This window comes from Streptomyces sp. NPDC043176, from assembly GCF_056436715.1.
Genome location: NZ_JBWKCA010000012.1, coordinates 1 through 114277, shown reverse-complemented (window position 1 = coordinate 114277; position 114277 = coordinate 1). Strand labels below are relative to the sequence as shown.

Annotated in this window: 103 protein-coding genes (1 of these 103 cut by a window edge); 65 read left to right on the top strand and 38 right to left on the bottom strand. The window is 73.2% G+C overall.

Going from position 1 to position 114277, the window contains the following annotated elements; translation table 11 throughout:
• The 8 genes from AC067A_RS21065 to AC067A_RS21030 all read left to right on the top strand — a co-directional run.
• On the top strand, positions 1-38 hold the 3' portion of the coding sequence (locus AC067A_RS21065) for a hypothetical protein (protein ID WP_479244011.1). Its footprint begins 166 nt before the window's first position; the window shows 38 of its 204 coding nt (coding positions 167-204); the start codon falls outside the window, past its left edge; the stop codon is at positions 36-38.
• A 4-nt stretch (positions 39-42) separates the two neighbouring features.
• Complete coding sequence (locus AC067A_RS21060; protein WP_479244010.1) at positions 43-948, top strand: beta/alpha barrel domain-containing protein; 906 nt, start codon at positions 43-45, stop codon at positions 946-948.
• Between the two features lie 256 nt (positions 949-1204).
• Positions 1205-1795 (top strand): cupin domain-containing protein, encoded by a 591-nt coding sequence (locus AC067A_RS21055; RefSeq protein WP_479244009.1) that lies wholly within the window; start codon positions 1205-1207, stop codon positions 1793-1795.
• The gene (locus tag AC067A_RS21050; protein WP_479244008.1) at positions 1792-3417 is read left to right on the top strand and encodes a methionine--tRNA ligase; all 1626 of its coding nucleotides are present in this window, start codon (positions 1792-1794) and stop codon (positions 3415-3417) included. Before AC067A_RS21055 ends, AC067A_RS21050 begins: the two co-directional genes overlap by 4 nt.
• Complete coding sequence (locus AC067A_RS21045) at positions 3410-5920, top strand: FAD-dependent oxidoreductase (protein ID WP_479244007.1); 2511 nt, start codon at positions 3410-3412, stop codon at positions 5918-5920. The genes AC067A_RS21050 and AC067A_RS21045 overlap by 8 nt, the downstream gene beginning before the upstream one ends.
• A 226-nt stretch (positions 5921-6146) precedes the next feature.
• Positions 6147-7397 carry an APC family permease gene (locus AC067A_RS21040; protein WP_479244006.1) on the top strand — a complete coding sequence of 417 codons (1251 nt, stop codon included), beginning with the start codon at positions 6147-6149 and terminating at the stop codon, positions 7395-7397.
• A 32-nt stretch (positions 7398-7429) separates the two neighbouring features.
• Positions 7430-8779 (top strand): lysine N(6)-hydroxylase/L-ornithine N(5)-oxygenase family protein, encoded by a 1350-nt coding sequence (locus AC067A_RS21035; RefSeq protein ID WP_479244005.1) that lies wholly within the window; start codon positions 7430-7432, stop codon positions 8777-8779.
• A 47-nt stretch (positions 8780-8826) separates the two neighbouring features.
• Complete coding sequence (locus AC067A_RS21030) at positions 8827-9522, top strand: pyridoxamine 5'-phosphate oxidase family protein (protein ID WP_479244004.1); 696 nt, start codon at positions 8827-8829, stop codon at positions 9520-9522.
• A 46-nt stretch (positions 9523-9568) separates the two neighbouring features.
• Here AC067A_RS21030 and AC067A_RS21025 read toward each other — a convergent pair whose 3' ends face one another.
• Together AC067A_RS21025 and AC067A_RS21020 are read right to left on the bottom strand one after the other, a co-directional pair.
• On the bottom strand, positions 9569-10672 hold the full coding sequence (locus tag AC067A_RS21025) for a sigma factor-like helix-turn-helix DNA-binding protein (protein ID WP_479244003.1): 1104 nt from the start codon (positions 10670-10672) through the stop codon (positions 9569-9571).
• Positions 10673-10780: 108 nt separating this feature from the next.
• Entirely contained in the window at positions 10781-11161 is a 381-nt protein-coding gene (locus tag AC067A_RS21020) for a DUF6479 family protein (protein ID WP_479244002.1), read from the bottom strand.
• Positions 11162-11361: 200 nt separating this feature from the next.
• Here AC067A_RS21020 and AC067A_RS21015 point away from each other — a divergent pair, with 200 nt between their 5' ends.
• The gene (locus tag AC067A_RS21015) at positions 11362-11871 is read left to right on the top strand and encodes a SigE family RNA polymerase sigma factor (RefSeq protein WP_479244001.1); all 510 of its coding nucleotides are present in this window, start codon (positions 11362-11364) and stop codon (positions 11869-11871) included.
• Between the two features lie 86 nt (positions 11872-11957).
• The gene (locus AC067A_RS21010; protein ID WP_479244000.1) at positions 11958-13298 is read left to right on the top strand and encodes a hypothetical protein; all 1341 of its coding nucleotides are present in this window, start codon (positions 11958-11960) and stop codon (positions 13296-13298) included.
• A 162-nt stretch (positions 13299-13460) separates the two neighbouring features.
• Here AC067A_RS21010 and AC067A_RS21005 read toward each other — a convergent pair whose 3' ends face one another.
• Together AC067A_RS21005 and AC067A_RS21000 are read right to left on the bottom strand one after the other, a co-directional pair.
• Positions 13461-15152 carry a bifunctional 3'-5' exonuclease/DNA polymerase gene (locus AC067A_RS21005; protein ID WP_479243999.1) on the bottom strand — a complete coding sequence of 564 codons (1692 nt, stop codon included), beginning with the start codon at positions 15150-15152 and terminating at the stop codon, positions 13461-13463.
• Positions 15153-15278: 126 nt separating this feature from the next.
• On the bottom strand, positions 15279-16523 hold the full coding sequence (locus tag AC067A_RS21000) for a LuxR C-terminal-related transcriptional regulator (RefSeq protein WP_479243998.1): 1245 nt from the start codon (positions 16521-16523) through the stop codon (positions 15279-15281).
• A 198-nt stretch (positions 16524-16721) separates the two neighbouring features.
• On the opposite strand from AC067A_RS21000, the gene AC067A_RS20995 reads away from it, so the two are divergent.
• Positions 16722-17651: an NADP-dependent oxidoreductase gene (locus AC067A_RS20995; protein WP_479243997.1), complete on the top strand. Its 930-nt coding sequence runs from the start codon at positions 16722-16724 to the stop codon at positions 17649-17651.
• Between the two features lie 77 nt (positions 17652-17728).
• The gene (locus AC067A_RS20990) at positions 17729-18286 is read left to right on the top strand and encodes a GNAT family N-acetyltransferase (protein WP_479243996.1); all 558 of its coding nucleotides are present in this window, start codon (positions 17729-17731) and stop codon (positions 18284-18286) included.
• A gap of 645 nt (positions 18287-18931) precedes the next feature.
• Here the strand turns inward: AC067A_RS20990 and AC067A_RS20985 are convergent.
• Positions 18932-21091, bottom strand: coding sequence for an FtsX-like permease family protein (locus AC067A_RS20985; protein WP_479243995.1), 2160 nt, complete (start codon positions 21089-21091; stop codon positions 18932-18934).
• Complete coding sequence (locus tag AC067A_RS20980) at positions 21085-21885, bottom strand: ABC transporter ATP-binding protein (RefSeq protein ID WP_479243994.1); 801 nt, start codon at positions 21883-21885, stop codon at positions 21085-21087. The genes AC067A_RS20985 and AC067A_RS20980 overlap by 7 nt, the downstream gene beginning before the upstream one ends.
• 184 nt (positions 21886-22069) lie before the next feature.
• On the opposite strand from AC067A_RS20980, the gene AC067A_RS20975 reads away from it, so the two are divergent.
• The 5 genes from AC067A_RS20975 (at position 22070) to AC067A_RS20955 (ending at position 26652) form a co-directional block, all read left to right on the top strand.
• Positions 22070-23200 (top strand): DUF2786 domain-containing protein, encoded by a 1131-nt coding sequence (locus AC067A_RS20975; protein WP_479243993.1) that lies wholly within the window; start codon positions 22070-22072, stop codon positions 23198-23200.
• A gap of 131 nt (positions 23201-23331) precedes the next feature.
• Positions 23332-25551, top strand: coding sequence for an FUSC family protein (locus tag AC067A_RS20970; RefSeq protein ID WP_479243992.1), 2220 nt, complete (start codon positions 23332-23334; stop codon positions 25549-25551).
• Between the two features lie 138 nt (positions 25552-25689).
• Positions 25690-25854, top strand: coding sequence for a 50S ribosomal protein L33 (gene rpmG / locus AC067A_RS20965; protein WP_479243991.1), 165 nt, complete (start codon positions 25690-25692; stop codon positions 25852-25854).
• 8 nt (positions 25855-25862) lie between these two features.
• Entirely contained in the window at positions 25863-26132 is a 270-nt protein-coding gene (locus tag AC067A_RS20960) for a type B 50S ribosomal protein L31 (protein ID WP_479243990.1), read from the top strand.
• Positions 26133-26439: 307 nt separating this feature from the next.
• Positions 26440-26652: a DUF397 domain-containing protein gene (locus tag AC067A_RS20955; protein WP_173861569.1), complete on the top strand. Its 213-nt coding sequence runs from the start codon at positions 26440-26442 to the stop codon at positions 26650-26652.
• Between the two features lie 266 nt (positions 26653-26918).
• On the opposite strand, the gene AC067A_RS20950 is transcribed toward AC067A_RS20955, so the two are convergent.
• A complete protein-coding gene (locus AC067A_RS20950; RefSeq protein WP_479243989.1) occupies positions 26919-27416 on the bottom strand; it encodes an ATP-binding protein in 498 nt (165 codons plus the stop codon).
• Positions 27417-27737: 321 nt separating this feature from the next.
• On the opposite strand from AC067A_RS20950, the gene AC067A_RS20945 reads away from it, so the two are divergent.
• The 7 genes from AC067A_RS20945 (at position 27738) to AC067A_RS20915 (ending at position 34789) form a co-directional block, all read left to right on the top strand.
• Positions 27738-28610: a helix-turn-helix domain-containing protein gene (locus AC067A_RS20945; RefSeq protein WP_479243988.1), complete on the top strand. Its 873-nt coding sequence runs from the start codon at positions 27738-27740 to the stop codon at positions 28608-28610.
• A gap of 63 nt (positions 28611-28673) precedes the next feature.
• Positions 28674-30131 carry an aldehyde dehydrogenase family protein gene (locus AC067A_RS20940; RefSeq protein ID WP_479243987.1) on the top strand — a complete coding sequence of 486 codons (1458 nt, stop codon included), beginning with the start codon at positions 28674-28676 and terminating at the stop codon, positions 30129-30131.
• A gap of 160 nt (positions 30132-30291) precedes the next feature.
• Complete coding sequence (locus AC067A_RS20935) at positions 30292-30840, top strand: DinB family protein (protein WP_479243986.1); 549 nt, start codon at positions 30292-30294, stop codon at positions 30838-30840.
• A gap of 45 nt (positions 30841-30885) precedes the next feature.
• Positions 30886-31500 (top strand): PadR family transcriptional regulator, encoded by a 615-nt coding sequence (locus tag AC067A_RS20930; protein ID WP_479243985.1) that lies wholly within the window; start codon positions 30886-30888, stop codon positions 31498-31500.
• A 240-nt stretch (positions 31501-31740) separates the two neighbouring features.
• Entirely contained in the window at positions 31741-32721 is a 981-nt protein-coding gene (locus tag AC067A_RS20925) for an ATP-binding cassette domain-containing protein (protein WP_479243984.1), read from the top strand.
• A complete protein-coding gene (locus AC067A_RS20920; RefSeq protein ID WP_479243983.1) occupies positions 32718-33482 on the top strand; it encodes an ABC transporter permease in 765 nt (254 codons plus the stop codon). Before AC067A_RS20925 ends, AC067A_RS20920 begins: the two co-directional genes overlap by 4 nt.
• 92 nt (positions 33483-33574) lie before the next feature.
• Positions 33575-34789 (top strand): WD40/YVTN/BNR-like repeat-containing protein, encoded by a 1215-nt coding sequence (locus AC067A_RS20915; protein ID WP_479243982.1) that lies wholly within the window; start codon positions 33575-33577, stop codon positions 34787-34789.
• A gap of 19 nt (positions 34790-34808) precedes the next feature.
• Here the strand turns inward: AC067A_RS20915 and gad are convergent, their stop codons facing one another.
• Positions 34809-36221: a glutamate decarboxylase gene (gene gad, locus AC067A_RS20910; protein WP_479243981.1), complete on the bottom strand. Its 1413-nt coding sequence runs from the start codon at positions 36219-36221 to the stop codon at positions 34809-34811.
• Positions 36222-36276: 55 nt separating this feature from the next.
• Positions 36277-37566, bottom strand: a complete 1290-nt coding sequence (locus AC067A_RS20905; protein ID WP_479243980.1) for an ion channel protein — start codon at positions 37564-37566, stop codon at positions 36277-36279.
• Positions 37567-37692: 126 nt separating this feature from the next.
• Between AC067A_RS20905 and AC067A_RS20900 the strand changes: the two genes are divergently transcribed.
• Positions 37693-38454 carry a MerR family transcriptional regulator gene (locus AC067A_RS20900; protein WP_479243979.1) on the top strand — a complete coding sequence of 254 codons (762 nt, stop codon included), beginning with the start codon at positions 37693-37695 and terminating at the stop codon, positions 38452-38454.
• A gap of 223 nt (positions 38455-38677) precedes the next feature.
• On the opposite strand, the gene AC067A_RS20895 is transcribed toward AC067A_RS20900, so the two are convergent.
• Positions 38678-39046: a YbjQ family protein gene (locus AC067A_RS20895; protein WP_479244142.1), complete on the bottom strand. Its 369-nt coding sequence runs from the start codon at positions 39044-39046 to the stop codon at positions 38678-38680.
• Between the two features lie 151 nt (positions 39047-39197).
• On the opposite strand from AC067A_RS20895, the gene AC067A_RS20890 reads away from it, so the two are divergent.
• Positions 39198-39902 (top strand): DedA family protein, encoded by a 705-nt coding sequence (locus AC067A_RS20890; RefSeq protein ID WP_479243978.1) that lies wholly within the window; start codon positions 39198-39200, stop codon positions 39900-39902.
• A 177-nt stretch (positions 39903-40079) separates the two neighbouring features.
• Here the strand turns inward: AC067A_RS20890 and AC067A_RS20885 are convergent, their stop codons facing one another.
• Together AC067A_RS20885 and AC067A_RS20880 are read right to left on the bottom strand one after the other, a co-directional pair.
• On the bottom strand, positions 40080-41741 hold the full coding sequence (locus tag AC067A_RS20885; protein ID WP_479243977.1) for a threonine/serine exporter family protein: 1662 nt from the start codon (positions 41739-41741) through the stop codon (positions 40080-40082).
• Positions 41742-41858: 117 nt separating this feature from the next.
• Positions 41859-42350 carry an inorganic diphosphatase gene (locus AC067A_RS20880; RefSeq protein WP_015034462.1) on the bottom strand — a complete coding sequence of 164 codons (492 nt, stop codon included), beginning with the start codon at positions 42348-42350 and terminating at the stop codon, positions 41859-41861.
• 103 nt (positions 42351-42453) lie between these two features.
• Between AC067A_RS20880 and dacB the strand changes: the two genes are divergently transcribed.
• The 6 genes from dacB to folE all read left to right on the top strand — a co-directional run bounded on the left by dacB (position 42454) and on the right by folE (position 49785).
• Positions 42454-43851, top strand: a complete 1398-nt coding sequence (dacB, locus tag AC067A_RS20875; RefSeq protein ID WP_479243976.1) for a D-alanyl-D-alanine carboxypeptidase/D-alanyl-D-alanine endopeptidase — start codon at positions 42454-42456, stop codon at positions 43849-43851.
• 71 nt (positions 43852-43922) lie between these two features.
• Positions 43923-45062: a zinc-dependent metalloprotease gene (locus AC067A_RS20870; RefSeq protein ID WP_479243975.1), complete on the top strand. Its 1140-nt coding sequence runs from the start codon at positions 43923-43925 to the stop codon at positions 45060-45062.
• 207 nt (positions 45063-45269) lie between these two features.
• Positions 45270-46286: a tRNA lysidine(34) synthetase TilS gene (tilS, locus tag AC067A_RS20865; protein WP_479243974.1), complete on the top strand. Its 1017-nt coding sequence runs from the start codon at positions 45270-45272 to the stop codon at positions 46284-46286.
• 41 nt (positions 46287-46327) lie between these two features.
• A complete protein-coding gene (gene hpt / locus AC067A_RS20860) occupies positions 46328-46867 on the top strand; it encodes a hypoxanthine phosphoribosyltransferase (RefSeq protein WP_030219931.1) in 540 nt (179 codons plus the stop codon).
• Positions 46868-47050: 183 nt separating this feature from the next.
• The gene (gene ftsH / locus AC067A_RS20855) at positions 47051-49078 is read left to right on the top strand and encodes an ATP-dependent zinc metalloprotease FtsH (RefSeq protein ID WP_479243973.1); all 2028 of its coding nucleotides are present in this window, start codon (positions 47051-47053) and stop codon (positions 49076-49078) included.
• A 101-nt stretch (positions 49079-49179) separates the two neighbouring features.
• Positions 49180-49785 (top strand): GTP cyclohydrolase I FolE, encoded by a 606-nt coding sequence (gene folE, locus AC067A_RS20850; RefSeq protein WP_479243972.1) that lies wholly within the window; start codon positions 49180-49182, stop codon positions 49783-49785.
• Positions 49786-50369: 584 nt separating this feature from the next.
• On the opposite strand, the gene AC067A_RS20845 is transcribed toward folE, so the two are convergent.
• The 6 genes from AC067A_RS20845 to AC067A_RS20820 form a co-directional block, all read right to left on the bottom strand.
• Positions 50370-50849 carry a DUF3180 domain-containing protein gene (locus tag AC067A_RS20845; RefSeq protein ID WP_479243971.1) on the bottom strand — a complete coding sequence of 160 codons (480 nt, stop codon included), beginning with the start codon at positions 50847-50849 and terminating at the stop codon, positions 50370-50372.
• A gap of 48 nt (positions 50850-50897) precedes the next feature.
• The gene (gene folK, locus AC067A_RS20840; RefSeq protein ID WP_479243970.1) at positions 50898-51497 is read right to left on the bottom strand and encodes a 2-amino-4-hydroxy-6-hydroxymethyldihydropteridine diphosphokinase; all 600 of its coding nucleotides are present in this window, start codon (positions 51495-51497) and stop codon (positions 50898-50900) included.
• Positions 51494-51853, bottom strand: a complete 360-nt coding sequence (gene folB / locus AC067A_RS20835; protein ID WP_017240053.1) for a dihydroneopterin aldolase — start codon at positions 51851-51853, stop codon at positions 51494-51496. The genes folK and folB overlap by 4 nt, the downstream gene beginning before the upstream one ends.
• Positions 51854-51974: 121 nt before the next feature.
• Complete coding sequence (locus AC067A_RS20830; RefSeq protein ID WP_479244141.1) at positions 51975-52403, bottom strand: nuclear transport factor 2 family protein; 429 nt, start codon at positions 52401-52403, stop codon at positions 51975-51977.
• Positions 52404-52506: 103 nt separating this feature from the next.
• Complete coding sequence (folP, locus tag AC067A_RS20825) at positions 52507-53367, bottom strand: dihydropteroate synthase (RefSeq protein WP_479243969.1); 861 nt, start codon at positions 53365-53367, stop codon at positions 52507-52509.
• Positions 53368-53462: 95 nt separating this feature from the next.
• Positions 53463-55307, bottom strand: a complete 1845-nt coding sequence (locus AC067A_RS20820; RefSeq protein WP_479243968.1) for a phosphatidylglycerol lysyltransferase domain-containing protein — start codon at positions 55305-55307, stop codon at positions 53463-53465.
• A gap of 186 nt (positions 55308-55493) precedes the next feature.
• Between AC067A_RS20820 and AC067A_RS20815 the strand changes: the two genes are divergently transcribed.
• A complete protein-coding gene (locus AC067A_RS20815) occupies positions 55494-56606 on the top strand; it encodes an alpha/beta hydrolase (RefSeq protein ID WP_479243967.1) in 1113 nt (370 codons plus the stop codon).
• A gap of 3 nt (positions 56607-56609) precedes the next feature.
• Here the strand turns inward: AC067A_RS20815 and AC067A_RS20810 are convergent, their stop codons facing one another.
• Positions 56610-57596: an ABC transporter ATP-binding protein gene (locus tag AC067A_RS20810; RefSeq protein ID WP_479243966.1), complete on the bottom strand. Its 987-nt coding sequence runs from the start codon at positions 57594-57596 to the stop codon at positions 56610-56612.
• Positions 57597-57739: 143 nt separating this feature from the next.
• Between AC067A_RS20810 and AC067A_RS20805 the strand changes: the two genes are divergently transcribed.
• From AC067A_RS20805 to AC067A_RS20790, 4 genes are all read left to right on the top strand, one after another.
• A complete protein-coding gene (locus AC067A_RS20805) occupies positions 57740-58426 on the top strand; it encodes an ABC transporter permease (protein WP_479243965.1) in 687 nt (228 codons plus the stop codon).
• Between the two features lies 1 nt (position 58427).
• Positions 58428-59108, top strand: coding sequence for an ABC transporter permease (locus AC067A_RS20800; protein ID WP_479243964.1), 681 nt, complete (start codon positions 58428-58430; stop codon positions 59106-59108).
• A 30-nt stretch (positions 59109-59138) separates the two neighbouring features.
• Positions 59139-60134, top strand: coding sequence for an ABC transporter substrate-binding protein (locus tag AC067A_RS20795; protein ID WP_479243963.1), 996 nt, complete (start codon positions 59139-59141; stop codon positions 60132-60134).
• Between the two features lie 130 nt (positions 60135-60264).
• Complete coding sequence (locus AC067A_RS20790) at positions 60265-61272, top strand: hypothetical protein (RefSeq protein ID WP_479243962.1); 1008 nt, start codon at positions 60265-60267, stop codon at positions 61270-61272.
• A 527-nt stretch (positions 61273-61799) separates the two neighbouring features.
• On the opposite strand, the gene AC067A_RS20785 is transcribed toward AC067A_RS20790, so the two are convergent.
• Entirely contained in the window at positions 61800-62942 is a 1143-nt protein-coding gene (locus AC067A_RS20785; RefSeq protein ID WP_479243961.1) for an NADH-quinone oxidoreductase subunit D, read from the bottom strand.
• Between the two features lie 43 nt (positions 62943-62985).
• A complete protein-coding gene (locus AC067A_RS20780) occupies positions 62986-64056 on the bottom strand; it encodes an SAM-dependent methyltransferase (RefSeq protein WP_479244139.1) in 1071 nt (356 codons plus the stop codon).
• Positions 64057-64144: 88 nt separating this feature from the next.
• Between AC067A_RS20780 and AC067A_RS20775 the strand changes: the two genes are divergently transcribed.
• The gene (locus AC067A_RS20775) at positions 64145-65347 is read left to right on the top strand and encodes a sensor histidine kinase (RefSeq protein WP_479243960.1); all 1203 of its coding nucleotides are present in this window, start codon (positions 64145-64147) and stop codon (positions 65345-65347) included.
• 22 nt (positions 65348-65369) lie between these two features.
• Entirely contained in the window at positions 65370-66044 is a 675-nt protein-coding gene (locus tag AC067A_RS20770; RefSeq protein WP_479243959.1) for a response regulator transcription factor, read from the top strand.
• A gap of 58 nt (positions 66045-66102) precedes the next feature.
• Here the strand turns inward: AC067A_RS20770 and AC067A_RS20765 are convergent, their stop codons facing one another.
• Positions 66103-67185 carry a DUF5937 family protein gene (locus tag AC067A_RS20765; RefSeq protein ID WP_479244138.1) on the bottom strand — a complete coding sequence of 361 codons (1083 nt, stop codon included), beginning with the start codon at positions 67183-67185 and terminating at the stop codon, positions 66103-66105.
• 271 nt (positions 67186-67456) lie between these two features.
• On the opposite strand from AC067A_RS20765, the gene AC067A_RS20760 reads away from it, so the two are divergent.
• Positions 67457-67684, top strand: a complete 228-nt coding sequence (locus AC067A_RS20760; RefSeq protein WP_479243958.1) for a hypothetical protein — start codon at positions 67457-67459, stop codon at positions 67682-67684.
• A gap of 69 nt (positions 67685-67753) precedes the next feature.
• Here AC067A_RS20760 and AC067A_RS20755 read toward each other — a convergent pair whose 3' ends face one another.
• Positions 67754-68923 carry a threonine aldolase family protein gene (locus tag AC067A_RS20755; RefSeq protein ID WP_479243957.1) on the bottom strand — a complete coding sequence of 390 codons (1170 nt, stop codon included), beginning with the start codon at positions 68921-68923 and terminating at the stop codon, positions 67754-67756.
• Positions 68924-69049: 126 nt separating this feature from the next.
• On the opposite strand from AC067A_RS20755, the gene AC067A_RS20750 reads away from it, so the two are divergent.
• The 10 genes from AC067A_RS20750 (at position 69050) to AC067A_RS20705 (ending at position 77116) form a co-directional block, all read left to right on the top strand.
• Positions 69050-70015 (top strand): Rossmann-like and DUF2520 domain-containing protein, encoded by a 966-nt coding sequence (locus tag AC067A_RS20750; protein WP_479243956.1) that lies wholly within the window; start codon positions 69050-69052, stop codon positions 70013-70015.
• Complete coding sequence (panC, locus tag AC067A_RS20745) at positions 70012-71109, top strand: pantoate--beta-alanine ligase (protein WP_479243955.1); 1098 nt, start codon at positions 70012-70014, stop codon at positions 71107-71109. The genes AC067A_RS20750 and panC overlap by 4 nt, the downstream gene beginning before the upstream one ends.
• Positions 71106-72800, top strand: a complete 1695-nt coding sequence (locus AC067A_RS20740; protein WP_479243954.1) for an L-aspartate oxidase — start codon at positions 71106-71108, stop codon at positions 72798-72800. The genes panC and AC067A_RS20740 overlap by 4 nt, the downstream gene beginning before the upstream one ends.
• Positions 72801-73820 (top strand): carboxylating nicotinate-nucleotide diphosphorylase, encoded by a 1020-nt coding sequence (gene nadC / locus AC067A_RS20735; protein ID WP_479243953.1) that lies wholly within the window; start codon positions 72801-72803, stop codon positions 73818-73820.
• On the top strand, positions 73820-74626 hold the full coding sequence (locus AC067A_RS20730) for a type III pantothenate kinase (protein ID WP_479243952.1): 807 nt from the start codon (positions 73820-73822) through the stop codon (positions 74624-74626). Before nadC ends, AC067A_RS20730 begins: the two co-directional genes overlap by 1 nt.
• Before the next feature lie 162 nt (positions 74627-74788).
• Positions 74789-75361: a hypothetical protein gene (locus AC067A_RS20725; protein WP_479244137.1), complete on the top strand. Its 573-nt coding sequence runs from the start codon at positions 74789-74791 to the stop codon at positions 75359-75361.
• 14 nt (positions 75362-75375) lie between these two features.
• Positions 75376-75555 (top strand): hypothetical protein, encoded by a 180-nt coding sequence (locus AC067A_RS20720; RefSeq protein ID WP_469755976.1) that lies wholly within the window; start codon positions 75376-75378, stop codon positions 75553-75555.
• A 128-nt stretch (positions 75556-75683) separates the two neighbouring features.
• Positions 75684-76103, top strand: a complete 420-nt coding sequence (locus tag AC067A_RS20715) for a BlaI/MecI/CopY family transcriptional regulator (RefSeq protein ID WP_479243951.1) — start codon at positions 75684-75686, stop codon at positions 76101-76103.
• Between the two features lie 9 nt (positions 76104-76112).
• Entirely contained in the window at positions 76113-76658 is a 546-nt protein-coding gene (locus AC067A_RS20710; protein WP_479243950.1) for an amino-acid N-acetyltransferase, read from the top strand.
• Positions 76659-76783: 125 nt separating this feature from the next.
• Positions 76784-77116 carry a histone-like nucleoid-structuring protein Lsr2 gene (locus AC067A_RS20705; protein ID WP_479243949.1) on the top strand — a complete coding sequence of 111 codons (333 nt, stop codon included), beginning with the start codon at positions 76784-76786 and terminating at the stop codon, positions 77114-77116.
• Here AC067A_RS20705 and AC067A_RS20700 read toward each other — a convergent pair.
• Positions 77095-77682: an SCO3374 family protein gene (locus AC067A_RS20700; protein WP_479243948.1), complete on the bottom strand. Its 588-nt coding sequence runs from the start codon at positions 77680-77682 to the stop codon at positions 77095-77097. The genes AC067A_RS20705 and AC067A_RS20700 overlap by 22 nt on opposite strands.
• A gap of 473 nt (positions 77683-78155) precedes the next feature.
• On the opposite strand from AC067A_RS20700, the gene AC067A_RS20695 reads away from it, so the two are divergent.
• Positions 78156-80678 (top strand): ATP-dependent Clp protease ATP-binding subunit, encoded by a 2523-nt coding sequence (locus AC067A_RS20695; protein ID WP_479243947.1) that lies wholly within the window; start codon positions 78156-78158, stop codon positions 80676-80678.
• A gap of 70 nt (positions 80679-80748) precedes the next feature.
• Here the strand turns inward: AC067A_RS20695 and AC067A_RS20690 are convergent, their stop codons facing one another.
• The gene (locus tag AC067A_RS20690) at positions 80749-83682 is read right to left on the bottom strand and encodes an NACHT domain-containing protein (RefSeq protein ID WP_479243946.1); all 2934 of its coding nucleotides are present in this window, start codon (positions 83680-83682) and stop codon (positions 80749-80751) included.
• Positions 83683-84157: 475 nt separating this feature from the next.
• On the opposite strand from AC067A_RS20690, the gene AC067A_RS20685 reads away from it, so the two are divergent.
• On the top strand, positions 84158-84892 hold the full coding sequence (locus tag AC067A_RS20685; RefSeq protein WP_479243945.1) for a M23 family metallopeptidase: 735 nt from the start codon (positions 84158-84160) through the stop codon (positions 84890-84892).
• 11 nt (positions 84893-84903) lie between these two features.
• Here AC067A_RS20685 and AC067A_RS20680 read toward each other — a convergent pair whose 3' ends face one another.
• On the bottom strand, positions 84904-85467 hold the full coding sequence (locus AC067A_RS20680; protein WP_479243944.1) for a TetR/AcrR family transcriptional regulator: 564 nt from the start codon (positions 85465-85467) through the stop codon (positions 84904-84906).
• A 98-nt stretch (positions 85468-85565) separates the two neighbouring features.
• On the opposite strand from AC067A_RS20680, the gene AC067A_RS20675 reads away from it, so the two are divergent.
• The gene (locus tag AC067A_RS20675) at positions 85566-87143 is read left to right on the top strand and encodes an MDR family MFS transporter (protein ID WP_479243943.1); all 1578 of its coding nucleotides are present in this window, start codon (positions 85566-85568) and stop codon (positions 87141-87143) included.
• Positions 87144-87334: 191 nt separating this feature from the next.
• On the opposite strand, the gene cseC is transcribed toward AC067A_RS20675, so the two are convergent.
• The 6 genes from cseC to AC067A_RS20645 all read right to left on the bottom strand — a co-directional run bounded on the left by cseC (position 87335) and on the right by AC067A_RS20645 (position 92753).
• Positions 87335-88810, bottom strand: a complete 1476-nt coding sequence (gene cseC, locus AC067A_RS20670; RefSeq protein ID WP_479244136.1) for a two-component system sensor histidine kinase CseC — start codon at positions 88808-88810, stop codon at positions 87335-87337.
• Complete coding sequence (cseB, locus tag AC067A_RS20665; RefSeq protein WP_479243942.1) at positions 88699-89394, bottom strand: two-component system response regulator CseB; 696 nt, start codon at positions 89392-89394, stop codon at positions 88699-88701. The genes cseC and cseB overlap by 112 nt, the downstream gene beginning before the upstream one ends.
• 163 nt (positions 89395-89557) lie before the next feature.
• Positions 89558-90307 (bottom strand): hypothetical protein, encoded by a 750-nt coding sequence (locus AC067A_RS20660; protein ID WP_479243941.1) that lies wholly within the window; start codon positions 90305-90307, stop codon positions 89558-89560.
• Positions 90295-90867 (bottom strand): SigE family RNA polymerase sigma factor, encoded by a 573-nt coding sequence (locus tag AC067A_RS20655; RefSeq protein WP_479243940.1) that lies wholly within the window; start codon positions 90865-90867, stop codon positions 90295-90297. The genes AC067A_RS20660 and AC067A_RS20655 overlap by 13 nt, the downstream gene beginning before the upstream one ends.
• Positions 90868-91100: 233 nt before the next feature.
• The gene (locus AC067A_RS20650; RefSeq protein ID WP_479243939.1) at positions 91101-92036 is read right to left on the bottom strand and encodes an HhH-GPD family protein; all 936 of its coding nucleotides are present in this window, start codon (positions 92034-92036) and stop codon (positions 91101-91103) included.
• Between the two features lie 33 nt (positions 92037-92069).
• The gene (locus tag AC067A_RS20645; protein ID WP_479243938.1) at positions 92070-92753 is read right to left on the bottom strand and encodes a phosphatase PAP2 family protein; all 684 of its coding nucleotides are present in this window, start codon (positions 92751-92753) and stop codon (positions 92070-92072) included.
• A 225-nt stretch (positions 92754-92978) separates the two neighbouring features.
• On the opposite strand from AC067A_RS20645, the gene AC067A_RS20640 reads away from it, so the two are divergent.
• Entirely contained in the window at positions 92979-93836 is an 858-nt protein-coding gene (locus AC067A_RS20640) for a hypothetical protein (RefSeq protein WP_479243937.1), read from the top strand.
• A gap of 253 nt (positions 93837-94089) precedes the next feature.
• On the opposite strand, the gene disA is transcribed toward AC067A_RS20640, so the two are convergent.
• Both disA and radA read right to left on the bottom strand, forming a co-directional pair.
• Entirely contained in the window at positions 94090-95214 is a 1125-nt protein-coding gene (gene disA, locus AC067A_RS20635) for a DNA integrity scanning diadenylate cyclase DisA (RefSeq protein ID WP_366308939.1), read from the bottom strand.
• 122 nt (positions 95215-95336) lie between these two features.
• Entirely contained in the window at positions 95337-96740 is a 1404-nt protein-coding gene (gene radA, locus AC067A_RS20630) for a DNA repair protein RadA (protein WP_479243936.1), read from the bottom strand.
• A gap of 173 nt (positions 96741-96913) precedes the next feature.
• Here radA and AC067A_RS20625 point away from each other — a divergent pair, with 173 nt between their 5' ends.
• Entirely contained in the window at positions 96914-98683 is a 1770-nt protein-coding gene (locus AC067A_RS20625) for a BACON domain-containing protein (RefSeq protein ID WP_479243935.1), read from the top strand.
• A gap of 189 nt (positions 98684-98872) precedes the next feature.
• Here AC067A_RS20625 and AC067A_RS20620 read toward each other — a convergent pair whose 3' ends face one another.
• Positions 98873-99757 carry a DUF3109 family protein gene (locus AC067A_RS20620; RefSeq protein ID WP_479243934.1) on the bottom strand — a complete coding sequence of 295 codons (885 nt, stop codon included), beginning with the start codon at positions 99755-99757 and terminating at the stop codon, positions 98873-98875.
• Between the two features lie 41 nt (positions 99758-99798).
• Here AC067A_RS20620 and AC067A_RS20615 point away from each other — a divergent pair, with 41 nt between their 5' ends.
• From AC067A_RS20615 to ilvD, 4 genes are all read left to right on the top strand, one after another.
• Positions 99799-100731: a Ppx/GppA family phosphatase gene (locus tag AC067A_RS20615; RefSeq protein WP_479243933.1), complete on the top strand. Its 933-nt coding sequence runs from the start codon at positions 99799-99801 to the stop codon at positions 100729-100731.
• Between the two features lie 282 nt (positions 100732-101013).
• Positions 101014-101844: a sugar phosphate isomerase/epimerase family protein gene (locus AC067A_RS20610; RefSeq protein ID WP_479243932.1), complete on the top strand. Its 831-nt coding sequence runs from the start codon at positions 101014-101016 to the stop codon at positions 101842-101844.
• Positions 101841-102452, top strand: a complete 612-nt coding sequence (locus AC067A_RS20605) for a TetR/AcrR family transcriptional regulator (RefSeq protein ID WP_479243931.1) — start codon at positions 101841-101843, stop codon at positions 102450-102452. Before AC067A_RS20610 ends, AC067A_RS20605 begins: the two co-directional genes overlap by 4 nt.
• 93 nt (positions 102453-102545) lie before the next feature.
• A complete protein-coding gene (ilvD, locus tag AC067A_RS20600; protein WP_479243930.1) occupies positions 102546-104399 on the top strand; it encodes a dihydroxy-acid dehydratase in 1854 nt (617 codons plus the stop codon).
• Between the two features lie 207 nt (positions 104400-104606).
• Here the strand turns inward: ilvD and AC067A_RS20595 are convergent, their stop codons facing one another.
• Entirely contained in the window at positions 104607-106781 is a 2175-nt protein-coding gene (locus tag AC067A_RS20595; RefSeq protein WP_479243929.1) for a protein kinase domain-containing protein, read from the bottom strand.
• 158 nt (positions 106782-106939) lie between these two features.
• Here AC067A_RS20595 and AC067A_RS20590 point away from each other — a divergent pair, with 158 nt between their 5' ends.
• The 5 genes from AC067A_RS20590 (at position 106940) to proC (ending at position 111058) form a co-directional block, all read left to right on the top strand.
• Positions 106940-107191, top strand: coding sequence for an SH3 domain-containing protein (locus AC067A_RS20590; RefSeq protein WP_479243928.1), 252 nt, complete (start codon positions 106940-106942; stop codon positions 107189-107191).
• Positions 107192-107225: 34 nt separating this feature from the next.
• On the top strand, positions 107226-107735 hold the full coding sequence (locus AC067A_RS20585) for a hypothetical protein (protein ID WP_479243927.1): 510 nt from the start codon (positions 107226-107228) through the stop codon (positions 107733-107735).
• 765 nt (positions 107736-108500) lie between these two features.
• Positions 108501-109430, top strand: a complete 930-nt coding sequence (locus tag AC067A_RS20580) for an ABC transporter ATP-binding protein (protein WP_479243926.1) — start codon at positions 108501-108503, stop codon at positions 109428-109430.
• The gene (locus tag AC067A_RS20575; RefSeq protein ID WP_479243925.1) at positions 109427-110164 is read left to right on the top strand and encodes an ABC transporter permease; all 738 of its coding nucleotides are present in this window, start codon (positions 109427-109429) and stop codon (positions 110162-110164) included. The genes AC067A_RS20580 and AC067A_RS20575 overlap by 4 nt, the downstream gene beginning before the upstream one ends.
• Positions 110165-110248: 84 nt before the next feature.
• Complete coding sequence (proC, locus tag AC067A_RS20570; RefSeq protein WP_479243924.1) at positions 110249-111058, top strand: pyrroline-5-carboxylate reductase; 810 nt, start codon at positions 110249-110251, stop codon at positions 111056-111058.
• Position 111059: 1 nt separating this feature from the next.
• Here proC and AC067A_RS20565 read toward each other — a convergent pair whose 3' ends face one another.
• Entirely contained in the window at positions 111060-111650 is a 591-nt protein-coding gene (locus AC067A_RS20565; RefSeq protein ID WP_479243923.1) for a cysteine hydrolase family protein, read from the bottom strand.
• A 45-nt stretch (positions 111651-111695) separates the two neighbouring features.
• Here AC067A_RS20565 and AC067A_RS20560 point away from each other — a divergent pair, with 45 nt between their 5' ends.
• Positions 111696-112739, top strand: a complete 1044-nt coding sequence (locus AC067A_RS20560) for a GlxA family transcriptional regulator (protein WP_479243922.1) — start codon at positions 111696-111698, stop codon at positions 112737-112739.
• Here AC067A_RS20560 and trpS read toward each other — a convergent pair.
• Positions 112706-113704 carry a tryptophan--tRNA ligase gene (trpS, locus tag AC067A_RS20555; protein ID WP_479243921.1) on the bottom strand — a complete coding sequence of 333 codons (999 nt, stop codon included), beginning with the start codon at positions 113702-113704 and terminating at the stop codon, positions 112706-112708. The genes AC067A_RS20560 and trpS overlap by 34 nt on opposite strands.
• Positions 113705-114277: the final 573 nt, after the last annotated feature.

Genomic DNA, 114277 nt, shown 5'->3' with positions numbered 1-114277 from the left:
TCGCCGGCGCCGGCACCCACGACACCGGCTGGGGATGACCCCGTGACCCTGCTCGACTGCACCCTGCGCACCGGCGGGCAGCTCACCGGCGGCTCCGTACCGCCCGCGCTGGCCGCCGACTACCTCGCGGTCTGCGCGCGGATCGGCGTCGACGTCGTCGAGCTGGGCACCGTCCACGACCCCGCCGGCCCCGGAGCCCCCTTCGGCGAGCTGCTGCCGGTCCCCCTTCCCGACGACCACGACGAGCGGTACGGGCCGCGCTTCTCCGTCCTGCTCGACACGGCCCTGCTGCCCGTCACGGACAGCGCGGCCACGGCGGCCGCCGGCCGGATCGCCGAGGCGCTCGCCGCCGGCTCCGTCCCCGTCGGCCTGGTGCGGCTCGCCGTCCGGTACGACCGGGTGGCCCGCGCCGCCGCTCCGCTGCACCGCCTGAGGGAGGCCGGGCTCGGCGTCTGTCTCTTCCTCACCGACATCGACCTCGCCTCCTACCGCGAACTCGACCGCTGTCTCGGCGAGGCCGCGGCGCTCGGCCCCCTCGACGCCGTGTTCCTCGTCGACTCGCTCGGCTCGTTCCGCCCGGAGCGGGTCATCGAACTCGTCCAGTCGACCCGGGCCGCCGTCACCGCCCCCGTCGGCATCCACGCCCACGACAACCAGGGCTTCGCCCTGCACAACACCGTCGTCGCCGGCAGCGCCGGAGCCACCTGGCAGGACACCGCCGTCCACGGGATCGGTCCGGGCGCCGGAATGACCCGAACCGAGCAGCTGCTCGCCCTGCTCGGCGCCGCGCCCGCCGACCTCACGCCCCTGCTCGCGCTCATCGCCGCCCATGTCGCCCCGCTGAAGCGGCGGTACGGGTGGGGGGCCGGGCCCCGCCAGGTCATGGCCGGCCTGGCCCGCATCCCGGTCTCGGCGGTGCGGGGACTGGACCAGCACGCCGGCCCCTGAGCCGACGGGCCTCCGGCCCCTGAGCCGACGGGCCCCGGCCCCTGAGCCGACGGGCCCCGGCCCCTGAGCCGACGGGCCCCGGCCCCTGAGCCGACGGGCCCCGGCCCCTGAGCCGACAGGCCCCCGGCCCCGGCGGGCTCCGTCCTCTCGTCCCGTCCTTCGTCCCTCCCGGCAGCGTCGCCGTGCCCCGCGTCGCCGTGCCGCGATGCCCCCTGCCCGTCGTCGTCGCCGCCGTCGCCCGTCCGAGGAGACCCGTATGCCCTTCACCGCGCCGATCCCGCCGCCGGGGGAACAGCCCCTCGCCCCGACCCCGTACCGCGACCTCCCCCGAGACCCCGGAGCCGCCGCCGTGGCCAACCGCTTCCGCATCGACCGCAGTTCCGCCACGGAGGAGTTCGGGCTCGCCTGTCAGCGCCTGATCCCGTGGCCGGGCGGGGAGGCCGAGACGCCGGTCGGCGCGATGGCCTGCTTCCTCCGGCCCGGCGGGGACTCCGACCCGGACTGCCACAACCAGGACGAGGTCATGATCATCCTGACCGGCGTCGGCGCCGTGACCCTCGACGGCGCGCTCGAACCGCCCTTCCGCGCCGGCGACATCGTCGTCCTGCCGCGCAACCAGGAGCACGTCGTCCACAACACCGGCGACACCGAGCTGAGCTGGGTCTCCCTCTACTGGCCCCTGCGCGAGCCCGCCCTGCCGACCGACAGCACCGACGACCCGGACAGCACCTCCAGCACGGACAGCACCGACGACACGGACAGCACGCACAGCAACGCCAGGACCGACACCACCGACACCACGGGCAGCACCGACGACACCGACGAGAACAAGGAGGTTGCCGCATGAGCGACAACGTGACGGACGAGACGACCCGGACGGCGCAGTGGATCACCGCCACCCCGCCCACACCCAACGGCGACCTGCACATCGGCCACCTCGCCGGCCCCTACCTCGCCGGTGACGTCCTGCGCCGCTTCCTCGCCGCCGAGGGCGACGGCCCCGTGCGTTACACGACCGGCCTCGACGACCACCAGAGCTACGTCCCCGTCCGCGGCATCAACGACGGCGGCCGCAAGGGCGAGGAGGTCGCCGACGGGTACGGCGCCTCCATCGAGTCCGTGTGGAGCCGGGCCGGCGCCGAGTTCGACGCGATCGTCCGCCCCCGCCGTGACCTCGGATACCGGACGGCCGTCCAGGAGTTCTTCCAGCGCCTGTACGACGCCGGGCACATCGTCGCCCGCACGAAGCCGCTGCCGTACTGCACCGGCTGCGAGCGCTGGCTGTACGAGGCCTACCTCAAGGGCGACTGCCCGCACTGCGGCTCCGGTTCCAACGGCAACGCCTGCGAACCCTGCGGCCGCCCCAACGACTGCGCCGACCTGGCGAACCCGGTCTGCACCGGCTGCGGTGCCACCCCCGAACTCCGCGACTGCGAACGGCTCTACTTCCCGCTCGCCCCCTGGGAGCAGCAGCTCGCCGACTTCTGGGACCAGGTCGACATGCCGCCGCACCTGCGGTCCCTGTGCGAGTGGATGCGGACCGAGGGCCTCCCCGAGATCGCCGTCAGCCACCCCTCCGAGTGGGGCGTGCCGGTACCGGTCGCCGGCTTCACCGAGCAGCGGATCTACGTCTGGTTCGAGATGGCACCCGGCTACCTCCTGGAGTGGACCGGAGCCGGCGGCACCGGTCCCGCGCCCGCCCCGGTGCAGTTCTTCGGCTTCGACAACGGCTACTTCCACGCCCTGCTGTTCCCGGCCGCGTTCCGGGCGTACGACCCCGGGATCGCGCTGCCGCGGGCGTTCGTGGTCAACGAGTTCTACCGGCTGGAGGGGCTGAAGTTCTCCACCAGCCGGCGCCACGCCATCTGGGCGCACGAGGAACTCGCCCGCACGAGCGCGGACGTCCTCCGCTACCACGTCCTGGCCGACCGGCCCAACGGCCGCCAGACCAGCTTCAGTTCCGCGGCGCTCGAGATCAGCCGCGCACGGCTCGCCGACCGCTGGGACGGCTGGCTCGGCCGCCTCCTCACCGCCGTCGCCGAGGAGTCGGACGGCGTCGCCCCCGCCGAGGCGCCGCGGGGCCCGGAGTGGGAGCGGCTCCGCTCCCGGCTCGCCGGGACCGTCGGCCAGCTGAGGGAGGCGTACGGCGTCGAGGGGTACGACGCGCGGCGCGCGATCGCGCTGCTCGACGAGATCGTCGGCCTCGCCGAGGACTTCGGGTACGTGACCGGCTTCGAGCGGGAGCGTCCGGACGGCGGCCCCGCGCACCGCGCCGCCCTCGCCGCCCAACTCGCGGTCGCCGCCGCCCTGTCGGCCTGGGCCGCGCCTGCCCTGCCGTACGGCTCCGCCCGGCTCGCCGACCTCCTGGCACTGGCGCCCGAGCCCCGGCGGGTGGACGTCGGCGCCCTGGCCCCCCTCGCCCCGGGGACGCCGGTGGGGGCCTGGCCCGGGGCGGTCTTCAGTGCCTGAGTTCCTGTGGGACGCCGAGGCCGGGATCGACGGGGGTGCCGGGACCGACGACGGTGCCGGGACCCACGGTGGTGCCGGCACCGCGGACACGGCCTCGGGCCCGATCGAGACCGAGGCCGTGTCCGGGGACGCGGCCGCGGTCGTCACCCCCGGCGGCGTCGTGTCCGCGCTCGGCACCTGGGCCGGAGCGGTCACCGGCCTGCGGTCCGCCGAGGCCGAGGCCGCGGCGGACGCGCTGCCGCACGCGGCGGTCGTCGGCCCGTTCTCCGGCGAACGGGCCGCCTGGGGAGAACACCTGGAACGGGCGGCCGCCCACTACGGGTCGGCCGTCACCTGGGAGCTGTACGACGACCGGGGCGAGACCGAGACCGCCCGGCAGATCGCCGAGGCCGTGGTCGCCGAAGGCCGGCACACGCTGGTCATCGGGCACTTCAACAGCTCCGGCGCGCGGGCCGCGCTGCCCGTCTACCGGGCCGCCGGGCTCCCCGTCCTGCTACCGCTCGCCACCACCCCCGACCTGCTCGCGGACAGCGCCGGCACCATCCTGCGCTGGTGCCCGGACGACCGCGCCCAGGCCGCCGACCTGCTGGCGGCCGTACGGGCCGCCGGGCACACCCGGATCGCCGTCGTCCACGACGGCACCGGGTACGGGGAGCGCCTCGCCGGCCTCGTACGCGAACCCCGCGTCGCGCCCCCCGCGCGCCCCGCCCTGCCGTCGGGCGCCGTCGTCTCGGACGGCAGCGGTCCGGCGACGGGCGCGGTGGCGGTACCGGCGGGACTGACGGGGATGCCCGACGGGGCGGGCGCGGCGGCGGGGACCGGTGTCGCCGAGCTCACCAGCCCCACCAACCTTGTAGGACCCACGGACCTCATAGGGCCCACAGACCTCATAGAACCCACGGACCTCATAGAACCCACAGACCTCGTAGGACCCAACAGCCTTACCGAGAGCGCGGGCGAGCGCGAGCCCGAGGGCACGGGTCGGCCCGAGACGGGGGTCGTCGCGCGGATCACCGCGCTCGTCGTGTGCGGCACCCATGTGGGGGCCGCGCGGATCGGGCGGGAGTGGCGGGCCGCCGGGTTCGCCGGGGCGTTCTACTTCACCGACGACTGCGCCGTGGACGAGTTCGCCGCGCTGCTCGCCGAACCCGCCGGGCTGCCGGCGACCCACGTGGCCCGGATGCGCGGAGGCCCCGAGACGCACGTGGACGCGGCGTTCGCCGCCGCCACCGAAGCGCTCACCGAGGACCCGGGGCGGACCGGACGCACCCTGCTCGCCGCCGTACGGGCCCACGCCGACCGGGGATTCACGGCGCGCGGGGAACCGGAGGCCGGGAGCGTCGGATGGGACCTCGTGCCCGTGCCGGCCGCACCCCGCACCCCCGCCCCCGGGCACGCCCGCGGCCGGGCCTACGACGTGATCATCGTGGGCGCCGGAGTCGTCGGCGCCGCCACCGCGTCCGTACTCGCCCGGCACGGCGCACGGGTCGCGCTCGTCGCCCCCATGGACGGCGGCCGGGACCACGCCACCGCCATGTCCGGCGGGCTCGTGCGGTCCTACGAGCCGGACCCGTACCTGCGCGGGCTCGCGCTGCGCAGCCACCAGCTCGCCTGGGGGCCGGCCGCGCTGGCACCGGGGCCGTACGGCTTCACGACCACCGGGTCGCTCGTCCTCTGCGGCGACGCCGACCTGGAGCAGGCCCGCAAGGGCGTAGCGGAGCTCAACGGGGCGGGCGTGCCCGCCGAACTCCTCGCGCCCGACGAGATCGGGGCACGCTTCCCCGGGCTCTCCGTCGACGGCATCACCGCCGCCGTCTGGGAACCCGAGGCCGGTTACGCCGACCCGCCCCGCACCGCCCGCGCCTACCGCGACCGCGCCCTCGCCCACGGCGCCAGGCTGCTGCCCGCGCTCGTCCGCGAACTCGTCGCCCCGCCCGGGGCCGACCGGGTCCGCGTCCTCCTCGAACCCGGCGGGCCCGTCGAGGCGCGCGCCGTCGTCCTCGCCGCCGGCGGCGGCACCGGCGACATCGCCGGGCACCGGCTCAGCGGCGCGGACGCCGGACGCACCAAGAGCATCCGCTACGGCTTCTTCCACCACCCCGCCACGGCCGGCCTGCCGACCGTCGTCGACCTGGTGACCGGCGTCTGGGGCCGGCCGCAGCTCAGCGGAGAAGCGGCCGGCGGGTACATGGCCGGGCGACCCGTCGACGAATGGGACGTACCCCCCGGGGGAGACGACACGCTCACCGACGAGCATGTGGCGTACATCCGCCAAGGGGCCGCCGTCCGCTGGCCCTGGCTCGCCGACCCCGCCGCCCGCTTCCTCGCCGGGCGCCAGGGCGTCGACCTCTACACCCCCCACTCCCGCCCCCACCTCGGCCGCTCCCACCCGGGCAGCCGCGTCGTCCTCGCGACGGGGTGGTCGGGGGCGGGTTTCAAGACCGCGCCGGCGGCGGCCGAGCTTGCCGCCGCCGAAGCCCTGGAGGTCCTCACGGGCCTCTGACCCCGCGCCCCCGGTCGTGGGCCTGCGGCCCCCGGCGCCCCGCCGGTTGTGGGCGCCGCCGCCGGGCCTGCGGCGCCTCGCCCGCTGGTTGTGGGCGACTGTTCCGCTGGGGCGGAACGATTGCCCACCACGGGGTGGGCGGGGTGGGTCGCGCTGGCAGGACGAAGGCCCACAACGGGGTGGGCCGGGTGGTGAGTTGGTGGAAGTCGGATGGGGAGGTGGCGGTGTGACGGATGTGGTGGCTCGGCCGGAGACGGTCGAGGGAGGACGTGGGGGGCTCGGCGTCCGGGCCCTGGTGGTGTTCTACGTGAGCAGCCTGGTGGGGACCGGCATCCTGCTGGTGCCGGGCCTGACGGAGCGGCAGGCGGGCCCCGCCGCGCTTCTCGCGTGGCTGGCGCTCGCGGTGAGCTCGTACCCGTTCGCGAGGTTCTTCGCCGAGATGTCGGCGTGGCGGCCGGACGCGTCGGGGCTCGCCGCGATGGTGGAGGCGGGGTTCGGCCGGCGGCCGGGGCGGGCGGCGGGACTGCTGCTCGTGACGACGTACGTGATCGGGAACCCGGTGATGGGCATCGTCTCGGCCCGGTGTCTGCTGGGTCTGCTCGGGGAGCCGGACGGGCCGGTGTATCCGCTGGCCATCGGGTTCATGGTGGTGTCGGCCGCGTTCACGCTGCTGGGTCTCACGGCCGGGGCGCGGGTGCAGGCGGCGGCGCTGGTCGTGCTGGTGACCGGGCTCGGCGGGGCCGTGGTGCTGGCGGGGCCGCGCTTCGACGCGGGGGAGTACACGCCGTTCGTCACGCACGGCTGGGGCGGTGTCGGCATCGCCGTGGTGACGGCGTTCTTCTCCTTCCTGGGCTGGGAGAACGTCTCGACGCTCGCCGAGCAGGTCGACGACCCGGCTCGCAGCTACCGGCGGGCCATCCGCTGGGCGGTCCCGATCGTGGGGCTGCTGTACGCGGCGGTGACGGCCGCCTATCTGGCCGTCCCCGGCGACGAACCGGTGGTCATCACGGCCCTGTTGGGTGCTTCGCTCGGCGAGGAGGGCGCGTTCGCCGGCGACCTGCTCGCCCTGGGGCTCGCGGTCGTCGCCACGAACGCGTGGGTCCTGGGCGCGACGCGGGTCGTCAGGGCCGCCGCCCGCGAGCGGATCCTGCCGGGGTTCCTGGCCGAGCGCCCGGTGCCGGCCACGGTGGCGCTGGCCTGCGCCTACGCGGCCGTGCTCGGCGGGCTGACCCTCGCCGGGACCGGCGAGGAGCTGGTGCTCGTCGTCACCAGCAGCGCCTTCCTGCTCCTGTACGTGGCGGCCGCGGCGGCCGCCCTGAGGGCGCGTGGCACCGGGCGCGCGCTGCGTGTGACGGCCGTCGTGACCCTGCTGATCGCGGCCGTGTTCCTGTCCTTCGCCGGTACGGGGCTGCTGTTCGCCCTGGCTCTCGCCGCCGTCTGCGTCGCGCTGACGGCCGGCCGTACCCGTACGTCCTGAATCCGCTTCCCCGACCCGAAAGGTCCTCCTCCATGAACACGAACGAGACCACCCCCGTCTACGACGTCGTCGGCGTCGGCTTCGGGCCCGCCAACCTCGCCCTCGCGATCGCCATCGAGGAGCACAACGAGCAGGCCGCGCCCGGCGAGGAGCTGACGGCGGTCTTCCTGGAGAAGCAGCCGGGCTTCGGCTGGCACCGGGGCATGCTCATCCCGGACGCCACCATGCAGGTGTCGTTCCTCAAGGACCTCGCGACGATGCGCAACCCGGTGAGCCGGTTCGGCTTCGTGCCGTACCTGCACGACCGGGGCAGGCTGGTCGACTTCATCAACCACAAGGCGCTGTTCCCGACCCGTGAGGAGTTCCACGACTATCTCCAGTGGGCCGCCAACGGCGTGGACCACATGGTCCGTTACGGCCTGGAGGTGACCGCCGTCCGTCCCGCCGACCGGCCGGGCCGGGACGGCCCCGTCGTCGAGGTCGACGTCGCCGCGCTGGGCGGCGCGGGCAGCGGCGCCGACGCGGAGGCCGTCACCTACCGGGCGCGGAACCTGGTCATCGGCACCGGTCTCGTGCCCCGGCTCCCGGAGGGCGTCGAGTCCTCCGAACGCCTCTGGCACAGCGGCGAGTTCCTGCACCGCCTCGCCGCGCTGCCGACCGGGAACCCGCGCCGGTTCGTCGTCGCCGGGGCCGGGCAGAGCGCCGCCGAGATCGCGGACCACCTGCACCGGACGTACGAGGGAGCCGAGGTCGTCGCCGTGCACACCCGGTACGGGTACAGCCCGGCCGACGACAGCCCGTACGCGAACCGGATCTTCGACCCGGAGGCCGTCGACCTCTACCACGGCGCCGATCCCTCGGTCCGCCGCACGCTGATGGACTACCACCGCAACACCAACTACGGCGTGGTCGACATGGACCTCATCGAGGAGCTGTACCGCCGCTCGTACCAGGAGAAGGTGCGCGGCGAGCAGCGGCTGCGGATCCTCGGCGTCACCCGGCTCACCGAGGTCGAGGAGGGCCCCGACGGCGTCCGCGTCGAGGTGCGGAACCTGGCGACGGGCGAGACGGAGACGATGACGGCCGACGCCGTCGTGTACGCCACCGGCTACAGCGAGCCCGACCCCACCCGGCTGCTCGGCGAGCTGGACTCCGCCTGCCTGCGCGACGAGGACGGCCGGCTGCGGGTCCGCCGCGACTACCGGGTGGAGACCGTGCCGGAGGTGGAGGCCGGGATCTATCTGATGGGCGGCACCGAGCACTCGCACGGCATCACGGCCAACCTGCTGTCGATGGCCGCCGTACGGGCCGGCGAGATCTGCGAGTCCCTTGCGGGGCACCGCCGTTCCGACAGGCGGGCGCCGGTGGCGGTGAGGGGCTGAGACCCCGTACAACACCTGCACACCGGTATTCGGAGCGAGAGGGAACCATGAGCACCACCACCGCCACTCCCGACGACCAGCTGGCCGTCACCGAGCGGACCCGGCTGCGCCGCATGCGGGAGAAGGGCAGCCACCGCCGCGCCGACCTGGACGCCGTGCTCGCCGCGGGCTTCCTCTGCCATCTCGGCGTCACCGTCGACGGGACGACGATGGTGGTGCCCACCGCGTACGGCGTCGACGGCGACCGGCTCTACCTGCACGGGTCCGTCGCCAGCCGGAGCCTGGTCCAGGCGCCGGACGCCACCGTCTGCGTCACCGTCACCCACGTCGACGGACTCGTCCTGGCCCGGTCCGTCTTCGAGCACGGCGTCAACTACCGCTGCGCGATGGTCTACGGCGTCCCCCGGCTCGTCACCGACCCGGAGGAGAAGCTGCGCGGGCTGCGGGCCCTCACCGAGCAGAGCTCCCCGGGGCAGTGGGAGTACGTGCGGCAGCCCAGCCGCAAGGAACTGGCCGCGACCTCCGTCCTCGCGCTCGACCTCACCGAGGCCTCGGTGAAGACCCGCAGCGGCCCGCCGGACGACGGCGACTCCGAGGACGCCGCGCTGGGCCTGTGGGCGGGGGTCCTCCCGGTGGTGACCACGTTCGGCGAGCCCGTCACCGACCCCGTCCTCCCGGCGGACTTCGCCCCGCCGGCCCACATCGCCTCCCGCGCCGGCAGCCCTGCCGACGCCGTCCGCTGACCCGTCCGCCCGCCGCCCTCAGGCAGGCGCCCTCAGGCAGACGCCTTCAGGCCGACGCGCGCTCGTCCGGCAGTTGGAGGTCCAGACGGCTGAGGTGCTCCACGTCGGCCAGCAGGTCGACCGAGGTGATCAGACCGTGGAGCACGGTGAAGCCGAGGACGGTGACGGCGGGGACGTCGTCTCCCGCGGAGGCGCCGGTGCCGCGTGCGTCCGCCGTGAGTGCCCCGGGGTCGCCGACCACCAGGCCCGCGGCCCCGTCCACCAGGGCCGGGCGGGCCGATCGGGCCTGTCGGGCGACGACGCGGGCGACCGCCGGTGCTCCGTGCGCGGGCGTCGCTCCGGTGCGTACGGCGCCGGCGTCGGCCCGCAGCACCACGTCCGGGTCGAGGAGGGCCAGGAGGGCGTCGTGGTCGTGGGTCCGGGCGGCCGCCAGGAGGGAGGCGACGACCTCGCGGCCGCGCCCGGGATCGGGCTGCGGCATCTCCTCGGCGCCGTGCACGCGGTGGCCGGCGCGGCCGGCCAGCTGCCGGGCGGCGGCGGGGGAGCGGTCGAGGATCGCGGCGATCTCCTCGTACGGCACGGTGAACAGGTCGTGCAGGACGTACGCCAACCGCTCGGAGGGCGTCAGGCCGTCCAGGACGAGCGGCAGGTCGGGGCCGGGGGAGTCGGCGTCGGCGGCGAGCAGGGCCCGCCGGCCGGGGTCGCTGACCTGCTCGGGCCGGTGCGGCCGGTTCGGCGCGCCGACGGCCCAGGGGTCCCACGGGTCCCAGGGTTTCCGGTGGTGCGCCTCGCGGGCGCGGAGCCGCTCCAGGCAGACGCGGGCGACGGTGGTGGTCGGCTGGTCCGGATGCGGTGCCGCGCCCGCGTCCCTCACGGCCTCCCGCACGGCGCGCAGCACCGCGTCCCGTACCGCCTCGTCGGCCTCGTCGAACGTGCCGAGCAGGCGGTACGCGACGGCGCGCAGACGCGCCCGCTGCTCCTCGAAGCGGATGCTGACGGGCCGGTCGTCCCGGTCGTCTCGGTCATCCCGGTCGTCTCGGCCGTTCGTGTCGTCCCGGCCGTTCCTGTCGTCTGGGGGGCCTGTACGGCCTGTGTCGTCTGCGTGCTTCGTGTGGTTCTTGTGGTTCTTCTGGTTCTTGTGGTCATGCACGGGGTGTGACCTCCGGGACGCGGGCTGCGGCCGCCGCCGGGGTGCCCCGGGTGTGTCCTGCCGGCACACCCGGGGGCCCCGGCGACGGCCGGGAACGGTCGCCCGGCGTCAGTCGCCGTGGCCGGTGCCTCCGCTGCCGAAGCCGCCGCTGGAGATCCCGCCCCACTTGCGCTTCTCCTCGCTGGGCGGGTCGGGCGAGGTCTCCGTACCGTCCTTGAGCTGGTAGGGCATGAGTCGGTGTTCGCCGTCGGTCTGCGGCATCTCGGCCGGCCGGCGGTACTCGGACATCTCGCCGGGCAGCGCGCCGGTGTCGGGCCGGTGCGGCTGCTCGTCCGGTGCCGGAGGCGCGGCTTCGCGGTCCCGGATCCGCATGCCGAGCCAGAACGCGCCGATGAGGACGGCGACGATGACGAGGCCACCGAGAACCTGTGCAAGCCCTGACTGCCAAACTCCAGCGGCCAGGACCTCTGCTGCGCTGAGAGTGTTCATACCAAAAGGATTACCCGATTCCGCTTCGTCGGATACGTCGAGCGGACATCCCCTTGGGACGGAACCCCGGGATTCCCCGTAGGACGGCTCCTGGGACCGCCCCGTGAATCTCCGGGACCGCCTGAAACATTTCCGCGGCCCCATCGCGTCAATGAGGTGTACGGCGACCACACCACGTGACCGTGAGGGAAGGGAGGGGCATGAGAAAGTCCCGCGCGGACGAGTTCCTGGAGTTCGCCTCCGCACGCACGGGGCACCTTTTCCGGTCCGCATGCCTGCTGACCAGCGGCGATACCCACCTGGCCGAGGACCTCACCCAGGAGACGCTCGGCCGGATGTACGCGCAGTGGGGGCGCATGGCCCGCATCGGCAACCCCGCCGCGTACGCCCAGACCGTGCTGGTGCGCACGTTCCTCAGCCACCAGCGGCGCCGGTCCGCCACCGAGCGCCCGCTCGGCGAGCTGCCCGACCGCGCACCCGACGACGGCGGGGACCCCCTGCTCCGGATCGCGCTGCTCGACGCGCTGGCCGGACTCGCACCCAAGGACCGGGCGGTCGTGGTGCTGCGCTACTGGGAGGACCGCAGCATCGAGGAGACCGCCGACGCCCTGCACGCCAGCTCCGCCGCGGTACGCACCCGCTCCGTGCGGGCGCTGGCGAAGCTGCGGGAACGGCTCGGCGGCAGCATCGCCGAGTTCGCCACCCGCTGACCACAGACCACAGACCACAGACCACAGACCACAGACCACAGACCACTGGACTTCATCACCCACGAACCGGAAACGGTGATTTCGGCATGCCTCAGAACGACGATCCCCAGCACGAAGGCTTCGAGGAGGAGCTCGGCGCGGTCCTGCGCCGCACCGGCGACGGATTCTCCGTCGACGACCGGCGCGAGCTCGTCGCGGGCGGGCTCTCCCGTGGCCGGCGCCGCCTCGTGCGCCGCCGTCTCGCCGTGACCGGCGGCGTCCTCGCCCTCGCCGCCCTCGGCGTCGGCGGCGTCTACGGCGGATCCCTGCTCGGCCCCGCCGGCCGGGCGACGACCACCTCCGTGGCCGCGGCCCCGCAGCCCCGGCCGTCGGCCGGACCCTCGGACTCAGGGAAGACGCCGGCGGCCCAGGCGGAGATCCCGGTGAAGGACATCGCCGCCGTCCTCAAGGCCCACACCCCGGCCGGCCAGTGGCAGTTCGGCGACCTGGACGGCGCGGGCCAGGCGGTCGCCGGCGTCTACGACGACGGCCAGGGCAAGGCGGCCGTCAGCATCGACCTCTACCGGGCCGGCGGGACCCCCGAATCCGGCGTGGACCAGGTCACCTGCCCCGACCAGGTCGCCGTCCCCTACGACGCCTGCGACACCGAGCGGCTGCCGGGCGGCGGCCGGCTCATGATCCTCCAGGGGTACGAGTACCCCGACAAGCGCGAGGAGACCAAGAACTGGCGGGCGGTCCTGCTCACCGAGGACGGGATCCTCATCGACGCGAGCGAGTACAACGCCGCCGCCGAGAAGGGCGCCGAGATCAGCCGCGAGAACCCGCCCTTCAGCCCCGCCCAGCTGAAGGCCCTCGTCACGGCCGACGCCTGGGGGCCGCTCACGGACCGGCTGCCCGAGAACCCCGGCAAGCCCGGCAAGCCCGGCAAGCCCGGCAAGCCCGGCAAGCCCGGTGAGCCCGGTGAGCCCGGCTCCGGCACGGACCTGCCCGCCGTGCCGAGCGCCGCCGCCGTCCAGGCCACCCTGCGTTCCCTGCTGCCGCGGGGAGTCACCGTGGCGTCCCACGGCGGCGGCGACGGCCACGGCTACGTCGTCGTCGACGACGGCAAGGGCAAGAGCCTCGTCGGGGTCGACGTCCAGCCCGACGGCGGGAAGGCCGTCGCCGAGCTGTTCAAGGGCGACGACGTCGTCACCCTGCCCGACGGCACCAAGGTCAGGTCCACCCAGCAGCCCGGCGAGAAGGGCGGCGCCGGCGTCGTCTGGTGGAGCGTCGACACCCTGACCCCGGAGGGCTTCCGGGTCGGGGTCTCCGCCTTCAACGCGGGCGCGCAGCACGAGGCCGCCACGCGCGCCGAGCCCGCGCTGACGATGGCCCAGCTGAAGACGCTGGCGCTGAGCCCGAGGTGGCGGACGCTTCCGCTGAAGTAGGCCGCGGCACCGGCCGGTGGTGCGGGGACGGCGGCCCCGCACCACCGGCCTTCCCCCGCCCCGCTCCCCCTCCCCGAGGCGGGCTGCATCGCGTCCGCCTACGGCCTTCTCCCGCTGGGGGCTTCGGGGTTCGCGTACCGCCTTCCCCCTCCCCGAGGCGGGCTACTTCGCGTCCGCGTACCGCTCGACCGTGGCCGTCGTGAACGGGAAGCGCACCGGTGTCTCGCCGAAGGCGATCCGGCCCGCCTCGTCCCCGGCCGCGCGGATCGCCGCCGTGACCGCCTCGGCCTCCTCCGCCGGGCAGTGCACGATCACCTCGTCGTGCTGGAAGAACACCAGCTCGGCCCGCATCCCGGACAAGGAGCGCCGCAGGGCCGCCAGCATCAGGAGGGCCCAGTCGGCGGCACTGCCCTGGACGACGAAGTTCCGGGTGAACCGGCCGCGGGCGCGGGCGTTCCCGGAGGCGTATCCCGGCACGAACTCGCCGTTCTCGGGCTCGGGTTCGCCGCCCTCCTGGGGGATGCCCGCCTCGTCGTCGTCGCCCGAGCCGACCGCGCGCGGACTGGTCCTGCCCAGCCAGGTGCGGACGAGCCGGCCTTCCTCGCCGGCCTTCGCCGCGTCGTCGACGTAGGCCACCGCGCGCGGGAAGCGCCGCCGGAGCGCGGCCAGGTTCTTCAGGCCGTCGCCGCTGGTCTGGCCGTAGACCGCGCCGAGGAGTGCGATCTTGGCGTGGTCGCGGTCGCCGGAGAAGGCCCGGTCCGAGAGCCGGGTGTACAGGTCGTCGGGGTGCCCCGCGACCTCCATGAGGCCCGGGTCCCGGGAGATCGCGGCGAGCACGCGCGGCTCCATCTGGTCGGCGTCGGCGACGACGAGCCGCCAGCCCCCGTCGGCGACCACCGCCCGGCGGATCACCTTCGGGATCTGCAGGGCACCGCCGCCGTTGGTCGTCCAGCGGCCGCTGACCGTGCCGCCCGGCAGGTACTCCGGCCGGAAACGGCCGTCCCTGACCCAGTCCGCCAGCCACGACCAGCCGTGCGCCGTCCAGATCCGGTACAGCTTCTTGTACGCGATCAGCGGCTTCACCGCCGGATGGTCGATCTCCTCCAGCTCCCAGCGGCGGGTCGACTTCAGCCGCACCCCGGCCTGGGCGAAGGCCTTCACCACGTCGACCGGCAGATCGGGCCGGACCCGGCGCCCGAACGCCGCGGACACCTCGTCCGCGAGCTCGGCGAGGCGGCGCGGCTCGCCCCCGCCCGCGTACCGCTCGCCGAGCAGCTCGTTCAGCAGCTCCCGGTGCACGTCCGCCCGCCACGGCAGCCCCGACCGGTGCATCTCGGCCGCCACCAGCATCCCCGCCGACTCGGCAGCGGTGAGCAGTCGCATCCGGCCCGGGTGCTCGGCCCGGTCGTGACGGCGCAACTGCTCCGCGTACACCGCGAGGAGCCCGTCGAACGGAACGGACACCACCGGGCGCGGCTCGAACAGCGAGTCCTGCGAGCCGGGTTCGGCGCTGCGCTGCGGCGGGTCGGGCGGCACGGGAGCGTTCCGCAGGCGCGCCCAGGCGGCGGCGGCCGACCGGGGCTCCCCGAGCCGGCCCTCGTGCCCCAGGAGCAGCTGTTCGGCGTCCTCCACGTCATAGCACCGCTCCACCCGCACACCGGCGGCGAGCAGGCGCGGATACACCTCGGCCGTCGACCGCCACACCCAGCGCGTCACGCCCGGCCGCGCCCGCACCGCCTCCACCAGATCCGGCTCCCGCCGCACCGGTCCGGCGGGCGCGCCGTCCGGGCCGAGGGGCACGAGCTGTGCTCCGTCCCCCTCCGCCTCGGCCGCCAGCGCCCACCTCTCGCTCATGCGTCCGAGTCTGGCACCCGCCACTGACAAACCCCGGAAGCCGCCCCGCGGCCACGGGCGCGGTCCCAGGTACGGCTCCGGGAACGACCACGGGTACGGCCCCTGGAACGGCCGCGGGCGCGGTCGCTACGCGGCCGCGTGGAAGAGGGCCGCCGCCTCCCCGCGGGAGTCGACGCCCAGCTTGTTCAGGATGTTGGCGACGTGGAACTTGACCGTGGACTCGCTGATGTGGAGCTCCTCGGCGATCCGCCGGTTGCGGTGACCGAGGGCGAGGTGGCGCAGCACCTCCGCCTCGCGCTCGCCGAGCCCGGTGAGCGGATGGGCGGCCTCGACGGGCGCCTCGGGCGTGGCGAGGGGGAGGACGGCGGTGACGGTGGTGCCCCAGCCGGGAACGGCCTCCATGTCGAGGTGGCCGCCGAGGACGTCGAGCCGGTCGCGGATGGTGCCCGCGCCGAGGTCGCAGGGGGCGAGGGCGCCGGCGCCGTCGTCGCGCACGGAGGCGCGGAGCTCGTGCTCGGTGAGCTGCCAGCCGACGTGGACGCGCCGTACGGAGTCCTGCTCCAGGACGACGAGGAGCAGGGAGCGGACGATCGCCCGCGCGCTGTGGGCGACGTCCGCGGCGAGGGAGCGGGTCGAGTCGGGGGCGCCGAGGTCGAGCCGGACGGGGCTGTGACGCAGCATGGGGCGCAGTTCGCCGGCGAGGCGTTCGAAGGCCTCCTGGGCGGGCTCCTCCGCCAGGGCCCGGTCACGGCGCTGCGCCGCCCGCATCTCGACGAGGGCGGTGGCGGCGAGGTCGGTCGCGGTGGCCCGGGCCGTCGTGTCGTCGAGGGCGCGGCTGCGCAGGACGCCGAGGACTCCGGAGAGCGCGGCGGTGTGCGAGGCCGTCAGTTCGGCGATGACCCGGGCCCGGGTGTCGGCGGCCGCCCGCGAACGGGCGAGGGCCCCCGGCAAGGCCTCGGTGGCGAACCGGTCGAAATGGCTGGTCACCAGGTCCCACAGGGCCTGGGCGACGGCGAGTCCGGCCGCGCCCACGGGTGCGGCGCCGTCCTCCCGTACGAGCACGAGGAGCGCGCCTCGCCGGGTCGCGTGACTGGTGACGGCGACGACCTCGCGCTCCCGGCCGCCGACCGTCGCCGTGCCCTGCCAGGGGCTGCCGGGCACGCCGGCGGCGAGCAGCGGTGCGAGTTCGGAGGTGGCCAGCCCCTCCGTACCGCCGATGGCCTTGAAGGGCGAATGGGCGCAGTGCGTGGAGAGTTCGGCCGCGTCCACGTGTGGGACCACGGTGGCGAGGGCGGCCGAGACCTTGGGCAGGATCTCCCCGAGCGGCTGCCGGAGGATCTCGTACGCGGCGGTCAGCGTGAGCGCGTCCATGACGTCCAGCCTAGGGCCCGTCTGACAATTCCCGTCGGGCTGATCGACAAGACGCCCCCTTGGCGGAACCCCCGGATCGGGGCCGGTCTTTCGGACAGGTGGGACTGGCCGTTGGGAGGGCGGGGCCGGCGGGGGACGGGACACAGGATGGGGGAGTCGAAGACCGGCAGGCGGCAACGGACAGCTGTGGAGGCTGAGATGGAAGCGATCGTGTACGAGGAGTTCGGCGGCCCCGAGGTGCTGCGCCACGCGACCGGTGTCCCCGTTCCGGAGCCCGGCCCCGGCGAGATCCGCGTCAAGGTGGCGGCGGTCGGGGTCAACCCCGTCGACTGGAAGCGCCGTTACGGCTGGGTCGAGGAGTTCTACCCGACGGCCTTCCCCGCCGTCCCCGGCCTGGAGTTCGCCGGCACCGTCGACGCGCTCGGCGAGGGCGTCACCGGCCTGGCCGTCGGCGACGAGGTCCTCGGCTGGACCAAGACCGGCGCCTACGCCGAGTACGCCATCGCAGGCACCGTCGCCCCCAAGCCCGCCGGGCTCTCCTGGGAGGCCGCCGCGAGCCTCCCGGTGGCCGGCGAGACCGCGCAGCGGGTCCTGGACCTGATCGGCGTACGGGAGGGCGAGACGCTGTTCCTGCACGGCGCCGCCGGTGTCGTCGGCTCGGTCGCCGTCCAGCTCGCGGTCGCCGCCGGGATCACGGTCGTCGGCAGCGCCTCCGAGTCCAACCACGCGTACCTGCGCGAACTCGGCGCGATCCCGGTCGCGTACGGGGACGGCCTGGCCGACCGGGTCAGGGCCGCCGCCCCGGACGGCGTCGACGCCGTCTTCGACGCGGCGGGCCACGGCGTGCTGCCGGTCGCCATCGAGCTCCTGGGCGGCGAGGGAACGGCCGACAAGAACCGCATCGCGACCATCGCGGCCACCGACGCCGCCGAGTTCGGCATCACCTTCTCGGGCGTCACCGGCGCCCCCGAGGCCGTACGACGCGGACTCGCCGCCCACGCCCGCCTCGCGGCCGAAGGCACCCTCGCGGTCCGCCTCGCCGACACCCTGCCCCTCAAGGAGGCGGCCCGCGCCCAGGAGTCGAGCGAGTCCGGGCACGTGCGCGGCAAGCTGGTCCTGATCCCGTAGGGCCCGCCTCGCGGCGGCGCGGGTGAGATCATCCACTCCCCGTGAGTGCGGGACCCCGACGGTGGAAGGCGACGACGATGTACGCGATATCCCTGGGAGACGACGGCGCGGAGATGCGCCCGCTCGAACCGTGGCAGGCCGACGAGTTCCTCGCGCACATGGACCGGGGCCGCGAGTTCATCGGCGCCCGCAACGGCCTCCCCGACGTCGTGACCGACCTGGAGTCCAGCCGCGCCTTCCTCCGCCTCTACGCCGAGAAGGTCGCCTCCGACACCGGCCGCATCCACGGCATCTGGTCCGACGGCACCCTCGTCGGCGCCGTCATCCTCCGCACGCTCGACACCACGGCCGGTTACGCCGAGGCCGGCTGCTGGCTGGAGCCCGCGGCCGTCGGCAAGGGCCTCGTGACGCGGGCCGCGCACGCCCTCATCGACTGGGCGATCAAGGTCCGCGGCGTCCACCGCGTCGAGTGGATCGTCTCCTCCGACAACCTCCCCAGCATCGCCGTCGCCCGGCGGCTCGGCATGACGCGGGACGGTGTCCTCCGCGAGTCCTACTCCTACCGCGGCGCCCGTCACGACCAGGAGATCTGGTCCACCCTCGCCCCCACCTGGCGCCCCCTCCCCACCCCCTGACCCCCGACCACCCCCTCCGCGGACCCCGCCCACCCGTTGCGGGCCCTCGCTCCGCGGGAAGGTGCCCACCCCGCGCCTCGCGCGTTGTGGGCCCTCGTTCTGCCGGGTGGTGCCCACCCAGGCGCCTCCGCCCACCCCGTTGTGGGCAATCGTTCCGTTGGGGCGGAACGGGTGGGCACAACGGACGGCGCCCCGTGCCGGGCCCAGGCTTCCGTGCCTGCACCCGCACCCGGTGCGCACCGGACTGTGAGTGCGGGCCAGGGCACAAGGGGCGGAGGCGCCGCCGAGGGCGCCGTCCCGTGTGCCCACCCGTCCCGCCCAGCGGGACGATTGCCCACACGGCGGGCGGGCACAGGTCCACGCGAGCGCAGGCCCGCACGGCAGCGGGTGAAGGCCAGGCGGCGGGGGCGCGGCGGGCGCAGGCCCACACGGGGCAGCCGGCGGCGGGCCCGCGCGGGCGGGGTGCGGTGGCGCAGGCCCACGCGGTGGTGGGAGCGGGCGCACACGGGAGTGGGCGCGGGCCCGGGCGGGCGGGGGCCCGTGAAAGGGGCAGGCGGCGGGGGCCGGTCGGGGGGTGGGCGCGGCAGCGGGGGCGGTGACCCGGCTCCGACCCTTGTCACCGCCCCGTCGTCCCACCATGACCGCTCAGCGGACGACGCGCCACGCGGGCAGCGCCGAAGCGGCGACGGCGACGACCGCGCAGACGGCGGTGGAGGCGAGGACGGGGGTCCAGGGGAGGGCGAGGGCGGGGGGCGCGGCGAGGGCGGAGAGCCCGGCGCCGAGGGTGCCGAGGACGGCGGCGGTGACGGCGAGGCCGAGGGCGGCGCCGACGGCGACGGCGAGTGCCGATTCGCCGGCCACGACGCGGACGACCTGGGATCGGGTCGCTCCGGCGAGGCGGAGCGAGGCGAGCTCGCCGCCGCGTACGGAGGTGGCCATGAGGAGAGTGTTGGCGAGGCCGATCACGGTGTAGGCGAGGGCGATGCCGAGGACGAGGATCATGCCGAGCCGGGTCTGCGGGTTGCCGGAGGGGTGCGCGGCGGAGGCCCACGCGTCGGCGGTGGCGACGGTTCCGCCGCTCGCCTTCAGGGCCTGTGCGGTGGCCGCGCCGCCGCCGCGCGCGTCGATGCGGTCGAGGACGGCGCCGGGCGCGTTCGCCCGGGTCACGTAGGGCCCGTTGTCGCCGGTGCCGGGGGCGAGGACGGCCGCGACGCGGAGCCGTACCGGGCCGCTGCCGTCGGCCCGCCACACCTCGACGGTCTCGCCGATCCGGTGCCGTTCGAACTCCTCGTTGACGACGATCGACCGGTCGTCGAGGTCTCGCAGGTCTCCGGCGACGACGGGCAGCCGGGCGAGCGAGGCGAAGGCCGCCGAATCGGCGACCGCCCGTGCGCCGTACTTCACGACCGCCTCGGCGCCGTCGCGTACGAAGACGGAGGTCGCCCCGGTGGCGGAGAGGACGGCTCCGGCCGGTGCCGCCACCGGCCGCAACTCCTGGCCGCTCGCCACGTACTGAGCGGTCGTCTGCTCCCGTGCCTCGGCTCCACGCGCGCGCGTGACGCCGGTCGCCGAGCCGAAGAGGGTTCCGGCGAGTGCGACGGTCACCAGGACGGGCGCGGCGACGGCGGCGGTGCGGCGTACGGAGGCCGCGCTGTTCTCCCGTACGAGCGTCCCCACCGCGCCCCGCAGGCGCAGGAGACGGGCCGCGGGCCGGACGAGCAGCGGGGAGAGCAGGGCGACTCCGCCGATCAGGAGCATCGGCAGGGTCGTGTAGGTCTTCCGCTTGAGCAGCTCGGACGGTTCGGTGGCGTACGTCCAGGCCAGCATCGCGATCCCGGCCAGGAGCAGTCCGGCGCCGAGCACGGCCCGGCCGGGAGGCAGGACGTCCGTGTCGACGTCGGCCTCGCGCAGCACGGCCGTCGGGCCCACCTTGCCGGCCCGCCGCGAGGCGGCCACGGCGCCCGTGAGGGCGACGGTCACTCCCGTCCAGAAGGCCGTGTGGAAGGGCCAGCCGGCCCAGCCGATCGTGAACCACGCGGGCGCGAGGCCGCCGTCCACGAGGGTACGGGCCAGCAGGGGCGCCCCCAGGGCGCCGAGCGCGCATCCGGTGGCCGACGCGACCACGCCGAGCACCGCCGCCTCGGCGAGCAGGAGCCGCCGGACCTGCCCCGGGGTGGCTCCGGCGGTCCGCAGCAGCCCGAACTCGCGCCGGCGCAGTGCGACGGCGAACGCGAACGTGGACGCCACGACGAACACCGAGACGAAGGCGGTCACCCCGCCGGAGGTGCCGAGCAGCGCGTTCAGCGCGGTGAGGGCCCGTGCGTCCCGCTCGGGATCCGGGTCGGCACGCACCCGGTCGGGGCCGGTGAGTACCTGTGCGCGGTCCCCGACCACCGCCCTGACCTCGTCGGCGGGCGCGTCCACGCCGACGGCGTCGGGCCCGCCGCCGTCCGCGGCCGGGTTGCCGGGGCGGCCGTCCCCGGCGGCGGGCGGGGCCACGGTCACCGTCCAGCGCGCCCGGAGCTCCCGGAGCACTTCCTTGTCCACAGCCTGTGGACGGTCGAGCGGCAGTGCCACGGGTACGGTGTCGGGCCCCCGCCGCACGTCGAGGACGAGTCGGTCCTGGCCCCGCACCACCACCGGCGACGAGGCGAACCGCTGGGGAGAACGCTCGGGCGCGTGAAAGGTGGCGGAGAGGCCGAGGCCCATCGTGGCGAGCAGGCCGACCCCGAGGGCCAGCGCGACGAATCCGCCGAGGAACGAGGCCCACCGGGCCCGCAGCCCGGTCACGACGACGGTCAGCACGCGAACCTCCCCGTGAGGGGGGCGCCGCCCGCGTCGGTCCCGTCCGTCTCCAGCCCGGCCATCCGGGCGGCGACCGTCTCCACCGTGGGGGACGGGAGTTCGCCGGCGAGGCGTCCGTCGACGAGGAAGACGACGCGGTCGGCGCGGGCCGCGGCCGCGGGGTCGTGGGTGACCATGACGATCGTCTGTCCGTCGCGGTCGACGAGGTCGCGGAGCATGTCGAGGACCTCGCGGCTGGTGGTCGAGTCGAGCGCGCCGGTCGGCTCGTCGCCGAAGAGGACGGCGGGCCGGGTGATCAGGGCCCGCGCGATCGCGACGCGTTGCTGCTGCCCGCCGGAGAGCTCGCCGGGCCGGTGCCGTTCGCGCCCGGCGAGACCCACGCGCGCGAGTGCCTCCCGTACCTCCGTGCGGGAGGGGCGGCGGCCGGCGAGCCGGAGCGGGAGGGCGACGTTCTGCGCGGCGGTCAGGGAGGGCAGCAGGTTGAAGGACTGGAAGACGAAGCCGATGCGGTCCCGCCGCAGGAGGGTGAGGCGCCGTTCGCCCAGTCCGTCGAGGGCGACGCCGCCGACCTCCACGCTCCCGGCGGTGGGCCGGTCCAGCCCGGCGGCGCACTGCAGGAGCGTGGACTTGCCGGAGCCGGACGGGCCCATGACGGCGGTGAAGGTCCCGGCGGCGAGGTCGAGGTCGACGCCGTCGAGGGCGCGGACGTCCCGGTGGTGCCGGCTGAGTCCGCGGAGCCGTACGGCGACGGCGTCGGCGGTGCCGGCCGCGGTGGTCGTGGTGGTCGTGGTCATGACTCAAGCGAACCGTTTCGGCCCCTCCGGATCACGACCGCTGAGGGGCGTCCCGGGGGTATGCCTGGCCCTACCCCTCGCGTACCCGGCACGCGTTCCCCCGGGGTGCGCCGGGGCTGGGACCATCATGGGAGGGACGGGGAGACGCGAGAGACGTCAGGGACGCGAGGGGCACGAGGACCGCATGGGCACCACGATCGACAGGGCCTTCGAGGCGCTGTACGCGAGCGACGACGGGTCGCTCGACACGGCGGCGTCGCTGCTCGCCGCCGACCGGGACGCGGACGGGGAACTGGCCCGGCGCGGCGAGGAGTTCCTGCGCACCCTGTGGGGCAGGGGCTGGCAGCCCGCCGACCTGGCCAGGACGGTCCGCCGGGAGCTGGCGGACGAGCACGCACGCCTGCTCGCCGCCCTCGTCAGGACGGAGACGGCCGGGTACGGCAGGCTGCCGCACCGCTGGCAGGCGCAGGTCGACGAGCTGGACGACACGGCCGTACGGCCGACCGACCGCTTCTCGTACGCGACGACCGTCCTGGAGCTGTACCGGCTCCTGGTCCGGCTCCCGCGGCTCGACGCCGTCGGCCCGGTGCCGGGCGAGGCGCTGCCGCCCGCGGCGGCGGGGGAGCCGCGGATGCTCACCCGGATCAGGGCGCTGCTCGCCAAGGCGGAGGCGACCGGCTATCCCGAGGAGGCCGAGGCGCTGACGGCCAAGGCCCAGGAGCTGATGGCCCGGCACAGCCTGGACGAGGCGACGCTCGCGGCGGGCGCGCCGTCCCCGGAGACCCCCGGCGCGATCCGCATCGGCGTGGAGCCGCCGTACGAACAGGCGAAGGCGATCCTGCTCGACGCGGTCGCCACGGCGAACCACTGCCGGGCCGTGTGGAACGAGGCCTACGCCTTCTCGACGGTGGTCGGCTTCGAGGCGGACCTGGATCCGGTCGAGCTGCTGTACACGTCGCTGCTCGTCCAGGGCACGGCGGCGATGACGCGCGCGGAGGCGGAGCAGCGGGCGGGCGGCCGCAAGCGCACGAAGTCCTTCCGGCAGTCGTTCCTGCTCGCGTACGCCCACCGGCTGGGGGCCCGACTCGCGTCGACGTCCCGCCGGGTCGCCGCCGAGGCCCCCTCGCTCCTGCCCGCCCTCGCCTCACGGGACCTCGCCGTCACCAGTCGTACCGACGAGCTCTTCCCCGAGACCCGCACCACCCGCGTCCGGGCGGCCTGGGACGAGGCGGGCTGGAACCACGGCGCTTCGGCCGCCGACCGGGCCGGGCTGCATCCCGACCGTCCTTCCCTCCGGGACCGCGGGGAGCCGTAGGCGCCGGAGAGGGCTGGAGGGCGCCGGAGAGGGCTGTGAAGAACGCCGGAGAGGGCTGGAGGACGCCCGTGGGTGCCGTAGACGACGGGTGAAATGTCGGTTTCGCGGGGGGTCGCGGATACGCTCGGCGCATGAGCTGGCTTCGGGCGTTGAAGGCGACCTCCCGCTCGGGGCTCACGGTGGAGCGGCGACGGCTGGAGCCCGCCATCGCGGCGAGGGGCGCGCTGGGGCTGGCGCTGGTCATGGGGTTCTCGCTCGTGTCGTTCGGCCCGGCCGTCGCCGTGTCGTCGGCGTTCGGCGCGTTCCAGGCGGCCATCGCCACCTTCCAGCGTTCGTGGCGGCCCCGCCCCACCCTGGCTCTCGCGTCCGGGGCGAGCCTCGCCGTGTCGACCTTCCTCGGCTATCTCACCGGCGCGCACGAGGCCCTGTTCCTGACGCTGCTGCTCTCCTGGACGTTCCTCTCGGGCCTCGCCTGGGCCGCGGGCCCGACCGCCGGGATCATCGCCTCGTCCAACGTGGCGATCATGCTGGTCACGGTCACGCTGCCCACGTCCGTCGCCACGGCCGCCGGTCACGCCGCCATGATCTTCGCGGGCGGTGTCGTGCAGGCCGCGCTGGTGGTGCTCCTCCCGGTCCGCCGCTGGGGTGCCCAGCGCGACGCCCTGGCGGACGCGCTGGCCGCGGAGGCCGACTACGCGCGGCGCCTCCGGCACGACCCGGTCGCGCCCTTCGACCCCGTCCCCCTCATGACGGCCCGCAGCGCGGCCGCCGTGACGCCCCGCCAGGCCCGCCGCCGTCCCGCCGAACTGCACGGGGCCCGAGGGCTCGCCGAGCGCATCCGCCCGGTGCTCGCCTCGCTGGCGGACCCCGCGGTCGGGGTGCCGGAGGAGGGGCCGCAACGGGACCGCGTGCGGGAACTGCTCGCCGCCGCGGCCGCGCTCCTGGACGCCGCCGCCCACGCGATCCGGCACGGCGAACCCGTCACGCTCCCCCCGCCGGCCGTCGCCGCGCTCCGCACCCCCGACACCGGCGCGATCCTCTCCGGCCCCTCCCGCCGCGCGGCCCTCCGGCTCGCCGCCCTCCTCGGCGACGTCGTGGAGACGGCGGATCCACGCACGGAGACCTCGGAAACGGCCACGGAGCCACCGGGCCCGCGCACGGAACCGGGCCCGCGGCCGGAACCGGGCCCGCGCACGGAACCGAAGCCGGGCGCGGAGACTTCGCGTACGGCCGCGGAGGCCTCGGGACCGCGCGCGGAGGCCCGGCGGCCACCCGCCGGTCCCCGGCCCGTGGCGGCCGCCCGGACCCGGCCGACCCTCGTCCGCCTCGCTCCTGTCGTGGCCGCGAGGATGCGCGCCGAGCTGCGCCCCGACTCGCCGATCCTGCGGCACGCGGTCCGGGTGTCGGTGGTCACGGCCGCCGGGTACCTGCTGGGCGCGGTGCTGCCGTTCGGGCACGGGTACTGGGCGCCGATGGCGTCGGTGATGGTGATGCGGCCGGACTTCTCGCAGACGTACGCGCGGTCGGTGGCCCGGTTCGGCGGCACGCTCGTCGGGGTGGGGCTGGCGACGGCGGTGGTGCAGTGGGCGGACCCGGGGACGTACCCGTCCGCCGCGCTCGCGGTACTGAGCGCCTTCGGGATGTACCTGCTGATGCGGGCGGGGTACGCGGCGAGCCAGGTCTTCGTCTCCGCGTACGTGGTGTTCCTGCTCGGCGTGGAGGGGGCGGGCCTGACGCAGACCGTGCGGGACCGGGTGCTCCTGACCCTCGTGGGCGGGCTCCTCGCGATGCTGGCGTACGCGGTCTACCCGGCGTGGGAGACGCCCCGGCTGCGCGGTCGGCTCGCGGACTGGCTGGCGGCGGTGGGCCGGTACGCGGCGGCCGTCGCCGCGCGGTACGCCGACCCGGTCGGCCCGGCCTGCCCCGACGTGCGGGAGGCGCTCCTGGACACCCGCGCGGCCCGGGTCGCCTGGCAGGAGGCGCTGGCCCGGGCGACCCACGAGCCGGTGCGCCACCGGGGCCTGTCGCACGCGGCGGCTGAGCAGGCCGAGTACGCCCTCGCCGAGTTCGGCCGGGTGGCGATGCTGATGGAGGCGCACCTTCCGGAGCGCGGCGCCCCGCCCGTGCCCGCCGCCGCGGGCCTCGCGGAAGCCCTGCGCCGGACGACGGAGCGGGGCGCGAAGGAGGTGCGGGAGCGCCGGGAGCCGCACTGGGACGACCTGCGCGAGACGGTCGCCGCCTGGACCGCAGCCCCGCCGGACCACTTCCTGCTGCACAAGGGGGCCGTCCTCCTCCTGCAGGCCCTCGACGAGGTCACGGTCGCCCTGACGGCCTCCACGCGCGCGCGTTAGCCGGTCGTCACCGAGGCGACTTCCTCGTGCGGCGCCTGGCCCTCAGGCCTCTTGCGGCGCCTGGCCATCAGACAAGGGTGACCTACCTCTCCGAAAAAATATTGGAAATGGGAACCATTTTCATTTACTCTGCACACCATGGCACGCAACGAGCTCCGCCCCGTGGTCAGGCTCCGGTCCACCGCGGGCACCGGATTCACCTACGTCACCCGCAAGAACCGCCGTAACGACCCCGACCGCCTCGCCCTGCGCAAGTTCGACCCGGTCGCCGGCCGTCACGTCGACTTCCGAGAGGAGCGCTGAACCACCCCGTGAAGCCCGGAATCCACCCCCCGTACGAGCCCGTCGTCTTCCGCGACAAGGCGGGCGGCTTCGCCTTCCTCACCCGCTCCACGCTCACCAGTGAGAAGACCGTGGAGTGGGAGGACGGGCGCACCTACCCCGTCGTCGACGTCGAGATCTCCTCGGCGAGCCACCCCTTCCACACCGGCACCGCGCGCGTCCTGGACACCGCGGGCCGCGTGGAGCGCTTCGAGAAGCGGTACGGCTCGCGTGCCGGCGCCCCCGGGGCGACCGGCTGACATCCACCGTCGCCCTCGTCGGAGGACCGCACTCCGACGCCCCTCGCGGTCGTCGAGCTCTGTGAAGATCGGGAGCCGTAGGATCGCGAGGGGAACCGTACGGGCCGTCAGGAACGTCTGATCAGGGGAACTTGGCTCGCGGAAGCCGGTGGCACGCTGTGTCGCGTAGCCACTACGCCACCCCTCGTGCACGTGCATCTGCTCATGCATCGGCATGTGAACACAGCTATGATCCGAGGAAGTTGACACCTGCACCAAGTGACTCGGGGAGCTTCCAGTGCACCATGCGCATCACGCGTACAACGGCATGGCGGCCACGGAGCTGCGTGGTGTCGTGTGGCAGAAGAGCAGGCACAGCAACTCCCAGGGGTCCTGCGTGGAGTTCGCCAAACTTCCCGGGGGAAACGTTGCCGTGCGCAACTCGCGCCACCCCGAAGGACCCGCCCTCGTCTACACGCCCGCGGAGATAGAGGCGCTCCTGCTGGGCGTCAAGGACGGCGAGTTCGACCACCTGGTGTGACCGTGCCGGAGGGCCGCCCCGGGCGCGGACGCGTCTCGACGGCCTTCCGACCCGGGCCCCGCACCCGTTTTCGCCCCGGGCCCTGCGTATCCGGCTCCGACCCGGACCCTGCACCCGTTTCCGACCCGGACCCTGCACCCGTTTCCGACCCGGGCCCTGCACCCGTTTCCGGCCCGGGCGTGCGGCGTGACGCGGGAAGGGCCCCGGCGGTGTGCGCCGGGGCCCTTCCCGTATGACTCGTGTACGTCTCGCGTACCCGTCGGGCGCTACTCCGGACCGATCCGGAACAGCGCCCACACCACCTTGCCCTGGAGCGTTCCGGCGAGTGGGTGCCACCCCCAGCTGTCGCTGAAGGAGTCCACCAGGAACAGTCCGCGGCCCGACTCGGCGGAGAAGTCCTCCTCGCCGCCGCGCGCCTCCGGGCTCTCGCCGCTGGGGTCGCGCACGGCGCACACCAGGCGCGAGGCCCAGCGCATGAGGTGCAGCCGGACCGGCGGGTTCTGGCCTTCCTCCTGGGGCGCCTCGGTGGGTACGGCGTGGCGCAGGGCGTTGGTGACGAGCTCGGAGACGACCAGTGCCACGTCGTCGAAGCGTTCCGTCAGCTCCCAGCGGTCGAGCGTCGAGCTGGTGAACTTCCGGGCCCCGCGCACGGCTTCGTACCGGGCGGGAAGGGCGCAGGAGGCGGAGGTGGAGACGGCGCCGGGATCGAGCGGCGGTAGGCCCTGCCGTAAAGGCTCGAGCACGGTCGATCCATTCGTCCCCATGCGAGGCACTCCCGGGAATCGCGACTGTGGTGCGACAACACGAACGAGTACGCGGCTGCGCGGGGCCCATGCTTCCGAATGCGCCCACTGGATGCAAGGGCAGATGCACGTGCACGCGCCGGACCTGTCCGCCCCCGTGCCGAATCTGTGCATAAGTCGTCCACTCGTCAAGGGGAACTTTCCGCGAAGTACGTGCGCTGTGCGCGCGAGAGCCCGGATCTCGCCGCCATTCCGTAATCGAATGTGTACGCGCTGAAGCGTTTGGTGGCAGAATCCGGGGCTCGACGGGGGCTCGACACCGTAAAGGGGAGGCTGGGAGTCGTGACCGCAGGCGAATCGAGCGGAGCGAGCGGGAGTGTGGTGCGGCGCATCCTGCTGGGCTCCCAACTGAGGCGGTTGCGCGAGTCGCGCGGGATCACCCGCGAGGCGGCCGGCTACTCGATCCGGGCCTCCGAATCCAAGATCAGCCGTATGGAGTTGGGGCGCGTGAGCTTCAAGGCCAGGGACGTCGAGGATCTGCTCACGCTGTACGGGGTCGGGGACGAGGCCGAGCGCGGCTCCCTCCTCGGTCTCGCCCGTGAGGCCAACGTCGCCGGCTGGTGGCACAGTTTCGGCGACGTCCTGCCGGGCTGGTTCCAGACCTACATCGGCCTCGAAGGCGCCGCCTCCCTCATCCGCGTCTACGAAGTCCAGTTCGTGCACGGCCTGTTGCAGACCGAGGCCTACGCCCAGGCCGTCGTCACCCGCGGCATGCCCGACGCCACGCGCGCCGAGATCGACCGCCGGGTCGCGCTGCGCCTGGAGCGCCAGAAGGTCCTCGTCTCCGAGCGGGCCCCGCAGTTCCACGCCGTCCTCGACGAGGCCGCGCTGCGCCGCCCGTACGGCGACCGGGCCGTCATGCAGGGGCAGTTGAGGCACCTCATCGAGATCTCGGAGCACCCCGGCGTCACGCTCCAGGTCATGCCCTTCAGCTTCGGCGGCCACGCCGGCGAGAGCGGCGCCTTCACGATGCTGAGCTTCCCCGAGTCCGACCTCTCCGACATCGTCTACCTGGAGCAGCTCACCAGCGCCCTCTACCTCGACAAGCGCGAGGAGGTCGCCCAGTACCAGCGGGTGATGGAGAAGCTGCAGAAGGACGGTCCGGATCCGGCCGAAAGCCGTGACCTTCTCCGGGGTCTCCTCCAACTCTCCTGACACATCAGTACGATGACGCCACATCAGTCGCACTGCAGGTAGCGGGTAGAGGGGTCTTCCACCATGTCGCACTTCACCGACCTGGCCCACCAGTACATCGACGGCGAGTGGAAGCCGGGCAGCGGCTCGTGGGACATCATCGACTTCAACCCGTACACCGGGGAGAAGCTCGCCTCGATCACGGTCGCCACCACCGGCGAGGTCGACCGCGCCTACCGGGCCGCCGAGCGCGCCCAGGCCGCGTGGGCCGAGACCAACCCGTACACCCGCCGGCTGGTGTTCGAACGCGCGCTGCGGATCGTCGAGGACCGCGAGGAGGAGATCGCCGAGACGATCGTCGCCGAGCTGGGCGGCACCCGCCTCAAGGCGGCCTTCGAGCTCCACCTCGCCAAGGAGTTCCTGCGCGAGGCGATCCAGCTGGCGCTGCGCCCCGAAGGCCGCATCCTGCCCTCGCCGGTCGACGGCAAGGAGAACCGCGTCTACCGCGTCCCGGTCGGCGTCGTCGGCGTCATCTCGCCGTTCAACTTCCCCTTCCTCCTGTCGATCAAGTCGGTCGCGCCCGCGCTCGCGCTCGGCAACGCGGTCGTCCTCAAGCCGCACCAGAACACCCCGATCTGCGGCGGCACGCTGGTCGCCAAGGTCCTGGAGGAGGCCGGCCTGCCGGCCGGTCTGCTGAACGTCGTCGTCACCGACATAGCCGAGATCGGCGACGCCCTGCTGACCCACCCCGTCCCGAAGGTCATCTCCTTCACCGGCTCCGACAAGGTCGGCCGCCACGTCGCCACGGTCTGCGCGCAGAACTTCAAGCACGCCGTGCTCGAACTCGGCGGCAACAGCGCCCTGATCGTCCTCGAGGACGCCGACGTCGACTACGCGGTCGACGCGGCCGTCTTCAGCCGCTTCGTGCACCAGGGCCAGGTCTGCATGGCCGCCAACCGCATCCTGGTCGACCGCACGCTGGAGGAGGAGTTCACCGAGAAGTTCGTGGCGAAGGTGAAGACCCTGCGCGTCGGCGACCCCGCCGACCCCGCCACCCACATCGGCCCGCTCATCAACTCCCAGCAGGCGGAGTCCGTCTCCGCGCTCGTCGACCAGACGGTGGCGGCCGGCGCGACGGCCCTGCTGCACGGCACCGTCGACGGCAACCTCGTCTCCCCGTCCGTCCTCACCGGCCTCGCCGCCGACTCCCCGGTCCTCGGCCAGGAGATCTTCGGCCCGGTCGCCCTCATCGTCCCCTTCGACGGCGAGGACGAGGCCGTGCGGATCGCCAACGACACCCCGTACGGGCTCAGCGGCGCCGTCCACACCGGGGACGTCGAGCGGGGCGTACGGGTCGCCAAGCGCATCCACACCGGCATGATCCACATCAACGACGGCACCGTGCACGACGAGCCGATCGTGCCCTTCGGCGGAGAGAAGCACTCCGGCATCGGGCGGCTCAACGGCGACGCGATGGTGGACTCGTTCACCACCCAGAAGTGGATCTCGATCCAGCACGGCCGCAGCCGCTTCCCGTTCTGACGGGAGCCGTCCGGCCGGATCCCCGAGGAGAGGTCCCGCCGGACGGGACCTCTCCGCAGGGATCATTTCGGCACGTTCTCCATTGAGGACAGCAGCTGTCCTCAATGGTCCGTAGCGTGGTCCGTGTCGAAAGAAGCCACGACCACGTAAGGCGGACACCATGGTTGCCCTTGTTCCCGCAGAGGCCCCCGGCGACGAGCGCGGCGCGTTCCTCAACTTCATCGAGGAGCAGCGAGCCGCGCTCCGCCGCGCGCTCCACGGACTCACCGAGGAGCAGGCGGCCGGGCGCCCCAGCGCCAGCGAGCTCAGCCTGTCCGGCCTGCTCAAGCACGTCGCCGAGGTGGAGCTCAACTGGCTGCGCCTCGCCCAGCGGCGTCCGAACGAGCGGCAGCGCACCCAGGAGACCTGGGGCGAGGCCTTCCGGCTCGTCGGGGACGAGACCGTCCCGGAGATCGTCGCGTTCTGGGCGGGCGTGGCGAAGGAGACCGAGGACTTCGTCCGTACCGTGCCGAGCCTGGACGAGACCTTCCCGCTGCCGAAGGCGCCCTGGTTCCCCGAGGACGGACGGGTATCGATCCGCTGGATGCTGCTGCACCTCGTGCAGGAGACGGGCCGGCACGCCGGGCACGCGGACATCATCCGCGAGTCCCTGGACGGCAGGACCTCCTTCGAGCTGATCGCGGCGGAGCGGGAGGAGCGGGGCGCGTGAGCCCCGCGCGTACCCTGGTCGAAATCGACCAGGGAGGTGCGTGGGATGTCGGCGATCCGGCTCCTCGTCCTGGGCGCGGTGAAACAGCACGGCCGCGCCCACGGCTACCAGGTGCGCAACGACCTCGAGTACTGGGGCGCCCACGAGTGGTCGCAGGCGAAGCCCGGCTCGATCTACCACGCGCTGAAACAGCTGGCGAAGCAGGGAATGCTGCACGCCCACGAGAGTGCGCCGAGCACGGTCGGCGGGCCGCCGCGCGTCGAGTACGAGCTGACGGAGCGGGGCACGGAGGAGTACTTCGCGCTGCTGCGCGAGGCCTTGACCACGTACGACCAGAAGATGGACGTCCTGTCGGCGGGCATCGGCTTCATCGTGGACCTGCCCCGGCAGGAGGCCGCCGAGCTGCTGCGCCGACGGGTCCGGGCGCTCGACGAGTGGCGGGCCGCCGTCACGGAGTACTACACGCCGGCGGGCGGCCCCGGCCGGCTCGGCCACATCGGCGAGATCATGCACATGTGGGTCCACTCCGCGGACGCGGGCAAGGAGTGGACGCTCGGCCTCATCGAGCGGATCGAGGGCGGGGCGTACGTGTTCGCGGGCGAGGGAGAGCCGTTCGTGGGCGTCCTCGCCGAGGGCGAGGAGAACCCCTTCGCGACCTGACCGGGGTGCGGTCGGGAAACCTTTCGCGACCTGACCGGGGTGCGGTCGGGAACCCTTGGGCGACCTGCCTGAGGCGCGGTCGGGGCCCCTTCGCGACCTGACCGGGCGCGATCGGGAAGCCCTTCGTCGCGTTCCGTCGAGTTCACTCATCAAGTTTGACTAGCGGGCGGGGAGGGCATACCTTGCTCCGTCGGCGACAGCTGGTCAAATTTGACTACGAAGCTTTCCGGAGGAATCGACATGACGGCGGACGCGATCCTCGTGCAGGGCGCGCGCAAGCGGTACGGGGACAAGGACGCCCTGGCCGGCCTCGACCTGACCGTCGGGCGCGGCACCGTCCACGGCCTGCTCGGGCCCAACGGCGCGGGCAAGACCACGACGGTACGGATCCTGGCCACCCTGCTGCGCCACGACGAGGGCCTGGTACGGGTGGCGGGACACGACGTACGGACCGAGGCCCGGGAGGTGCGGCGGCGGATCGGGCTGCTCGGCCAGCACGCCGCCCTCGACGAGGAGCTGGGCGGGCGGCAGAACCTGGAGATGTTCGGCCGGCTCCACCACCTGGGCGCCCGGCGCGCGGGGACGCGGGCCGACGAGCTCCTGGAGCGCTTCGGCCTCGCCGACACCGGGCGCAAGCCCGTCAAGCGGTACAGCGGCGGCATGCGTCGGCGACTCGATCTGGCCGCCTCCCTGATCACCGAACCCGAGGTGCTCTTCCTCGACGAGCCGACGACCGGGCTCGACCCGCGTGGCCGCGGTGAGGTCTGGGAGTCCGTGCGCTCCCTCGTCGGCGGGGGCACCACGGTGCTGCTGACCACGCAGTACCTGGAGGAGGCCGACCGGCTCGCCGACCGGATCTCCGTGGTGGACCGCGGGCGGGTCGTGGCCGACGGTACGGCCGACGAGCTCAAGGCGCGGGTCGGCGTGGACCGCATCGACGTGGTCGTACGGGACGCGGCGCGGCTCGACGAGGCGGCACGGCTGCTGCCCGCGGCGCGCGGCGAGGTGGACGTGGACGCCGACCGGCGGCGGCTCAGCGCGCCCGTGAAGGACCGGATGGCCTCGCTCGCCGAGACCGTGCGGGCCCTGGGGGCGGCCGGGATCGAGGCGGAGGACATCGCCCTGCGGCGGCCGACGCTGGACGAGGTCTTCCTGCGTCTGACGGCGGTGGAGCGGGAGCCGGACCGGGACGGGGCCCGGCGGAAGGAGGTGGCGGCATGAGCGCCGCGTACGTGGTGGGCGACTGCTGGACGATGACCCGCAGGGAGCTGGCGCACTGGGCCAGGCAGCCGGTGGCGGTCCTGGTGGGGCTCGTCTTCCCGGTGATGATGCTGCTGATGTTCGGCTATCTGGTCGGCGGCGGGCGGGGCGTCGACGGCGACTACGTCGACTTCCTGGTGCCCGGGATGCTCACCCTGACCATGGTGTTCGGGCTCGAAGGCACCATGACGGCCGTGACGCAGGACCTGAACAAGGGCGTGGTCGACCGCTTCCGGTCGATGCCGATGGCCGACGGGGCCGTGCTCGTGGGACGGGCGGCCGCCGACATGCTCCAGTCGACGGTGGGCCTGCTCGTGATGGTCGGCGTCGGGTACGCGATCGGATGGCGGGCGCACGGGGGTCTGGGGAGCGCGCTGGGGGCTCTGGGGCTGCTGCTCCTGCTGCGGTTCGCGATGCTCTGGATCGGGATCTTCCTCGCCCTGGTCGCGGGGCGGGCCGAGCTGGTGCAGGCGGTGCAGATCCTGGTCTGGCCCGTCGGTTTCCTCTCCAACGCCTTCGCCTCGCCGGACTCGATGCCGGGCTGGCTCGGCACGTTCGTGGAGTGGAACCCGATGTCGGCGACGGCGACGGCGGTCCGTGACCTCTTCGGCAACCCGGGCGGCGAGCCGGGGCACGTCATGGCCGCGGTGGTGTGGCCGCTGGTGCTGCTGGCCGTCTTCCTGCCCCTGGCGGTGAGGAGGTTCGGGCGCCTCGGGAAGTAGCGGCGCGGAGGTGGGAACCCCGAGGCGGTGAGCGGTGTATTGAAAGCAGCGGCTCACCGCGGGCCGTCCGAGGGACGACAGGGGGACGTGCGATGCGCAGGCCGGTGGGCGTGGCCGGCGCCGTCGTGGCGCTGGTGATGGTGGTGCTGAGCGGGTGTACGGGGGCGGGGGAGGGCCCGAAGCCGAGTGCGGGGCAGGGGGGTTCGGGACATCCGGCCGCCGAGGGCGCGTTCGGGCCGCCGCCCCGGGTGCCGTCCGGGGAGGAGCTGCCCGGCTGGGCGCACAGTCCGGGATTCGCGCGGGACGGCAGCGGGTTCGCGCTGCTCGTCGGGTGCGTGGGGTCCGGGGCGGCGCCCGGGGCCGGCTTCTGCCGGCAGCAGGTGGCCGTGCGGGACGCCGGGGCGGCGGAGTGGGTCGTGCGGCGGTCGCCGCTGCCCGAACTGCGCGCTTCGGAGGGCGCCTCGGCGAACCTGCTGGCCCTCGGGCCCGGCCGGGCGCTGATCGAGGACGGGGGCGGCGACCGGCCGGAGCGGACCTGGTTCACCCGGGACGGGGGCCGGAGCTGGCGCGCCGTGGACCGGCGGACGGTCGGCGAGACCGAGGAGATACCCGCCGGCGCGGTGCTCGCCACCGGGTGCGCCGCACCGGCCGGGGCGCCGCCCGACGCGTGCGTACGGGAGCGGGTGGTCGTGGTGTCGCCGCGGGACGGGCGGCGCCGGGCACTCGCCGGCGCCCCGTCGCTGGGGGCGCACCCGCTGCCCGCGGCGCAGCAGGAGCCCGACGGCTCCTGGTGGGTGTCGGGGGCGGACTCGCTGTCCGGGCGGGTGGCCGTCGCCTTCTCCCGGGACGGGGGCCGGAGCTGGACGGTGAGCCGGCTGCCGAGCCCGACGGACCGGCCGGGGCGGCGGGTCGTGGTCGCGGTCGGACCGGACGCGGTGTACGCGGCGGAGATGGGGGAGTTGAGGGGCGGCGAGCCCGTCAAGAACCCGATGAGGGCGCTGCACCGCTCGGTCGACGGCGGCGTCACATGGCAGCGGATGTGGACCACGGGCCCGAAGACGGAGCCGCGCACGCTGATGGGCCTGCCGGTGCCGGGACCGGGCGGCCGGGTGGAGATCGGCGGGGAGCTGTCCGGGTACGCGAGCGTGGACGGCGGCCGTACGTTCGCCGGGCTCGGCGGCGGCCACCACGTCCGCCGCACCCCGCTCGGTCTGCTGCGCGAGGGGTCCCGCTGCGCGTACGAGCTGAGCGCGGACGGGGTGCGGTGGTCGGAGTTCCGGCTCGCCTGCGGGGACGGGGCCGGCTGAGGGCCGGCCCCGGGGCGGCTCAGTGGTGGAAGGAGGTCGCCGCTTCCGTGTCGGCGGTGAAGGGGCCCGACTGGCGGCGGAGTTCGGGCAGGAGTTGGTGCAGGTCCTGGATGAAGAGGTCGGCGAGGTCGGCGGAGAAGCCGTTGCGGCAGACCACGCGCAGGACGGAGAGGTCCTCCCGGTGGGCGGGGAAGGTGTAGGCGGGGACCAACCAGCCCTGTTCGCGCATCCGCCGCGAGACGTCGAAGACGTTGTAGGCGGTGACGTCGGGGGTGGTGGTGAAGGCGAAGACGGGCAGTTCGTTCCCGTGGGTGAGGAGGCGGAAGTCGCCCATCGCCTCGATCCGTTCGGCGAGGCCCCGGGCCACGTCCCGGGCGGTCTGCTGCACCGCCCGGTAGCCCTCCCTGCCGAGCCTGAGGAAGGTGTAGTACTGCGCGACCACCTGGGCGCCGGGGCGGGAGAAGTTGAGGGCGAAGGTGGGCATGTCGCCGCCCAGGTAGTTGACGCGGAAGACCAGCTCCTCGGGGAGTTCGGCGGGCGAGCGCCACAGCGCCCAGCCGACGCCCGGGTAGACCAGGCCGTACTTGTGGCCGGAGGTGTTGATCGAGGAGACGCGGGGGAGGCGGAAGTCCCAGACGAGGTCCTCGTCGAGGAAGGGGGCGACCATCGCGCCGGAGGCGCCGTCGACGTGGACGGGGACGTCGAGGCCGGTGCGTTCCTGGAGGGCGTCCAGGGCGGCGCAGATCTCGGCGACCGGCTCGTAGGAGCCGTCGAAGGTGGAGCCGAGGACGGCGACGACGCCGATGGTGTTCTCGTCGCAGAGCGCGGCGGCGGATTCGGCGTCGAGGTGGAAGCGGTCGCCCTCCATGGGGACGAGCCGGGCCTCGACCTCCCAGAAGTTGCAGAACTTCTCCCAGCAGACCTGGACGTTCACGCCCATGACCAGGTTGGGGCGGGCGCTGCCCGGGTAGCGGTCGGCGTTCCGCTTGGCCCAGCGGCGCTTGAGGGCGAGGCCCGCGAGCATGCAGGCCTCGCTGGAGCCGGTGGTGGAGCAGCCGACGGCGGTCGCCGGGTCCGGGGCGTTCCACAGGTCGGCGAGCATGGCGACGCAGCGGCGCTCCAGTTCGGCGGTGCGCGGGTACTCGTCCTTGTCGATCATGTTCTTGTCGCGGCACTCGGCCATGAGGACACCGGCCTGGGGCTCCATCCAGGTGGTGACGAAGGTGGCCAGGTTGAGCCGGGAGTTGCCGTCGAGCATCAGCTCGTCGTGGACGAGCTGGTAGGCGCTCATCGGCGGCAGCGGCCCGTCCGGCAGGCGGTGGTGCGGGGGAGCCTCGGTCATGCCGCCGACCGGGTTGGCCTCCCCGTAGAAGGGGTTGAGCGCGAGCCGGCGCTGGGGCGGGGAGGGGTGGGAACCTTGGTGGAGCGGCATGGGGGACTCCTTCTGTCCGGTGGGGCGGCCCGCCCGGTAGGGGCGGGGCGGGCGGTCAGTGCAGGGAGTTGCCCTGCTTGTCGAGTTCGAGCTGGGGACGGCCGGTGACGATCAGCCAGGCCGGGAGGGAGGCGAGGCAGAGCAGGGTGAGCATCGCGGCGGAGGGGGCGAGGATCGCGCCGGTGAAGAGGCTGATCCAGCCCTGCCGGGTGGTGGCGAGCAGGACGCCGAGGACGGCGGAGGCGACCGCGACCGCCGGGTGGATCTCGGGGACCAGGGCCTGGGCGAGCAGCCCGAAGGCGGCTCCGATGAAGACAGCGGGGAAGATCCGGCCGCCCCGGAAGCCGCAGGACGCGGCGACGACGAGGGCCAGGAGTTTGATGACGGCCAGCTTGGCGAGTTCGCCCGAGGACCAGCTGCCGATCGACGCGGTCAGCTCCTCGACCTCTTCCAGGCCCTTGAAGAGGGTCAGCTGCCCGCCGACGGCACCCAGGAGACCGAGCACGAGGCCGCCCAGGGGCAGCATCAGCATGGGGTGGCGCAGGCGCCCGAAGGCGGCGTGGAGGTAGGGGAAGAGGTAGCAGCAGCCGAGGCCGAAGACGGCCGCCGCGGAGGCGACGACCAGGGCGGCGAGCAGGTCGCCGTAGCCGGGGTCGGTCAGCGGCGGCAGGCCCATGTCGAAGCTGGGGCCCACCAGCAGCTGGGTGGTCATCGAGCCGGTGCCGGCGGCGACCAGCGGGGCGAAGAGCCGGTCCCACAGGGAGCCCGGGCCGGGCCGGCCCGCCAGGGCCTCGGACAGGACGAGGGCGGCCGCCACGGGGGTCCCGAAGAGGGCTCCGACGGTGGCGGCCGAGGCGAGGGCGACCCAGGCCGCGGCCGGGACCGCCGGGGCGATCCGGTGGCCGAGCCAGTAGATGAGGGCGATGTTGCTCGCGATGATCGGGTTCTCGGGGCCGAGGCTGACGCCGCCGGCGAGCACGAGGACGCTGGCGAGGAGCAGTCCCGGCACGATGCCGACGGGGAGCGGCGCTCCACCGAGGCCCATGGAGGCCGGGTCCGGCCCGGCGTGCCCGGGCACCTTCCAGACCACGAGCCCCACGGCGATGCCGGTGGCCGTGAGCATGCAGATGATCCAGAGGGAGGAGTAGTGGCCGATGCCGAGGGCGTCCGGCAGGTTGTCCCAGAGGACGCCTTCGAGTTGCTCCGCGAGGGTGCTGACCCCCAGGAACAGCAGGCTCGCCAGCAGCCCGACCAGGAGTGCGGGCAGTACCTGGGGCAGCAGGATCCGCAGCGGGGTCTCGGCGGCGTCGGGCGTCGGCGCGGGCGGAGCGTGATCGGTGGCCACCGACCCACCATAAGTGAGCAAAAGCCGCATAACATCCCGAGATTCGGGCCGGAGGGGACTTGCACCTCACGTCGCGTCAGGTCCGAGGCTGTTCCGCGTACCGACAGAGAAAGGGGAGGGAAGCCGATGGACCACTCCGTGGGACGGGTCTCCGGCCTCGCCGGGGTCACGGTGCGCACCCTGCACCACTACGACGCGATCGGGCTGCTCTCACCGAGCGGCCGCAGCGCGGCGGGGCACCGCCGCTACGACGACGCGGACCTCGACCGGCTCCAGCAGATCCTGTTCTACCGGGAGCTCGGCTTCCCCCTCGAAGAGGTCGCCGTCCTCCTCGACGACCCGCACGCCGACCCGCAGGAGCACCTGCGACGCCAGCACACGCTGCTGACCGAGCGGATCGGCGAGCTCCAGAGGATGGCGGCGGCCGTCGAGCACGCCATGGAGGCGAAGAAGATGGGCATCAACCTCACCCCCGAGGAGAAGTTCGAGGTATTCGGGGACAAGGACCCCGAGCGCTACGCCGAGGAGTCCGCCCGCCGCTGGGGCGGCACCCACTCGCACCGGCTGGCCCAGGAACGCGCCGCCTCGTACGACAAGGAGGACTGGCAGCGCATGAAGGGCGAGGTGGACGCGTGGGGCGCCGCCTACCGGGCCCTGCTGGACGAGGGCCACGAGCCCACCTCCGAGGAGGCGATGGACCTCGCCGAGGCCCACCGCCGCCACATCACCACCTGGTTCTTCGAGTGCCACCCGAAGACCCACGAGGGGCTCGCCGAGATGTACGTCGCCGACGAGCACTTCCACGCCTTCTACGAGTCCCTCGCCCCGGGCCTCCCCGAGCACCTCCTCGCGGCCGTCCGGGCGAACGCGGCCCGCCACACCACCTGACCCCCGCAGGCGCCGGCCACCCGTCGGGCCCGGCCGGCGCCGACCGCGAGCGCCCACGGCACCCGGACGGCGCCGGCCCAGCTCGGACGCCTGGGCACGCCCGGACGCCTGGGCACGCCCGGACGCCTGGGCACGCCCGGACGCCTGGGCATGCTCGGACGCCCGGGCACGGCCGAACGCCCGGGCACGGCCGGACGCCCGGGCACGCCCGGCGCCCCGTGTGTCAGGCGCGTTCCGCGATCACCACCGCGGTGCCGTACGCGCAGACCTCGGTTCCGACGTCCGCCGCCTCCGTCACATCGAAGCGGAACATCAGCACGGCGTTCGCGCCGCGCGCCCGGGCCTGCTCCACCAGGCGTTCCATCGCCTGGTTGCGGGTCTCCACGAGGGTCTTCGTCAGACCCTTCAGCTCCCCGCCGATCATCGACTTCAGCCCCGCACCGATCTGGCTGCCCAGATGACGCGAGCGCACGGTGAGTCCGAAGACCTCACCGATGACCTGCCTGACCTCGTATCCCGGCACGTCGTTCGTGGTGACGACCAGCACGTCGGGCTGCGGCCCCTGGCCGCCGCCGTACTCCTCGATGCCCATCGGCATGCACCTCCTGACCCCCCACCCTCAGGCGCCGGGGCCCGGTCCGCATCCCGTGGGAGCCGGGTGGAACCGGGGGCGTTCGGTCGGCGTTGATAGCTTGGGGCCAGCCGTCCCCCAAGCCCCCACCGACCGCAGGAGCCCGGAACCCGTGAACACGCTTGCCCTCGGACCGAGCTGGCTGGACCCGGACTATCTGATTCAGACCTTTGGTCTGATCGGTGTCCTGGTGATCGTCTTCGCCGAGTCCGGTCTCCTCATCGGGTTCTTCCTGCCCGGCGACTCGCTCCTCTTCACCACCGGCCTCCTCGTCACCACCGGCAAGCTGGACACGCCGCTGTGGCTGGTGTGCACCCTGGTGGTGGCCGCCGCCGTCGTCGGCGACCAGGTCGGCTACCTCTTCGGCCGGAAGGTCGGCCCGTCCCTCTTCAAGCGGCCCGACTCCAAGCTCTTCAAGCAGGAGAACGTCGAGAAGGCGCACGCGTTCTTCGAGAAGCACGGCCCGAAGTCGCTGATCCTGGCCCGCTTCGTCCCCATCGTGCGGACGTTCACGCCGATCATCGCCGGTGTCAGCCGGATGAACTACCGCTCGTTCATCACGTTCAACATCATCGGCGGCGTGCTGTGGGGCGCCGGCGTGACCCTGCTCGGCGCCTCCCTCGGCAAGGTCGAGTTCGTCCACCGGCACATCGAGATGATCCTCGTCGGCATCGTCCTGATCTCCGTGATCCCGGTCGCCATCGAGCTCCTCCGCGCCCGCTCCCAGTCGAAGAAGGCCGAGGCCGCCGACGACCACGACGCCCCGGGCACCCCGAACCCCGGGTCGCCCCGCGGCGGCCGCCACGCCAAGCGCTAACCGGAACGCCCGAGCCCGCACCCGACCCGCGGGCCCACCGACCCGCGGGCCCACCGGCCCGAAACCCCGAAGCCCGCGGGACCGAAATCCGAAGCCCGCGGACCCGAAACCCGAAGCCCGCGGACCCGAAACCCCGAAGCCCGCGGGCCCACCGGCTCCCAAGCCCGCGGGCCCGGGCTAGAAGCCTCGGGTCCGCTTCGCCGCCCGGCGCGCCGACGCCGCGCTGGGCGCCTGCATGAAGAGCCGGGCCAGCTCGCTTCCGAGGTTCACCCCGATCGCGATCGCCAGGGCCAGGGCCGCCGCCTTCGCCAGCGAGGCGAAGCCCTGGTCCAGGTTGTTCTGGGCTATGGCGAGCACCCCGAAATACGTCGCGGAACCCGGCAGCAGCGGGCCGATCGCCGCCGTCACGTACGGCAGCGACGAGGTGTGGTGGTAGCGGGCGATCAGCTGGCCGAAGAGCCCGACCAGGCCCGCCGCCACCGCCGTCGCCATCACCGTCGAGGCCTGCGCGGTCACCGCGATGGACGCGTAGATCACCCAGGCGACCCCGCCGTTCAGCGTCGCGAACAGCACCGTCGACCGCGACTGCTGCAACAGGATCGCGAAGGTCGCGCAGAGCACCATCGACGCCAGGATCTGCGTCACCGGCCGCTCCACCGGCCGCAGCACCCCCTCCGGATTCAGCTGCGCGTCGAACTGCACGGCGACGTACAGCACCGACAGCACGCCCACCACGATCGCGACGAAGAAGTACGCGACCTCCAGGAGCCGGGCCGAGGCCGTGATGTAGAAACCGGTCAGACCGTCCTGCACGGCCGCCACCAGCGCCCGGCCCGGAATCAGCGCGAACAGACCACCGGTGATCACCGCCGACGGCCGCAGGTCCGCGTGCAGCAGCGTCAGGAGCACCCCCATCGCCGCCGGCGGCATCGCCGCCACCAGGAACTGGTAGAACTCCGGCAGCCCCCGCCCCGCGCACAGCCACGCCAGACGGTCACCGAGCACCGCGCCCAGCGCCGCCACCAGGAACACCGTCGCCCCGCCGCCGAGCAGCACCGAGGCCGCGCCGGCGAGGACGCCGGCCGCCGCCGTCAGCACCCATCCCGGATACGGATGCCGGTTGCGCCGTATCTCCGCGAGCCGCCGGTACGCCTCCTCCGGCGACACCTCGTGCGCCCGCGCGTTGATGTCCGAGAGCAGCTGGTACACCGCCGCGAGCCGGGTGTAGTCCGTCCCCCGGCGCCGTACCGTCCGGTTCGCCGTGATCGGGTCGTCCACGAGCGACGGCTGGTACGTGACGGACAACAGGGTGAACGTCACCGTCGGCTCCACCCGGTCGAGACCGTACGAGCGGCAGATGGCGAACATCGCCGCCTCGACGTCCTCGGCGCCCTCACCGCCCGCGAGCAGCAGCTCGCCGATACGCAGGGTCAGGTCGAGCACACGCGGCACCGACGGCCCCGACTCGTCCTCCTTGCGGGACGCCTCCGGCACCGGCCGCTCGTGCACCGGCAGCCGCAGCATGGTCCGCATCCGGTCCTGCCACGGCGCGTCCTGCGAGATCCGCACCAGGGGGACCCCGTACGCCGGAGTGAACACGGCCGGCGAGGTCTTCGACGAGTACGTCGCCGGCGGCGCGAACGCCGAACCCTCCTGCTCCGGCGGCGGCTCCGGCGTCAGACCGGCGGGCAGCGCGAACTCGGAGGTCGGATGCTCCTCCTCGGGCGGTGCGGGCTGCTCCACCCCGGCCGGCGGCACGAACGCGCTGCGCGCCTCGTCCGACGGGGGCTTCCGGTCCTCCGGAGCCTCCTCCTCGGGGCCCTCCGGCTCCGCCACCACTCTCTCCGCCTCATCCCCAGGGAATCGTGGATTCCAGTATGAAGGTGCGACGGACGTGCGAAAGGCGGTACACCCGGGAGAGGTGCACCGCCTTCACACGATCACGACAGCACGGGCTCAGTGGCCGCCCTGCTCCTTGGCGCGCGCGTAGGACTTCTCGATCTCCGCCTCGGCCTCGGCGCGGCCGACCCAGTCGGCGCCCTCGACGGACTTGCCGGGCTCCAGGTCCTTGTAGACCTCGAAGAAGTGCTGGATCTCCAGGCGGTCGAACTCGGCCACGTGGTGGATGTCGCGCAGGTGCTCCATGCGCGGGTCCGTCGCCGGGACGCACAGCAGCTTGTCGTCGCCGCCGGCCTCGTCCGTCATGCGGAACATGCCGATGGCGCGGCACTTGATCAGGCAGCCCGGGAAGGTGGGCTCGTCGAGGATGACGAGCGCGTCCAGCGGGTCGCCGTCCTCACCCAGGGTGTTCTCGACGTAGCCGTAGTCGGTCGGGTAGGCCGTCGACGTGAAGAGACGACGGTCCAGACGGATGCGACCGGTCTCGTGGTCGACCTCGTACTTGTTCCGCGATCCCTTGGGGATCTCGATGAGAACGTCGAACTCCACGGGTGGCTCCTCCTGAATCAACACAAGTGAATGCTCGCGACGGCGCGCGGTGATTAAGTGTCCCTCACGCACGTGTGTGATCGCGAAAGGGGCTGGTCAGCAGATGCCGCAGCCGAGAACGTGGCAGCTCACGGCGGGCTCCGCAGCCCTCGGACTCGCCCTGGCGGCCGCAGCGGTGACCGCGGCCGGACCATGGGACGGAGGTCAGCGTACGGCCGAACGGGCCCGCGCCGCCGCCCCCGAGGCGGGTGGCACGCGTCACGCCCCCGCCCCCGCGCCCCCCGCACCCCGCCGCCCCGCCCCCGCGCCCAGCGCCCCCGGCGTCCTCACCGCCCTGCACGCCCCCGCGCCCGCCGGGCGCCCCGCCGACCTCGCCGCCGTCCTCGTCCCGCTCCTCGGCGACCCCGGCCTCGGCCCCCTCCGCACCGCCTCCGTCGTCGACACGGCCACCGGCCGGCAGCTGTACGGCGAAGGCACCGGCACCCCGATGACCCCCGCCTCCACCGTCAAGATCGCCACCGTCGCGGCCGCGCTCTCCGCCCTCGGCACCGACCACCGCATCGCCACCACCGTCACCGCCACCCCCGACGGCCGCACCGTCACCCTCACCGGCGGCGGCGACCCCACCCTCGACCCGGCCCGCCTGGCCGCCCTCGCCACCGACACCGCCCGCGCCCTCACACGACGCGGCCACACCTCCGTACGCCTCACGTACGACACGCACCTCTACCAAGGCCCCCAGCTCCACCCCATCGGCCCCAACGAGAACATCGCCCCCGTCGTCGCCCTCATGACCGACGAGGGCCGCCTCGACGACAGCCGCAGCGGCCCCGCACCCCGCACCGCCGACCCCGCCGGCGACACCGCCAGGGCCTTCGCCGGCCTCCTCGCCCGGGCCGGCGTCCAGGTCACCGGCGACCCCGCCCCCGGCCGCACCCCGAAGGCCGAACCCCTCGCCCGCACCCACTCCGCGCCCCTCGCCGACCTCGCCGAGCGCACCCTGACCCACAGCGACAACGACCTCGCCGAGGCCCTCGCCCGGCAGACCGCCCTCGCCCACGAACGCCCCGCCAGCTTCCAGGGCGCCGAGCGGGCCGTACGCGACGAGATCGCCCGCCTCGGCCTGCCCGTCGCCGGAGCCCGCTTCGCCGACGGCAGCGGACTCGACCGCCGCGACCGGGTCTCCGCCGCCCTCCTCACCGGCCTCCTCACCCGCGCGGCCGACCCCGCCCGCCCCGCCCTGCGCCCCCTCCTCACCGGCCTCCCCGTCGGCGGCTTCACCGGCACCCTCGCCGGCCGCTACGACCCGGGCTCCCCGGGCGCCGGCCTCGTCCGCGCCAAGACCGGCACCCTCACCGGCGTCAACACGCTCGCCGGCACCGTCGTCACCCCCGACGGCCGCCTCCTCGCCTTCGCCTTCCTCGCCGGCCGCACCCCCTCCCCGTACGAGGCCCAGCCCGCCCTCGACCGGCTCTCCGCCGCCCTGGCCGAAGCCGGCTGACACCGACCCGGACCACCACCGACCCGCACCGAACCGACACCGATCCGGCGCCGAGACCGTACGGTTGACGCATGACGAGCATCGGTGGCGCAGGCACATCCGGGATGGTCGACTGGAACCTCGCGGTCGCGACCGCGACCCGCCTCGTGCGGCCCGGACCCGAAGTCAGCCGCGACGAGGCCCGCGAGGTCGTCGCCGAACTCCGCAGGCACGCCAAGGCGTCAGAGGAACACGTCCGCGCCTTCACGCGGATGATCCCCGAAGGCACCGAACCCCACGACACACCCGTCCTCGTCGTCGACCGCGCCGGCTGGATCAAGGCCAACGTCGCCGGCTTCCGCGAACTCCTCACCCCGCTCCTCGACAAGATGCAGGACCGCCGCGCCGGCACCCCGGGCGGCGCCGTCCTCGGCGCCTTCGGCGGCAAGATCACCGGCGTCGAGCTCGGCATGCTCCTGTCCTTCCTGGCCTCCCGCATCCTCGGCCAGTACGAGACCTTCGCCCCCACCACCCGCGACCTCCCGGGAAGCAGCGAAGGCGGCGGACGCCTCCTCCTCGTCGCACCCAACATCGTCCACGTCGAACGCGAGCTCGACGTCACCCCGCACGACTTCCGGCTCTGGGTCTGCCTCCACGAGGAGACCCACCGCACCCAGTTCACCGCCGTCCCCTGGCTCCGCGACCACCTCCGGGGCGAAATCCAGTCGTTCCTCAGCGCCACCGACGTCGACCCCGGCACCGTCGTCGAACGCCTCCGCGAAGCCGCCCAGACCCTCGCCGGCGGCCGCCCCGAAGGCGAGGAGGGCGAGCCCTCCCCCTCCCTCGTCGAACTCGTCCAGACCCCCGAACAGCGCGAGATCCTCGGCCGCCTCACCGCCGTCATGTCCCTCCTCGAAGGCCACGCCGACTACGTCATGGACGGTGTCGGACCCCAGGTCGTGCCCTCCGTCGCCGAGATCCGCGAGAAGTTCAAGGAGCGCCGCGCCCGCGGCGCCTCCCGCCTCGACCTCGCCCTGCGCAAACTCCTCGGCCTCGACGCCAAGCTCCGCCAGTACCGCGACGGCGAGCGCTTCGTCCGCGCCGTCGTCGACCAGGTCGGCATGGACGGCTTCAACCGCGTGTGGACCTCCCCCAACACGCTCCCCACCAAGGCGGAGATCGCCGCCCCCGCCGACTGGATCGCGAGGGTGCACCGTAAGGCAGACTCGTGAGACCGGTGCGTCAGACGGCATAGGAACACGTGAGAACACCCCGCCAATCACCCATCCGAGGGACCCTGGGTAGGGGGTGAGGCGTGCAATGCTCGGGTAACGGCCGGGTTTCTGTCACCATCGACGCACTCTGAGTGACCGAACCCCCCTTTCCGACCGTTAAGACTCCGACCGAGGCACCCCACCCCATCACGAAGGGCACCGGACATGGGTCCCCATCCTGCGGTCGCGGCGATACGCCTGGCGGTCCGCCGCGTACTCCACGACGTTCTCACCGAGCACCAGACCGACCCCACCACACCCGACGCGCACCCACCCCTCGTGCTCGTCGCCTGCTCCGGAGGCGCCGACTCCATGGCGCTCGCCTCCGCCCTCGCCTTCGAGGCCCGCAAGCTTCCCGTGCGCGCCGGCGGCATCACCGTCGACCACGGCCTCCAGGACGGCTCCGACCACCGGGCCACCGAGGTCGCCGGACGCATGGCCGCGCTCGGCCTCACCCCCTCCGAGGCCGTCTCCGTCACCGTCGGCCGCGAAGGAGGCCCCGAGGCCGCCGCCCGCGACGCCCGGTACGCGGCGCTCGACGCCGCCGCCGAGCGCCACGGAGCCGCCGCGATCCTCCTCGGCCACACCCGCGACGACCAAGCGGAAACCGTCCTGCTCGGGCTCGCCCGCGGCTCCGGCATCCGCTCGCTCTCCGGCATGGCCGCGATCTCCGGCACCTCCGGCCGCTACCGGCGCCCCTTCCTCCAGCTCGACCGCCAGACCGTCCGCAAGGCCTGCGTCGCACAGGAACTCGCCGTCTGGGACGACCCCCACAACAGCGACCCCGCCTACACCCGCTCCCGGCTCCGCCACGAAGGCCTCCCCGCCCTCGAAAAGGCCCTCGGCAAAGGCGTCGTCGAAGCCCTCGCCCGAACGGCCCAGCTCTCCCGCGACGACGCCGACGCCCTCGACACCTGGGCCGCCGACGCCGAGACCGCCGTACGCGACGAGGCGGGCGCCCTCGAATGCGCCAAGCTCTTCGGGCTGCCCCCCGCCGTACGCCGCCGCGTCCTGCGCCGCGCCGTCATCGCGGAGGGCGCCCCCGCCGGCTCCCTCTTCGCCCGGCACATCGAGGAAGTCGACCGGCTCATCACCGGATGGCGCGGCCAGGGAGCCATCAACCTGCCCGGACGCGTCGAAGCCCGCCGCCAGGGTGGCAGACTGGTCATCCGGCAAGGCTGACGCACGCTGCAACGAAAGTGACCCGGGTGAACGAGAAGGACATGGGCACCGACCTCCAGTCGGTGCTCATCACCAAGGAAGAGATCGACGCCAAGCTGGCAGAGCTGGCCGCGAAGATCGACGCGGAATACGCGGGCAAGGACCTGCTCATCGTCGGTGTCCTCAAGGGCGCCGTGATGGTGATGGCGGATCTGGCTCGCGCCCTTTCCACCCCCGTCACCATGGACTGGATGGCCGTCTCCTCCTACGGCGCCGGCACCCAGTCCTCCGGCGTCGTCAGGATCCTCAAGGACCTCGACACCGACATCAAGGGCAAGCACGTCCTGATCGTCGAGGACATCATCGACTCCGGCCTGACCCTGTCCTGGCTCCTGTCGAACCTCGGCTCGCGCGAGCCCGCCTCCCTCGAGGTGTGCACCCTGCTGCGCAAGCCCGAGGCCGCCAAGGTCGCCATCGACGTCAAGTGGATCGGCTTCGACATCCCCAACGAGTTCGTCGTCGGCTACGGCCTCGACTACGCCGAGAAGTACCGGAACCTTCCGTTCGTCGGCACGCTCGCCCCGCACGTCTACGGCGGCTGACCGCTCCGCGGACGATCCCGCCGTTCGGGGAACCCGCACCGCCTTCCCTCCGTTGAACCACGGGAAGGCGGTCGCGGGCGACGATGCTGAGGTACCGTCCGAAGAACAGCTTTTTCACACAGCAGCACTCACAGCAGCATTTTCCTACGGGCAGGAGGGACGGGGCGTACTCGCTCCGTATGGATGGACGTGAAGCGATACTTCCGTGGGCCGGTCATGTGGATCGTGCTGGCCGTCCTCGCCGTGGTCGTGCTGATGCAGGTCGTCGGCTCGTCCGAGGGCTACAAGACGGTGGACACCGGCAAGGTCGTCCAGGCGATCGACAAGAACCAGGTCAAGCAGGCAAAGGTCACCACCGGCGACGAGCAGATCATCAAGATCGAGCTCATCGACGGCCAGAAGATCGACAAGAGCAGCAAGGTCCAGGCCAGCTACATCGGCAGCCAGGGCGTGGACGTCGCCGACAAGCTCCAGGAGAAGTTCGAAGCCGGGCAGATCGAGAAGGGCTACACCGTCTCCCCGACGAAGCAGTCGCCCTTCGTCTCGATCCTGCTCTCGCTCCTCCCCTTCGTCCTCATCGTGGTCGTCTTCCTCTTCCTGATGAACCAGATGCAGGGCGGCGGCTCCCGCGTCATGCAGTTCGGCAAGTCCAAGGCCAAGCTCATCACCAAGGACACGCCGAAGACCACCTTCGCCGACGTCGCAGGCTCGGACGAGGCCGTCGAGGAACTCCACGAGATCAAGGAATTCCTCCAGGAGCCCGCGAAGTTCCAGGCCGTCGGCGCCAAGATCCCCAAGGGCGTCCTGCTCTACGGCCCGCCCGGAACCGGCAAGACGCTCCTCGCGCGCGCCGTCGCCGGCGAGGCCGGCGTGCCGTTCTACTCGATCTCCGGCTCCGACTTCGTCGAGATGTTCGTCGGCGTCGGCGCCAGCCGCGTCCGCGACCTCTTCGAACAGGCCAAGGCCAACGCGCCCGCCATCGTCTTCGTCGACGAGATCGACGCCGTCGGACGCCACCGCGGCGCCGGCCTCGGCGGCGGCCACGACGAGCGCGAACAGACCCTCAACCAGCTCCTCGTCGAGATGGACGGCTTCGACGTCAAGGGCGGTGTCATCCTCATCGCGGCGACGAACCGCCCCGACATCCTCGACCCCGCCCTCCTGCGCCCCGGCCGCTTCGACCGGCAGATCGCCGTCGACCGCCCGGACATGCAGGGCCGCCTGGAGATCCTCAAGGTCCACCAGAAGGGCAAGCCGGTCGCCCCGGACGTCGACCTCGGCGCCGTCGCCCGACGCACCCCCGGCTTCACCGGTGCCGACCTCTCCAACGTCCTCAACGAGGCGGCGCTCCTCACCGCCCGCAGCGACCAGAAGCTGATCGACAACAAGGCTCTGGACGAGGCGATCGACCGTGTGGTCGCGGGCCCGCAGAAGCGGACCCGGATCATGTCGGACAAGGAGAAGAAGATCACCGCGTACCACGAGGGCGGCCACGCCCTGGTCGCGGCGGCCTCGCCGAACTCCGACCCCGTCCACAAGATCACCATCCTGTCCCGCGGCCGCGCCCTGGGCTACACGATGGTCCTCCCGGACGAGGACAAGTACTCGACCACCCGCAACGAGATGCTCGACCAGCTCGCCTACATGCTGGGCGGCCGCGCGGCCGAGGAGCTCGTCTTCCACGACCCGACCACGGGCGCGGCGAACGACATCGAGAAGGCCACCGCCACGGCCCGCGCGATGGTCACCCAGTACGGCATGACCGAGCGGCTCGGCGCCATCAAGTTCGGCGGCGATAACACGGAGCCGTTCCTCGGCCGCGAGATGGCGCACCAGCGCGACTACTCGGAAGAGGTCGCGGCGCTGGTCGACGAAGAGGTCAAGAAGCTCATCGAGACCGCGCACAACGAGGCCTGGGAGATCCTCGTCGAGAACCGCGACCTCCTCGACAACCTGGTCCTCGCGCTCCTCGAGAAGGAGACGCTGGGCAAGGAGGAGATCGCCGAGATCTTCGCCCCCATCGTCAAGCGCCCGGCCCGCCCGGCCTGGACCGGCTCCTCCCGCCGCACGCCCTCCACGCGTCCGCCGGTGCTCTCCCCCAAGGAGCTCGCCCTGACGAACAGCGCCAACGGCACGGCGAACGGCTCGGCCACCCCCGTGGACACGACCAAGGGCATCGACATCGCCCCGGTCGACACCCCCGAGGACTGACCGCCCGGCCACCCCGGAATGGATGCCACGCCCCCACAGGTTCTAGCCTGTGGGGGCGTGGCCACTTCGCGCACACACAGTCAGACGGAACGAGGCACAGGATGACCGACCCGGTGACGCTGGACGGCGAGGGCACGATCGGCGAGTTCGACGAGAAGCGCGCCGAGAACGCCGTACGAGAGCTCCTCATCGCGGTCGGCGAGGACCCGGACCGCGAGGGTTTGCAGCAGACCCCTGCACGCGTTGCACGCGCGTACAGGGAATTGCTGGCGGGGATGCGGCAAGCGCCAGAAGACGTCCTGACCACGACTTTTGACCTGGGTCACGACGAAATGGTCCTGGTGAAGGACATCGAGCTCGTATCGTTCTGCGAACATCATCTGCTCCCGTTCCATGGTGTGGCGCATGTGGGCTACATCCCGGCGGAGAGCGGCAAGATCACGGGGCTCTCGAAGCTGGCCCGTCTGGTCGACGTCTTCGCGCGGCGGCCGCAGGTCCAGGAGCGGCTGACCACGCAGATCGCCGATTCGCTGATGAAGATCCTCGAGGCCCGAGGTGCGATCGTCGTGATCGAGGCCGAGCACATGTGCATGTCCCTGCGCGGCATCCGCAAGCCGGGAGCGAAGACGACGACCTCGGCGGTCCGTGGGCAACTTCGTGACGCCACCACGCGTGCCGAGGCCATGTCCCTGATACTGGCCCGCTAGTAGCGGACCGTCCGGCTTGCTCCATAGCGTCCTTGATCAGCGGAGTTCATCGCTGATCAAGGGGGCGCCATGGGGTACGGGCCGACCAGCAAGATGCTGGTCGACCTGGTGGGCGGCTGCGCGCAGGCCAAGAACGTGGTTCCGGGCAGCGTCCTGTGGACGCTGGACGGCCTGCACAGGCCTGTCGGCCCGCCTGGAGGCGATGACCCGGCCGTCGGGCTGTCTGAAGCGGGACCTGCCCGGCTTCCGCGTGCGGGTGGTCTCTTCCGTACCTCTCCGATGCGCTGCGGCGCCACGTCGGCGGGGACGCCCACCACATGAGGCAACGCTTCCCCAGGGTGGTCCTACGGGACATCGAGACCTTCGAAACCCCACCTTTCTGGTGAACGGGCACCTCGCGCGCGAGCCCTGGTAGGGAGCTAGGGCCTGTCTGACGATTCCCGTCGGGTCCGGACCGCCCGGCACGCACGCTCGCCGCACGGCCGAAACGCCCAAGTAGCTCCGCTACGAGGGCGCCCCGGCCGCACGCCGATCGCACGCACCGAACGCCCCAGCCTGATCCGACGGGAATTGTCAGACAGGCCCTAGGCCGCCGGGGCCTGGTTCTTGTCGTCGTCCTCCGGGAGCTTGCAGACGCGTTCGAGGAAGAGGGCGGCGGTGATGACGGCGATGCCGGCGGCGACGGCGAGGGCGGCGTAGAGGGCCTGGTCGCGGCGGGCGGGGACGTCGAGGGAGCCGAGGAGGAAGACGCCCGTGCCGCCGTACATGCCGGCGACGAGGGCGGCGACGAGGGCGCTGGCCTGGCCGAAGACGACGGCGCGGGCGGCCATGAGGGGTTCGACGCCCTTGGCGCCGGGGCGCCGCTCGCGCTGGGCCTTGAGGCGGGCGCGGATCGAGAGGGCCGTCGCGGTGAGGATGACGGCGATCACGGCGAGGACGATGGGCGCGGCGATCGGCACGCTGGGGAGGGTGCCGACCGAGTCCCAGAGCCGGGCGGCACCCCAGGAGAGGATTCCGGCCACGAGGAACAGTCCGGTGAGCACCTTGAGCCTCAGTTGTTTCACCGGGTGTCCTTCACGTGGTCGCGGGTCGGTCTGCCACGAGCCTAACGACTACTCGGGCAGACGGAGTTCCAGATCGACACGGGGAGTGACGCCGGCGCTGCCGACGGCGGTGAGGAGGTCGGCCACCGGGCCGTGGCCGGGGAGCTGGGCCTCGGGGTCGACGTCGTGCCAGGGGGCGAGGACGAAGGCGCGCTGGTGGGCTCGCGGGTGCGGGAGGGTGAGGACGGGGTCCTCGGAGACGACGTCGGCGTACGCGATGATGTCGACGTCGAGGGTGCGGGCGCCCCAGCGCTCCTCGCGGACCCGGTGGAAGGCCTCTTCGACGGCGTGGGCGCGCTCCAGGAGCGAGGAGGGCGGGAGGGTGGTCCGTACGAGTGCCACGGCGTTGAGGTACGAGGGCTGGCTGCCGGGCTCGACGCCCCAGGGCTCCGTCTCGTAGACGGGGGAGACGGCCTTGACCCGGAGGCCGGGGGTGTCCGCGAGGGCGTCGACGGCCCCTTGGAGGGTCTCCAGGCGGTTGCCGAGGTTGGCGCCGAAGGCGAGGACGGCCCAGCGGGGGTTGGAGAGGGTGGTGTCGGCGGCGTCGACGGTGGCGACGACGGAGGCCGGTACGGGCTGGACGGTGGGGTCGCTCTGCGTCGGCTTCATCGTCGGCTCCGGGTGATCGTGATGGTGACGTCGTCGAAGGGCACGGTGATGGGGGCGTCCGGCTTGTGGACGACGACTTCCACCTCCTGGACCCCGGCGTGGCTGAGGCATTGCTGGGCGATGCGCTCGGCGAGGGTTTCGATGAGGTCGACGGGTTCGCCCTGGACGACGTCGACGACCTCTTCGGCGACGATGCCGTAGTGCACGGTCTTCGCCAGGTCGTCGTCGGCCGCCGCGGGGCGGGTGTCCAGGCCGAGGACCAGGTCCACGATGAAGGTCTGGCCCTCCTCGCGCTCCTTGGGGAAGACGCCGTGGTGGCCTCGGGCCTTGAGGCCGCGCAGCGCGACACGATCCACGCGAATCACTCCTGCTGTCGTAGTTCGGGTGGCCACGCAACCGGGTGCGGACGGCCGGGTGTCCACTCTCGAATCTACCTGCGGGGACCGACAGCGCTTGCCCTCGGGGGCGGTGGGCGGGTCAGGCGGGGGGTTCGGTGCCGTCCACGCCGGGGCCTTCGGGGGTGTCGGAGCCGTCGGCGTCGTCGTCCGTGAGGACGGGGGAGGCGTGGTGTGACCAGAGTTTCCAGCCGTCGGGTGTGCGGCGGAACACGTTGGTGGCGACCACGAGCTGGCCGACGAGGGGGCCGAGCTCGGCGCCGTCCTCGGCGGGGCCGCCGCTGAGGATGTTCTCGGTGCAGGTGACGACCGCGGTGTCGTCGGCCAGGGAGATCTCCAGGTCGGTGAGGAAGAACTGGATGTACTCGGTGTTCGCCATGATCAGCGCGTACGAGCGGAGCACCTCGCCGCGGCCGGTGAGGACGGGCCAGCCGGGGTGGACGCAGGTGATGGGGGTGGTGCCGTCGTTGAGCCAGAGGGCGGAGACGCCTTCGAAGTCGCCGGTTTCCATCGCCTCGTAGAAGGCGGTGTTGGCGGCTTCCACGGCTGCCTCGTCGGTGGTGCGGTCTGTGCGGCTCACGCGGCTCCCTCGTCGGTGGTGCGGTCTGTGCGGCTCACGCGGCTCCCTCGATGGCTCGGGCGACCCGGACGGCGTCGGCGGTGGCCCTGACCTCGTGGACGCGGACGGCCCACGCGCCCGCGTGGGCGGCGAGGGCGGAGACGGCGGCGGTGGCGGCGTCGCGTTCGCGGGCGGGTGGTGGTGTGGAGCCTTCGCGGGTGAGGACGTGGCCGAGGAAGCGTTTGCGGGAGGCGGCGACGAGGAGGGGGCGGCCGAGGGCGTGGAGCTCGGGGAGGTGGGCGACGAGGGCCAGGTCGTGGGGGGCGAGTTTGGCGAAGCCGAGGCCGGGGTCGACGACGATGCGCTCGGGGTCGATGCCGCCGGTGACGACGGCGTCCAGGCGGGTGCGGAGTTCGCCGAGGACTTCGCCGACGACGTCGTCGTACACGGCGAGGCTGTTCATGTCCTGGCTGAAACCGCGCCAGTGCATGACGACGAAGGGGACCTCGGCGGCGGCGACCGCGGGGACCATCTCGGGGTCGGCGAGGCCGCCGCTGACGTCGTTGACGAGGGTCGCGCCGGCTTCGACCGCGCGGGCGGCGACGTGGGCGCGCATGGTGTCGACGGAGACGGTGACGCCTTCGGCGGCGAGGCCGCGGACGACGGGGACGACGCGGCGGAGTTCTTCCTCCTCGTCGACGCGGGTGGCGCCGGGGCGGGTGGACTCGCCGCCGACGTCGACGAGGTCGGCGCCTTGGGCGGCGAGGTCGAGGCCGTGTTTGACGGCGGCCGTGGTGTCGAACCAGCGGCCGCCGTCGGAGAAGGAGTCGGGGGTCACGTTGACCACGCCCATGACCGCGCAGCGGTCCCACTCCGGCAGGCCTCGGGCGGTGCCCCGGTGGATCGTCGTACTCATGTGTCCAGCGTAGGGCCCAGGGGTGAGATCAGGCCGCGCGGAGCCTTCGGCGGGGCTTGCGCGGAGTTCTGGCCCGGGGTGTGTGCGGTCCGGGGTCAGGCTGCGCGGATCTCGCGTTCGGCGGGGGCGGTGAGGGTGTGGGCGCAGGGCCGGGGGGCGGGTGCGGGGCGGCGGCGGGTGAAGGGGCGGGGCAGGGTGAGGGTGACGAAGCCTTCGGCCTGCATGGCGGCGAAGCCGATGCGGGGGAGGTCGCGGCTGGTCCGGTAGACGACGAAGCGGGGTTCCCAGCGTGGCCGGAATTTGGCGTTGAACTTGTACAGCGATTCGATCTGGAACCAGCGGGAGAGGAAGACGAGCAGTCCGCGCCAGACGCGCAGGACGGGGCCCGCGCCGATCTTCTCGCCTCGGGCCAGGGCGGCGCGGAACATGGCGAAGTTGAGGGAGACGCGTTCGATGCCGAGACCGGGGGAGGCCTGGAGGGCGGCGACGATGAGGAGTTCGTTCATGCCGGGGTCGGCGGAGCGGTCGCGGCGCATGAGTTCGAGCGACATGCCGTCGGGGCCCCAGGGGACGAAGTGGATGACGGCTTTGAGGTCGCCGTAGGGGGATTCGGGGTCGCCGGCGTCGTCGTGTTTGTGGGCGGTCGCTATGACGGCGTCGCCGTCGCCGGGGGCGCCGATGCGGCCGAGGGCCATGGAGAAGCCGCGTTCCGTGTCGGTGCCGCGCCAGTCGGCGGCGGCGCGGCGGACGCGGGCGAGTTCGGTGTCGTCGAGGTCGCGGACGCGGCGGACCTGGGTGGTGTAGCCGTTGCGTTCGATGCGTTTGACCATTTGGCGGACGTTGCGCATGGGGCGGCCGGAGAGGGAGAAGTCGGCGACGTCGACGACGGCCTCGTCGCCGAGTTCGAGGGCGTCGAGGCCGGTTTCGCGGGTCCAGACCTGGCCGCCGGTTTCGGAGCAGCCCATGACGGCGGGGGTCCAGGAGTGGGCTTTGGCCTCGTCCATGAACCGTTCGATGGCGCCGGGCCAGGCTTCGACGTCGCCGATGGGGTCGCCGCTGGCGAGCATGACGCCGGAGACGACGCGGTAGCAGACGGCGGCTTTGCCGCTGGGGGAGAAGACGACGCCCTTGTCGCGGCGGAGTGCGAAGTGGCCGAGGGAGTCGCGGCCGCCGTGCTGGTCGAGGAGGGCGCGGAGCCGGGTCTCGTCCTCGTCGGTGAGGCGGGCGGCGGGGTGCTCGGGGCGGAAGGCGAGGTAGATGGTGGTGAGGGCGGTGAGCATGCCGAGGGCGCCGAGGGAGTAGCCGACGGTCCAGTCGACGCCGTTGGTGTAGCCGACGGGGCCTTCGACGCCGAGGAGTCCGTACAGGACGTGTTCGAGGCGGTCGGCGAGGCTGGGGTCGCCGATGACGCGGCGGGGGTGGGCGCTGACGATGACGAGGCCGAGGGCGATGGATCCGGCGCCCATGACGACGAAGTTGGCGAGGGCGCGCCAGCGGCTGCGGGGGTCGGGGAGGGCGGCGAACTCGTTGCGGTGGCGCAGCAGGAGGCCGAGGAGTGCGAGGGAGAGCAGGGCGCCGAGGACGGAGTGGCGCCAGACGAACTGGGCGAGGCCGCCGAGGGGGAGCAGGACGACGGCGGCGCGCCAGGCGCGGCGCTTGTGGCGCTTGAGGCCGTGGGCGAGGAGCAGGAGGAGGACGCCGGCGCTGAGGGAGAGGGCGGCGGAGAGGGGGCCGAGGGTGCCGGGGAGGACTTCGGCGATGGCGTGCATGCGGCTGGCGCGGAAGCGGGGGAAGACCCCGGCGGCGATGTCGATGAGGCCGATCAGGGTGCAGGCCGTGCCGACGAGTGCCGGAACCTTCTCGGGTCGGGGGCCGCGGAGAATCCGGCGTACCCGAACCGGAACCGTTCCGGATTTATCCCCATCTACCGTGACAGACATGGCTTCCCGTGCTTCCCGTGGTTCCTGTGGTCCCGCGAGGGGTCCTGCGAGGGTTCTCGACTCCGTCCGGGCCCTGCCGCGCGTTCGGGCGGGCCGTTCCGGCTGGTGCGCCTTCTAGGACGGAGCCGTGCGAGGTCGGGTTCATCGGTTCACAGGAAATTCTCGGAAAGAAGGCTCGGGCGTCTCATGGGTCTCACCAGCGACAAGGTCCTCTGGTCGGCAGTGGTGCTGGCCGTGGTGCTGTTCGCGGCCACGGTGCTGCTGTGGCCGCGGCTCGCGCGGGGCGGGTGGCGGAGCGTCGTGGGCCGGGTGGGGCTGCTCCTGGTGACGCAGCTGGCGTTGTTCGCGGCCGTGGGTCTGGCGGCGAACCGGTCGTTCCTCTTCTACGGTTCCTGGGCGGACCTGTTCGGCCAGGAGCAGGACATGGGGGTGGTCGTCGACCACGCGGCGGGCTCGAAGGACCTGCGGGTGGTGGGCACGCAGGCGCTCGACGTGCCGGGCGGCGGCCGTCCCGCGGTCGGCGGGCAGATACAGAAGGTCGTCGTGGCGGGGGACCGGTCGGGGATCGTCTCGCCGGCGTACGTGTACCTGCCCCCGGAGTACTTCCAGGAGCGGTACGCGCGGCGGACGTTCCCGGCGGCGGTGGTGCTCACGGGGTACCCGGGCACGGCGGAGAACCTGATCAAAGGGCTGAAGTACCCGCGGACGGCGTACCTCCAGGCGAAGGAGGGGCGGATGCAGCCGATGATCCTGGTGATGCTGCGTCCGACGGTGGCGCCGCCGCGGGACACGGAGTGCGTGGACGTGCCCGGCGGACCGAAGGCGGAGACGTTCTTCGCGGAGGACCTGCCGAGGGCGGTCTCGGAGGCGTACCGGGTGGGGGCCGAGCCCCGGAACTGGGGCTTCATGGGGAACTCGACCGGGGGCTACTGCGCCCTGAAGATCGCGATGCGTCATCCGGACCGGTTCGCGGCGGGGGCGGGGTTCTCGGCGTACTACCGGGCGGCGGAGGACGTGACCACGGGCGACCTCTTCCACGGTGACGAGCGGCTGCGCCGGCGGTCGGACCTGCTGTGGAGTCTGGACCACCTGCCGCAGGGGCGGTCGTCGTTCCTGGTGACGACGTCGAAGCGGGGCGAGGACAACCTGAAGGCGACGCGGGAGTTCGTCCGGAAGGTGAAGAGCCCGGCGACGGTCTCCTCGATCACGCTGGAGAGCGGCGGCCACAACTTCAACACGTGGAACAGGGAGATCCCGCCGGGGCTCGTGTGGATGGGCGCGAAGCTCCGCGCGAACTGACGCTCACTCCGGCGTGGCCCGGCGCAGGGCGCGGTGGACGCCGGCCGGGGTGAGGACGCCGAGCGGCCGCCCGTCGGCGCCGGTGACCGCGAGGCGGCCGGTGTCGTGCTGGAGGAGTACGGCCAGGGCGTCCTTGAGGGAGGTGCCGAGGGGTACGTGGATGCCGTCCTCGTATTCCTCGGGGCCTCCGACGTACCCTTCGGGGCTTCCCTTCCAGATGTCGAGGTCGGCCTCGGTGACGGGGGTGACGGCGAGCCGCTTGAGGCCGCGGTCGCTGCCGACGAAGTCCGCGACGTACGGGGTGGCGGGGGAGCCGAGGACGGTGGCGGGGGTGTCGAACTGCTCGATGCGGCCCTGCCCGTAGACGGCCATGCGGTCGCCCATGCGGACGGCCTCCTCGATGTCGTGGGTGACGAGGAGGACGGTCTTGCGGACGGTGGCCTGGAGGGTGAGGAACTCGTTCTGGAGGCGCTCGCGGACGACGGGGTCGACGGCGCCGAAGGGCTCGTCCATGAGGAGGACGGGCGGGTCGGCGGCGAGGGCGCGGGCGACGCCCACCCGCTGGCGCTGTCCGCCGGAGAGCTGGGCGGGGTAGCGGGAGCCGTAGGTGGCCGGGTCGAGGCCGACGAGGTCGAGGAGTTCGGCGGCACGCGCGCGTGCGGCGGCCTTCTTCCAGCCGAGGAGGGCGGGGACGGTCGCCGTGTTGTCGAGGACGGTGCGGTGGGGGAAGAGGCCGACCTGCTGGATGACGTAGCCGATCTTGCGGCGCAGGGCGACGGGGTCGACGCCGGCGACGTCCTCGCCGTCGACCAGGACGCGGCCCGAGGTGGGCTCGACGAGCCGGTTCACCATCATCATCGTGGTCGTCTTGCCGCAGCCGGACGGCCCGACCAGGGTGACGAGTTCGCCCTCGGCGACCTCGAAGGAGAGGTCGTCGACGGCCGTGGTGCCGTCGGCGTACCGCTTGGTCACGTGCTCGAACCGGATCATGGTTCCCCATTCTGGCCCCTGGGCGCAGGGGGTGTGTGAAGGGCGTGTTGCCGCATTGTGGCGGGTTCCGGTGATTGTCGGTGGCGGGGGTTAGGGTCGTCAGACAAGCGTTCGGGAAGGTGGACGGCCCGGGGGGAGGGACGATGAGCGCGCCGAACTGTCTGGTCGCGAACGACTGGATCTGCGGGGAGTACCTGCGCACGCGGGGACAGGAGCTGACGGACGCTCTGCTCCAGCATGTGGGAATCACGGTGGCGTCCGTGCTGATCGCCCTCGTGGTCTCGGTCCCCCTCGCGCTGCTCGTGCGGGCCAGGCCCCGGTTCGCCGCCCCGGTCCTCGGGCTGACCACCCTGCTCTACACCGTGCCGTCGCTCGCGATGTTCTCGCTGCTGCTGCCCTTCTTCGGACTCTCCGCCGCGCTCGTGGTGACCGGCCTCGTGCTGTACGCCCTGACGATCCTCGTGCGGAACACGCTGGCGGGGCTCGCCGCGGTGCCCGCCGAGACGCGGGAGGCCGCCCGGGGCATGGGGTACGGCTCGTGGCGGCTGCTCTGGGAGGTCGAACTCCCGCTGGCGCTGCCGGTGCTGATGGCCGGCATACGGATGGCGACGGTCTCCACGATCGCGCTGACCACGATCGGCTCGGTCGTCGGCCGCGGCGGCCTCGGCAACCTCATCGAGGACGCGCTGCCGACCTTCTTCAAGGCGCAGATGCTCGCCGCCTCCGTGCTCTGCGTGCTGCTCGCCGTCATCGCCGACCTGCTTCTCCTGGGACTCCAGCGGCTGCTCACGCCGTGGACCCGGATACGGACCGCGCCGGGAGGTGGCTGAGATGGGGGTCGTGACGGATGCCTGGGCCTGGCTCACCACCGGCGCGCACTGGACGGGCGCGGACGGCATCGGGCAGCGGCTCGCCGAGCACGTGTACGTGAGCGGGGCGGCCCTGCTGATCGCGTCGGCGGTCGCGCTGCCGCTGGGGCTCTGGCTCGGCCACCTCGGCCGGGGCGGGACGCTCGCGGTGAACGTGTCCAACGTGGGGCGGGCGGTCCCCGTCTTCGCAGTGCTCGCCCTGTTCATGGTGTCGCCCCTGCGCAACGCCGGGTACGTGCCGACCGTCGTGGCCCTGGTGCTGTTCGCGGTACCCCCGCTCCTCACCAACGCGTACGTGGGGATGCGGGAGGTGGACCGGGCCGCCGTGCGGGCCGCGCGGGGCATGGGGATGACCGGCGGACAGCTCTTCCGGCGGGTCGAACTCCCGCTGGCCCGGCCGGTGGTGATGACCGGGGTCCGCTCGGCCGCGGTGCAGGTGGTGGCCACGGCGACCGTGGCGGCGATGGTCGGCCAGGGCGGTCTGGGCCGGATCATCACGGCCGGCTTCGCCACGTACGACACGGCGCAGGTGGTCGCGGGCGCCGTGCTCGTGGCCCTGCTCGCCCTCCTCGTGGAGGGCGTGCTGGCGGGCGCGGACCGACTGCTCGCGGGACCGGCGCGGGCGCGACGACTCGACGGCTGAACGAACGAACGAACTGAGAGGGGTGGTTTCGTGGACAGGATCTCGCGCATCACGGGTGCGGTACTGGGGACGGCGGCGCTGACCGTCGCCCTCGCCGCGTGCGGCGGCGACAGCCTGGAGGGCAGCAGGAAGGGCGAGGGGGGCTCGGCGGGTTCCGGCGGCGGTGGGGGCACGCAGGACAAGGGCTCGCTGGTCGTCGGCGCGGCGGCGTTCACCGAGGCCAAGGTGCTGGCCGAGCTGTACGCCCAGTCGCTGCAGGCCGCCGGATACACCGTCTCCATCACGACCGTGAAGAACCGCGAACTGTACGAGCCCTCCCTGGAGAAGGGCGAGATCGACGTCGTACCGGAATACGCGGCGACGATCGCGGAATTCCTCAACGCGAAGGTGAACGGGCCGAAGGCGCCCGAGGAGAAGCCGGTCGCCTCCGGTGACGCGACGGCGACCGTCGAGGCGCTGCGGAAGCTCGCGGAACCGCGCGGTCTGAAGGTGCTCGCGGTCGGCGCGGCCGTCGATCAGAACGCCTTCGCGGTGACCGAGGAATTCGCCGGGAAGAACAAGTTGACGACCCTTTCCGATCTCGGCCGGGCCAAGCTGAAGGTGAAGATCGCGGCCGGTGACGAATGCGCGGTACGGCCGTTCTGCGCGCCCGGTCTGAAGAAGACGTACGGCATCGACGTGACCGGGATCGACCCCAAGGGCGTCGGTACCCCGCAGGCCAAGCAGGCGGTCAAGGACGGCGTGGACCAGCTGGTCCTGACCACCACCACGGACGCCACGATCGACTCCTACGGCCTCGTCCTCCTCACCGACGACAAGAAGCTGCAGAACGCCGACAACGTGCTGCCCGTGGTCAACGCGAAGGACGCCGGTTCTCCGGAGATAGCCGCCGCGCTCGACCGGCTCACCAAGGTGCTGACCACAGCGGATCTCGCCGAACTGAACCGCAAGGTGGACGCCGAGCGGGCGAAGCCGGAGGACGTCGCCAAGGCCTATCTGGTGGAGAAGGGGCTGGTCGACAAGTAGTCCGCGGGTGAGGGGAGTCGACCCGAAACGGAACCGGAACGGTCGATATCCACTTCTGGTGACGAGAAGTGGCCAAGAGATTGCCGGGCCGAGACCCCACACGGCGCCTACGCACGGTAAATTTCAGGCCATGCCACGTGGACGCCACCGCCATTCCCCGCCTCTGCACAAGCTGCTGCCGCCCTCCGCGGTCGCCGGCGCCGCGGTCGTGTGCGCCGCGGCCGCCTGGCTGCCCGGCGAGCTGGTGGTCGCGCGGCTGCTCGCCGCCGCCGCGGCGGCGGCCGCGGTCACCGGTGCCGTCCTCATGCGCAGTTGGGACCGGAGCGCCGGACTGCGGGTCGCCGAGCTCGACCGGGCGCGCACCGCCGACCAGTGGAGGTCCGAGGAACGGATGGCCGAGCTGGAGTCCGACCTGGAGGAGTCCCGCGCCCTGCGCGCCAAGCTCGACGCCAAGCTCCGCGCCAAGCGCGTCGAGCTCGCCGGGCTGCGCGGCGAGCACGCCGACCTGCTCCGCCGGTACGCCACCGCCGAGACCGAGCGGGCCAGCGCACTGGAGGGCGCCCGCGTCCTCGCCCTGGAGACCGCCGCCGAGACCAAGGCCCTGCCGGCCGCCTCGGCCGCGCCGACCCCCGAGGCCTACCGCCGCGCCGCCCAGGCCCTGCGCGACCTCCCGCGCAACGCCGCCGCGCAGCAGGCCCGCCGCACCATCGAAGCCGCCCGCGCCCGCGACCTCGCCGAACGGGCCCGCGAGACGGAGGAGCCGCAGGGGAAGCACGCGGCGGCCGCCGGAACCGAGCACGCCCGCCCGGCCGCCACCCTCGCCCTCCCGGCGGCCGCGCCCGCCGCCGCGCTGCCCGCGGTGCCGACCGCCAGCGCGATCGTCCCCTACGCGGCCCGCCGGCCCGTCGCGCGGCCCGAGGGCGGCTTCGACTTCTTCGGTACGCAGAAGGCCGCCGCCATCGAGGCCGTCCAGGACACCGACCTCGCCGACGTCGTCGGCGAGGAGGCCCTCGCCGCGCCCTTCCTCACCCCCGTCGGGACGCCGCCCGGGGCGATCGGCCACGTCATCGACCTCACCGCCCACGACGAGACCGAACAGCTCGACGTAGCCACCCTCCGCAACGCCGTCAGCTCCTGACCCCCGCCCCAACGCGAGCCCACGCCCGCCCGGGCCGCCGCCCGCTGCCGTATGGACCTGCGCCCGCTGCCGTGTGAGCCTGTGCCCGCCTGGGCTGGCGCCCGCTGCCGTATGGGCCTACGCCCGCCGACGTGTGGGCCTTCGCCCACGCCCCGTGGCCGTCGCCGCACCCACCCGCCGTGTGGGCAATCGTCCCGCTGGGCGGGACGGGTGGGCACACGGGACGGCGCCCTCGGCGGCGCCTCCGCCCTTTGTGCCCTGGCCCGCACCGGTTGTGCACCGAGCAAAGGGTGCGGGTTCAGGCGCGGAAGCCTGGGCCCGGCACGGGGCGCCGTCCGTTGTGCCCACCCGTTCCGCCCCAGCGGAACGATTGCCCACAACGGGGGGCGAGGGCGCAGCCCGCAACGGGCGGGGCGCGGCCCACGAGGGGCGGGCGCGGCCCATAACGGGCGGGCGTGGCCCACAACACGGGCGCGACCCACGACGGGCGGGGGCGGCCCACAACGAGGGCGCGGCCCGGGGCGGGGTTACTTGTCGATGTCGCCGACGACGAAGAAGAGGGAGCCGAGGATGGCGACCATGTCGGCGACGAGCGTCCCCGGCAGCAACTCCACCAGCGCCTGGATGTTGTTGAAGGACGCGGAGCGCAGCTTGAGCCGGTAGGGCGTCTTCTCGCCCTTGGAGACGAGGTAGTAGCCGTTGACCCCGAGGGGGTTCTCGGTCCACGCGTACGTGTGGCCCTCCGGCGCCTTGAGCACCTTCGGCAGCCGCTGGTTGATCGGCCCGGGCGGCAGCTCGGCCATCCGGTCGAGGCAGGCGTCGGCGAGGTCGAGGGAGTTGTGGGTCTGGTCGAGCAGGCACTCGAAGCGGGCGAGGCAGTCGCCTTCGTCGCGGACGGCGACCCGCAGGGTGTCCTGGAGGTCCCCGTAGGCGAGGTACGGCTCGTCACGGCGCAGGTCGAAGTCGACGCCCGAGGCGCGGGCGATCGGCCCGGACACCCCGTACGCGTGCACGGAGGCCTGCGACAGGACGCCGACCCCGCGGGTACGGCCGCGGAAGATCTCGTTGCCGAGGACCAGCCGGTCGTACACGTCCATCCGCGACCGCACGTCCGCGACGGCCTGCCGCGCCCGGCCGAGCCAGCCGGCCGGCAGGTCCTCCTTGAGGCCGCCGACCCGGTTGAACATGTAGTGCATCCGGCCGCCGGAGACCTCTTCCATCACCGCCTGGAGCTCCTCGCGCTCCCGGAAGGCGTGGAAGACCGGCGTGATGCCGCCCAGTTCGAGGGGGTAGGAGCCGAGGAACATCAGGTGGTTGAGGACCCGGTTCAGCTCGGCGAGGAGCGTCCGCGTCCATACGGCGCGCTCCGGGACCTCCATGCCCAGCATCCGCTCGACGGCCATGACCACGCCGAGCTCGTTGGAGAACGCGGAGAGCCAGTCGTGCCGGTTGGCCAGCATGATGATCTGCCGGTAGTCCCGCGCCTCGAAGAGCTTCTCGGCGCCCCGGTGCATGTACCCGATCACCGGCTCGGCCTCCCGCACGACCTCGCCGTCGAGCACCAGCCGCAGCCGGAGCACCCCATGGGTCGAAGGATGCTGCGGTCCGATGTTCAGCACCATGTCGGTGCTCTCCGCCGCCCCGCCGATCCCGACCGTCGTCTCCGTCATGCGGCCCAGTATCCCCCGCGCTCCCGGCGCCCCGTGCCCCCGCTCACGGGTCGACCGTGGGCACCCGCTGGGTCAGCCAGAGGAAGTCGCCGAGGCCTCCGGGGGCGGTGAGCTCCGCGGCCTGGCCCGCCGAGGCGAGCGCGCGTACGTACCCGGCGGGATCGGTGGAGGCCAGCGCGAGCGGCGGCCGCTCCCCGGACACCCCGAGCCGCCGCAGCGCCTCCCGCTGAGTGACCAGCTCGGCCGGCGGCAGCCCGCCGACCCGCGGTGGGCCGCCGGCCGGCGGCAGCCCGTCAGCCCGCGGTAGGCCGCCGGCCTGCGGCAGCCCGCCGGTCTGCGGGTCCCCGCAGGCGTCCAGAGCCACGTGGGAGGTGAGGTCGCAGGTGCCATCGGGGACGGCGGGGACCTCGCGGCCCGAGCGGAAGCCGGTGAGGGTGCCGAAGGGGGGCCGGGCGGCGCGGAGGTGGGCGTAGTCGACGGCGACCGCGCGGCCGGCCGAGAGGGAGGCGACGGCGAGCGCCCAGGCCTGGTCGCGGGGGCGTCCGATCTCGGCCCGGGAGCCGGGTTCGCGCAGGGGCCACCAGCGGGAGAGCCAGTCCGCGTCGGGGCCGGAGACGGGTGGGCCGAGCCGCTCGGTGCCGTCCGGGCGGACCTCCACGTACCGGGCGGTGCCCGTCGCGTCGGCCTCGGCGACGTCCACCGGCACGTTGTCGAGCCACTCGTTGGCGAAGAGCAGCCCGCGTACGCCGCCGGGGATCCGGTCGGTCCACGTGATCCGGGGGTCGAGCCCGGCGGGCCGGCCGGCGCGTTCCACCGCGACCGCGCGGACCGTGAGACCGCTGCCGGCGGTCGCCGCGAGGACCCCGGTGAGCAGTTCGCCGCGTCCCGCGCCCACGTCCACCAGGTCCACCCCGGCCGACCCCAGCTCCTCCGCGACCTCCCGCAGCAACCGGGCCACGGCCCCCGCGAAGAGCGGGGAGGCGTGCACGGAGGTGCGGAAGTGCCCCGCCGGTCCCTCGGGCCGCAGATAGAAGCCCCCGGGGCCGTACAGCGCCCGTTCCGTGGCCTCCCGCCACCCCTGCCACTGACACGTCTCATCCGTCACGGGCCCCAGTCTCCACCTCGGGGAGTACGGGCTCCGTGCCAAGGATCGACCCCACGGTTGATCCCTGCACCATCTCCCTTTCCCTACTCTGGGTGACGTGCAGCGCCTTTACGACTTCATCCGCAGACACCCCACGGGCGTCGACACCTTCTGGGCCGTCGTCCTGCTGGGGTTCTCCCTGCTGTGGGTGGGGACGGCCGACCCGCCGGACGGCAATCCCGTCGGGTACGGCCTCGTCGCCGTGCTCTTCTCCGTGACCGTGGCCCTGCGCCGGCGGGCACCCGAGAAGATGCTGCTGCTCGCGGTCGGGCTGGGCATCGCCCAGCTCGCCTTCGACCTGCCGCCGTTCCTGGCCGACTTCGCCATGCTGGTGATCATCTTCACCGTCGCGGCGCACGACGGATCCCGTTGGGCGTCCCGGCTCGCGCTCGCGGGCGGCCTCTGCGCCGCCACGCTGTCCCAGCTGAGATGGCCGATGGAGGGCACCGGCTCGGGCGTCGCCACGGTGTTCTTCACCGTCATCATGACCGTGCCGTTCGCGCTCGCCTGGGTGCTCGGCGACTCGCTCCGCACCCGCCGCGCCTACTTCGCGCAGCTGGAGGAGCGGGCCTCCCGCCTGGAGAAGGAGCGCGAGGCCCAGGCCAAGGTCGCGGTCGCCGCGGAGCGCGCCCGGATCGCCCGCGAGCTGCACGACGTCGTCGCGCACAACGTGTCGGTGATGGTCGTGCAGGCCGACGGCGCCGCCTATGTCATGGACTCCTCCCCGGAGACCGCCAAGCAGGCCCTGGAGACGATCTCCAGCACGGGCCGGCAGGCGCTCGCCGAGATGCGCCGGCTTCTCGGCATCCTGCGGACCGGGGAGCACCAGGAGGCCGGGGAGTACGTGCCCCAGCCCGACGTGCGGCAGATCGAGGACCTCGTCGAGCAGGTCCGCGGCGCCGGTCTCACCGTCGACTTCGCGATCGAGGGGAGCCCGCGCCCGCTGCCGAGCGGCGTCGAGCTCACCGCGTACCGGATCGTGCAGGAGGCCCTCACCAACACGCGCAAGCACGGCGGCCCGGACGTCGGCGCCAGCGTCCGGCTGGTCTACTTCGACGACGGTCTCGGGCTGCTCGTCGAGGACGACGGCCGGGGAGCGCCGCAGGAGATGTACGAGGACGGGGGCGCCGACGGCCGGGGTCATGGTCTGATCGGCATGCGGGAGCGGGTCGGCATGGTCGGCGGCACGCTGGACGCGGGCCCGCGTCCGGGCGGCGGATTCCGGATCAGTGCCCTGCTCCCCCTCAAGTCCGCCCACTGACGACCCTTAAGGAACTGACCTGATGTCCATCCGCGTGATGCTCGTCGACGACCAGGTGCTGCTGCGTACCGGTTTCCGCATGGTGCTCGCCGCCCAGCCGGACATGGAGGTCGTGGCGGAGGCGGGCGACGGCGTCGAGGCCCTGGAGGTGCTGCGGTCCACGGCGGTCGACGTCGTCCTGATGGACGTGCGGATGCCCAAGCTGGACGGGGTGGAGACGACCCGCCGGATCTGTTCGGAGCCGGACGCCCCGAAGGTGTTGATCCTGACCACCTTCGACCTCGACGAGTACGCGTTCTCGGGGCTGAAGGCGGGTGCGAGCGGCTTCATGCTGAAGGACGTGCCGCCGGCCGAGCTGCTCGGCGCCATCCGCTCGGTGCACAGCGGAGACGCGGTGGTGGCGCCGTCCACCACCCGCCGGCTCCTGGACCGCTTCTCGCCGATGCTGCCGTCGTCGGGCAAGGACCCCGAGCACAAGGGCCTCGAACGGCTGACGGACCGGGAGCGCGAGGTGATGATGCTGGTCGCCCAGGGCCTCTCGAACGGCGAGATCGCCGCGCGGCTCGTCCTCTCCGAGGCCACCGTCAAGACCCACGTCGGCCGCATCCTCACCAAGCTGGGCCTGCGCGACCGCGTCCAGGTCGTCGTCCTGGCGTACGAGTCGGGCCTGGTCCGGGCGGGCGGCGGCACGGCCTGACCCCGTCGCCGGCCCGGCCGGGGGCCTGCCTGATCCGACGGGAATTGTCAGACAAGCCCTAGCGCAGCACCGACTCCAGGAAGTCGCTGCCGAGGCGGGCGACGACGGGGACGTCGAGCTGGTGGAGGACGTAGCGGCCGCGGCGCTGGGTGGTGAGGAGACCGGCCTTCCGCATGACGGCGAGGTGCCGGGAGACCTCGGGGGCGGTGATGCCGTACGCGTCGGCCAGCTCGCTCGTCGTGTACGCGCCCCGGGCGAGGCTGCGGCACAGCCGCATCCGCATGGGGTGGGCGACCGCCTCCAGGCGCAGCTTGACCGCCTCGACGGGCGCGGCGCCGCCGAGGTCGCGGGCGGGCACGGGGTACTGGACGACCGGCTGCCAGCCGGGCGCGTGCAGGGCGAACAGGTGCGGCCAGCCGAACGCGGTCGGCAGAAACGTCACGCCCGAGCCTTCGGCGCTGGTGCGGCCGTGGAGCAGCTTGTCGACGACGATCCGGGAGCCGTGCTCGTCCTCCTCCAGGACCATCGCGGAGGAGGCGTCGGCCACGGCCTCGGCCAGGCCCTTGTGGCGCAGCAGCTCGGTCTTGTGCCGGGCGTCGGCCGCGAGCTGGACCCGGACCCGGCGCCAGGTGTCGGCGAAGAACGCGTCGTCGCAGTCCTCCAGGAGCCGCCGCACCCACGCGCGCGTGCCGGGCGGATCGGCCAGCATCCGCTCGGCGAAGGCGGACTGGCGCGGCCCGCGCGCCGCGGCCAGGTCGAGGGCCCGGCGGCGCATCCGCTCGTCGACGAGCGGCGAGGGAGCGCCGTGCGTGTAGTGGCCGGCGCAGGAGATCTCCAGGGCCGAGCTCACGTACCTCTCGTCGTCCATCCGGTCGAGGTCGTCGAGTTCCTCGGCGAGGGTCTCGCGGGGCCGGGCCGGCAGCAGGATGTCGGAGCGGGTGGAGCGCCACATGAAGTCGGACTCGTGCAGCCGGTCCGCGAGCTCCGGCTCGAGCGCGGCCGCCGTCGTGGTCGTCCAGGCGTGCAGCCGCGCGTGGTGCGCGGGCTCGGCCAGGGCGTGCAGGGCCGCGCCCAGCTCCGCCAGCGGCGAGGGGCAGAAGGAGATCCGCTCGTGCGGCAGTCCGGTGATGTCGATGGTCACGCTCACCGGTCCATGGTGCGGGCTCCACCCCGTGCGCCGTCCCGTCGTTTGACGAGCCCCGTCAATCGACCCGCCGGGGTGGCCGGTCCGAGGCCTGCCGGGTGCCCGGTCCGGGGCCTGCCGGGTGCCCGGTGTCCGTCGTTTGACGGGCCTGGTCGATCGACCCGCCGGGGTGCCCGGTCCGGGGCCTGCCGGGTGCCCCGTGTCCGTCGTTTGACGGGCCCGGTCAAACGGCGGGCCGCGGGGCCGGGGCGCGGCGCACGGTGAGGTCATGAACGCCATGCATCAGTACCTCTTCGACGCCTACCGCGCCGCCCGGCTCGGCGAGCCCGCTCCACCGGTGCCGGGCGCCCACGACGTCGCCGTCCTGCGGTCGGTCCGCGACCGGCGCCGCTTCGCCCGGGGGCTCACGGGCCGGCCGGCGCGCGGCGCCCTCCGGACGGCCCTGCGCCGCCTGCTGCGCCCCGCTCCCGCGGACCGCCGCCCCCGCTCCTGCTGACACCCCGTCCCGGCTCGGCGGTCCCGGCCCAGGCACCGGCGCGCAGGTCCGGATGCGCGACCCCGACGCTCAGGCCTCGACCCGGGACAGGAAGTCCCGTACCGCGTCCTGCACGTCGGCGGCGGTCCAGGCGAGCCCGGGGGAGGTCACCGTCAGTTCCGTCAGGGCGACGCCCGGGGGGCCGCCGGCGCCAGGGGCGAACCAGCGGCGGAAGAGCGCGGTGCCGGTGGCCTCGGTCTGGGCGACGGCGGCCGCGGTGAGGGTGTCGGGGTCGTACGGGAGCCAGACCTGGAACTGGTGGGTGTGCGGGGTCTCGGGGTGGACCCGGGACCAGCCGACGCCGGCCTCGGCGAAGGCCTCGCGGACCGCGTCGGCCACCACGCGCGCGTGTGCCACGTAGGCGGGCAGGCGGGGCAGCTCGGTGTCGAGGCCCCGGAGCGCGGCGAGCGCCACCGGGTACTGCTGGAAGAGCCGGCCGCCGTACCGGTGCCGCCAGACCCGGGCCTCCTCCATCACGTCCTCGGGACCGGCGAGCGCGGCCCCGGACAGACCGCCGAGGGACTTGTAGAACGAGACGTACACGCTGTCGGCGAGCCCCGCGATCTCCGCGAGCCCGCGGCCGAGACGCGTCGGGCACTCCCACAGCCGGGCCCCGTCGAAGTGGACGACCGCGTCGCGTTCCCGGGCCGCCTCCACCACCGCGGTCAGCTCCTCCCAGGACGGCAGGACGAAGCCGGCCTCGCGCAGCGGGAGCTCCAGCATCAGGGCCCCGAACGGCTCCGGGTGGTCCCGCACCTCCTCGGCGGTCGGCAGTCTCGGCGCGTCGGTCGGGTGGACCGTACGGAGTCCGGAGACGGCCGCGAACGCCCCGTCCTCGTGGACCTCGGGGTGGCCGAGCGGGTGGAGGGCGACGACCGGGTTGCCGGTGCGGCCGGCCCAGCAGCGCAGCGCCACCTGCTGGGCCATGGTGCCGGTGGGGAAGAAGACGGCCGCGGGCATGCCGAGTTCCTGGGCGACGCGGAGCTCCAGCTCCTCCACGAGCCCGTTGCCGTACGTGTCGACCGACGCGTCGCCGTGGCCGGCGGCCTCCGCCCAGTCGGCCAGTTCGCGCAGCCGGGGGCCGACCGTGCCGTCGACCGAGGTGTCCCACAGCTTGCGGGCGGCGCCTCCCCAGAGCTTCGCCCGGTGGAGCCGGGCCGCTTCCTCGTCCACGGGGCTCTCAGGACTCACAGGATTCATGGGCCTGATCATCACACCACCGCCCACACCCTGTGGACAGCCACGAAGCAGCGCGAAACGCTGGCGTAGCATGACCAGAAATCGTCCGGTACCCGCCGAGGACTGGAACGGAAGGCCGTCCCCACCGTGAACGCACCAGCAGCGCCAGAGCCCCGACCCGAGGACCGACCCGCCCGGCTCGCCGTCGGAGTCGTCGGCGCCGGCCGCGTGGGCCCCGTCCTCGCCGCCTCCCTTCGGCTCGCCGGGCACCGGCCCGTCGCCGTCTCGGCGGTCTCCGACGCCTCCCGCCGCCGCGCCGCCGACCTCCTGCCCGACGTCCCGGTCGTCGAGCCGGCCCGCGTCCTCGCCCTCGCCGACCTGGTCCTGCTGACCGTCCCGGACGACGCCCTGCCGGGCCTCGTCGAGGGCCTCGCGGACACCGGGGCCGTACGGCCGGGGCAGCTGATCGTCCACACCTCCGGGCGGTACGGGGCGCGGGTCCTCGACCCCGCCCGCCGGGCCGGGGCCCTGCCGCTCGCGCTGCACCCCGCCATGACCTTCACCGGCACCGCGGTCGACGTCCAGCGGCTCGCCGGCTGCTCCTTCGGGGTCACCGCGCCCGAGGAGCTGCGGCTCGCCGCCGAGGCCCTGGTGATCGAGATGGGCGGCGAGCCCGAGTGGGTCGCCGAGGAGGCCCGCCCGCTCTACCACGCGGCCCTGGCCCTCGGCGCGAACCACCTGGTCACCCTGGTGGCCCAGTCGATGGAGCTGCTCCACAAGGCGGGCGTCGCCGCTCCCGACCGCATGCTCGGCCCCCTCCTCGGCGCGGCCCTGGACAACGCCCTGCGGTCCGGCGACGCGGCCCTCACCGGCCCCGTCGCGCGCGGTGACGCCGGCACCGTCGCGGCCCACGTCGCCGAGTTGCGCAAGCACGCGCCCGGCACCGTCGCCGGCTACCTGGCGATGGCCCGCACGACCGCCGACCGGGCGCTCGCGCACGGCCTGCTCAAGCCCGAGCTGGCCGAGGACCTGCTGGGCGTGCTCGCCGAGACGGCGGGCCGGGCCCCCCATCCCACGGACCCGGCGGACGGGCCGCAAGGAGACGACCGATGAGCCCGTTCGCCCGCAAGAGCGCCGACGGCCGGCCCGTCCGCCACCAGCCGGCCGAGCCGCTCCGCGCGGTCGGGGACCTCGCGGACGCCGTCGCCCACGGGAGCGCCCCCGGCCGCACCGCCGTGGTCATGACCATGGGCGCCCTCCACGAGGGCCACGCCACCCTGATCCGGGCCGCACGCGAGCGCGTGGGCGCCGACGGTTTCGTGGTCGTCACCGTCTTCGTCAACCCGCTCCAGTTCGGCGCGGGCGAGGACCTCGACCGCTACCCGCGCACCCTCGACGCCGACCTGGAACTGGCCCTCGACGCCGGCGCGAGCGCCGTCTTCGCGCCGTCCGTCGACGAGGTCTACCCGGGCGGCGAGCCCCAGGTCCGGATCACCGCGGGCCCGATGGGCGAGCGCCTCGAAGGCGCCTCGCGGCCCGGCCACTTCGACGGCATGCTGACCGTCGTCGCCAAGCTGCTCCACCTCACCGGCCCCGACCTCGCCTTCTTCGGCCAGAAGGACGCGCAGCAGCTGGCCCTGATCCGCCGGATGGTCAAGGACCTGAACTTCCCGGTCGAGATCGTCGGCGTGGACACGGTCCGGGAGGCCGACGGCCTCGCCCTGTCCAGCCGCAACCGCTACCTGTCGGCCGGGGAGCGCCGTACGGCCCTCGCGCTGTCCCGCGCGCTGTTCGCCGCCGGCGACCGGCTCGCCGCCCAGGAGGCGCTGCGCGCGCGTGCCGTCTCCCTGCCGGGCGCCCAGGGCCGGGCCGAGAACCGTGCCGAGGCGCTCTCCCGGCTCGGCGAGGCCCGGGCCGCGGCCGACGCGCACGCGGTCGCGCAGGCCGCCGAGCGTGGCGGCGCCGAGGCCGTGCGGGCCGCCGCCCGCGCCGTCCTCGACGACGCGGCGAAGGCCGAGCCGCCGCTCGTCCTCGACTACCTGGCGCTCGTCGACCCCTCGGACTTCACCGAGGTCGACGACGACCACGACGGTGCCGCGATCCTCGCCGTCGCCGCGCGCGTGGGTGCCACGCGGCTGATCGACAACATTCCCCTCGTGTTCGGGACCGCCGGGTCCGCAACCACCCCGTTCGGAGCCGCCAAGTGACCGGAATACGGCTGCACGCCCCCGCGCCCGGCTGGGACATCGAGGCCGACGTCGTCGTCGTCGGCTCGGGTGTCGCCGGCCTGACCGCCGCCCTGCGGTGCACCGCTGCCGGGCTCCGTACGGTCGTCGTCACCAAGGCCCGGCTCGACGACGGATCCACCCGCTGGGCCCAGGGCGGCATCGCCGCCGCGCTCGGCGAGGGCGACACCCCCGAGCAGCACCTGGACGACACCCTGGTCGCCGGCGCGGGCCTCTGCGACGAGGACGCCGTGCGGCTGCTGGTCACCGACGGCCCGGACGCCGTCCGCCGGCTGATCGCGACCGGCGCCGACTTCGACAAGAGCTCCGACGGCGAGATCGCGCTGACCCGGGAGGGCGGTCACCACCGCCGCCGGATCGCGCACGCGGGCGGGGACGCGACCGGCGCCGAGATCTCCCGCGCCCTGGTCGAGGCGATACGGGACCGGGGCGTCCGCTTCATCGAGCACGCCCTCGTCCTGGACCTCCTGACCGACGCCGAGGGGCGTACGGCGGGCGTGACCCTGCACGTGATGGGCGAGGGCCAGCACGACGGCGTGGGCGCCGTCCACGCGCCCGCGGTGGTCCTGGCCACCGGTGGCATGGGCCAGGTCTTCTCCGCCACCACGAACCCTGCCGTCTCCACCGGCGACGGCGTGGCGCTCGCCCTGCGGGCCGGCGCCGAGGTCTCCGACCTGGAGTTCGTCCAGTTCCACCCGACGGTGCTGTTCCTGGGCGCCGGCTCCGAGGGGCAGCAGCCGCTGGTCTCCGAGGCGGTCCGCGGCGAGGGCGCCCACCTGGTCGACGCCGACGGCGTCCGCTTCATGGTCGGGCAGCACGAGCTGGCCGAGCTCGCTCCCCGGGACATCGTCGCCAAGGCGATCACGCGCCGGATGCAGGAGCAGGGCACCGAGCACATGTACCTCGACGGCCGGCACTTCGGCGCCGAGATGTGGGAGCAGCGCTTCCCGACGATCCTCGCCGCCTGCCGCTCGCACGACATCGACCCGGTGACCGAGCCGATCCCGGTCGCCCCCGCCGCCCACTACGCCTCCGGGGGCGTGCGCACGGACCTGCGGGGCCGGACCACCGTCCCCGGCCTGTACGCGTGCGGCGAGGTGGCCTGTACGGGCGTCCACGGAGCCAACCGGCTCGCCTCGAACTCGCTCCTCGAAGGCCTCGTCTTCGCCGAGCGGATCGCCGAGGACATCACGGCCGCCGCCCCGCGCGTGGCGGGCACCCCGGTGCCGCACCCGGCGCCGGTGACGCTGCCGCTGCCCGTGGCCGGCGCGCGGACCCGCGTCCAGCGGGTGATGACGGCCGGCGCGGGGGTGCTCCGCTCGGAGACCAGCCTGCGACAGGCCGCCGAGGCCCTCGACGCCCTGCACAGCGACGCCGTGGCGGGCGGCACCGACGACACCAAGGCCGCCGAGCCCGGCGTGGAGTCCTGGGAGACCACCAACCTGCTGTGCGTCGCCCGGGTCCTGGTCGCCGCTGCCCGCCGCCGCGAGGAGACCCGCGGCTGCCACTGGCGCGAGGACCACCCGGACCGGGACGACACGGACTGGCGCCGGCACCTCGTCGTACGCCTCACGCCGGAGCGGTCCCTGGACGTCCGCACCACCGACACCTTCGACTTTCCCCCCACCGTCGACGCCCCAAGGGAGCCGTAAGTGAGCACGCCCGAGGAAGCCCGTCCCGAGCCCGTGGACGTCCCTCTCATCCAGATCAACACGGTCTCCGCCGACGAGCCCGACGGCTGCGGCGACGACTGCGCCTGCGGCGGCGGCGAGGAGTTCGAGTGCGGGCTCGACCCCGCGCTCGCCGAGCTGCTCGCCGAGGCCGGTCTCGACCCGGTCCAGGTCGAGGACATCGCCCACCTGGCGATCGCCGAGGACCTCGACGGCGGCGTCGACGTGACGACCGTGGCGACCGTCCCCGAGGACGCCGTCGCCACCGCCGACTTCACCGCCCGCGAGGCCGGTGTCGTGGCCGGTCTGCGGGTCGCCGAGGCCGTCCTGTCCATCGTCTGCGCGGACGAGTTCGAGGTCGAGCGGCACGTCGAGGACGGCGAGCGCGTCGAGGCCGGGCAGACGCTGCTCAGCGTCACCGCCCGCACCCGCGACCTGCTCACCGGCGAGCGCAGCGCGCTCAACATCCTGTGCCGCCTCTCCGGCATCGCCACCGCCACGCGCGCGTGGGCGGACGCCCTGGAGGGCACGAAGGCGAAGGTCCGCGACACCCGCAAGACCACTCCGGGCCTGCGCGCGCTGGAGAAGTACGCGGTCCGCTGCGGCGGCGGCGTGAACCACCGCATGTCGCTCTCCGACGCGGCCCTCGTGAAGGACAACCACGTGGTGGCGGCCGGCGGCGTCGCCGAGGCCTTCAAGGCCGTGCGCGAGCTGTTCCCCGAGGTGCCGATCGAGGTCGAGGTCGACACGATGCACCAGGTCCGCGAGGTCCTGGACGCGGGCGCCGACCTGATCCTGCTCGACAACTTCACGCCGATCGAGACCGAGGAGGCCGTCGCCCTGGTCGCGGGCCGCGCCGTCCTGGAGTCCTCGGGCCGGCTGACCCTGGAGAACGCGGCGGCGTACGCGGCGACGGGCGTCGACTACCTGGCGGTCGGCGGCCTCACCCACTCCTCCCCGATCCTCGACATCGGCCTGGACCTGCGCGAGGTGCGGGCCTGATGCTGCTCACCATCGACGTCGGCAACACGCACACGGTCCTCGGCCTCTTCGACGGAGACGAGATCGTCGAGCACTGGCGGATCTCCACGGACCCGCGCCGGACCGCCGACGAGATGGCGGTCCTGCTTCAGGGCCTCATGGGCATGCACCCCCTGCTCGGCGTCGAGCTGGGCGACGGCATCGAGGGGATCGCCATCTGCGCGACGGTCCCCTCGGTGCTGCACGAACTCCGCGAGGTGACCCGCCGGTACTACGGGGACGTGCCGGCGGTCCTGGTGGAGCCGGGCGTCAAGACGGGCGTCCCGGTCATCACCGACAACCCGAAGGAGGTCGGCGCGGACCGCATCATCAACGCGGCCGCGGCGGTCGAGCTGTACGGCGGTCCCGCGATCGTCGTCGACTTCGGCACGGCGACGACGTACGACGCGGTGACCGCGCGCGGCGAGTACGCGGGCGGGGCGATCGCGCCCGGCATCGAGATCTCGGTCGAGGCGCTGGGCGTCAAGGGCGCCATGCTCCGCAAGATCGAGCTGGCCCGCCCGCGCAACGTCATCGGCAAGAACACGGTCGAGGCGATGCAGTCCGGCATCATCTTCGGGTACGCGGGCCAGGTCGACGGCGTCGTCGCCCGCATGAAGCGCGAACTCGTCGGCCCGAACGGCGACCCCTCCGACGTCACCGTCATCGCCACGGGCGGCCTCGCCCCGATGGTCCTCGGCGAGTCGGCGGAGATCGACGAGCACGAACCCTGGCTGACCCTGATCGGCCTCCGTCTCGTCTACGAGCGCAACGTCACCCGCATGTGAGCCCGGAGGCCCGCCCCCGGGCCTCACGGGGCCACACCCCGCCCGTCGGACGGGTCCCCACGGGGCGATCATTCCGGCGCGCCGGAATGATCGCTAAGCGAAAATTGTCCGATTAGCGCGTAGTGTCGGCCCATGCCCACGCCATACGGACCCCGCGGCGGCATGGCGTTCAGCGCGGACGAGCTGCGTGTGCTCCGTCGCGCCCTTGCCACCGCCCTCCACCCCGCCCCCCTCCAGGACGAGGACGTCCAGGACTGCCTGCGCCTGGCCGAAGCCGTGGACGAGGCCGTGCGCGAGGCCGGCCGGCTGCGCGCCTTCCTCCTGGACGACCTGACCCGCTACCGCGAGGCGCTGCCCGGCTCGCTCGGCGGCTACCTGGAGCTGCTCCGGGACGCCCTGGCCGCCGGGTGCGACCCCGGTGCCGACGACCTCGCGGCCCTGCGCGCGCTGCGGGGCAACGCCGAGGCCGCCGCGCTCCTCGCCCGCTGCCAGGTCCTCGCCGAGCGTTCCGTGCGCGCCCGCCTGGCCCGGGTCTCCCAGGCCACCGCCGCCGCCCCGGCCGGCGTGCCCCGGGCCCGGCTCCTGGTGCTGCCCGGCGGGCGCGCGGCGTCCGACGAGCCCAAGCCGACCCCGCCCGTGCCGGCGGAGCGGCCGGTGCCCAAGCCCTCCGAGGTGTTCCCGCCGCGCCGTCGGCCGGTACCGCCGCCCCCGCCCGAGGAACGGGTCGCCGGCTAGCTACCCTGGTCGTCATGGACTACGTATCCGCGCTCCTGCCCCCCGTCGTGATGGCCGCGTTCTTCATCGGCCTCGTCGTCACGATCGTGAAGAGCCAGGGCGGCCCGAACAAGGCCAAGGAGGACGCGGTCGTGGACGCCGCCCTCGCCCGCGCCGAGGCCGCCCGCCAGGCGGACGGCACCCCCGCCGCCTGAGACCGCCGCCCCCAGGGGCGACCGGCGCACACCCGGGACGCGTGACCTTTCGAGGTCGCGCGTCCTTTTTGCTCCGCTTCCTTCCGTCAATGGCTGTTTATTGGCTTTTTGCGCACTAAGGTGACGTTGTGCCCCGTCCATTGGGAGAGCTCGAAGACGCCGTCATGACGCGCGTCTGGCAATGGAACCGCCCGGTGACCGTCCGGGAAGTTCTGGAGGACCTCCAGCAGGAACGGTCCATCGCCTACACGACCGTCATGACCGTCATGGACAATCTCCATCAGAAGGGCTGGGTGCGCCGCGAAGTCGAAGGCCGCGCCTATCGATATACCGCGGTCTCCACCCGGGCCGCCTACTCGGCCGCCCTGATGAACGAGGCCTGGGCCCGGAGCGACAACCCGGCGGCCGCTCTCATCGCGTTCTTCGGGATGATGTCGCAGGACCAGCGCGAGGCCCTGAACGACGCCATCCGAATCGTCCAGCGCGACAACCCGCTGACCGCCCCGCCCGAGGAGGGCGCCGACGGAACAGGGGTCCGGGAGCGATAGCGTCCCCCCATGTCGCCGTCTGCCTCTCCGGCCGCCTCCGCGGCCTCCGCCAAAGCCGTCACCGTCCGCAGGGCCCGCACAGGCGATGTCGCCGCGGTCCGCCGGCTCGTCGATCCTTTCGTCCGTCGCGGCATCCTGCTCGACAAGGCGACCGTGACCCTTTACGAGTCCATCCAGGAGTTCTGGGTCGCGGAACGCGACGAGGACGCCACCGTCGTCGGCTGCGGCGCCCTCCACGTCATGTGGGAAGACCTCGCCGAAGTCCGCACTCTCGCCGTGGATCCCGAGTTCAAGGGAGCCGGAGTCGGACATCAGGTGCTGAACAAGTTGTTGCACACGGCCCGATGGCTCGGGGTGCGGCGGGTATTCTGCCTGACCTTCGAAGTCGACTTCTTCGCGAAGCACGGCTTCGTCGAGATCGGCGAGACCCCGGTCGACGGAGATGTCTACAGCGAGCTCCTGCGTTCCTATGACGAGGGAGTCGCCGAGTTCCTCGGTCTCGAACGAGTGAAGCCGAACACCTTGGGCAACAGCCGGATGCTTCTGCACCTGTAACCCTATGTCCGAATCGCGCACGTTTCCCGCGTTGCCGGGGTTCTGAACCTCTGCCAGGGGTTTGTGTTTTTCCGGGAAAAGCGGTTTCCTTTCCGCGTACTGCATTTTCGATGAAAGGAAATCCGGTGGCACAGAAGGTTCAGGTCCTTCTTGTCGACGACCTCGACGGCGTCGAAGCGGACGAGACGGTGACGTTCGCACTGGACGGGAAGACCTACGAGATCGACCTCACCACCGCCAACGCCGAAAAGCTCCGCGGTCTGCTGGAGCCCTACACCGCGGGTGGTCGCCGCACCGGTGGCCGCACCACGGGCGGACGCGGCAAGACCCGTGTCGCGGCCGGCAGCCCCGACACCGCCAAGATCCGCGCGTGGGCCAAGGAGAACGGCTACGACGTGAACGACCGCGGCCGCGTGCCCGCCACCGTCAAGGCGGCCTACGAGGACGCGAACCGCTGAGGCGACAGCTGCTGAGCCGCCGGCCCACCGGTCCGGGCACTCAGCAGCCGCACCCGGTGGCACTCCGCCGCGGCCGCGGCCACGAGCCGCACCAGGCACGGGGCATCCGCACCGCCCCACGGCGCGGTCCGCAGGGCCGGCAGCGAGGCCTCCACCTCGTGGCCCGGCACGGGCGCCCGCAGCCACCCGGCGGCGCCCCGGGTACCGGAGTCGCCGCGCCCCGGGGGAAGGGGCGCGGCCATCCGGCCATCGGCGCCCAGACCGGCGAGATCCAGCGAGATCCCGCCCCACTCCAGCCAGTCGAGCAGTCCCGGCAGCTCCTCCGCGCTTCCCGCGGCCACGAGCAGCCGCATCCGGCACCCCGTCAGGGCCACGGGACCCGTCGCCGCGCCCATCCGGCGCAGCACGCCCCGGCCGGCCGCGGCGGGCAGCTCCAGGACGTCGAACCGCAGCCCCGTGACGAGCTGCACCGGCGGCCCCGCCTCCGTCGCCCAGCCGAGCTCGTCCTCGTACCACCGCGCGATGCCGTCGATCGGCGAGCGCGGCGGCGGGACGGTGAAGGCCATGTCCGGTGGAACTCCCGCGGAGGCGTGTTGGTTACGCCCGCGGACCCGGCTTCGTGACGGTCGGTCCCCTTCCGGATGCGCACCGTGTCCGTGATGGGGCGTACGCGTGCATTCGACCGCGCAAGGGTGTTCGCTGGTAGCGGAGGGAACCGGGGTGCGCCGCATGGAGTGTCAGTGCTTACGGGTAAGACATTCCTAGTGGAGAGGGGCGACTCGCGGGCTTCGGCGTCTCACGTTCGCCATCGGCGTACTGATGGCGCGGGTAACTACTTGGCCTGCGGGAACATCGTCTCGCACCATCGGGTTGGAGCATTTGTCGGCTGTTCGGCAGCAGGTCTCCCCGCGGAAGAGGGGGTGATCCGGACGGATGTCGGCAGTTGGAATGAGCGGTCCCCGCTTGCGGGACTAAGCTGCGGAAGGACAGGGAGGGGATCGACCCCTAACTGACTGACCGCTCTGAGGAGCGATTAACGATGTTCGAGAGGTTCACCGACCGCGCGCGGCGGGTTGTCGTCCTGGCTCAGGAAGAAGCCCGGATGCTCAACCACAACTACATCGGCACCGAGCACATCCTTCTGGGCCTTATCCACGAGGGTGAGGGTGTCGCCGCTAAGGCCCTGGAGAGCCTCGGGATTTCGCTCGAGGCGGTCCGCCAGCAGGTGGAGGAGATCATCGGCCAGGGCCAGCAGGCCCCGTCCGGGCACATCCCCTTCACCCCTCGTGCCAAGAAGGTCCTGGAGCTCTCGCTCCGCGAGGCCCTCCAGCTCGGCCACAACTACATCGGCACCGAGCACATCCTGCTCGGCCTGATCCGCGAGGGCGAGGGCGTCGCCGCCCAGGTCCTCGTGAAGCTGGGCGCCGACCTCAACCGGGTGCGTCAGCAGGTCATCCAGCTGCTCTCCGGCTACCAGGGCAAGGAAGCCGCCACGGCCGGCGGTCCTGCCGAGGGCACCCCCTCGACGTCCCTGGTCCTCGACCAGTTCGGCCGCAACCTCACCCAGGCGGCCCGCGAATCCAAGCTCGACCCGGTCATCGGGCGCGAGAAGGAGATCGAGCGGGTCATGCAGGTGCTGTCCCGCCGGACCAAGAACAACCCGGTCCTCATCGGCGAGCCCGGCGTCGGCAAGACCGCCGTCGTCGAGGGCCTCGCCCAGGCCATCGTCAAGGGCGAGGTGCCCGAGACCCTCAAGGACAAGCACCTCTACACCCTGGACCTCGGCGCGCTGGTCGCCGGCTCCCGCTACCGCGGTGACTTCGAGGAGCGCCTGAAGAAGGTCCTCAAGGAGATCCGCACCCGCGGCGACATCATCCTGTTCATCGACGAGCTCCACACCCTCGTGGGTGCGGGCGCCGCCGAGGGCGCGATCGACGCCGCCAGCATCCTCAAGCCGATGCTGGCCCGCGGTGAGCTCCAGACCATCGGTGCGACCACCCTCGACGAGTACCGCAAGTACCTGGAGAAGGACGCGGCCCTCGAGCGCCGCTTCCAGCCCATCCAGGTCGCCGAGCCGTCGCTGCCGCACACCATCGAGATCCTCAAGGGTCTGCGCGACCGGTACGAGGCCCACCACCGGGTCTCCATCACCGACGAGGCCCTCGTCCAGGCCGCGACCCTCGCCGACCGGTACATCTCGGACCGCTTCCTCCCGGACAAGGCGATCGACCTGATCGACGAGGCCGGTTCCCGGATGCGCATCCGCCGGATGACCGCGCCGCCGGACCTCCGCGAGTTCGACGAGAAGATCGCCGGCGTCCGCCGCGACAAGGAGTCCGCGATCGACTCGCAGGACTTCGAGAAGGCCGCCTCGCTCCGCGACAAGGAGAAGCAGCTCCTCGCCGCGAAGGCCAAGCGCGAGAAGGAGTGGAAGGCCGGCGACATGGACGTCGTCGCCGAGGTCGACGGCGAGCTGATCGCCGAGGTCCTCGCGACCGCCACCGGCATCCCGGTCTTCAAGCTGACCGAGGAGGAGTCCAGCCGCCTGCTCCGCATGGAGGACGAGCTCCACAAGCGCGTCATCGGCCAGAAGGACGCCGTCAGGGGCCTGTCGCGGGCCATCCGCCGTACGCGGGCCGGTCTGAAGGACCCGAAGCGCCCCGGTGGCTCGTTCATCTTCGCCGGTCCGTCCGGTGTGGGTAAGACCGAGCTTTCGAAGGCCCTCGCCGAATTCCTCTTCGGCGACGAGGACGCGATGATCTCCCTCGACATGTCGGAGTTCAGCGAGAAGCACACGGTTTCCCGCCTCTTCGGTTCGCCGCCCGGATACGTCGGCTACGAAGAGGGCGGCCAGCTCACCGAGAAGGTGCGCCGCAAGCCGTTCTCCGTCGTCCTCTTCGACGAGGTCGAGAAGGCCCACCCCGATATCTTCAATTCCCTTCTCCAGATCCTGGAGGACGGTCGCCTGACCGACTCCCAGGGCCGGGTCGTGGACTTCAAGAACACGGTGATCATCATGACCACCAACCTCGGGACCCGGGACATCTCGAAGGGCTTCAACCTGGGCTTCGCCGCCCAGGGCGACACGAAGTCCAACTACGAGCGGATGAAGGCGAAGGTCAGCGACGAGCTGAAGCAGCACTTCCGTCCGGAGTTCCTCAACCGTGTGGACGACATCATCGTCTTCCCGCAGCTGACCCAGGACGACATCCTCCAGATCGTCGACCTCATGATCGGCCGCGTCGACGAGCGCCTCAAGGACCGGGACATGGGCATCGAGCTCTCCCAGTCCGCCAAGGAGCTGCTCGCCAAGAAGGGTTACGACCCGGTGCTCGGCGCCCGTCCGCTCCGCCGGACGATCCAGCGCGAGATCGAGGACACGCTGTCGGAGAAGATCCTCTTCGGCGACCTCCGTCCCGGCCACATCGTGGTCGTGGACACCGAGGGCGACGGCGAGGAGCGCAAGTTCACCTTCCGCGGCGAGGAGAAGTCGGCCCTGCCCGACTCCCCGCCCATCGAGGCCACGGGCGGCACCGGCCCGAACCTCTCGAAGGACGCGTAACGCTCCGCTGAGCGGCAGCACCCAAGGGGCGGCCCCGGAACCTCCACGGTTCCGGGGCCGCCCCTTTGCGTCAGGCGATGACGCTGATGTTCTTCGGGAGGTGCTCGATGCCGGTCAGCTCGGCTCCCGTCGGAACGAACAGCCGATCCAGGTGGCGCAGGGGCGCGAGGGGGGTCACGTCCCATCGGGCGTCGGGCTCCGCCTCGAGAACGAGGCTCTGCAGGTGCGGGAAGGTGCCGGCGATCAGCCGGAGAGGCGGATCGTGGAAGTCGACTTCCATCACGAGCGCCGACACCCCCGGCAGCCGTACGCCTCCGAGGTGGTCGAGCACCCGGGGGAGGTGGCCGGTATCGAGGACCCTGAGACCGCGGGCGGCGCGCAGCAAGGGCTGGAGAAGGGCGAAGCCGGACTCGCTGACACCCGCCGCCCTGATGTCCAGCAACGCGGGCCGCAGACCCAGCCGCGACAGCGCGGCGGCCTGCTCGTCGTTCACGACGGTGTAGAAGAGGCCGTCCGGGTCGAGTCGGGCGATGACCTCCTCGGCGTACTGCTCCGCGTCGAAGCGGGACCATCCCCAGACGAGCTGGGAGCGGACCTTGATGTCGGGGTGGCCGGCGAAGCGGGCCAGGTAGGGCATCGCCGCGTCGGCGGGGACGTGGGTCGCCGTCGTCACCACCATCAGGGATTCCTCGTCGCCCAACCGCTCCGGGCCCGGCAGCAGGTCCAGGACGAGGCGGCCCACGTCGGCCAGCTCGCGGGCTTCCTCCGGCGTCCGCGGCGGGATCACCTCGGCCGTGCGGGCCAGCACCTCGTCGCGTACTTCCGGGGCCACCTCGATGGCGTGCTCCAGGGCCGTCGCGGCCAGGAGCAGGAGCCGCAGCCGGAGTCGGCGGTCCTCGGCGGCGTCGGCGGCGGCGAGCAGTTCGCGCAGGATCTCCGCGCATTCGCGGGGCCGGGCGTGGCCGACGGCCATGCGGATGACGTCCTCCCACTGGTCGTCGGTGGCGTGCCCGATGAGGACGCCGATGTCCCAGTGGTCCACGAGGGCCTTGGCGGCCAGGTAGTCCTGGAAGGTGCGGTGGACGAAGTCGACGGTGTCCTCGGTGGGCTCGCGCAGGAGGCCGCTGCGGTGGAGGAGGTGGGTGAAGAGCGCGTCCGGGTCGTAGGCGGAGGCCTCGGGGACGGCGGGGGCCGCCTCCGTCACGATCGACTCGGCGCGGGCGCGGTCCAGCTGGGTCCGGCCGTTGAGCGTCAGCCAGTACGCGAGGCGCTGGATCAGCTGGATCTGCGGGGCGTCGTCGAGGGTGACGCCGTACGGCGCGGCCATGTCCCGCTCGCGGTCGCGGCGGGAGAGGAGCATGGAGAGGGCGGCTTCGTAGAGGGCCTTGCGGCCGCGGGGCAGGAAGCCGCGCCGATCGCGGTGGAGGGCGCAGATGAGGCCGCACATGAGGGGGTTGGTGGCGAGCTGGGCGACGTGCTCCGCGGTGCGCAGGGCGTCGAGGAGCGGCTGCTCGTACGGCGCCGCGTCCGGTCCGGCGGCCTGGTGCCAGCGGCGTACGTAGGTGGTGACCGCGGCGCGGTTCATGGGGGAGAGGGTCAGCTCGGCGAAGCCGTCGGGGGCCAGCCAGTCGTCCCGTACGGCGGTGGGGCGCGAGGTCACGAGCCAGCGGTTGCCGTCGTACGTGTCGAGGAGGCCGCGGAGCCATTCGCGGGCCCGGCCGCGTTCCGCCTCGGGGATCTCGTCGATGCCGTCGACGAGGATCAGGCCGCGTCCGGCGGAGAGGACCCGGTCGGCCCAGCCGTCGGGCGCGGTGAGCGGGCAGCCGGCGGCGGACAGGAAGCTGTCGGGGGCGGGGAGCCGTTCGCCGTGGCGGGTGAGGGTGCGGAGGGGGAGGACGAAGGGGATGCGGCCGTTCAGGTAGGCCATGTCCTCGCCGCGGTCGGTGGCCGCGGCGGCGGAGACGGTGAGCCACTGGATGAGCGTGGTCTTGCCGGAGCCGGCGAGGCCGCGCAGGAGGACGCGGTCGTACCGGGCGAGCGCGAGGTCGGCGCGGATGTCGTGGTCCAGGGGCACCGCGGAGAACCAGGGGCTCTCGTCCGTGCCCCCGTTCGCGGGGGCGGGCCCCCCGGGTGCCGCCGGAGGGGCTGTTTCGGTCTCGAAGGGGATGCCGTGGCCCGGGGGCGCCGCGGAGAACCAGGCGCTCTCCTCGGGGTGGTCGCCCGCGGGGGCGGGCCCGTCGGTCGTCGCGGGAGCGGCCGTTCCGGTCTCGGACCAGGGGCTGTCGAACCCGGCCCCCGTCGCCTCCAGGGACAGGTACGCCAGGTCCAGCGGCCATCGGTCCGGTGAGTGGTGGAGGTCGATGCCGTAGATGGTGAGGCGGCCGTGCTTCTTCGCGAGGTGGTCCAGGTAGCGGCGCTCGAAGGCGGTGTCGCGGCCGTCCGGGCGGGGGGTGCGGCGGATGAGCTCGTCGAGTTTGGCGATGAGTTCGGTCTGGCCGCGGGTCTGTTCGACGAGGCTGCGGGCGATGAAGGTGGAGCGCTGGGTGAAGAACTCCAGGATGTGGAGGCAGGCCCATTCGGTGAGGGACTCCAGGTAGAGGGCGGAGTCCGTGGAGAGGCCGTCGGGGGCGGGAGCGGCGGCCCGGAGGCGGCGGGCGAGGGCGTGGTGGCCGAGGCGTACGGCCTGGACGTCGTCCATGTCGAGGTCGCCGAGGGCGAGGAGGGTCGTCCCCAGGGTGTGGACGACGGCCTCGGTCTCGTCGGCGGGGAACGGGGCCTCGCCGCGCCCGTCCCGGGAGCGGTCGACCAGCGTCGCTGCGAGTCTGCGGACGTCCTTCTCCGTGAGGCTGCGCTTCTCGCCGCGGAAGGAGACGAGGCCGGAGAGCCTCACTTTGGGCGCGTTGCCGGTGAGTCCGGCTCCCGGGCCGTCGCTGACCAGCAGTTTCTTCAGCAGTGGGCTGATCGCCGCGGAGGCGAGCCGGGTGCCGATGAGTGCCGGTTCCATAGGTGTCCCCCCGAAGATCATCGAATGCGCCAGCGTAGTGCGGGACGGCCTTTCCGGGGGGTCGGTTGCGTGACCCAGGTCCCATTCGCGGCCGGCGCCGGGTGACAAGCGGCACAGGCGTTTCGAGGGGTACTAACAGGAATAGTGGCGACCTTTGGTGGCGATTCGGGACGTTCAGGGATCAACCGCCGGGACTTTGGGCCCCCGGGGTCCCGAACCGGGCGGGCCCGGCCTTTCGGGCGGTTCCGGCCCCCCGTGACGTGCGGATAAACCGATTCTCTTGTGTCGTTATGTCCGGTTTCAGAAGTTGAAGGCAAGGCCGTCAAGGGTCGATCTCCGGGGGAGATCGCTACGACGCCATGTCGTAGATGGGGTGTTTTGGGCTTGGCGGGGGTCCGGGTTACCAAGGATGAGCAAGCCCGACGCGAAGCACCGATCGCGCCGGGTCCCGTACTTCCCGGAGGTTTTCCCCCGTATGTCGAAGCGCGTCATGAACCCCGCCGCCCGTACCGCCGCCGTCGCCCTCGCCGCCGCGGGTCTGGGAGCGTCGCTGGTGGCCGGAGCAGGGTCCGCCTTCGCCGCCGAGGGCAAGGCCGTCACCCCGCTCGCCGCGACCGCGTCCGCCGCCGTCGCGACCCAGGCCGAGACCCAGGCCAAGGTGGCCGCCCAGGTGAAGGCCGCGGCCGCGAAGACCGCAGCCGCGAAGACCGCAGCCGCGAAGACCGCGGCTGCCAAGACCGCCGCCGTGAAGGCCGCGGCCGCGAAGAAGGCCGTCACGGCCAAGAAGGCCGCGTCCTGGGTCAAGCCGGTCACCTCGTACACGCTGTCCGCCAGCTACAACCAGGGCGGCGCGATGTGGGCCCACAAGCACTCCGGCCAGGACTTCGCCGTCCCGGTCGGCACCCCGGTCAAGGCCGCGGGCGCGGGCACCGTCGTGAAGGCCGGTCCGAACGGCGGCGGCGACGGCCCCGCGTACGGCAACGCGATCGTCGTCAAGCACGCCAACGGCACGTACTCGCAGTACGCCCACCTGTCGAAGATCAAGGTCAACATCGGCCAGAAGGTCGCCGCCGGCCAGCAGATCGCCCTCTCGGGCAACACCGGCAACTCCTCCGGCCCCCACCTGCACTTCGAGATCCGTACGACCCCGAACTACGGCTCCGCCGTCAACCCGGCCGCCTTCCTGCGGGCCCACGGCGTCGGCATCTGACCCGACCCGCCTCAGGAGGCCGAGTAGGCCTGACTGATCAGATCGAGGGCGACCTCGAGGACGGCTCCGTGCTTGTCCTCCGGGTCGCCTTCGACGTTCTGCATGAAGAACGTGCCCGCGTGCAGGGTGAAGATCGCGCTGACGCAGCGGACCTTGTCCGTCATCGGGAGGTCGGGCTCCTGGATGAGGTCGCTCAGCGTGAGCATGCGCTCCTTGAAGGTCAGGCCGACGCTGAGCTCGCGCACGGTGGCCTGGTTCTCCTGGATGAAGCGGAAGAGGGGTTCCGCCGCGCGCAGCGCCACCTGGTAGCGGCGCAGGACCTCCTGCTTGGTCTCCAGCGTGCGGGGCTGCTCCTCGGCCCAGGCGATCAGCTCGTCCATGGGCCGGGTCAGGTCCTCGAAGATCCCGATGAGGATGTCTTCCTTGGTCTTGAAGTGGTAGTAGAGCGCGGCCTTGGTGACGTCGAGGCGTTCCGCGATCTCGCGCAGCGAGGTCTTCTCGTAGCCCTGCTCGGCGAAGAGGGCGAGAGCCACGTCCTGGATGCGCTGGCGGGTGTTGCCTCGGGCCTGGACCATGGTCTCTCGCTTCCACACTTACTTACTTGACGACCGGCTAGTTCCGCGTCTACCGTCCCCAGTGTAGTAACTAGCCGGGCGGCAAGTAAGGGAACAACATGGCGACCAACGAGACAGTCAAGACGGCCGAGGGGGAGGCACCACCCGCGCGCAGCGTCCGCGTCGTCCTGCTCGCCCTCATGATCGCGATGCTGCTCGCGATGCTCGACAACATGATCATCGGTACCGCGATGCCGACGATCGTCGGCGAGCTCGGCGGCCTGGAGCACCTCTCCTGGGTCGTCACCGCGTACACCCTGGCCACCGCCGCCTCCACCCCCCTCTGGGGCAAGGTCGGCGACATGTTCGGCCGCAAGGGCGTCTTCCTCGCCTCGATCGTGATCTTCCTGATCGGCTCGGCGCTCAGCGGCATGGCCCAGGGCATGGGCCAGCTCATCGGCTTCCGCACCGTCCAGGGCCTCGGCGCCGGCGGCCTCATGGTCGGCGTCATGGCGATCATCGGCGACCTGATCCCGCCCCGCGAGCGCGGCAAGTACCAGGGCATGATGGCCGGCGTGATGGCCCTCGCCATGATCGGCGGACCCCTCGTCGGCGGCACCATCACCGACCACTGGGGCTGGCGCTGGTCCTTCTACATCAACCTGCCGCTCGGCGTCGTCGCCCTCGCCATGGTGAGCACCGTCCTGCACCTGCCGAAGAAGCAGCGTGCCACCGGCACCCGGATCGACTTCCTCGGCGCCGGACTGCTGACCGTCGGCATCACCGCGATCGTCCTCGTCACCACCTGGGGCGGTACGGAGTACGCCTGGGGCTCGGGCGTGATCGTCGGCCTCGCGCTCGGCGGAGCCGCCGCGCTCGCCGCCTTCCTCTTCGTCGAGACCCGCGCGAGCGACCCGATCATGCCGCTGCACATCTTCCGCAGCCGCAACTTCACCCTGATGTCCCTGATCGGCTTCATCACCGGCTTCGTGATGTTCGGCGCGGTCCTCTACCTGCCGATCTTCCAGCAGTCCGTCCAGGGCGCCTCGGCGACCAACTCCGGCCTGCTCCTCCTGCCGATGCTGCTGTCGATGATGGTCGTCTCGCTGGTCGTCGGCCGCGTCACCACCAGCACCGGAAAGTACAAGGTCTTCCCGATCGCCGGCGGGGCCCTCATGGTGGTCGGCCTCTACCTGCTCTCCACCATGGACACCGGCACCTCGCGCCTGGTCTCCGGAGTCTGGATGGCCGTCCTCGGCGCCGGCATGGGCTTCCTGATGCAGATCACCATGCTGGTCGCCCAGAACAGCGTGGAGATGAAGGACATGGGCGTCGCCTCGTCCTCCACCACCCTGTTCCGGACGCTCGGCTCCTCCTTCGGCGTCGCCGTCATGGGCGCGCTCTTCACCAGCCGCGTCCAGGACGAGATGGCCGCCCGCGGCGGCTCCGGACTCACGGAGCACACCGCACAGCTCGACGCGGCCAGCCTCGCCAAGCTGCCGGCGGCCCTCCGCGAGGCCTACCAGCACGCGGTCGCCACCGGCACCCACGGCGCCTTCCTGCTCGCCTCCGCGGTCGCCGTCCTCGGCTTCGCCCTCGCCTTCTTCGTCAAGGAGGTGACGCTCCGGGGCGCGGGACCGGCGGCGGCACCGAAGCCGGAGTCCGGCGACACGGTGAAGGTCGCGGAGACGGTCTGAGACCGGTAGCGCGTACGGCGAAGGGGCCGGGTCCTGACCAAGGACCCGGCCCCTTTCCCGTACGCCTCCTCACCCGCGGCGGCGGACCCGTGGCCACACGCCCGGAGTCGGGGCCACGTCCGGCGTCGGGCCCGCGCCCGGCACCGGGGCCACCCCCGGCAGAGGCCTCGCCGCTTCCCCGTACGCCTGTCTCACCCCGGCAGCCGCAGGACCGGGAAGCTGCCCGTGTTCGTCGGGGCGTGGTCCGGCAGCCACAGGACGGCGATGGCGCCGCCCACCCCGTTCGGGGCCGCCTCGGAGGCCACGTTCCGGAAGGTCAGCCGGGCGCCGAGGACCCGCGCCTGGCCCACCGCGATGGTCAGCCCCAGGCCGTGGCCCTGGCCGGCGCGGTCGCTCGTGCCCGTACGGAACCTGCTCGGCCCCTCCTTGAGGAGCGCCTCCGGGAAACCGGGGCCGTGGTCGCGGACGCGCACCACACGGCCCTCGACGGTGACCTCGACCGGCGGCTTGCCGTGCTTGGCCGCGTTCGCGAGGAGGTTGCCGAGGACGCGTTCCAGGCGCCGTGGATCGGTGTTCACCCAGGAGTCGTGGACGACCCGGACGACCACCTCGGGGTCCAGGGAGCGCACCCGCCGCTCGACGAACTCGCCGAGCGCGATCTCCTGGAGCTCGGCCCGCTCCGACGCGCTGTCGAGCCGGGCCACCTCCAGGACGTCCTCGACCAGGGTCCGCATCGCCTGCGCCCGGTCCCGCACGAGCTCGGTCGGACGCCCCGGCGGCAGCAGCTCGGCGGCCGTGAGCAGCCCGGTCACCGGGGTGCGCAGCTCGTGCGCGATGTCCGCGGTGACCCGGCGCTCGGCCTCGATCCGCTCGTTGAGGGCGTCGGTCAGGGCGTCGACCGCCCACGCCAGGTCGTCGGTCTCGTCCCGTACGACCCCGCCGACGGCGTCCCGCACCCGGACGTCCGTGTTGCCCTGGGCGACCCGCCCGGCCGCGACGGCGGCCTTCCGCAGCCGCCGGGAGATCCGGCCGCCGATCAGGACGCCGAGGGCGCAGCCGCCGAAGACCACCGAGACCGAGCCGATGACCAGCGCCCGGTCCAGATCGTTCATGATCGTCGCGCTGCGGTCGGCGAAGGGGATGTGCAGCGACAGCACGTCGCCGCTGGCCAGCGGCACGGCGGCCCACACGTCGGGCGGCCCGCCGTGCCGGTGCTCCTGCACGTACGTGCCGCGCCGGTTGTCCCGCATCAGCTGGTCGAGCTGGGGCGGCAGCGCCGGATCGTTGATCTTCGTGCCGAAGCGGGGCTCCTTGGGCTTCGAGGACTCGTACATCCGCTGGGCGAAGAGCAGCCGCTCCATCTGCACCTCGCGCGCGTTGTCGAGCATCGAGATCCGGGCGGCGTTGTGCACGACGATGCTGAGGGTGACCGCGATGAGGGCGCCGACCGCCGCGATGGCGACGGCGATCTTCCAGCGGACCCCGGTCCGGAGGGGGAGCAGCTTCACCGGCCCGGTCCCGTCTCGGGGGACGACGTGGGATGGATCATGCCGACCTAGCTCTTGAGCTTGTAGCCGAAGCCGCGGACCGTCTCGATCCGGTCCTGGCCGATCTTGGCGCGCAGCCGCTGCACGTGGACGTCGACGACCCGGGTGTCGCCGCCCCAGCCGTAGTCCCAGACCCGCTCCAGGAGCTTGTCCCGGGACAGTACGGTGCCGGGCGCGGCCGAGAACTCCAGGAGCAGCCGCATCTCCGTCGGGGTCAGCGCCACCGGCTGCCCGCCCTTGAGGACCTCCATGCCCTCGGTGTCGACCTCCAGGTCGCCGAAGGCCAGCAGGCCGCCGTCGCCCGGCCCGTCCCCGTGCTCGCCCGCGCCGCCCGCGTGGCCGAAACGGCGCAGCACGGCCCGGATGCGGGCCATGAGCACCGAGCCGTCGAAGGGCTTGGTGACGTAGTCGTCGGCCCCGGCCTCCAGGCCCAGCACGACGTCGATCGAGTCGGCGCGCGCCGACAGCATGATGACCGGCACCGTCGACTCGTCGCGGATGCGGCGGCAGAGGCTGACCCCGTCCATGCCGGGCAGCATCACGTCGAGCAGCGCGATGTCCGGCCGCTGTGCCCGGAAGGCGTCCAGGCCGGAGAGCCCGTCGGGCATGGCCGTGACACGGAAGCCGTCCCGCTCCAGGGCGAGCTGGGTGGCCTCACGGATCACATCGTCGTCCTCGACGAACAGGACATGGGTTTCGGCCATCGTGCGCGTCCTTCGGGATACGGGCGGTCGGGGAAAAGGGATACGTCATACCGGATACGTGAAGAGGGGCGGTATACGGGATACGTGAGGAGGGGCGGTGTTACGGGTCTCGGGTCATGGGGCACGGGACGAGGAGCGGGGCTACGGCGAGGGGCGGTGCGGCTCAGTTCGCGGGGGGCTCGCTGGGCGCTGGCTCCGCAGCGTCGCCGTCGCCGACCGCTCGGCTGTAGTCGTTGTGCACCCAGTCGTGCTGGGTGAACCTGTTCCCCGACCAGCGGTACGTGATCACGTCCTCGCCGGAGGGGTACGCGACCGGGTCGCCCTTCGCGTACACCTGCCGGGTGACGACGAGGTCGCCCCGGTCGATCGTGGCGTACACGGCGGCCTCCTCGGCCATGAACACGTTCACGTACCTGTCGCTCTGCATGCGGTAGACATACGTGCCGATCCCCACGGCATCACCGCAGGTCATGACGTTGACGACGACGTCCGGAGCCGGAGAGTCCGTGAGGTTTCCGTACGAGGCGTCCACCGGATAGGCGTCCGCGACGCACGGCTTCAGGTCGTCCTTGAGCCGGTCCCCGATCTTCGGGTCGGCCTTGAGCAGCGCGATCGGATCCACCCGCTCGGCGGACTGCGGACCCTCGCTCACCGACACGGAGGGGGTGGGCGCCGCCGCGGCCACCTCGTCGGTGCGGGCCGCGCCCTCGTCACGGGAACCGGTGCCACCGGTGGAACAGGCGGCCAACGACAGCCCGGCGGCGACGAGCCCGGCCACGGCCGTGGCGCCCGCCGCCCGGGCGGTACGACGCGGGCGGCGCCGACCGGTCCGGAACCGGTCGCCGCCGCCGCTCTCGCAGGGGTCGCCGTCGTGGCGTCTGCCGCCGTCGGCTGCCTCGTCTAGGCCGCGCACCGCTCCCGCCCCCTCTCGTCACCTCGTACGGTCGTCCGCTCCCCGGCCCGCCCCAGGGCGGCGGCGTCGATGTCGCGGCTCTCCAGCTCCTGGCGGAGCCGGGCGAGCGCGCGGTGGAGCGTCGACTTCACCGTACCCGTCGACATGCCGAGCGCCGCCGCCGTCTCCTCGGTGCTCATCTGCTCCCAGTGACGCAGGACGACGACGCTGCGCTGCTTCGGCGCCAGCACCTTCAGGACGTCCATCAGCAGGGCACGGTCGGCGTGCTGCTCGGTCGCGTCGTCGACGCAGGCGTCGGGCAGCTGCTCGGTGGGGACCTCGTCGAGCTTGCGGGCGCGCCACCACTCCGTCCGGGTGTTGATCATGACCCGGCGCAGGTAGGCGTCGGCCAGGGACTTGTCGGCGATGCCGTCCCAGCGGCCGAACGTGCGGGCCAGCGCCGTCTGGAGGAGGTCCTGCGCGTCGACGGGGTCGGCGACGAGCCGACGGGCGCTGCGCAGCAGCGCGTCCTGCCGCGTGCGTACGTACTCCTCGAAGTCGAGCACCTCGCCGTGCCTCATCCGAACCGCCTCCGAATCCCCGTGACCTGCTCTGTTCCTCGTGTCGTCGACGACGCTACGGAGCACTTGTCACGGAGCTGTGCGGGGCAGCCGTCGGCGGACGCACGGCTACCCATCGGTTGTGTAACAGCGGGGCGGAACAGGTTTCGAGAGCATCCCGAGGACTCCGGGCGGCGACCTCGGGTGTCAGCGGAACGGCACGACGCCCCCGGGAGGCCCGGGGGCGCGACGCCTCAGGAGAGCGGGAGGCGGTAGCGGCCGCCGTCCAGCGGCTCGACCAGGCCGTCCGCGACCAGGCCGTCGAGGGCCCGGGCCCGCTGCACCGGCTCGTCCCAGACCGCGTCCAGGGCCGCCTGCGCCACCGGGTCGGCCGACTCGCGCAGCACGGCGAGGAGTCGGCCCCGCACCTGCCGGTCGGTGCCGGCGTAGGTCTGGCCGCGCCGCGGCGGGCCGTCGTGCGCCGGCTTGCCCGCCAGACGCCAGGCGCACCGGGTGGCGATCGGGCAGCGCCCGCAGTCCTCGTTCTTCGCCGTGCACACCAGCGCGCCCAGCTCCATGGAGGCGGCGGCCCAGCGGGAGGCCGTCGCCTCGTCGCCCGGAAGCAGGGCGCGGGCGAGCCGCCGCTCGGCGGCCGTGGTCGCGTTCGGGGGGTACTGCACACCGGTCGCCGCCCGGGCGAACACCCGGCGCACGTTGGTGTCCAGGACCGCGTGCCGCTGCCCGTACGCGAAGGAGGCCACCGCCGCCGCCGTGTACTCGCCGATCCCGGGCAGTGCGAGGAGCTGCCCGTGGTCGCTCGGTACGTCGCCGCGGTGCCGTTCCGTTATGGCCACGGCCGCGGCGTGCAGCCGCAGCGCCCGGCGCGGATAGCCGAGCCGGCCCCAGGCCCGTACGGCCTCGCCGGGGGCCTCGGCGGCCAGGTCGGCCGGGCGCGGCCAGCGCGCGAGCCACTGCTCGTACACCGGGAGGACCCGGACGACCGGGGTCTGCTGGAGCATGAACTCGCTGACCATGACCCCCCAGGCGCCGGCCTCGGGGCGGCGCCAGGGCAGGTCACGGGCGTGCCTGTCGAACCAGGCGAGGACGGGGCCGTGCAGCTGGGCGGGGAGCTCCGGGGCCACGGGGCCCTCGGGGTCCGGGGACGTGGGGGGAGTGTCGATGGAAGTCATGGCACCTCCGATCCTGGCACGTCCGCGACGGGATCAGTACGCGCCGTGGCGTGCGCGGGAGGGCCGCTCGGAGTGTGCGGGAGCGTACGCGGCGGCGTGCGCCGCCGGTCCGCGCCCCGCACACCACGACACCACCGTGTTGCCGCTGGACCTGGCCGTCCCCACCAGCGACCGCACCGGCCGCTCGGCGGCCTTCATGACGAGGAAGGAGACCAGGGCGCCGACGAGCAGCCCGACGGTCACGTCGTGCGGGTAGTGGACGCCGACGAAGACCCGGGAGAACGCCATGAGCAGCGCCATCGGCACGGTCAGCCAGACGATCCCGCGCCAGGACAGGGCGAGGGCGATCGCGCCGGCGCCGGCGATGGCCGAGTGGTTGCTGGGGAAGGACCAGTCGCCGTACGGCGGGCAGGCGACGAGCGAGGCGGGCGCCCCGGCGACCGCGCGGCAGGGGCGTTCCTCGTCGACCAGCGACTTGAACGCCTCGCTCACCACGTACCCGAAGGCGGTGGCCAGCGGGGCGAGCAGCGCGAGCGTCATCGCCCGGTCCGACCCGTCGCGCGAGCGCCACCAGCCGGCCAGGAACAGCACGCCGAAGAGCAGCAGTCCGGCCTCGGTCCAGACCTCGGCGAGCCACTGGAACCAGTGGGGGGTGGAGTGGGCGAAATCGGCGACGTCGAGATACAGACGGTCGGAGAGGTCGAGGAGGGTGTTCATGGTGCACGACGCTAACCGGAATTCCGGGTCCCCCGCCCCGGGCCGACGACCAGGGCCACCCCCGACGAAAGTGGGGGGCTCGCGATTCGCGCCGGTAACCACCCATTTCGACCGGGGCCCCGGGAAAAGTTCCCGGAACCGACGGATGTGATCATCGGCAAAACTTGGCGTCTCGGGCGGCGGGTGGGGCGGGAGTTGAGCCGGATCTCTCGTAAGGTTCGGGTCGTGGGATCTTTGCGCAATCCGGTCGGGCCGCTTCCCTCCACCATCTACTGGCGACGGAGGGCGGTCGCGGTATGCCTGGTGGCGCTGCTGGCCCTGCTCGCCGTGTGGGCCGTCGCCTCCGGTGACGGGGGCGGGAAGAAGCCGAACGACGCCGCCAACGGCTCGTCGCCCACCCCGCCCTCGATCACGCCCGGCCCCTCCGGAACCGGCCCCGCGATCAGCCAACAGCCCGGCGGCCGCGACGAGTCGGGCGAGACCGGCGACTCCGACGGCTCCGACGGCTCCGACGCCAACGCGGGCACCGGCGCCAACGCGGGCACCGGCACGGACACGGGCGCCGACGCCGGTACGGACTCCGGTGCCGAGACCGGCGGGAAGAACGGCGACACCGACGGCGCCGGCGGCGACGGAGGCGCGGGCACCGGAGCCGGCCGGCAGGTCCCGGCGAACTCCCCCCTTCCGAACTGCCCCGCCGGAGCACTTCAGTTGACGCTCCGCAGCACCAAGATCTCCTACGAGGCCGGCGAGAAGCCGCGCTTCCACCTCGTCGCCAAGAACACCTCGAACACCGCCTGCAAGGCCGACTTCGGGCCCCGCGCCGCGGTGCTGACGATCAGCGACGCCCGCGACGACGCGGTCTGGTCCTCCGCCGACTGCCCCCGCCCCGGCAACCCGATCCTGCTCCAGGTCCCCGCCCTCGCCACCGTCACCCACACCGTCGAGTGGGACCGCGCCCGCAGCGCCCCCCGCTGCGCCACCGCCCCGGCCGGCCCGGCCCTCCCCGGCACCTACCTCGTGGAGGCCACGATGGCCGGCGCGAAGGTGCTCCCGGCCTCGTTCAGGCTGACGAACGACTGACGACTGACGACCGGCGACCGGCGACCGGCGACCGGCGACGGGCGACCGGTGACGGGCGACGGGCGACCGGCGCTGGGCGGACGGCGGACGGCGGACGGCGGAAGAGGTGCGGCGGAGGGCGTACGACTGGCGGACGGCTGACCCCCAGGGCCTTTCGGCCGTGATTCGCCGGAGCAGCCCGTACGCCGAAGACCCGCACGACGGTGCAGAGCCCGACAGAGCCAGACGTACCGCTCCAGGATCCCCGACAGACCTAGACGTACCGCTCCAGGATCGAGGACTCCGCGAGCCGCGACAGGCCCTCGCGCACGCTGCGGGCGCGGGCCTCGCCGACGCCGTCGACGGTCTGGAGGTCGTCCACGCTCGCCGCGAGGAGCTTCTGCAGGCCGCCGAAGTGCTCCACCAGCCGTTCGATGATCGCGCCGGGCAGCCGGGGCACCTTCGCGAGGAGCCGGTACCCGCGCGGCGACACCGCCGAGTCGAGGGTCTCCGGCGAGCCGCTGTATCCCAGAGCCCGAGCCACGACCGGAAGTTCGAGCAGCTCGGTGTGGGTGAGCGCGTCCAGCTCGGTCAGCGCCTCGGCGACCGTGCGGGCGCGCTTGGCGGTGGGCTCCGGCACGTAGTCCCGGATCACCAGCTCGCGCTCGGGCTCGACGCCCGCGATCAGCTCGTCGAGCTGGAGCGACAGGAGCCGTCCGTCGGTGCCCAGCTCGACCACGTACTCGGCGATCTCGGTGGCGATCCGGCGGACCATCTCCAGGCGCTGGGCGACGGCCGTGACGTCCCGGACGGTGACCAGGTCCTCGATCTCCAGGGCGGAGAGCGTGCCGGCCACCTCGTCGAGGCGCAGCTTGTACCGCTCCAGGGTCGCGAGGGCCTGGTTGGCACGGGACAGGATCGCCGCCGACTCCTCCAGGACCCGGCGCTCGCCGTTCACGTACAGCGCGATCAGCCGCATCGACTGGGAGACGGAGACGACCGGGAAGTTGCACTGCTTGGAGACCCGGTCCGCCGTGCGGTGGCGGGTGCCGGTCTCCTCGGTGGGAATGGAGGCGTCCGGGACCAGCTGCACGCCGGCGCGGTGGATCTTGGTGATGTCCTTGTCGAGGACGAGCGCGCCGTCGAGCTTGCACAGCTCACGCAGGCGCGTGGCGGCGAACTCGACGTCCAGCACGAAACCGCCGGTGGCCATCGAGTCGACCGTCTTGTCCAGGCCGAGCACGATGAGTCCGCCCGTGTTCCCGCGGAGGATCCGCTCCAGGCCGTCGCGCAGCGCGGTGCCGGGCGCGACGGCGCTCAGGGCGGCGCGCATCAGCGCTTCGTTGCCGGAGCCCGCGCCGGACTTTCCGGGAGCTGCTGCCCCGTCCTTGGCTGCCACTGCACTCCTCCGGCTCGTACGGATGGGCGAGACCAGGGCAAAGTCTAGCGACACCACCCCGCAGTCCTCCGCCCACGACCGATCAGGGGTGGTCCGAAAGGGGTCCCCACCCTGACCGGCGGCTAACCCTCGGCACCCTCCGGCGTCTTCGCGCGGCGGCTCCGGGGCAGCACCCGCAGGGCGTCCCCCATGTCCGCGACCTCGGTCACCTTCATGCCCGCCGGCACCTTGCCGGGGTCGGACGGCACGAGCGCGTGCGTGAAGCCGAGCCGGTGCGCCTCGGCGAGTCTCCGCTGCACGCCGGTCACCCGCCGCACCTCGCCCGCGAGCCCGACCTCGCCGATCGCGACCAGGTTCTTCGGCAGCGGGGTGTCGCTCGCCGCGGAGGCGAGCGCGAGGGCGATGGCCAGGTCGGCGGCGGGCTCGGTGAGCTTCACGCCGCCCACCGTCGCGCTGTAGATGTCCCGCTTGCCCAGTGCGCTGATCCGCCCGCGCTGCTCCAGGACCGCCAGCATCATCGAGACCCGGGAGGTCTCCAGACCGGAGGTGGTCCGGCGCGGGGACGGGATCTGGGAGTCCACGGTCAGCGCCTGGACCTCGGCGACCAGCGGCCGGCGACCCTCCAGGGTCACGGTCAGACAGGTGCCCGGCACGGCCACGTCCCGCCGGGTCAGGAACAGCCCTGACGGGTCGGCCAGGCCGGTGATGCCCTCGTCGTGCAGTTCGAAGCAGCCGACCTCGTCGGTCGCCCCGTACCGGTTCTTCACGCCGCGGACGAGGCGCAGCCGCGCGTGCCGGTCGCCCTCGAAGCTCAGGACGACGTCGACCAGGTGCTCCAGGAGCCGGGGGCCCGCGATGGCCCCGTCCTTGGTGACGTGGCCCACGAGCAGCGTGGACATGCCGCGCTCCTTGGAGACCCGGATCAGGGCTCCGGCGACCTCGCGGACCTGCGCCATGCCGCCGGGCGCGCCGTCGATCTCGGGGGAGGCGACGGTCTGCACCGAGTCCATGATCAGCAGGGAGGGCTTCACGGCGTCGAGGTGCCCGAGGACCGCCGACAGGTCGGTCTCGGCCGCCAGGTACAGGTGGTCGCTGAGCGCGTTGATCCGGTCGGCGCGCAGCCGGACCTGGCTCGCGGACTCCTCGCCCGTCACGTACAGCGTGCGGTGCTCGTCGCTCGCCGCCTTCGCCGCCACGTCGAGCAGCAGCGTGGACTTGCCGACGCCCGGCTCGCCCGCGAGCAGCACGACGGCGCCGGGCACCAGGCCCCCGCCGAGGACCCGGTCCAGCTCGTCGACGCCGGTCGAGCGGGCGGTCGCCTGCCGGCCGTCGATCTGGGCGATGGGGACGGCGGCCGTGGAGACCCGGCCGGCCGCGGTCGTCCGCACGGCGGGCGCGCCGTACTCCTCGACCGTCCCCCAGGCCTGGCATTCGGGGCAACGGCCGAGCCACTTGGCCGTCTGCCAGCCGCACTCGGTGCAGCGGTAGGACGGCCGGTCCTTGGCGGATTTCGTACGGGCAGCCATGTCCCCCACCGTATCGGCACCCACTGACAACGGGCCGCGGTCCTCCACAGGGGGACCGCCACGGCACCGGAACGCCGGGTTCCTGTCCTCTTTCGAGCGATAGCTTCACCCGTAAGAATGAGAATGGCTCAACCGGTACGAAGAGTGCCCTTCGCCTTGCCTACGGTCGCCCAGTGACGAGCAGCAGGCTGGATTCCCCCAGAGGCACCACCGGCGCCCACCGGGCGCACCGCGCCGCGGACCAGGGACCGCGCACGCTCGGCCGACGGCCCCCCGCCCACTACGAGGCCGCCCTCGACGGCCTCTTCACGTACTGCCTCTCCGTGCTCTGCGACCACGACACGGCGACCGCCGTCCTCGGCGACGTCCTCGCGGTCGCCGAGCGCCACCACGGCCGCTGCCCCTCCGACGAGGACGGCCGCACGGCCTGGCTGTACGCCCTCGCCCGCTGGGCCTGCCTGCGCAGCCTCGGCGAGCAGCGCCGCAAGCGCCAGGGCGCCCACACCGGCCGCCCCGCCGTCACCGCGTCCGAGCCGCCCAGGGTCTCCGAGGAGACCGCCGACCGGCGCCGGGCCGAACTCGCCAGCCTCGCCTGGCCCGAGGCGGCCGGCACCACGCCCGAGCAGCGCGAGGCCCTGGAGCTCGCCGTGCGGCACGGCCTCAGCCGGCGCCAGGTCGCCGCCGTCCTCTCCCTCGACCCGCAGGCCGCCCGCGAGCTCCTCGCCACCGCGGGCTGCGAGGTCGAGCGGACCCGCGCCGCGCTCGCCGTCGTGGAGACCGGCGGCTGCCCCACCGTCGCCCGGCTCACCGGCGACCACCGGGTGCTCCTCTCGGCCGCCCTGCGCGCCGAACTCGTCCGGCACGTCGACGACTGCCCCCGCTGCCGGCGAGTGGCCGAGCGCGTCGGCGCCGGCGGCCCCTGGCCCGGCACCACCGCACCGGCCCCCGCCCGGCTGCCGCTCGTCGAGGCGCCCCGGGCCGACGCGTACATGGCGATGCTGCACGTCCCCCGCGCGCGTGCCGGCGCCCCGCGCTTCGCGCCCACCGGCTTCCCGATGGATCCCAAGGACCACGTGGCCCGCCGCGACCGGATGCGGGCCCGCGCGGTGACCACCACCGTCGTGGCGGCCGTCGTCGCCGCCCCCGTCCTCGCCCTGTGGACCTCCTACCGGGGCACGCCCGCCGCGGACACGGCCGGCCGGGACGACGCCCGGATCAGCGCCCGCGAGGCGGGCGAGGCGGACGGCCCGGACGGTTACTACGAGAACGCGGGCAACGCCCGCACCACTCCCGAGCCCCGCTTCACCCAGGGCACCCGCGCCCCCGACGTCTCCGTCGAGGTGGTCAGCCCCGGCGGCCCCACCGGACCGTCCCGCCCCGGCGAGCCCGCCGCCGGCTGGATCACGGTCTCCGCGCGCGGTCACGGCGATCTGACCCTGCTCACGCTCACCGCGTCCGGCGGCTCCCCCGTCGACTGGTCGCTGTGGACGGACGCCCCCTGGCTGTACGTGACCCGGGCCTCGGGCACGCTCCGCCCCGGTGAGACGGTCACGATCACCGTCCGCGTCGACCACGGCCGCGAGCCCGTGGGCGCCTGGAGCGCGCGGATCGGCGTGAACCCCTCGGGCGCGGTCGTCAGGATCGACGGCCACCGTCCGCCCCCGCCCGTCGACGACCGGGTGATCACGCCTCCGCCGGTCACGACCACGGAGCCGACGACGCCGCCGACGTCCCCGCCGACGACCGAGCCGACCACTCCGCCCACGTCGCCGCCCACCACGGAGCCGACCACTCCGCCCACCACCGAGCCCACGACCCCGCCGACGACCGAGCCGACCACGGAGCCGACGACCCCGCCGCCGACCACCGAGGAGCCCCCGCCCACGACCTCCGACCCGGGCACACCCCCGGCACCCACGGAGGAGCCGGCGCCGTCTTCTTGAAGAGGCCCGGGTCTCGAAGAGGCCCGGTCGCTCGGGCTTCCCAGCGGGGGTCCGGTCGATCAGGCTTCTCAGTGGGTGGCCGGTCGATCAGACCGGGCCCGCGACGCCGGGCAGACAGAGACCATCCTCGGCAGACGGACCCTTCCCGGCGGACAGGCCACCCCCGGGAGACAGGCCACCCCCGGCGGATCAGGCCGGGTCGGCCGGATGCGGGGCCACGAGCGGCAGCTGCGAGGCGAGCCGCGCCTCGCACAGTCCGACGAGCACCTCGTACGCCTCCTCGCCCATCATCTCGACGAGCTCCGGCCGGTACGAGACGTACACCGGCTCGGCACCGACGTGCGCCGAGGACGCCGTCGTGCAGTACCAGTGCAGGTCGTGCCCGCCGGGCCCCCAGCCACGCCGGTCGTACTCGCCGATCGACACCTGGAGCACCCGGCTGTCGTCGGGACGGTCGATCCAGTCGTACGTCCGCCGCACCGGCAGCTGCCAGCACACGTCCGGCTTCGTCTCCAGCGGCTCCCGGCCCTCCTTCATCGCCAGGATGTGCAGCGAGCAGCCCGCGCCGCCCGCGAAGCCGGGGCGGTTCTGGAAGATGCACGAACCCTCCCAGCGGCGGGTCTGCCGGTCGCCGTCCTCGTCGAGCTGCACCCAGCCCGACTCCGCGCCGACGTCGTGGAACTGCCACAGCTCCGGCGTCAGCCGCGCCACGTGCCCGGCGACCCGCTTCTCGTCGTCCTCGTCGGAGAAGTGCGCCCCGAGCGTGCAGCAGCCGTCGTCCGCGCGCCCCTCCTGGATGCCCTGGCAGCCGTTCCCGAAGATGCAGGTCCAGCGAGAGGTCAGCCACGTCAGGTCGCAGCGGAAGACCTGCTCCTCGTCGGACGGATCGGGAAACTCGACCCACGCGCGCGCGAAGTCCAGCCCCTTCTCGTCGGGCTCCTCGGCCCGGCCCAGCTTCTGCTTCCCGACCTTGACCGCCTTCACGGACTTCGCCGCGTGCGCGGTCCTGGCCGCCTTCACGCCGCCGTCCATGTCGCGGTCTTTGTCCGGCTTCGCCTTCTTCGTCTTTGGCACAACACCAAGCGTATGACGATGAGCGCAGTAGCGTTCCGCCCATGAGACTCGGAGTCCTCGACGTCGGTTCGAACACAGTGCACCTCCTGGTGGTGGACGCCCATCCCGGCGCCCGGCCGCTGCCCGCCCACTCCCACAAGGCGGAGCTCCGGCTCGCCGAACTCCTCGACGAGCGGGGGGCGATCGCGCCCGACGGCGTCGAGCGGCTCATCGCGACCGTCCGGGACGCACTCCTGGCCGCCGAGGACAAGGGCTGCGAGGAGGTGCTGCCGTTCGCGACCTCGGCCGTCCGGGAGGCCAGCAACGCCGACGCCGTCCTCGCGCGCGTGAAGGACGAGACCGGCGTCGACCTCCAGGTCCTCACCGGCGAGGAGGAGGCCCGGCTCACCTTCCTCGCCGCCCGCCGCTGGTTCGGCTGGTCCGCCGGGAAGCTCCTCCTCCTCGACATCGGCGGCGGCTCCCTCGAAGTCGCCTTCGGCATCGACGAGGACCCGGACACGGCCGTCTCCCTGCCGCTCGGCGCCGGCCGCCTGACCGCCGGCTGGCTGCCCGGCGACCCGGCCGACAGCGCCGACGTGAAGTGCCTGCGCCGCCATGTGCGCGCCCAGATCGCCCGTACGGTCGGCGAGTTCAGCCGCTTCGGCCGCCCCGACCACGTCGTCGCCACCTCCAAGACCTTCAAGCAGCTGGCCAGGATCGCGGGCGCGCCCGGCTCCGGCGAGGGCCTCTACGTCCAGCGGATCCTCTCCCGCAAGTCCCTGGAGGAGTGGGTCCCGCGCCTCGCCGGCATGACCGCCCCCGAGCGCGCGGCCCTGCCCGGCGTCTCGGAGGGCCGCGCCGGCCAGCTCCTCGCGGGCGCCCTCGTCGCCGAGGGCGCCATGGACCTCCTCGGCGTCGAGGAACTAGAGATCTGCCCCTGGGCCCTCCGCGAGGGCGTCATCCTCCGCCGCCTCGACCACCTCCCGGAGCACTGACCCACCCGAAGCCCCCGGCCCGGCCCGGCGGCGGTACCGGAAGCGGCGCCGGACACCGGCAGGCCCGGCGGCGGTACCGGGACACCGGCAGGCCCGGCTGCGGGGGCCGGAAGCGGCGCCGGGAGACCGGCAGGCCCGGCCGCGCGGGACCGGAAGCGGCACCAGGACACCGCCAGGCCCGGCCGCGCGGGGCCGGAAGGCGGTTCCCTCCGCCGGCCGCGCGGGGCCGGGCGTGACCCGAACCACGCTCCGGCCCCCCGGCGGGCCCCGTACCCTGTCTCCGTGGCAGAACCAGTGGTGCGCATCCCGGATGCGAAGGTCGCCCTGTCGACGGCCTCGGTCTATCCGGAGTCGACGGCGACGGCCTTCGAGATCGCCGCGCGCCTCGGCTACGACGGTGTCGAGGTCATGGTGTGGACCGATCCGGTCAGCCAGGACATCGAGGCGCTGCGCCGCCTCTCCGACTACCACCAGGTCCCGATCCTGGCCGTCCACGCCCCCTGCCTCCTCATCACCCAGCGCGTCTGGTCCACCGACCCGTGGGTCAAGCTCCAGCGCGCCCAGGCGGCCGCCGAGAAGCTCGGCGCGTCCACGGTCGTCGTGCACCCGCCGTTCCGCTGGCAGCGCCAGTACGCCAAGGACTTCGTCACCGGAATCTGGCGGATGGCGGACGAGACCGACGTCCGGTTCGCCGTCGAGAACATGTACCCGTGGCGGTACAAGGACCGCGAGATGCTCGCGTACGCCCCCGAGTGGGACGTCACCAAGGACGACTACCGGCACTTCACCGTCGACCTCTCGCACACCGCGACCGCCCGCACCGACGCCCTCGCGATGATCGACCGGATGGGCGACCGGCTCGGTCACGTCCACCTCGCCGACGGCAAGGGTTCCGCGAAGGACGAGCACCTGGTCCCGGGGCGCGGCACGCAGCCCTGTGCCGAGCTCCTGGAGCGGCTCGCGCTCACCGGTTTCGACGGCCACGTCGTCATCGAGGTCAACACCCGCCGGGCGATGTCAGCCGCCGAACGCGAGGCCGACCTCGCGGAGGCCCTGGCGTTCACCCGGCTGCACCTCGCCTCCGCCCGCCCCTCCCGGGTGCCGCGGACGTGACCGCGGCGGCCCCGCGCCGACGCGGCCGCCCCTCCCGTACCGAGGAGGAGAGCGGCCCGGGCGCGCGCGAGCGCATCCTGGAAGCGGCCCGCGCCGAGTTCGCGGAGCGGGGCTACGACAAGGCCTCGGTGCGCGGCATCGCCCGGGCGGCGGGCGTGGACCCGGCGCTCGTGCACCACTACTTCGGCACGAAGGACGAGGTCTTCGCCGCCGCGATCGAGGTCTCCTTCGAGCCGGCGACCGTCGTCCCGGCGATCGTGGCGGGCCCGCGTGACGCGATCGGCGAGCGGCTGGCGAGGTTCTTCATCGGCGTCTGGGAGAACCCCGTCAGCCGCGCCCCGCTCCTCGCCACCGTCCGTTCCGCGCTGACCCACGAGGCGGCGGCCAAGGTGCTGCGGACCTTCGTGCTCCGCCGGCTCCTGGAGCGGATCGCGGCCGAGCTGGACGTGCCGGAACCGGCGCTCCGGGCGGAGCTGGCCGCCTCCCAGATGATCGGGATCGTGATCATGCGGTATGTGATCAAGGTCGAGCCGCTGGCCTCCGCGGAACCGGAGGCGATCGTGGCCCAGGTGGCCCCGACCCTCCAGCGGTACCTGACCGAAGGCTGAACACCCGTCCCGCATTCCGGACGGTCCGTCCAGATCTTGGAGCGTCGGCGTACGCTCGAATGCAAGCACACCCATCACGAGGAGCGAGCGACGATGCCCGAGCTGAGGTCCCGCACAGTCACCCACGGTCGCAACATGGCGGGCGCCCGCGCCCTTATGCGAGCCTCCGGTGTACCCGGCGCGGACATCGGCCGGAAGCCCATCATCGCGGTCGCCAACTCCTTCACGGAGTTCGTCCCCGGCCACACCCACCTCCAGCCGGTCGGCCGGATCGTCTCCGACGCCATCACGGCCGCCGGCGGCATCGCCCGCGAGTTCAACACGATCGCCGTCGACGACGGCATCGCGATGGGCCACGGCGGCATGCTCTACTCGCTGCCCTCCCGCGACCTGATCGCCGACAGCGTGGAGTACATGGTCGAGGCGCACTGCGCCGACGCCCTGATCTGCATCTCCAACTGCGACAAGATCACCCCCGGCATGCTGATGGCCGCCCTGCGCCTCGACATCCCGACGGTCTTCGTCTCCGGCGGCCCCATGGAGTCCGGCCGCGCCACCCTCGTCGACGGCACGGTCCGCACCCTCGACCTGGTCGACGCGATCTCCGACGCCGTGAACCCCAATATCTCGGACGAGGACATCGCCCGCATCGAGGAGAACGCCTGTCCGACCTGCGGGTCGTGTTCCGGCATGTTCACCGCCAACTCGATGAACTGCCTGACCGAGGCCATCGGCCTCTCCCTCCCCGGCAACGGCTCCCTGCTCGCCACCCACACCGGCCGCAAGGCGCTGTACGAGGACGCGGCCCGCACCGTCGTCGACATCACCCGCCGGTACTACGACGAGGACGACGCCTCCGTCCTGCCGCGCTCGATCGCCACCCGCGCCGCCTTCGAGAACGCCATGGCCCTCGACATCGCCATGGGCGGCTCGACGAACACGATCCTCCACCTGCTCGCCGCCGCCCAGGAGGCCGAGCTCGACTACGGCCTGACCGACATGGACGAGGTCTCGCGCCGGGTGCCCTGCCTGGCCAAGGTCGCCCCGAACGTCGCCAAGGACCGCACGTACTACATGGAGGACGTGCACCGGGCCGGCGGCATCCCCGCCATCCTCGGCGAGCTCTACCGCGCCGGCCTGCTCAACGAGGACGTCCACTCCGTCCACTCCCGCTCCATCAAGGAGTGGCTGGACGCCTGGGACGTCCGCGGCGGCGCCGCCACCGACGAGGCCGTCGAGCTGTTCCACGCGGCCCCCGGCTGCGTCCGCTCGGCGACCGCGTTCTCCCAGTCCGAGCGCTGGGAGTCGCTCGACGTGGACGCGGCCGGCGGCTGCATCCGCGACGCCGCCCACGCGTACTCCAAGGACGGCGGCCTCGCGGTCCTGCACGGCAACCTCGCCGCCGACGGCTGCGTCGTGAAGACCGCCGGCGTCGACGAGTCGATCTGGACCTTCGAGGGCCCGGCCGTCGTCTGCGAGTCGCAGGACGAGGCCGTCGAGAAGATCCTCAACAAGCAGGTCACCGACGGCGACGTGGTCGTCATCCGGTACGAGGGCCCGCGCGGCGGCCCGGGCATGCAGGAGATGCTCTACCCGACGTCCTTCCTCAAGGGCCGCGGGCTGGGCAAGACCTGCGCGCTGATCACCGACGGCCGCTTCTCCGGCGGCACCTCGGGCCTCTCCATCGGCCACGCCTCCCCGGAGGCCGCGTCGGGCGGCACGATCGCCCTCGTCGAGGACGGCGACCGGATCCGCATCGACATCCCGAACCGCTCCATCGAGCTCCTCGTCGACGAGGCCACCCTCGCCGCCCGCCGCGAGGCGCTGGGCGGCGTCTACGCCCCGAAGAACCGGCAGCGCAAGGTGTCCGCCGCCCTCCGCGCCTACGCCGCGATGGCGACCAGCGCCGACAAGGGCGCGGTCAGGGACGTGACCAAGCTGGGCTGAGCCCGGCAGCGGTACGCAGAAGGGGAGCGGGCCCACGGCCCGCTCCCCTTCGCCGTACGCACCGCTCACCGCGAGACCCGGCCCGCCGTCGCCGTACGCACCCTCACCGCTCACGGCTCACCGCTCACGGCTCACCGCTCACGGCTCACCGCTCACGGCTCACCGCTCACGGCTCACCGCGAGCCACGGCTCGCGGGCGTCAGCCGTTCACCAGGACCCCGGCTCGCGCGCGTCGACGGCGAACACGGAGCCGTCGGGAGCGGTCCCGAACACCCGGTCCCCGGCGACCGACGGCGACGGCACGGAAGGTGCGTACCCGAGCCGGCCGTTCTGGAGCCGGGGCCGGGTCTGCCCGATGAGGGCCCCGCGCGCGGTGTCGACGGCGAGGAGTCGTCCGTCCTGGACGGAGAAGTACAGGCGGTCGCCGGGGCCGAGGACCGGCGGGGAGACGTTCCCGGCGGCCGTCTCCAGGTCCCACAGCACCCGCCCCTTCTCCGCGGCGGTGTCGAAGGCGGTGAGGTGCCCGTCCGCTTCGAGCAGGTGGACGACGGCGCCGCGCACGGCGATGCCCCGCAGATCCATCCGGCTCGGCAGGGTCAGCCTGCGCACGGATGCCCGGCCGCCGTCGCCGGGCCCCAGGAGCACCAGCGAGTCGACCAGCCCGGTGTCGTAGAGCGAGGCCAGGACCAGCGTGCCGTCGCCGGTGCGGCCCACCGGATCGAGGTCGCCCTCCAGCTTCCGGTGCCAGGCCACCTCGCCGGTGGCCGGGCGGACCGCGCCCACTTCGGTGCTGGTGCCGTCGAACGAGGTCTCGGACACCGTGAGCAGCCCGGAGGGCGCGTCGTACGTTCCCGGGCGCGGGACGCCGAATCCGGCCACGCCGTGCCGCCAGAGCTCCTTGCCGCTGCGGCCGTCGACCGCCCGCAGGCCGCCGGCGCCGTCCGACAGGACGACGGCGGAGCCGGCCGGCCGGTACGACTCGGGCACGCCCGCGCCCGCCTTCCAGCCGGGGCGTCCGTCCTCCGCCCCGTACGCCCGCAAGGGCTCGGTGGGGGCGGCGGCGCCGATCAGCCGGCCGCCCGCGAGGACGACCGGGGCCTCGGGCGAGCCCTGTTCGATGGGGGAGCTCCGCGACCAGAGGACCCGGCCGGTCACCGGGTCGAGCCGGGCGAGCCCGACGCCCCGGGCCGTGCAGTACAGCGCCCCCGCGTCGTGGGCGCAGGCGGGAGCGGCCGTGGGGCCGAGTTCCTGGAGCGGGGTGCGCCAGCCGGTGAAGGCGTTGGCCACCTCGTCGGGGCGGGCGGGTGCCTCGGGTGCGGGGTCCGCCGGGGCGCTCAGCGCCGCGTACAGGCCGGCTCCGGTCAGCGCGAGCACGGCGGCGACGGCCAGCGTCGGGCGCGGGCGGATCCGCCCGGCGAGGCGCGGGCCCCGGCGGCGCGGCGCCGGCACGGTGACGCGCACCGGTGTGTCCGCGTCCCACGCGGGCGCGTGGCCGGACTCGCCGTCCGGCAGCGAGGGCCGCCGCCGCTGTGCCGGTATGAAGGCCTCCGCCTCGTACGAGGGAGGCAGCAGCGCCGACATGATCTGGGCCGGGGTCGGCCGGTCGGCCGGCTCCTTGGCGAGGCAGCGCGCGACGAGCGGCGCCAGTTCCACCGGCACGCCCGTCAGGTCCGGCTCGTCGTGGACGACCTGGTACGCCACGATGTACGGGCTGTCGGAGTCGAACGGGCCGTGCCCCGTCGCCGCGTGCACCAGAACCGAGCCGAGCGCGAAGACGTCCGCCGCGGGTCCGACTTCGCGCGGGCGCTGGAACTGCTCCGGCGCCATGAACGGCGGCGAGCCGATCAGCTTGCCCGTCTCGGTGTGCAGGTCACTGTCGACCGGCCGCGAGATGCCGAAGTCGATGACCTTCGGCCCGGTGTCGGTCAGCAGGACGTTGCTGGGCTTGAGGTCCCGGTGGACGACGCCCGCCCGGTGGATGTCGCGCAGCGCCTCGGCGAGCCCGGCGGTGAGCCGGCGCAGTTCGGCGGGGGACAGCGGCCCGTTCCGCTTCACCTGGTCGGCGAGGGTCGGGCCGGGGACGTAGAGGGTCGCCATCCAGGGGCGTACGGCGTCGGGGTCGGCGTCCACCACCGGCGCGGTGAAGGCCCCGCTGACCCGGCGGGCCGCCGCGACCTCCTGGCGGAAACGCGCCCGGAACTCGGGGTCCTCCGCATACCGTGCGTGCACGACCTTGACCGCGAGCCGCAGGCCCGAAGCCGACGCCGCGAGGTGTACGACGCCCATGCCGCCGGCTCCCAGACACGCTTCGAGCCGGTAGTCACCCGCAAACTCGGGCCCCTCCGCTTCCCGGTCGGAACCGGTACCGCGCAACGGTGGCATCGCCCACCCCCGTGTGATTCCCCGTCACCTCACGCGCACGTGCGCGACCCGACGGAGCCTAGTCCATGGTGCCCTCGATGTCGGCGGAGCTTGCTAGCCTGCGCGTCGCGGAGAGTGAAACTCAGCGGAGCGCTTTTGCGCCACAGGGGGAGGACACCATGAGCACGCGCTACGAGGTCGCACCGGGCTACCGGGTCAACGTCCGCTCGGGCCCGAGCACCAAGTACCCGATCGTCCGGGTGCTGCCGCTCGGCGCCACCGTCGCGATCAACTGCCAGAAGTACGGCGAGTGGATCAGCGGCCCCTACGGCACCACCAACATCTGGGACAACATAGCGCCGGGCGAGTACATCTCCGACGCCTATGTCCACACGGGCAGCGACGACCTCGTCGCACCGCGCTGCTCCTGAGCCGTCCTCCGTCGTCCCGGGGATAATCGACCTCGTGAGCGACGACAAGAACCCCCGCACGACCGGCCGCTCCTCCGGCGGTGCGCCCATCGGGCCGCAGCCGGAGGAGATCCGTTTCTTCGGCACGTCCTGGCTCGACCACACCGACGGCTACGCCCTGCGCCGCGCCGGCCTCGCCGTCGGCTCGCTCGCCGCCGCCGTCGCGGCCTGCTTCGTCCTGCGCTTCGCCTACGAGGGCCTGGAGATCGCCGCCGTCGGCGGCATCGTCAACATGCTGGTCGTCGTGATGTTCGCGGTCTGCAGTGCCATCGCCTTCCGCAAGACCTGGGAGGGCTTCGGCCGCCGCCCCGCCGACCCGGCCCGCGAGGAGTCCCTCCGCAGCCTCAAGGCCATCGGCTTCATCGGCTCCCTCCTCGCCTACTCCCTCCGCTGCCTCATCGAAGCCCCCGGCGAGAAGCTCCACCGCACCGAATACCAAACCGCCCTCACCCGCCGAGCCTCCCGCTCCAACAACCCCTCCACCCGCAGCCCCAAACGCAAGTAACCCCCGGCCCACCCCAACCAGGCCCCAGCCCCCGCAGACCGCACTGCCACCCCAACCAGGTTGTGGCCCCCGCGGACTGCTGCCGTCGCGAGCAGGTTGTGGGCTCCTGCCTCACCTCCGGCCCCCGGGCCGTTCTGCCGTCGCGAGCAGGCCGCGGGCCTCGCACCTCTTCCGGCCCCTGGGCCGTTCTGCCATCACGAGCAGGCCGCGGGCCTCGCCCTACTTCCGGCCCCGGGCGGCACTGCCATCGCGAGCAGGCCGCGGGCCCCCGCCCCACCTCCAGCCCCGGAGCCGCTCTGCCGTCGCGAGCAGGCCGCGGGCTCCTGCCTCACCTCCGGCCCCGAGCCGCTCTGCCGTCGCAAGCAGGTTGTGGGCTCCCGCCCCCCTTCCGGCCCTCGGACCGTTCTGCCATCGCGAGCAGGTTGTGGGCATCTGTTCCGCAAGGGCGGAACGGGTGGGCACAACCCCCCACCGGCCCCCAGCGGCCCGGAAACCCAGCCTTCACCCTCCGAGGGCCCGAGCCCCTCACGGCCCCGCCGCCCCGCCCCGCCGCCCCGCCGCGCCCCCTCCCCGGCCCCCTTCCGCTGCCGCGCCCGCGTCTCGGCGCTCCCGGCTGAGGCCCGCCCGCCACCCCGCCGCCCGCCAGGTCCCCCGCCCCGGCCAAGGTCCCACCCCGGCGGCCTGCAAGCACTCCCCCCAAGGGCGAAAGAGAGGCGCACCCCCAAGCCCTTGACCCCACCCACCCCCAGGCGCATTATTCATCGCATGGTGAATTACCCGCCCGGCGGCGCGGCCGCCAACCAACCCCCCAGCCCCGCCGCCCCCTCCATCACCGCCCGAAACCTCACCACCACCCGCGCCGACCGCCAGGTCCTCCGCGGGCTCGACTTCGACATCCCCACCGCCCGCATCACCGGCCTCCTGGGCCCGTCGGGCTGCGGCAAGACGACCCTCATGCGCGCCATCGTCGGCACCCAGGCCAGAGTCGACGGCACCCTCCAGGTCCTCGGCCGCCGCGCCGGCGACCCGGCACTCCGCTCCCGCATCGGGTACGTCACCCAGGCTCCGTCGGTCTACGACGACCTCACCGTCCGACAGAACCTGGACTACTTCGCCGCCGTGCTGCTCCCGGGCCGCGCCCTGCGCCACGACCGCCGCGCCGCGGTCGACCGGGCCCTCACCGACGTCGACCTGACCTCGCACGCCGACTCCCTCGCCGGCAGGCTCTCGGGCGGGCAGCGCAGTCGGGTCTCGCTCGCCGTAGCCCTTCTCGGCACCCCGGAACTCCTCGTCCTCGACGAGCCCACCGTCGGCCTGGACCCCGTCCTGCGCCGCGACCTGTGGAACCTCTTCCATCAGATCGCCGCCGACCGGGGCACCACGCTCCTCGTCTCCTCCCACGTCATGGACGAAGCCGAACGCTGCCACCGGCTCCTCCTCATGCGCGAGGGCGAGATCCTCGCCGACGACACCCCCGAGAACCTCCGTCGGCGCAACGACACCGCCACCGTCGAAGAGGCCTTCCTCCGCCTCGTCGACGCCGCCGCAGCCCGAGACGCCGCAGCCCGAGACGCCGCGACCCAACGCCTCACCGAAAACCCGCCCGAAACCCCAGCCGCGACCGAACCCCCCGCCCCCGCCCCCGCCCCAGGTCCAGACCCCGCCCGCGACGCCCACGGGGAGCCCCGGTCATGAGCCCCGCCCGCACCCTCGCCACCGCCGCCCGGGTCCTGCGTCAGCTGCGGCACGACCCGCGCTCGATCGCCCTGCTGCTCCTCGTGCCCTGCGTCATGCTCGTCCTGCTCCGCTACGTCTTCGACGGCAGCCCGCAGACCTTCGACAACATCGGGGGATCGCTCCTCGGGATCTTCCCGCTGATCACGATGTTCCTGGTGACCTCCATCGCGACCCTCCGCGAGCGCACCTCCGGCACCCTGGAACGCCTGCTCGCCATGCCCCTCGGCAAGACCGACCTCATCGCCGGCTACGCCCTCGCCTTCGGGCTCCTCGCGATCGTCCAGTCGGCCCTCGCCACGGGCATCGCCGTCTGGTTCCTCGGCCTCGACGTCATCGGGTCGCCCTGGCTCCTGCTCCTGGTCGCCCTCCTCGACGCCCTCCTCGGCACCGCGCTCGGCCTCTTCGTCTCCGCCTTCGCCGCCTCGGAGTTCCAGGCCGTCCAGTTCATGCCGGCGGTGATCTTCCCCCAGCTCCTGCTCTGCGGGCTGTTCACACCGCGCGACCGGATGGCCCCCGCACTCGAGGCGATCTCCGACGTCCTGCCGATGTCGTACGCCGTCGACGGCATGAACGAGGTACTCCGCCACCCCGACATCACCGGAGACTTCGTCCGCGACGTCCTCGTCGTCGCAGGCTGCGGCCTGCTCGTCCTCGGCCTCGGCGCGGCCACCCTCCGCCGCCGCACCGCGTGACCGCCCCTCGGACACCCGCACACCACCCGGCCCGCCGGTGCGAGGATGACGACACGTACCCCCTCCGGCGAGGTGAACAGAGCCATGACCCAGACCGTCGCAGTCCTCGGCACCGGCAAGATCGGTGAAGCGCTCCTCAGCGGCATGATCCGCGCCGGGTGGCGCCCCGCGAACCTCCTGGTCACCGCCCGCCGCGCCGAACGCGCCGAGGAGCTCCGCACCCGCTACGGCGTCGAGACCGTCACCAACGCCGAGGCCGCCAAGCGCGCCGACACCCTCATCCTGGCCGTCAAGCCCCAGGACATGGGCCGTCTCCTCGACGAGCTCGCCCCGCACGTCGCCGCCGACCGCCTGGTCATCAGCGCCGCCGCCGGCATCCCGACCTCCTTCATCGAGGAGCGCCTGACCTCGGGCACCCCCGTCGTCCGCGTCATGCCGAACACCCCCGTCCTCGTCGACGAGGGCATGTCCGTCATCTCGGCCGGCAGCCACGCCACCCCCGGGCACCTCGCCCACACCGAGGAGATCTTCGGCGGGGTCGGCAAGACCCTCCGCGTCCCCGAGTCGCAGCAGGACGCGGCCACCGCCCTCTCCGGCTCCGGCCCGGCCTACTTCTACTTCCTCGTCGAGGCGATGACCGACGCGGGCATCCTCCTCGGCCTGCCCCGCGCCCAGGCCCACGACCTCATCGTCCAGGCCGCCATCGGCGCCGCCGTGATGCTCCGCGACAGCGGCGAGCACCCGGTCAAGCTCCGCGAAGCCGTGACCTCCCCGGCCGGCACCACCATCAGCGCCATCCGCGAACTGGAGAACCACGGCGTCCGCGCCGCCCTCATCGCCGCCCTCGAAGCCGCCCGCGACCGCAGTCGCGAGCTCGCCTCCGGCAACGGCTGACCTACGCGGCCGAGGCCGCGCCCTTCACCACGTCCTCCGTGGTCACGACCCGGGCGAACCGCCCGCCGTGCAGCGACACCGCCGTCGCCCGGGTCAGCTCCTCCGCCGTCTGCGTCCAGCCGAACGGCCCGGCCAGGTCGAAGGTGTGCATCGCGTCCAGCGGGTACAGCACGTCGTACCCGAGGTTCCCGCCCATCCGAGCCGTCGTCTCGTTGCACATGTTCGTCTGGATTCCGACGATCACGATCTGCCCGGCCCCCACGCCCTTCAGCCAGGCGTCCAGGTCCGGCTCCCCGTAGAACGCCGAGTTCACGCTCTTCGTGACCAGCACCTCAGGACCGGCCCCCTTCCCCCGCCGCTCCTCGACGACGTCCTTGAACTCGTTCCCCTCGGTCCCCGGCTGAAGCGGCGAACCCTCCTGCCGCGAGTCGTGCCGCACGAAGACGACTGGCCGTCCCGTCTCCTGCCATACGTCGATCAGGGCCGCGATGTTCCGCTCGGCGTCCGGGTTGTCACGACGTCCCCAGAACTCCTGCTCGAAGCCCTTCTGCACGTCGATGACCACCAGCGCCGCGTTCTCGTTGATCTCCATGACAACGATCCTCCCGCCGCCGGGCGCCCTCTCCCAGAGGGTCGAATGACAGCGATCGATGGTTTACTGCCACACGTGCCGCTACCCCCCACCAGCCGTCCCCAGCGCATCGCACTCCTCGCCTTCCCCGGCATCCGCGCCTTCGACCTCTCCGTCATCACCGAGGTCTGGGACAGCGACCGCACCCTCCGAGGCGTCCCTCCCTTCGAGCTCCGCCGGGCCGCCGCCGACCCGCACACCCCCATCCCGCTGCGCGGCGGCCTCACCCTCACCCCCGACCGCGCACTCGACTGGCTCGACGACCTCACTCCCACGGACCTGGTCGTCGTCCCCGGCATCGAGAACCCGGACGCCGAGCTCCCCACCCCGGTCCTCGACGCCCTCCGCCGCGCCCACACCGCGGGCATCCCCGTGGCCTCGCTCTGCGCCGGCGCCTTCGTCCTGGCCCGCGCCGGACTCCTCGACGGCCGCCGCGCCGTCACCCACTGGCATCTGGCCCCGACCCTCGCCGTCCGCCACCCCGCGATCCAGGTCGAGCCCGACGCCCTCTTCGTCGAGGACTCCCGCATCTGGACCTCGGCCGGCACCGCGGCGGGCATCGACCTCTGCCTCCACCTCGTCCGCACCGCCCACGGAGCCGAAGCGGCCGCCGCCATCGCCCGCTCCATGGTCACCGCACCCTTCCGCACCGGCACCCAGGCCCAGTTCATCGAGCACCCCACTCCCCGCGCCGACCGCGACGCCGACGCCCTCGCCGACGTCCGCGCCCACGCACTCGCCCACCTCGCGGAACCCCACACCGTCGCGACCCTCGCGGCCCGCGCCGGGATGTCCCCGCGGTCCTTCGCCCGCCACTTCCAGGCCACCACCGGAACCACCCCCCTGCACTGGCTCATCACCCAGCGCGTCGCCGCCGCACAGAAGCTCCTCGAACTCACCGACCACCCCCTCCCCGAGGTGGCCCGCCGCGCGGGCTTCGGCAGCGAGATCACGATGCGCCAGCACTTCGCCTCGCACCTCTCCACCAGCCCGCGCGACTACCGCAACGCGTTCCGTCACCCCGCGGGCAACAGCCCGATCGCCCGATAGGCCCGGTCCACCAAAGGCCGAGCCGTCTCCCGGGCCCGCGCGGCCCCGTCCCGTAGCACCTGATCCACATGGCCGGGGTCCGCCGCGAGCTCGGCATGCCGCTCCCGCAGGGGCCTCAGCAGCTCGACGACCGCGTCCGCCGTGTCCTTCTTCAACGACCCGTACGTCTCGTATACACCGGCCAGCGCCTCGGGGTTCCCATCGGTGGCCGCCGCCATCAGATCGAGCAGGTTCGCGATGCCGGGCTTCCGCTCCCGGTCGTACTCGACCTCCCGCCCGCTGTCCGTCACGGCCCGCATGACCTTCCGCCGCACGGTCTCCGCGTCGTCGAGCAGATAGACGATCCCGGCCCCGTTCGCGTGGGACTTCCCCATCTTCGACGTCGGGTCCTGGAGGTCCATGACCCGAGCCGCCACCCTCGGCTGCGTCGCCCTCGGCACGGTGAAGGTGTGCCCGTACCGCTGGTTGAACCGCACGGCCAGATCCCGGGTGAGCTCCACGTGCTGGGTCTGGTCCTCACCCACCGGCACCTCGTCGGTCCCGTACGCCAGGATGTCCGCCGCCATCAGCACCGGATACGTCAGCAACGACAGCCGCACACCCTCCCCGGCCGCCCGCGCCCGCAGGCTCTTCTCCTTGTACTGGATCATCCGCCGCAGCTCGCCGTCCGTCGCCGTGCACTCCAGCAGGTACGACAGCCGCGCGTGCTCGTCCACGTGGCTCTGCACGAAGAGCGTGCACAGCTTGGGATCCAGCCCCGCCGCCAACAGCAGGGTCGCCGCCTGCCGGCTGAGCCGCCGCACCCGCCCCGGGTCGTGCTCCACCGTCAGCGCGTGCAGGTCCACGACGCTGAACAGCGCCTCCGCCTGATGCTGATCGACCTCGACCCACCGCCGTACGGCCCCGAGGTAGTTGCCCAGCGTCAGATGCCCGGTGGGCTTGATCCCGCTGAAGATCCTCGCCATCGCGTTCGTTCTCCCTCTTCTCCTGGGCGCCGACCCGGCGGCCGCCTCCCGGAGGGGGATACGCGAACGGCCGCCGAGGCGGCGGCCGCTTGGTGCATGCGTGAGTGCGGGCCGCCGGTCAGGCGGCCCACCACTGGGTGGTGTGCGCATGCGTACTCATACGCAGAGGCTACGCCCCAGGGCCGGGGTTGACACGGGATTCCCCGCTCCGTAGTGTTCTCCGAGTTGTCCGACGTGAGCACCGACTCCGGTCGGCCCCGGACAGCCATTCCGCAAGACCCTCAGAAGCTGACGACGCTTTGCTGTGTCGTCTCGCTTTCCGTGCGTTTTTGCGAAATGAGGAATCCGCGTTCGAAGGTCTGAGCGCAGCCGCCCGATTAGCGTCGGAGGCAGGAAATCCGCTAAAGTCTCACTCGTCGGAACGGCCCAACAGCCGCAAAGACAAACCCCGCTGACTGGGAATCAGACACCGAAAGGGTCTGGTAGAGTCGGAACCGCCGAAAGGCCCCCGGCGCGAAAGCGGAAACGGGGACCGGAAAGCACCGAGGAAATCGGATCGGAAAGATCTGATAG

Coding starts and splice junctions, on each gene's coding strand:
- AC067A_RS21055 (WP_479244009.1), top strand. CDS start 1,205: ATGCCCTTCACCGCGCCGATCCCGCCGCCGGGGGAACAGCCCCTCGCC.
- AC067A_RS21050 (WP_479244008.1), top strand. CDS start 1,792: ATGAGCGACAACGTGACGGACGAGACGACCCGGACGGCGCAGTGGATC.
- AC067A_RS21035 (WP_479244005.1), top strand. CDS start 7,430: ATGAACACGAACGAGACCACCCCCGTCTACGACGTCGTCGGCGTCGGC.
- AC067A_RS21030 (WP_479244004.1), top strand. CDS start 8,827: ATGAGCACCACCACCGCCACTCCCGACGACCAGCTGGCCGTCACCGAG.
- AC067A_RS21020 (WP_479244002.1), bottom strand. CDS start 11,161: ATGAACACTCTCAGCGCAGCAGAGGTCCTGGCCGCTGGAGTTTGGCAG.
- AC067A_RS21015 (WP_479244001.1), top strand. CDS start 11,362: ATGAGAAAGTCCCGCGCGGACGAGTTCCTGGAGTTCGCCTCCGCACGC.
- AC067A_RS21010 (WP_479244000.1), top strand. CDS start 11,958: ATGCCTCAGAACGACGATCCCCAGCACGAAGGCTTCGAGGAGGAGCTC.
- AC067A_RS21005 (WP_479243999.1), bottom strand. CDS start 15,152: ATGAGCGAGAGGTGGGCGCTGGCGGCCGAGGCGGAGGGGGACGGAGCA.
- AC067A_RS21000 (WP_479243998.1), bottom strand. CDS start 16,523: ATGGACGCGCTCACGCTGACCGCCGCGTACGAGATCCTCCGGCAGCCG.
- AC067A_RS20995 (WP_479243997.1), top strand. CDS start 16,722: ATGGAAGCGATCGTGTACGAGGAGTTCGGCGGCCCCGAGGTGCTGCGC.
- AC067A_RS20990 (WP_479243996.1), top strand. CDS start 17,729: ATGTACGCGATATCCCTGGGAGACGACGGCGCGGAGATGCGCCCGCTC.
- AC067A_RS20980 (WP_479243994.1), bottom strand. CDS start 21,885: ATGACCACGACCACCACGACCACCGCGGCCGGCACCGCCGACGCCGTC.
- AC067A_RS20975 (WP_479243993.1), top strand. CDS start 22,070: ATGGGCACCACGATCGACAGGGCCTTCGAGGCGCTGTACGCGAGCGAC.
- AC067A_RS20970 (WP_479243992.1), top strand. CDS start 23,332: ATGAGCTGGCTTCGGGCGTTGAAGGCGACCTCCCGCTCGGGGCTCACG.
- rpmG (WP_479243991.1), top strand. CDS start 25,690: ATGGCACGCAACGAGCTCCGCCCCGTGGTCAGGCTCCGGTCCACCGCG.
- AC067A_RS20955 (WP_173861569.1), top strand. CDS start 26,440: ATGGCGGCCACGGAGCTGCGTGGTGTCGTGTGGCAGAAGAGCAGGCAC.
- AC067A_RS20950 (WP_479243989.1), bottom strand. CDS start 27,416: ATGGGGACGAATGGATCGACCGTGCTCGAGCCTTTACGGCAGGGCCTA.
- AC067A_RS20940 (WP_479243987.1), top strand. CDS start 28,674: ATGTCGCACTTCACCGACCTGGCCCACCAGTACATCGACGGCGAGTGG.
- AC067A_RS20935 (WP_479243986.1), top strand. CDS start 30,292: ATGGTTGCCCTTGTTCCCGCAGAGGCCCCCGGCGACGAGCGCGGCGCG.
- AC067A_RS20930 (WP_479243985.1), top strand. CDS start 30,886: ATGTCGGCGATCCGGCTCCTCGTCCTGGGCGCGGTGAAACAGCACGGC.
- AC067A_RS20925 (WP_479243984.1), top strand. CDS start 31,741: ATGACGGCGGACGCGATCCTCGTGCAGGGCGCGCGCAAGCGGTACGGG.
- AC067A_RS20920 (WP_479243983.1), top strand. CDS start 32,718: ATGAGCGCCGCGTACGTGGTGGGCGACTGCTGGACGATGACCCGCAGG.
- AC067A_RS20915 (WP_479243982.1), top strand. CDS start 33,575: ATGCGCAGGCCGGTGGGCGTGGCCGGCGCCGTCGTGGCGCTGGTGATG.
- gad (WP_479243981.1), bottom strand. CDS start 36,221: ATGCCGCTCCACCAAGGTTCCCACCCCTCCCCGCCCCAGCGCCGGCTC.
- AC067A_RS20900 (WP_479243979.1), top strand. CDS start 37,693: ATGGACCACTCCGTGGGACGGGTCTCCGGCCTCGCCGGGGTCACGGTG.
- AC067A_RS20895 (WP_479244142.1), bottom strand. CDS start 39,046: ATGGGCATCGAGGAGTACGGCGGCGGCCAGGGGCCGCAGCCCGACGTG.
- dacB (WP_479243976.1), top strand. CDS start 42,454: ATGCCGCAGCCGAGAACGTGGCAGCTCACGGCGGGCTCCGCAGCCCTC.
- AC067A_RS20870 (WP_479243975.1), top strand. CDS start 43,923: ATGACGAGCATCGGTGGCGCAGGCACATCCGGGATGGTCGACTGGAAC.
- tilS (WP_479243974.1), top strand. CDS start 45,270: ATGGGTCCCCATCCTGCGGTCGCGGCGATACGCCTGGCGGTCCGCCGC.
- hpt (WP_030219931.1), top strand. CDS start 46,328: ATGGGCACCGACCTCCAGTCGGTGCTCATCACCAAGGAAGAGATCGAC.
- ftsH (WP_479243973.1), top strand. CDS start 47,051: ATGGACGTGAAGCGATACTTCCGTGGGCCGGTCATGTGGATCGTGCTG.
- folE (WP_479243972.1), top strand. CDS start 49,180: ATGACCGACCCGGTGACGCTGGACGGCGAGGGCACGATCGGCGAGTTC.
- folK (WP_479243970.1), bottom strand. CDS start 51,497: ATGAAGCCGACGCAGAGCGACCCCACCGTCCAGCCCGTACCGGCCTCC.
- AC067A_RS20830 (WP_479244141.1), bottom strand. CDS start 52,403: ATGGAAACCGGCGACTTCGAAGGCGTCTCCGCCCTCTGGCTCAACGAC.
- folP (WP_479243969.1), bottom strand. CDS start 53,367: ATGAGTACGACGATCCACCGGGGCACCGCCCGAGGCCTGCCGGAGTGG.
- AC067A_RS20820 (WP_479243968.1), bottom strand. CDS start 55,307: ATGTCTGTCACGGTAGATGGGGATAAATCCGGAACGGTTCCGGTTCGG.
- AC067A_RS20815 (WP_479243967.1), top strand. CDS start 55,494: ATGGGTCTCACCAGCGACAAGGTCCTCTGGTCGGCAGTGGTGCTGGCC.
- AC067A_RS20810 (WP_479243966.1), bottom strand. CDS start 57,596: ATGATCCGGTTCGAGCACGTGACCAAGCGGTACGCCGACGGCACCACG.
- AC067A_RS20805 (WP_479243965.1), top strand. CDS start 57,740: ATGAGCGCGCCGAACTGTCTGGTCGCGAACGACTGGATCTGCGGGGAG.
- AC067A_RS20800 (WP_479243964.1), top strand. CDS start 58,428: ATGGGGGTCGTGACGGATGCCTGGGCCTGGCTCACCACCGGCGCGCAC.
- AC067A_RS20790 (WP_479243962.1), top strand. CDS start 60,265: ATGCCACGTGGACGCCACCGCCATTCCCCGCCTCTGCACAAGCTGCTG.
- AC067A_RS20785 (WP_479243961.1), bottom strand. CDS start 62,942: ATGACGGAGACGACGGTCGGGATCGGCGGGGCGGCGGAGAGCACCGAC.
- AC067A_RS20770 (WP_479243959.1), top strand. CDS start 65,370: ATGTCCATCCGCGTGATGCTCGTCGACGACCAGGTGCTGCTGCGTACC.
- AC067A_RS20760 (WP_479243958.1), top strand. CDS start 67,457: ATGAACGCCATGCATCAGTACCTCTTCGACGCCTACCGCGCCGCCCGG.
- AC067A_RS20755 (WP_479243957.1), bottom strand. CDS start 68,923: ATGAATCCTGTGAGTCCTGAGAGCCCCGTGGACGAGGAAGCGGCCCGG.
- panC (WP_479243955.1), top strand. CDS start 70,012: ATGAGCCCGTTCGCCCGCAAGAGCGCCGACGGCCGGCCCGTCCGCCAC.
- AC067A_RS20730 (WP_479243952.1), top strand. CDS start 73,820: ATGCTGCTCACCATCGACGTCGGCAACACGCACACGGTCCTCGGCCTC.
- AC067A_RS20725 (WP_479244137.1), top strand. CDS start 74,789: ATGGCGTTCAGCGCGGACGAGCTGCGTGTGCTCCGTCGCGCCCTTGCC.
- AC067A_RS20720 (WP_469755976.1), top strand. CDS start 75,376: ATGGACTACGTATCCGCGCTCCTGCCCCCCGTCGTGATGGCCGCGTTC.
- AC067A_RS20710 (WP_479243950.1), top strand. CDS start 76,113: ATGTCGCCGTCTGCCTCTCCGGCCGCCTCCGCGGCCTCCGCCAAAGCC.
- AC067A_RS20700 (WP_479243948.1), bottom strand. CDS start 77,682: ATGGCCTTCACCGTCCCGCCGCCGCGCTCGCCGATCGACGGCATCGCG.
- AC067A_RS20695 (WP_479243947.1), top strand. CDS start 78,156: ATGTTCGAGAGGTTCACCGACCGCGCGCGGCGGGTTGTCGTCCTGGCT.
- AC067A_RS20690 (WP_479243946.1), bottom strand. CDS start 83,682: ATGGAACCGGCACTCATCGGCACCCGGCTCGCCTCCGCGGCGATCAGC.
- AC067A_RS20685 (WP_479243945.1), top strand. CDS start 84,158: ATGTCGAAGCGCGTCATGAACCCCGCCGCCCGTACCGCCGCCGTCGCC.
- AC067A_RS20680 (WP_479243944.1), bottom strand. CDS start 85,467: ATGGTCCAGGCCCGAGGCAACACCCGCCAGCGCATCCAGGACGTGGCT.
- AC067A_RS20675 (WP_479243943.1), top strand. CDS start 85,566: ATGGCGACCAACGAGACAGTCAAGACGGCCGAGGGGGAGGCACCACCC.
- cseB (WP_479243942.1), bottom strand. CDS start 89,394: ATGGCCGAAACCCATGTCCTGTTCGTCGAGGACGACGATGTGATCCGT.
- AC067A_RS20655 (WP_479243940.1), bottom strand. CDS start 90,867: ATGAGGCACGGCGAGGTGCTCGACTTCGAGGAGTACGTACGCACGCGG.
- AC067A_RS20650 (WP_479243939.1), bottom strand. CDS start 92,036: ATGACTTCCATCGACACTCCCCCCACGTCCCCGGACCCCGAGGGCCCC.
- AC067A_RS20645 (WP_479243938.1), bottom strand. CDS start 92,753: ATGAACACCCTCCTCGACCTCTCCGACCGTCTGTATCTCGACGTCGCC.
- radA (WP_479243936.1), bottom strand. CDS start 96,740: ATGGCTGCCCGTACGAAATCCGCCAAGGACCGGCCGTCCTACCGCTGC.
- AC067A_RS20615 (WP_479243933.1), top strand. CDS start 99,799: ATGAGACTCGGAGTCCTCGACGTCGGTTCGAACACAGTGCACCTCCTG.
- ilvD (WP_479243930.1), top strand. CDS start 102,546: ATGCCCGAGCTGAGGTCCCGCACAGTCACCCACGGTCGCAACATGGCG.
- AC067A_RS20595 (WP_479243929.1), bottom strand. CDS start 106,781: ATGCCACCGTTGCGCGGTACCGGTTCCGACCGGGAAGCGGAGGGGCCC.
- AC067A_RS20590 (WP_479243928.1), top strand. CDS start 106,940: ATGAGCACGCGCTACGAGGTCGCACCGGGCTACCGGGTCAACGTCCGC.
- AC067A_RS20580 (WP_479243926.1), top strand. CDS start 108,501: ATGGTGAATTACCCGCCCGGCGGCGCGGCCGCCAACCAACCCCCCAGC.
- AC067A_RS20575 (WP_479243925.1), top strand. CDS start 109,427: ATGAGCCCCGCCCGCACCCTCGCCACCGCCGCCCGGGTCCTGCGTCAG.
- proC (WP_479243924.1), top strand. CDS start 110,249: ATGACCCAGACCGTCGCAGTCCTCGGCACCGGCAAGATCGGTGAAGCG.
- AC067A_RS20565 (WP_479243923.1), bottom strand. CDS start 111,650: ATGGAGATCAACGAGAACGCGGCGCTGGTGGTCATCGACGTGCAGAAG.
- AC067A_RS20560 (WP_479243922.1), top strand. CDS start 111,696: ATGACAGCGATCGATGGTTTACTGCCACACGTGCCGCTACCCCCCACC.
- trpS (WP_479243921.1), bottom strand. CDS start 113,704: ATGGCGAGGATCTTCAGCGGGATCAAGCCCACCGGGCATCTGACGCTG.